This window comes from Janthinobacterium sp. P210006, assembly GCF_036231885.1.
Lineage (GTDB): Bacteria > Pseudomonadota > Gammaproteobacteria > Burkholderiales > Burkholderiaceae_D > Janthinobacterium > Janthinobacterium violaceinigrum.
Genome location: NZ_JAZARD010000001.1, coordinates 1,081,444 through 1,193,156 on the forward strand (window position 1 = coordinate 1,081,444; position 111,713 = coordinate 1,193,156).

A 111,713-nucleotide genomic window follows, 5' to 3' on the forward strand; every position below is an offset into this window, starting at 1 on the left:
CGCGCGCGTGCGCGTGGTGCGCGGCTCCTTTTTACCGTTTGGCCTGCAAGACCAGAACACGGCGATGACGCCGCGCGGCAGCCTGCACTTCATGCCGGCCCAGTACCGCGACGATTTCTCGCGCGAGGGCAACGGCGGCAAGCTGTTCTTCATCCACGAAATGGTGCACGTGTGGCAGTACCAGCTCGGCTACGGCGTGCTGCTGCATGGCGTGCTGCTGGCGCTCTGCGGCGGCTACCTCCGGCAGCGCGCCTACCGCTACGATGCGCAGGCCGGCGGCATCCTGTCCGACTTCAACATGGAACAGCAGGGCGACATCATCGCCCACTACTTCGGCGCGCGCCAGCTGGGCATCCCCGCCTACGTGGCAAAGCTGCCCCAGCTGCAGGATATCCTGCAGGGCTTCCTGCTCGATCCCGCCGACCGCCGCCTGCTGCCGCGCTGATGCCGGTGTCACGGCGCCGTGTTCGACGCCAGGCGCACGTCCGGCGCACGCAGGCTGGCCGCCGCATCCTTGCCCAGCAATAAACGCAGGTCTGCACCCGCGCCGATGCCGCTGTCGCCGGCGGCCTGCAGCTGCGGCATGCCGCCCAATGCCAGGGCCAGGGTGGCCGCCGCCTGCGCATGGCCGGGGCGGTAGACGATGCTGCTGGCCTGGACCGCGTATGGCCGCTGGTTGCCCAGCCGCAGCACGCTGATGCCCATGCCGCCCAGCATGCCGCGCATGCGCGCCGCCAGTCCCGTTGCGCCATTGCCGTTGATGACTTCCAGCCGTGGCAGCACTGCTGCCGGCGCTGTCCGCCTGACGGGGGGCGGCAAGGCCGCTTGCGCGGTCACGGGCGCATCGCGCCAGCTCAGGGCAAAGATATTGGGCTGCAATTGCGTCAGCTGCAGGCGGCTGGCCGGTGCCGTGGCTACGGGCGCGGGCGCCAGGTCGGGTTCGATGGCGTCCGCGGCGGCATCGACCGTGCCGACGCTGCGCGCCAGCGCCGCGATGGATAGCGCCAGGTTGGCGCGCGCCGGCTGCTGGCCATTGTCGAGCTGCAGCGACTGGCGCAGCACGTCCGCCGCCTGGGCGTAATCGCCCTGCAGGTACAGCACGTAGCCGAGGTTGTTGTAGGTCCGGGCCGTGGGCGCTTCCTGCGCCAGTGCCTGCAGCATGGTGCGCGCCGTTTCCAGCTGGCCCAGCTGTGCGTGCAGCACGGCGGCGCCATTGCGCGCATCGGGCGCGGCGGGCGTGAGCAGCAGGGCTTCGCGGTAGGCGGCCAGCGCCGCGCGCGCGTCGCCCAGCTCCTGCATGCGCTTGCCCAGCTTGCAGAACGCGGCAGCGCGGGTGGCGGCGCTGTCGTCGGCGCGCGCCTGGGGCGGCGCAATGTGGCTGCCCTGGCTGGCGGGGCCGGGCAGGTGGCCGCAGGCGGGCAGCAGGCCGGCGCAGGCGAACATGAGCATCAGGGTGGTGTGCTGTGACATGGCGGTTCTCCGGTCAGCTGCCGCCGCCCATGCTGGGCAGGAGCACGCGGTAGATTTGCAGGAAGGCTGGTCCCATCAGGACGACCAGCAGCGAAGGAAAGATGAAAAAGATCAGCGGGAACAGCAGCTTGAGGGCGATCTTTGCCGCCTCTTCCTCTGCGCGCTGGCGGCGTTTTGTGCGCAGCTGGTCCGACTGCACGCGCAGCGAGGCGGCGATGCTGGTGCCGAAGCGCTCGGCCTGGATCAGCATGGCCACCAGCGCATCGACATCCTCGACCCCCGTGCGCAGGGCCAGGTTGCGCAGCGCCCGTTCCTTGGTGTTGCCGGCGCGCAGTTCCAGCATCACCAGGTGCAGTTCCTCGGCCAGCACGGCGCTTTTCAGGGAAATCTCCGCGGCCACCCTGGCCAGCGCCGCATCCATGGCCAGGCCCGCTTCCACGCACACCGTCATCAGGTCCAGCGCATCGGGAAAGCTTTCAAAGATATCGCGCTGGCGCCGCCTGATCATGTGCTGCAGCACGAAGTTGGGCAGATAGTAGCCGATGGCGGCCACGATCAGCAGCCAGAACAGCAGAGCCTTGCCCGCCATCTGGCTGCCCGAGGCGCTCAGTCCCAGGAACAGCAGCAGGGGCAGGCCGATGGCCAGCATGGTCTTGGCGGAAAAGAACAGGATGGGGGCCGACGCCTGGCGCAAGCCGGCATTCATGAAGCGCCGGCGCATCACGGAGCCTTCCCAGCCCTGGTCGGGGAGCGACAGTTTGGCCAGCGGGCCGCTCAGGCGCACCATGCGCGCCAGCCAGGGACTGGGCGCCGACGGGCCGGGCGAGGCCGTGCTCTTGCCGGTGGCGCTGTCCATGCGTTGGCGCAGCGGATCGGGGGCAAAGCTGCGCATGGCGACCAGCACGGTGCCGAAGACGGCGATGAAGAGCAGGGCGAGAAAGGCGAGATGGACGGGATTCATGACGGTTCTCCTGGCGGGTTCAGACGCGGATGCGGATGATATTGCGCATGACAAAGACGCCGCACACCATCAGCAGCAGGGCGCCGACGAGCATCTTGCGTCCGCCCGGATCGACAAACAGCATTTCCAGGAATTGCGGATTGGTCAGCTGGATCATGGCTGCCGCGCCGAACGGCAGCAGCGACAGGATCCAGGCCGACAGCCTGCCTTCGGCCGACAGCACGCGCACCTGTCCCAGCAGCTTGATGCGTTCGCGGATGATGCGGCTGATGCTGTCGAGCAGTTCGGCCAGGTTGCCGCCCGTTTCGCGCTGGATCAGCACGGCGATGACGAAGTAGCGCAAGTCCGTGCTGGGCACGCGCGTGGCCAGGTTCATCAGGGCATCCTGCATGGCGATGCCGAAATTGACTTCATCGAAGGTGGCGCGAAATTCCACGGCCAGCGGCGCGTTCATTTCATCGCCGACCATTTTCAGGGCGGTGGGGAAGGCATGGCCGGCGCGCAGCGCGCGCGCCATCAGGTCCAGCGCATCGGGCAATTGCTGTTCGATGCGCTGCAGGCGCTTGGCCTTGGCGCGCAAGACCACCAGCAGGGGCAGCAGGGCCGCGCCCGCCACCAGCGGCAAGCGCAGCATCCACGGCACGCCGAAATAGCTCAGCAGCAGAAACGCGGCGCCGGCCGTGGCCACCATCACTCCGGCGAAGCTGGCCACGCTCCAGCTCAGGCCCGACTGTTCCAGCAGGCGGTCCAGCGCATGCACGCGGGGCACGCTCAGCAGCAGGCGCTGCAGGGACGGGGTGTCGCTCAGCAGGCGCTTCTTGATCATCGAGCTGCCCGTTTCGCCATGCGCGCCGGCCGACATGATGCGCAGGCGGCGCGCGACCCTTTCCGCTTCCGGGCCGCGCGAGGTGTTCCACGCCAGGTACAGGCCTTCGATCAGCAGCACCACGGCGATGAAGGTCAGGATGGCAAATACGTAATAGAGATAGTCCATGATGCTCCCCTTAATGGTACTGGCGGGCGGGATCGAACAGGGTTTCCGGCAGGCTGATGCCGTAGGCGCGCAAGCGTTCCAGGAAATGCGGCCGCACGCCGCTGGCATGGAAATGTCCCTGCACGCTGCCGTCTTCGCCGATGCCCGTCTGGCGGAAGGTGAAGATCTCCTGCATGGTGATCATCTCGCCTTCCATGCCCGTGATTTCCTGGATCGACACGATCTTGCGCTTGCCGTCCGTCAGGCGCGCCACCTGCACCACCACGCTGATGGCAGAACTGATCTGCTGGCGCATGGCTTTGACGGGCAGGCCCGCCGACGCCATGCTGATCATGTTTTCCAGCCGCGTCAGCGCGTCGCGCGGCGTGTTCGCGTGGATGGTGGCCATCGAGCCTTCGTGGCCCGTGTTCATGGCGCCCAGCATGTCGAGCGCCTCGGCGCCGCGCACCTCGCCCAGGATGATGCGGTCGGGACGCATGCGCAGCGCGTTGCGCACCAGCGCCCGCTGCGTCACTTCGCCCTTGCCCTCGATGTTCGCGGGCCGCGTTTCCAGGCGCACCACGTGCGGCTGCTGCATCTGCAGCTCGGCCGCGTCCTCGATGGTGACGATGCGCTCGGCCGTGCTGATGAAGCCGGAAATCGCATTGAGCATGGTGGTCTTGCCGCTGCCCGTGCCGCCCGAGATCAGGATGTTGACCTTGGCCTTGCCCAGCGCCTGCAGGGTGGTGCTCATTTCCTCCGTCAGGCTGTGCTTGAGCATCAGGTCGGCCAGCCGCAGCGGCTGGGCCGAGAAGCGGCGGATCGACATCACGGGCCCGTCGATGGCCAGCGGCGGGATGATGGCGTTCACGCGCGAACCGTCGGGCAGGCGCGCATCGACCATGGGGCTCGATTCGTCGATGCGCCGGCCTACGCGCGAAACGATCTTGTCGATGATCTTCATCAGGTGCGCGTCGTCGGTGAAGCAGACGTCGCTCAGCTCCAGGCGGCCGTGGCGCTCGACATACACCTGGCGGTAGGTGTTGACGAGGATGTCGGACACGCCGGGATCGGCCAGCAGCGGTTCGAGCGGGCCGAAGCCGAGCACCTCGTCCTGGATGTCGCGGATCAGCGAGCGCCGTTCCAGGTCATTGATCACCACATTGTCTTCCGTGAGCACGTCGCTGACGAGGATCTTCAGCTCTTCGCGTATCTGCTCGCGCGACAGGCGCTGCATGCCCTCCAGATCGACGCGGTCGAGCAGCGCCTGGTGCGTGCGGTGCTTGAGTTGCTGGTAGCTCTGGCTGGCGGCGCCCTGGTGCGCGGCACCGTCAGTCAGGCTGGCGTCGTCCTGGGCGTAGCCCAGGCGGTCCCGCAGGGTGAGTTTTTCGGCAGTCATGGTCGGTCTCCGGTGAATGGGGTATCAGGTGCGCGCCAGCAGCCGCGAAACCCAGCCTTGCGCGGCGGGCGGCGTTTCGCCGGCCAGGCTGGCGGCCAGTTCCTGCAGGGCGCGCGAGACGGGATTGTGCGATGCCAGCTTGAGGATGGGCACGCCCTGGCTGACGGATGCCGCCACCGCCTCGTAGTGGTTGGGGATGGACTTGTAGACATGCTTGCCATACGCCGCTTCCAGGTCGGCCACGCGGATGTTGTCGCTGCTGGCATAGCGGTTCAGGATCAGGCGGATCTTGTCTTCGCGGTAGCCGAGGCCGCGGAACACGTCGAGCAGGCGCTTGCCGTCGCGTACATAGGGCAGGGTGGCTTGCAGCACGGGGAAGATCAGGTCGGCCCGGTCCAGCGCGCGCACGCTGACGCCATCGAGGCCGCGTCCCACGTCGAGCAGGATGTAGTCGTACTGGCTGCGCGCCAGGGTCAGCAGGCGGTCGATATGGTCGGCCTCGATGTCTGCTGCATGGGCGGGATCGTCGGCGGCGGCCAGCACGCTGTAGGCGGGCGTGACCTGGATCATGCTGGCCGTCAGCAGCGAGGCATCGAGGCGCACGATCTGCTGCGACAGCTGCGACAAGGTGGCGGCCGGCTTGTGGTCCGAGACGAACAGCGCGGCATCGCCGAACTGCAGGTTCAGGTCGAGCAGCGCCACCTTGCGCTGTTCGCCGGCGGCCAGCGCGTAGCCCAGGTTGGCGGCGATGAAGGTGGCGCCGCTGCCGCCCTTGCACGAGACGAAGGCCAGCACCTGCCCCTTGCGCGTGACCTGTTTCTGCAGCTTGTCCTCGATGCGGCGCAGGGCGGCGCACAGGGCCGCATCGTCGTCCGGCTGCAGCACTTCGCGCACGCCGGCGCGCATGGAACGCAGCAGGAATTGCGGACTCTGCTGCGGGCATTGCACGATGATGGCCAGGCTCGGATGGCGGCCTCCCAGCAGCTCCAGCCGTTCCAGCTCCGCTTCGCCCGTCTGCTCCTGTTCCAGCAGCAGCAGGTCCGGCGTGACGCCGTTGTCAAACACATCCGGTATGCTCGCCAGCAGCGCGACGCGGTCGGCCGCGCTGCGTTCGCGCAGCAGGCGGGTGAGCCGCTTGAGCTGGACTTCATTCTTCGAGACGATGACGATATTCACTTGGTACTCCCCGGTAAAGGCGTTCAGTTGATCTGGAAGCCCAGGCTTTCGGCGTGCATGACCACCACGGAGGCCGGCACGGCGATATTGAGAAAACCGAACAGGCTGACCATCGGCGTATAGCTGACGTTGTCGATCGACACGCGCACGCTGTCGATGCAGCTGGCCGTGCGCGTGTTGTCGCCGCAGGCCGACAGGTTGTCGCCGGGATCGGTGGGCGGCAGGGTCACCACGGCGCCGCTTTTGTTCAGGTAGCTGATGGTGATGTTGGCGGCGGTCAGTTCCGGAGCGGCCGGCAGCGCCGTGCCGCCGAACAGGGCCAGGGTCTTCACGGCGTCGGTCTGGTCGATCCAGCGCACCACCGCTTCGCGCGCGGCGCGGCGGCTCACTTCCTGCACCGTGTTGTACAGGTACAGCATGCGGCCGAATTCGAGGATGCCGAACAGCAGGGTGAAAAACAGCAGCGCCACCAGGGCGAATTCGACGGCGGCGGCGCCGCGCTGGCATCCGGCTGGGGGCGACGATGAAAGGCGGTGGCGCATGGCGTTCTCCTTACAGCATGTAGCGCATGGTGGTGCGCGGTGCGAGCGGCGTGGCATAGGTGGTGGCCGTGCCGATCACGAAGGGCAGGTACTGACCCACCGACAGCGTGTAGTTGACGACTTCGACGCGGATGCCGCCCGGCGCCGTGCCATCGGTGCAGTTGCTGTCGCTGAAACTGGCGTCCAGGCAGGTGACCGTCACGTTGGCCGTGGTGAAGTCGCTGATGCCGGCGCTGATGGCCGCGTCGACCACCGTCTGCTTGGCCGCCGCCACGCCCTGCGAGGCGATGCTGGCCTTGGCCTTGACGGACATGTTGCGCGCCGCGTCGCGCGTGGCCTTGTTCAGCGCATCGTAGTACCAGAAGGCGCGGCCGAAGCCGAAGATGCCGGCCAGCAGGGTGACCAGCAGGGCCAGCACGATGCCGAATTCGACGGCGGCGCCGCCGCCCTGGCGGGCATGGGAATGGGGGATGGGCATGACCGCCTCACTTGTAGAGTTTGATTTCGGAATTCGGCACGGGCTCGATCAGGCCCGCGAATTCGACGTCGAGGCGCGCGCCGCCGCTGAAATCGGCCTTCATCGTCATGAAGAATTTGCCGATGCCGACCGCCGTCATGGCGCCGCACGAGGCCGGGCCCACGGGCGCCGTGCGGCAATCGACCAGCACCACGTTCAGGATGCGGCGGTTGCGCTGGCCCGGATGCGACGCCGACGGCGCCTGGAACGTGGGACCGCTGCTCTGGTTGTACGGCGAGGGCGGCGTGCCTGCAGGGAAGGAGGCGTCGGCGCTGACGGGGTAGCTGGCCGTGTCGAAGTAGTTTGCCTTGGTCGTGTTGTACATGGGGTTGGCGTTGGCGTCCGTGACGCTATAGGCCGCGCCGGCCTTGGCGGGCGTGGCGCCATTGCTTTGGTAGGCGGGGCCGTAGGACCACAGCACGCCGTAGCCGGCAAACTGCGCCTGGGCCGCCGTCACGGGCGTCGTGAAGGTTGGCGGCAGGCGGTAGTTCGGCTTGTTGCCGGACAGGCTCACCGACTGCTGGCTGGGCAGGGTGCTGGCGCCCGGCTGCATCCAGCCGGTGGGCGGCGAATTGGCGGCGCTGGAGGCGCAGGGCGAGGCGCCGCCCACGCACGGGTATTCCTTGATGTTGACGTCGGGCGGCGCCGTCGTGGGGTCGCACACGGACGGCCCGCCGTAGACGTCGAAGCGCGAGTTGAGGGCGGCCGCGATCTTGCCGGCGCTCAGGCCCGTGTTCGTGTAGACCTGGCCGGTGCCGCTGGTGATGACGGCGCTGCTGCCCGTGCACATGAAGGGCGCGGTGGAATTGGCGCTGGAATGCGAAGGGTCGCAGGCGCTGGGCGGGGCGTCGACGGGATTGATCAGGTAAGGGTCGGACGAGCCGCCCAGGGGATTGAGGCCGAACAGATTGTAGGTGACGCCGCGGCGGAAGCCGAATTCCAGCAGTTCCGTCAGGCCGCTTCCGGCCGGCGCGGCCGGATACGTGTATTGCGCCGTCCTGTTGGCCGGATCGACGGCGCATACGCCGATCGGCGTGACGTCGTTGACGAAGCGGCCCGCCACGGCCACGCCCGAGGTACTGGTGCTGGCGATGCCGGCAATGCCCATCAGGTAGGTGGCGAAGGTCTTGCTGCCCGTGTCGATCTGAATGAAGGTCATGCCCTGCGGGCTGGTGCGGGCGGTGGCGCCGGACGACCAGGGGCCGTTCGGGCTGGGGCCGAAGCTGATGTTGGAGGCCGTGATGGTCAGGGTGGTGGAAAAGTCGTAGCGGTTCTTTTGCGCGATGGCGATGGCCTTCGTCTGCGCGTTGTCGATGCCGGCCGCGCTTTGATTGAGTTCCACGGCGCCGGCCAGGGCGGCGCTGTCGGCGCCGTTCTGCAGCTCGGTCTTGGCGATGTACAGGTGGCCCAGGTCCAGCACCAGGCCCCCCATGGCAAACAGCACCACCAGGGTCAGCCCCAGCACGATGGCGATCGCGCCCTGCTGCCTGTCGTGCCTGCGGAATGCGGTTTTCATGGGGGTCTCCTGGTGGCCTGGGGGGAGTGCATCGCGGAACTGGCGCCTACTGGCGCGCGCCCACGCCGATGGCGAAGACATTCGCCTGCGGCTCCGGCGTGCTGAACGATTTCTGGTAGCGCTGGTAGGCGCTGGCGCCGGCCTTGCCGTCGATGCCGCTGACAGGATTGGTGTTGCGGTAGGCGTCCGGATACATGATCTGCTGCGCCTTGAGCAGGGCCACCGATTCGCCAAAGTGGGAATCGAGGACGGGCGTGGTGGTGGCGGCGCAGCCGGCCAGCAGCGAGAGCAGCGACAGCAGGGTGGCGCAAGGCAGGCAGTGTGCGGTTTTCATGGTGTTCTCCTATTTGAGGTCGAAGCCGGCGGCGGGCTGGGGCGCGGCCGCTTGCGGCTGCATGGGGGCTGCTGGCGCTGCAGGGGCGGGAGCGGGAGCGCTGCCTTCCATTTTTCCCTGCATGAACATGTCGCCGCGCGTGGGCTGGATATAGTCGTCGGTGGGCAGCTTGTAGTCGGCCGGCAGCGGCTTGACCAGGTGCGGCGTGATGATGAAGACCAGTTCCGAACGGTCCGTCTGGAAGTCCGTGCTGCGGAACAGGGCGCCCAGCACGGGCACCTCGCCCAGGCCAGGCAGGGCCTTGATATTGCTGGTCACATTGTTCTTGATCAAGCCGCCGATGGCGAAGCTCTGGCCGTCGAACAGCTGCACCGTGGTGGTGGCGCGCCGCGTCGTGAACGAGGGCAGGATGGCCGTTGTCGAGATGCCGGTGGCGGTGATGCCGATGCCGTCCTTGTTCAGGTCCGACACTTCCGGCGCCACCTTCAGGTTGATGCGTCCCCCATCGAGCACGGTGGGCGTGAATTTCACGGCCACGCCGAATTCCTTCTCTTCCAGCGTGATGGTGGGCACGCCGCCATTGTTGGTCTGGCTGACGGGGATGAAGATCTTGCCGCCGGCCAGGAAGCTGGCCTCCTGGCCGCTGATGGCCATGATGTTCGGTTCGGCCAGCACCTTGATCAGGCCATCGCGTTTTTGCGCGTCGAGGTTGAAGAAGTTGTTCTTGCTGGCGCCGCTCAAGCCGCTGGGATTGTTGCTGAGCAGACTGGACAGCAGCGAGTAGGACCAGCTGCCGATGGTCTTGTTGATGCCCAGGCTGGCGCCCAGCTGGTCGACCAGCACCTTCGACACTTCGGCCACTTTCACTTCCAGCATGACCTGCTGCGGCGCGGCGATCGACAGCAGGTTGATCACGCGCGGCATGGCTGCATCCGGCGTTGCGGCAGGGGCGGCGGCAGGGGCGCCTGCGGCCGGCGCGGCGCTGCTGCCCGAGCTGGCCGAGCCGCTGCGGGCGCTGCGCTGCACGTAGGCGTTGGCCAGCGACAGGGCCTGGTCGGCCTTGACGGCATCGCTGACCATGCCCGACAGGATCAGGGTGTCGCCGGCCACCGCGACGTGGATTTTTTCGTTCGGCAGCAGCTCGGCGATGCGCGCCTGCAGGCTGCTGCTGTCGATGCCGACGGCCAGGTCGATGATGGTGGCGTCGTTGCTCTTGTTCCACAGGATCAGGTTGGTGGTGCCGACGGAACGCCCCAGCAGGTACACCTCGTTCGGGTTGAGCAGGATGACGTCGGCGATGCGGGGATCGCCGACGGACATGCGGCTGGCGGCAAACGGCAAACGCATCAGCGTCGACTTGCCTTCGGCCAGGCTCATTTGCGGCGCCATCTCGGTACGGCCGGCGCGCGACTCGCTTTGCGGCGGCGTGGCCTTGGGACGGACGGCTGCCCGGCTGCTGCGGCTGGCGCCAGTTTCGGCGGCAACGGCGGTGGCGGTAGCGGCAGTGGCGGCGACGGGTTCGCCGTGCGCCCGGGGTGCCAGGGCGCCGATGGCGGCGATGGCAAGCGCCAGGCGCAGGCCCCGGATGCCGCTTGCTGTGCGATATGTACTCATGGCTAGGCTCCTCTGGTGCAGGTTAGAATTGTTGGGAGCTGCGTTCCAGCCCCTTGATGACATCGACGCGTGGTCCGGTCTGTGGTGCAGGTGCGGCGGCAGGACGGCGGCGTGGGAGCGGCTTGGCTTGCACCATGGCGGCGGGGGCTGCGACGGCGACTTTTTCATCGAGCAAACTGGATTTGGTGGCGCCTTCCGTGTTGACGGGCTTGTCCTCGACCTGATTGCGCAGCACCAGCGACAGGGTGCCCACGCTGCGTGCCAGGTCGAGTTTTTCCGCCTGGTCCGGCGTCAGTTCCAGGGTCACCGCGTTGACCACCTTGGGTTTGGTGTCGTCGCGGCTCGATTCCTGGGCAATGGCCAGCACGAGGATGCGTTCGAGCACGATCTTGGAAATGTTCGGGTCGCGGTCCGGCGTCTTGCGGGCGCCCTCGCCCTGGGTATTGACGAGGATGTCGACGAAGTTGCCGGGCAGGGCGAAGCCGGCCACGCCCACCACATCGTTGACGCGCACGGTCATGGCGCGCTTGCCTTCGGCGACGACGGCCGACAGGCCCCCTTGCGTGCCGGGAGGCGCGAGCTTGCCTTCCATGATCGGTTCGCCGTGCTGGATGCTGGTGCGCGTGACGCGCGTTTCCAGCAGTTTCGGATCGTTGATGGCGCCCGGCGGCAGCGCGTTCGACGGCCAGTCCACCATGCGGACCATGTCGGGCGTGAGGCGTGCCCCCAGGCTGATGTCGATCTGGGCGACGGCCACCTTGTTGATGTTGCCCGAGGCTTGGGCATTGATCCAGCGCGCGGCCACGATGACCGCGGCGAACGCCAGGATGACCGCAATGGCCATCATCGTCAGAGCGCGTGCGTTTCTCATTTTGCTTCCCCTTTGTGCTGGACCGCTGCCGGTCCGTTATGTGTGCTTGCAAGGTCGTCATCGCTGCCGAAATAGTTTTTCCATGCCCACAGCAGCACTTCCGGTGACAGCTGCGCCGCGTGGTCTTCATAGCGCGCCTGGTCGCAGACCTGTGCCAGGATGTCGCGCGGATAGCAGGCCAGCAGGGGCCGCCCGTACTGGCTGTGCAGGTGCAGCAGATAGGTGTACGAGGCTTCGTCGAAATTGATGCCCAGCTGGGCGCAGGTGCTGCGGAACACGGCCAGGTAGTGGTAGGCGCTCAGCGGGCCCACGTGGATCTTGTAGCCGATGCGGCGCAGGAAGGAGTCGTCGGCCAGGTGCTGCGGCGCCAGGTTCGACGAGAACACGACGATCACGTCGAAGGGCACGGGGAACTTGTAGCCCGTGTGCAGCGACAGGTAGTCGATGTGGCGCGCCATCGGCACGATCCAGCGGTTCATCAGTTCCACGGGCGAGCAGCGCTGGCGGCCCAGGTCGTCGATGATGAAGATGCCGTTGTTGGCCTTCAGGTGCGGCGGCGCCTGGTACAGGCGGTTGCCCTGGTCGAATTGCAGGTCCAGCATGTCGAGCGTCAGCTCGCCGCCCGTCAGCACGGCGGGGCGCGCGGCGCGCACCCAGCGGGGGTCGGGCGGCACGGAGCCGCCGTGCGACAGGGTGTGCAGCATGGGGTCGAGGAAGGGCAGCACTTCGCCGTCGACCATCACGGCATGGGGCAGGGCGATGGTGCCGCTGAGCAGGCCGTTCAGGCGCTCGGCCAGGTAGCTCTTGCCGCTGCCGGCCGGGCCGTGGAAGAACAGGGCGCGCCCGGAATTCATGGCCGCGCCCAGCTGGTCGAGCACGGCCGAACTGGCCACCACGTCGCGGAACTCGCGCTGCACGTCGTCGCGCGTGACCTGCATGTCCGCCACGCTTTGTGCCAGCACCTGGTTGCTGTAGTCGGCCAGGGTGACGGGGGCGGGACCGCTGTAGGCATTGCGGCGCATGTATTCGGCGGCGCGCAGGCGGCCCTGGTCGCCCAGCAGGTAATACAGGTCGGCGTCGGTGCCGCTGCCGCCGTTGCGGCGCGCTTCGCACAGTTTTTCGGCGCGCATGAACGTGAGCAGCGGTTCAAGCACGCCGGCGCCCAGCTTGACGTGCGTCGACAGTGCGGGCAGGCCGATCTGGCCGCGCAGGAACAGGATCTTGACCAGCAGTTCGACCAGGAACAGGAAGGGCAATCCCGTTTCCTCGACGGTGCGTGGCGCGCGCTTGGCGGCCGGCTCGATGCCGCCGCCGTCGCTGCGTTCTGGGTAGGTGTCAGGCATGATGCGTACTCCTCTTGCTCGGGTGGCCGGATGTCAGAAGATGAAGGGCAGCAGGCGATACTTCACTTGCCGCATGTACACGCGATAGCGCACGTCGGTGGACAGGAAGCGTTCCTCGCGCAGCAGGCGCGCCACCAGCATCAGCATGGCCAGGATGTACACGGCGCCGTTCATGGGCGAGGCATTGGTCAGCAGATAGGCGCTCGACGAGATCAGGTAGCTCGCATACACGGGATGGCGCACCACGCGGTACATGCCGCGCGTCTTGATGCCGCGCTGCGCCGCCACCAGGCCGAAGCTGCGGTTCAGCGACAGCAGGCCGGCGATCTGCAGCAGGCTGCCGACGGCCAGCAGGTAGCGGGCGCCGGGCCAGATGGTCATGTCGGCAGGCGAGAAGAAAAACGGCGCGAAGGTGGCGCCGATGGCCAGCAGCCAGTCGCCCGCATCGGTGGAGACGCTGACGGGGGCCGAGCGCACGATGAAGAACAGGGCGGCCAGGGTTTCGGCGGCGCAGAACAGCAGATAGCTCCAGTCGCCGCCGTGCAGGAAGGCCAGCACGTGGGCGCTGGCGAAGACGCTCCACAGGCAGGCCATGGCGATGCCCGTGAGCAGGCTGGCGCGGCGTGAGCTGAAGAGGGTGGCGATGGTTTCCATGGTCGTGTCCATTCGTGGGTGGCGGTATCGGGGCGGCGCGTGTCAGCGCAAGCTCCACAGGTGCGTGTAATGCAGGAACACCTGCAGCAGGGTGCCGCTGGCGATGGCGAACGCGTAGGCCAGCTTGCCGGTGGCCGGCGGCGGTTCGGCAATCGTGGCGGCGCCGCCGGCAAGGCTGTGCAGCAGGGCGCCCAGCATCATGTGATAGGTGTTTTTCAGTACCTGGCGCAGGCGCTGGCCTGCCAGCGCGGCGGCCAGGGCCAGCACGCCGCCGGCCAGGAAGGTCAGCAGGGCCGCTTCGAGCACGGCATCGGGGCCCAGGAAGGCGCCGCACATGGCCATCAGCTTGACGTCGCCGGCGCCCAGGGCGCGCAGCAGATACATGGGCAGCAGCAGGGCCAGCCCGGTGGCGGCGCCGGCCAGCGCCTGCAGCAATCCCAGGCCGCCGAAGGAGGCGTCGAACAGGCCGTCGCCCGATGGCACGAAGCTGTTGAGTATCAATCCCGCCAGCGTGCCCCACAGCACCAGCCGGTTCGGGATGCGGCGCGTGCGCAGGTCGTGCCACAGCGCGGCGGCCAGCAGGCTGGCCAGCATGGCCAGGCACAGCAGCATGGGCAGGTGGGCGTTCATGACGTCAGTCCTTCCTTGCTCATGCAGGGCACGGCGGCCAGGTTCATGGCCGGTGCCGCCACCTGGCTGCCCAGCAGCCGTCCCACCAGGTGCCAGACCAGCGCCGCGCCGGCCGCGCCCACATAGCCGTCGACGGCGTAGTGCCAGCCCAGGTGGATGGAACCGAGCATGATCATCACGGCAAAGACGGACAGGGCGATCCCGGCGGCGCGGCTGACTCTCCAGCCCATCATGGCCATCAGCATGGCCGTGGCCACGTGCATGCTGGGCATGGCTGCAATGCCCAGTTCGCCGTTGCTGCCCTTGCTTTGATAGCCTTGCCACAGCATGTCCTGCACCTGCAGGGCCCAGACGGGGACGTGCTGGTTGGCGTCATGCAGGTAGGCCATCAGCGGCGCATACGGATCGCTGCTGTGGAAGTGGCCGTAGTAGCAGGGGCCGACGGAGGCGAACAGCACGGCCAGGATGCTGCCCAGCGCAATCCAGGTCAGTGCAAAGCTGAGCAGGAACTGCATGCGCAGCAGCGGGCGGCGCGTATCGAGGATGAGCCAGTACAGGATGGCGTAGAACAGGAAGAACCAGAAATGGTAGCTGAAGTTCAGCAGGCCCGTGATCAGCGGGTGGCCCAGCAGCGGCTGCAGCCTTTCCCATGGCGCCATGCCGCCGTGCAGGGCCATGTCCCAGGCGGACAGGGTGGCATCCCAGGTGTAGGGGTGCAGGCGCGGGATGGCGGCCTTGAAGACGGTGAAGCTGGAGGCGAAGATGGGGATCAGCAGCATGGCCGGCAGCGCGTGCAGCAGGCGCTCGTTGCTCAGGTAGCGGCGCAGATCGTGGTACAGGTAGTGGCACAGGCGGTGCGGCCGCCGCATCACCATGACATGGATGGTGTAGCCGCACAGGATGAAGATGGGGCCCGTGAGAATGGCCACGAGGAAGCCGGCCAGCACGTTGAGGATGTCCGATGCGCTGGGCAGGCCGCCGGCCAGCAGCGCGGCGGCTGCGGCGTACAGCAGCACGATCAGCAGCAGGGCGCGGTGGGTGCGCAGCGAGGCGCGCAGGGCGTTCATGACAGGGCCAGGACCACTTGGTCCTTGACGTAGACAAACAGCAGCTTGACTTGGTCGCCGAGCACGGTGATCGTGATCACCAGCACTACCGCTATCAGGCCCGCCAGCAGCGCGTATTCGATCGCTGTGACGGCCGACTCGTCGGATAAACGGCGGAAGAAAGATTTCACGATGGGCCTCGCTATGCAGAGTCAAGGTGGGCATGCTGGAGTGTGTCGGGGAGAACTGTCCGGGCTGGCGCTGGACCGGCCCGGACTGCGACGCATCAGCCGTTGGCGGTGGTGAGCTTGGTGCCGATGGTGCTGAAGGTTTTTTTCAGCTGCGTGCCGACGATGGTGACGGCGGCGATGATCACGACGGCGATCAGGGCGGCGATCAGGCCATACTCGATTGCAGTGACGCCATCTTCTTCGCGGATAAAGTTTTTGATGAGGTTCATGACAACTCCTAGCGGTGGTTAAGATACAGCGGTGGGTAAAACGGTATTGCAGCTGGGCTTGCTGATGCTTCGGCTTGGCGGACTCATGGGCTTTCGCCCAGTGCCAGCAGTCCGATGATGCACACCACCGCCATGAGGGCTGCCACCAGTGCATAGCGGTAGAACGCAGCTTTTTCCTTGCCCTGCAAGTAGGTGATCAGGGCCGTCGGAAGAAACTTGTCAAAGCGCATGCTGTGCTCCGTGTCGTGGTGGGCCGCGCGGTGATCTGCACTTCGGTAAAACCACTATAGAAGTTGGCAACTTGATCTACATCAGAAGAACATCCTTTTATTGCGAGGAGGAACTGCTTGTTTTTTTCGTGACAATTGTCATGGTCGAGTTCGATGCGCAGGGGCTTGGCGGGGCAGGCCGATGGCGCCGCAGGGGTGTTGCAGGCAGGGGAGGGCGGGGAGGCGGTGCGCGGCCAGGTGGCGGCCGCGCGGCAGGGGCGGGGTCAGGCGCCGGGCGGCAATTCGCCCAGCTGGTGCTTGGTGGCGTAGGCGTACAGTTCCAGGCGGTTGTACACGCCCAGCTTGCGGTAGATCGAGGTCAGGTGATTGCGCAAGGTGTGTTCGGAGATGAACAGCTGGTCCGCCAGCAGCTTGGCCGGCGTGCCGCTGCCGTGCACCAGCGCGGCGATGATCTTTCTTTCCTTGAGGGTCAGGCTGGCGACGGCGACGGCTTGCGCCGAACCGCCGCCGGGCTGGGTCAGTTGCGTCAGCATGCGTCCCAGCATCGCGTGTTCCAGCCACAGCTCGCCGTGGTACACCTTTTCGATGGCTTTCAGTACCATCTCCGCGGGCGCATCCTTGCTGACGATGCCGCGCGCGCCCTTGAGCACCGTCTGGTCCAGGATGGCCTGGTCGTGGCTGGCCGTCAGCACCAGCACGCGCGTGCTGCCGCGCTGCGCCAGCGCGGGCAGGATGGCCAGCGAGCTGATGCCGCCCAGGTCCAGGTCCAGCACGATCACGTCCGGCTGCAGCGCCTTCGCCTGTTCCAGCGCCTCGGCACCGTCGGACGCCGTGGCAACCACCCGCATGCCCGAATGCTCGCCGCCGATCAGCCGCTCCAGGCCCCACAGCATGGTCTTGTGATCGTCCACCAGCATGACGCTGATGGTATGGCTGGCCGGCGGCATGGCGCGATTGTCGTTCATATGGGGATCTCGATCTGCACGGAGGTGTTGCCCAGCATGCTGTGCGTGACGCGGGCGTTGCCGCCCAGGGCGGCGGCGCGCTCGGCCAGCGAGTCGGGCAGGAAATCGGGCACGTGCGCGGCGGCGCACTCATTGTCGATGCTGATGTGCAGTGCGCCCTGCACGCAGGTCAGCTTGACGGCGCCGTGGCGCGCCGACGTATGCTTGCGGATATTGCTCATGCCTTCGTTGACGATCTGGAACACCTCGGCCGCCAGGCGGTCGTTGATATGCAGGTCGCCTTCGATGTGCAGGGCGATGTCGATGCCATAGAATTCGCGGATCTGCGTGGCCTGGCGGCGCAGCGCCACCAGCAGTTCCGGCTCGCTTTGCACCTGGCCGTTCTTGAACGTGCGCGCGTAGCTGCGCAGGTCCGTAATCACCTGGCCCGACATGATGATCAGCTTTTCCAGTTCCGGCAGCAGGGGGTTGCCCGGCGTGGCTTCGTTGCGCAGGGCGGCCAGGCCGTGGCGCAGGCCGATATACGGCTGCACGGCCGTGTCATGCAGGTCGCGCGCGATCTTTTCGCGCTCGCGCGAGGCCGCCTGCGAGGCCAGGCGGTCGAGCAGGTCGATGTTTTCAATGACGGGAAACGCCTGCGCGCCTATATGGCTGAGGAACAGGGCGTCCGTCTTGCTCATGCTGGTGGCGGACACGATGAAGATGCGGCCCTTGCCATTGCGCAAAGGCAGCGGCGCGCTGATGAAGGCATGCGCTTCGAGCAGCTCGGCCAGGCGGGCTCCTGCCGCCTCGTCATGCCGCAGCCAGCGCCCGCTGTCGGGCTCGAGCATGCGCGCGCCGCCGCTCCACGGCAGCCAGCGTCCCGCGGGCTGGTTGTACAGCGCGATTTTATCGGCGGGAAAAGCAAGCAGGGGGCTGGCGGCATCGTCGCTCAGGAGCGAGCTGGTGTGCACGACGCCCGTTGCCGTCTGAATCACGCTGCGCAGCGACCAGACCCGCGTGCCCTTGTCCTGCATCACTAGCAGGCAACTGCGGCCGTTGAAATAACTGCGGGTTTTTTCCAGCACCGAGGTGATGGTCTGGTCGACGCCGAAGCGGGGATTGGACAGCTGGCTGACGTCGCGCAGCAGCGCCAGGTGGCTGCGCTGCGTGATGGCCGAGCCGCCCCAGTAGGCGATCATGTAGCCGAGCGCCAGCAGGAAGGTGGTGCGCAGCAGCAGGCGCGACAGTTCCGCATCCGTTTCGCCGAACAGGGCGGTGGCGGCGAACAGGCCGGCCGAAGCGAGCGTGACGCGCGCGCCCTCCTCGAAGCCCCGCTGGAATGACGAGGTCAGGATGGCAAAGAAGAAAAACAGGAAGAATAAATTGTTGTGGCTGCTGGTGGAAAACACGATCAGCGCATACCAGGCCACGTCCAGCCAGTACAGCAGGATGTCCTGGGGCAGGCTGAAGCCCAGCAGGGTCAGCACGTAGAGCAACAGGCTGTGCATGGTGTAGGCGGAAAAGATCAGCCAGGTAATCCTGCTCAGTTTGCCGGCGCTTTCGGGATCGATGAACAGGGTCAGCAAGGTAGCGCTCGACAGCAGCAAACGCATGCCGTTCACCATGGTCGTATCCATGCCGGCACCCGGCAAGCCGGATCTGAGGGGAGGATCGAGGTTCACAAGCGCTCCTGGCCATGTCCCGCATGGAGGGCCATGCGCAGGGATAGATACCACAGATAAATTCTTGTTATTGTTGCTGCAATCTAGTCACGAGTCTACGCACACGCCGTAAAGATGTCTACTGGAATCCTTTGCCCTACGTTGCTTTTCTTATAGCGGCTGCACCATCACGCGGTTGCGTCCGGCGCGCTTGGCCAGGTACAGGGCGCGGTCGGCGGCGCCGATCAGGGCGGAGATGGCCAGTTGCTGCTGCGGGTGCTGCGTGGCGATGCCGATGCTGACTGTGATGTGCTTGACGTCGTTGCCCGTCTTGGCATGCGGAATGCGCAGGTCGGCCGCCCGCTGGCGGATGGCCTCGGCCATGCTCAGCGCCTGCGCCGCATCCGTGTCGGGCAGGATGGCGGCAAATTCCTCGCCGCCATAGCGCGCCAGCAGGTCGGTGGGGCGCTGCAGCATGGCAGCCAGCTCGGCCGCCACGCGGATCAGGCAGCCATCGCCCTGCTGGTGGCCATAGTGGTCGTTGTAATCCTTGAAATGGTCGATGTCGATCATCAGCAGCGACAGGGGGCTGCCCGTGCGCATGGCGCGCCGCATTTCCTTCTCGATCGCCACGTCGAAGTGGCGGCGGTTGGCGATGCCCGTCAGGCCGTCGGCAAAGGTTTGCGAACGCAACACCATGGTCTGTTCGCGCAGCAGCTTTTCGCGCCCCACGGCGATGGTGACGTCATTGATCTGGATCAGGCAATGGCGCGGCGAACCGGGTAAATTGATCGGTGTGACGGCGATCGCCTGCTGCATGCGTTCCTGGCCTTCTGCCGAACCACTGCCCGCGCCATGCGTGTACAGGGCGAACGGCGCCTTGTGCAGGGTTTGCGACAGCAGCGACTGGAAATTGTCGCGCAAGGCCTGGGTGATGGCCGAATCGATGCGCTTGTGCCGCAGCTCCGGATACACGGCAAAGAAATCCTGGCCCAGCACGGCGTCGGCCGGGCACGCCGAGTGGCGCGCCATCCAGTTATTCCACAGCACGATGCGGTGCTGCTCATCGAGCACGATGGCGCCCAGGTTGACGGCACCGAGTATGCTTTCGAGCAGGGCGAGTCGATGCAATGCATCCGGCATGATCGTCACGCCTGTCCCAGGACCTTGGCCAGATAGCGGCTGACTTGCTGCTTCAGGTCGTGCAAGGCGGACAGGTCGAGCACAAACGCCACATAGCCGTGGATCTGGTGCTTGGAGAGCACGAAGTCGATATGCAGCATCAGCACGACGGCCTCGTCATCCTGGCCGCCGAACGAGGACAGGATTTCCGCGCTGGTGCCCACGTGGTACAGGGGCAGCGAGCCATGCAGTTCGCTGTCGAACAGGTTGGCCAGGGTGCCGACGCAGGAATTGAGGATGATGTTGCCGATCTCGCTCATCGCTTCCTGTTCCATCTCCGTCAGTTCCTGCAGCGGCATGGCGTCGCCCACCATCAGGCGCACGATTTCCAGGCTCTTGTCTTCCGGGAACATCAGGATGGCTTCGGTGGCGAAGGCGCCGTCGTAATGCTGGCTGACGCCGCAGATGCGCTCGCCATCCTTCTTGCTGCCCAGCAGGGCGGCCGCATCGGCACGGTTCAGGAACGTGATGGAAGGCACCGACATGGTGACTTCTTCATTGACGATCTCGCTCATCGCGGCGGCCGCATGGCCCACCCCGATGTTGAATATCTCTACGAGGGCATCGTTTTCGAGTTCGGAGAGATTGACCATGCTCACAATCCCAGGGATGCGATCAGCTGGTGGATGCGGGTTTCCGTGATCGGTTTTTCCATGAAGCCCACGCCCAGTTCGCTGGCGCGCTGGCGGATGGCGTTTTGCACATTTGCCGTGACGAGCACGATGTGCGTTTGCGGGCACAGCGCGCGCAATTGTTCCGCCGCCGCCATGCCGCCCATGCCGGGCATGTTGACATCCAGTAATATCAGGACAGGGGTGGCTGCCTTGACTTTTTCCAGGGCTTCTTCGCCTGTCGCCGCCTCAATGACCTGCCAGTCGGCATGTTTGCTGAGGATGAACTGATGCGACATCAAACGTGAAACCCGGCTGTCATCGACAACAAGTACCTGTTTACTGTGATTCATTTGCTATTCCTGAAACGTCATATCGGTCAATCGTGCCATTTTCGCATATTTTAAAGGGCATAGAGAGTAATTGGCCGCGCAATTGCCCTGAGGCAAATTTTTCCCGCTTCACTGTTGTATCAAATCGAATGCTCGGTCATGATGGCCGGTTGGCCGGGCTGGCAATCCGTTAAAATAGCGCCATTCCTTACTTTAGCTTGAATGCCATGACCCAAGACGAATTGAAGCAAGCCGTAGCCCGCGCCGCCATAGCCTATGTGGTGGACGGTGAAATCATCGGTGTCGGTACCGGTTCCACCGCCAATTTTTTCATCGATGAGCTGGCCAAGATCAAGGACCGCATCAAGGGCACGGTCGCCTCGTCCGAGGCGACGGCCGCGCGCCTGGCAGGCCATGGCATTCCCGTCTTCGACCTGAATGACGTCGAATCGATCGCCGTCTACATCGACGGCGCCGATGAAATCACGGCCAGCGGCGCCATGATCAAGGGCGGCGGCGCGGCGTTGACGCGTGAAAAGATCGTGGCTTCCGTATCGAAACAGTTTGTCTGCATCGCCGACGGCTCCAAGCTGGTGAGCACCCTGGGCGCGTTCCCGCTGCCGGTGGAAGTGGTGCCGATGGCGCGCGCCGCCGTGTCGCGCCAGTTGGCCGCGCTGGGCGGCACGCCCCGCTTGCGCCTGAAGGCGGGCAGCACGGAAGCGTTCATTACCGACAACGGCGGCGAGATCATCGACGTGCTGGGCTTGCAGATCGCCGATCCGGTGGCGCTGGAACAGCAGATCAACCAGATCGTCGGCGTCATTGCCGTGGGCCTGTTCGCCGTGCGCGGCGCCAATGTTTGCCTGCTGGGCATGCCGGAAGGCGTGCGCACCCTGGCGTACTGAGGTGATCGCCGGCGTTTGCCGGCGTAGATGTTTTAGACGGCGGCCCCTTGCGGGCCGCTTGTCATTTGTGCCTGGCGGTACACGGCCACGGTGCGCAGCAGGCCGCCCAGGAAGATGCCGCTGAAGCAGCCATAGGCGAGGCAGATGGGTACCATGAAGCCGTTCGCCTGGGCATAGGCGGGGACGATGGCCAGGGTCACGGCCACGGCATATTTCATGCAGAAAATACTCATCATCAAGACCAGGGGCACCCAGCTGCCGGAGCGCTGCACGCTGCCCCGCTCGGGTATGGCGACGATCTTGCGCGGATCGGCCAAGGTCCAGGCCAGTGCCGCGCCGGCCAGGGCGCCGGCCACCCAGGCGAACGGCGCCATGCCGGCCAAGCCGAAACTGCCATGCACGCCGCTCAGGGACAGGGCCAGCATGACCAGGGGAATGATGCACAGCTTGCGCAAGGTCACTTCGCGGGCGCGGCTGGCCAGCACGCCGCGGTACACGAGAAAGCCCAGGATGGCCCAGACGTAGAGGGGAGTGTGGCTGAAGATTTGCTGCAACATGGTGTCCGCCTTGGTGTGAGGTTGTCGATGGACGTACTGTGCCAGCGGGCGGCGCGGACGGCGAGGCGGATGCGACGAAACGGGAAAGGTCTGCCGTGAAACAGCGTCAGGCGGCGTGAAACGGGAAGGGATGAGGCGGGAAGCTGCCCGCGGCGCGGCGGCCACGGGCGGGAGTAGCGAAAAACTTACTCGGTTGGGGGCACGTAGCCCATGGCCGCATCGGCGCCATCGCCGAAGAAATGCTTTTCCATCTGTGTGGCCAGGTATTTGCGGGCGCGCGCGTCGGCCAGGTTCAGACGGTTTTCATTGACCAGCATGGTCTGGTGCTTGAGCCAGGCAGCCCAGGCTTCTTTCGACACCGATTCGTAAATTTTCTTGCCCAGTTCGCCCGGGTACGGCGGGAAGTCCAGTCCTTCGGCTTCCTTGTTGAGTTTGATGCAGTGGATCGTGCGGGCCATCTGTGCTCCTGAATCAGTGTAGAGATAAAGCGTGATTATAAGGCACTTTGCGCCAGCCCTCGCGGGGCCGTCGCGGCCCGGCGACAGGCCGTTTGCCGCGCCCTTGCGCTGGATCAAATTTGATCTGTACCGTCCTAGCTAGTAAGATGCCTTATCGCGCCAGCCGCTGGCGGCGCCTCGTCCAACCCAGTAGTAGCAATTAACCAAGATGGAATCCCTATGACCTCAGTGAAAGTCCATGGCATCGATGTCAGCAATACAGGCAGCTTTGCGCTGTTTGGCGGCATCAACGTGCTCGAATCGCGCGATCTTGCCATGCGCGCCTGCGAAGAATATGTGCGCGTGACGCAAAAACTGGGCATTCCCTATGTGTTCAAGGCCAGTTTCGACAAGGCCAACCGTTCATCGATCCATTCCTACCGCGGCCCGGGCCTGGAAGAAGGCATGCGCATCTTCCAGGACGTGAAAGCGGCGTTCGGCGTGCCTGTGATTACCGACGTGCATGAGCCATGGCAGGCCCAGCAAGTGGCCGAAGTGGTGGACGTGCTGCAATTGCCCGCCTTTCTGGCGCGCCAGACGGACCTCGTCGTGGCCCTGGCGAAAACCGGTAAAGTGATCAACATCAAGAAGCCGCAGTTCCTCAGCCCTGGCCAGATGGCCAATATCGTCGAGAAATTCAAGGAAGCGGGCAACGATCAACTGATCCTGTGCGACCGAGGCACCTGCCTCGGCTACGACAACCTGGTGGTCGACATGCTGGGCTTTGGCGTCATGAAAAAAACCTGCGACGACCTGCCTATCATCTTCGACGTCACGCATGCGTTGCAGCAACGCGATCCCGGCGGCGCCGCCTCGGGCGGCCGCCGCCAGCAAGTGGCGGACCTGGCCCGCGCCGGCCTGGCCGTCGGCATTGCCGGCCTGTTCCTGGAAGCACACCCCGACCCCGACAACGCCCGCTGCGACGGCCCCAGCGCCTTGCCGCTGGACCAGCTGGAACCGTTCCTGGTGCAATTGAAGGCGCTCGACGATCTGGTCAAATCGTTTGCCCCGCTGAACATCAAGTAATGATGTTCCAGTAATGAAAAAGCCCGGCATGCCGGGCTTTTTCAGTTTTACAGTGTCTTGATCAGTACTTGGGATTTACGTTGCCAGTTATACATATGCTGGCGGTCCTTCGGCAAATCGTCGACCGTGGCCGGCACAAAGCCCCGTTTCTTGAACCAGTGCGAAGTGCGCGTGGTCAGCACGAACAGCTTGTTCAGGCCGGCGGCACGGGCGCGGTTTTCCATGTGTTTCAGGATGCGCTCGCCATCGCCCTGGGCTTGCACTTCCGGGTTCACCGTCAAACATGCCATTTCTGCCATCTTTTGCGCGGGGAACGGGTACAGGGCGGCGCAGCCGAAGATGACGCCGTCATGCTCGATGACGGAAAAATAATCGATTTCGCGCTCGATCAGCTCGCGGCCCCGCTTGACCAGCGTGCCGTCCGCTTCCAGCGGTTCGATCAGCTTGATGATGCCGCCCACGTCTTCGATGGTGGCCTGGCGCAGGCTTTCCAGGTTTTCATGGCTGATCATGGTGCCCACGCCATCATGGGTAAACAATTCCAGCAGGGCGGAACCGTCCATCGAGAACGGCACGATGTGCGAGCGCTCGACGCCGTTGTGGCATGCCTTGACGCAATGTTTCAAGTAAAACGCCGTGGCATCGGGCAAGAAGCCGGCCATCAGCACGGCTTCGGCCTGGTGCGACGACAGTTCGCGGATTTCCACGCCCGTGGCGTCTTCCATCATCGGTGTTTCCGTGATGAAAATCAGTTTGTCCGCATGCAGGGCGATGGCGGCGCTGCAGGCCACGTCTTCCATGGTCAGGTTGAATGCTTCGCCCGTGGGCGAGAAGCCCAGCGGCGACAGCAGCACCAGGCCGTCCGAACCGAGGATGGAGTGGATAGTTTCGGCGTCGACCTTGCGCGTGATGCCCGTCAGTTCCAGGTCCACGCCATCGATCACGCCCAGCGGGCGCGCCGTGATGAAGTTGCCGGAAATGATACGGATGGCCGCATGCGACATGGGCGTGTTCGGCAAGCCCTGGCTGAACGCGGCCTCGATATCGAGGCGCAGTTCGCCGGCAGCTTCCTTCGCGCATTCCAGTGCGGCGATGTCCGTGATGCGCACGCCGTTGTGGAAGCGGCCTTCGACGTTACGCAAGGCCAGTTGTTCCGCCACCTGCGGCCGCGAGCCGTAGACGACGGTGACATTGATGTCCAGCGCATGCAGCAGGGATAAATCATGGGCCAGCACCTGCAGCGCCCCGGCGCTGACGAGTTCACCGGGGAAGGCGACCACGAAGGTCTTGCCGCGAAAGGCGTGGATGTAGGGCGCGACTGAGCGCAGCCATTGGACGAATTGGGTAGGGTTTTCCATTAAGCGCATTATAATTCGCTGCGCGATGTGCGCGCTTAAAATACCTGTAAAAAACAATGTCTTCAGCCAGCAATAAGTCTTCCCCTCTTTCCACCGTTGCAAATGTGCCCGCCAGCGGGGATGTTTCCGCGCCTGCCGCCACGCCTGCGCAGGGCCGCCAGCGCCCGCCCGTGAGCCAGCAACGGCAGCAAGCACCGCGCGCGGAACAGCAGAAACAGCAACAGCAGCAGCGCGCGACAGAGGGCAGGTCCCAGGCCGCGCGTCCACCGCGCGAGGGGCAGGCGCCCCGCCATGAGCCGGCCAGCCGCGAAAGCCGCGAAGCCCGTGACGCGGCCCGCGCCGCGCGCGAAGCCGAGAAAGCCTTCCGCAATCCGCTGCCGCCGATCACGTATCCGGAAGACTTGCCCGTCTCGGGCCGGCGCGAAGAGATCGCCAAGGCCTTGATGGAAAACCAGGTGATCATCGTGTCGGGCGAGACGGGCTCGGGCAAGACGACGCAGCTGCCGAAGATCTGCCTGGAACTGGGACGGGGCCAGAAGGGCCTGATCGGCCACACGCAGCCGCGCCGCATCGCCGCCTCGTCGACGGCCAAGCGCATCGCGCAGGAACTGGGCACGCCCCTGGGCGAAACCGTGGGTTTTAAAGTCCGCTTTGCCGACACGTTGACGAAGGGCGCGTCCGTCAAGCTGATGACGGACGGTATCCTGCTGGCCGAGACGCAGACCGACCCGTTGTTGAAAAATTACGACACCATCATCATCGATGAAGCGCACGAACGCAGCCTGAACATCGACTTCCTGCTTGGCTATCTGAAGCAGCTGCTGCCGCGCCGGCCGGATTTGAAGATCATCATCACGTCGGCCACCATCGACGCGGAACGTTTCGCGCGCCATTTCGGCACGCCGGAAAGACCCGCGCCCGTGATCGAAGTGTCGGGCCGCCTGTACCAGGTGGAAGTGCGCTACCGTCCCGTGGAACGGGAGCAGGTGGCCATGCCGGGTGCCGGCAGCAATGCCGACAAGCCAGGGCAAAGGACCGCTGCCGCGCGTGAAAAGCGCGACCTGATGGATGCCGTCGTCGATGGCGTGGAAGAGCTGTGCCGCATCGGTTCGGGCGACGTGCTGGTGTTCCTGCCGGGCGAGCGCGAAATCCGCGACTGCGCCGAAGCGCTGCGCAAGCACCACCCGCCGCATGTGGAGATCCTGCCCCTGTTCGCCCGCCTGTCGGCCGAGGAGCAGGAGCGCGTCTTCAAGACCAGCAATGCGCGCCGCATCGTGCTGGCCACTAACGTGGCGGAAACGTCGCTGACCGTGCCCGGCATCCGCTACGTGGTCGATGCGGGCCTGGCCCGCGTGAAACGCTACAGCTACCGCAACAAGGTGGAGCAGCTGCAGGTCGAGCCGATCGCCCAGTCCGCCGCCAACCAGCGCGCCGGACGTTGCGGCCGCGTGGCCGACGGCGTCTGCATCCGCCTGTACGAAGAGCAGGATTATCTGCTGCGGCCGAAATTCACGGAGCCGGAAATCCTGCGCTCCTCGCTGGCGGCCGTCATCCTGCGCATGAAGTCCCTGCACCTGACGGACGTGGAAACCTTCCCGTTCATCGAGCCGCCGCTGGCGCGTGCCGTGGCCGACGGCTACCAGCTGCTGCAGGAACTGGGCGCCGTCGATGAAGTCAATAAACTCACGCCGCTGGGCAACAAGCTGGCCAAGCTGCCGCTGGACCCGCGCGTGGGCCGCATGATCCTCGCCGCGCTCGATAACGCGTGCCTGACGGAAGTGCTGATCGTCGCCTCGGCCCTGTCCGTGCAGGATCCGCGCGACCGCCCGATGGAACACCAGCAGGCGGCCGACGAGGCGCACAAGAAATTTGCCGATGAAAAGTCGGAATTCCTCAGCTATTTGAAAATCTGGCGCTGGTTCGAATCCGCCATCGAGCACAAGAAAACCAACCGCCAGCTGCAGGACAATTGCCGCACGAATTTCCTGTCGCAGATGCGCTTGCGCGAATGGCGCGACGTGCACTCGCAGTTGCTGACCATCGTCAAGGAGCAGGGCTGGCGCCTGAACGAAGCGCCCGCCACCTACGACAACCTGCACATGGCCTTGCTGACCGGCTTGCTGGGCAATATCGGTTTCAAGGGCGAGGACGAGCCGGGCGCGGGCTACCTGGGCGCGCGCGGCATCAAGTTCCATATCTGGCCCGGTTCCTCGCTGCTGAAAAAGCCGGGCAAGTGGATCATGGCGGCCGAACTGGTCGACACCACGCGCCTGTACGCGCGCTGCGTGGCGCAGATCCAGCCCGAGTGGCTGGAAAAGGTGGGCGAGCACCTGTTGAAGAAATCGTGGGGCGAGCCGCGCTGGGAAAAGCGCTCGGCACAGGTGACGGCGTCCGAACGGGCGACTCTGTATGGCCTGGTGGTGTACAGCCAGCGCCGCATCAATTACGGCAATTTCAACTTGCCGGAAGCGCGCGAGATTTTCATCCGCGATGCGCTCGTGGGCGGTGACTTCGATACGCGCGCGCCGTTCTTTGCGCACAACCATAAACTGATCAAGGACATCGAAAACCTCGAGCACAAGTCGCGCCGCCTGGACGTGCTGGTCGACGATGAATTGATCGCCGCCTTCTACGACAAGCTGCTGCCGGCGGACGTGTGCAATGGCGCCGGTTTCGAAAAATGGCACAAGGAAGCCACGCGCGACAATCCGAAGCTGCTGTACCTGAACCGCGAAGAGCTGATGCGCCACGAGGCGGCCGGCGTGACGACGGATCTGTTCCCGAAAACCATGTCCGTGACGGGCCTGGAAATGGGCCTCACCTACCACTTCGAGCCGGGCAGCGTGCGCGATGGCGTGACCTTGAGCGTGCCGCTGTATGCGCTGAACCAGTTGCCGCGCGAGCGCTGCGAATGGCTGGTGCCGGGCATGCTGAAGGAAAAAGTGCATTTGCTGCTGAAATCGCTGCCGCAAAAGCTGCGCCGCCACTGCGTGCCGCTGCCTGACTATGCGGCCAAGTTCTGCGAGCGCGTGCATGAAGCGGGCGTGTTTGGGCGCGGCGACCTGGTCGACGCCATCATCGCGGACATCCGCACGCAAATCACGATCAACGTGCTGACGACGGACTTCAAGCCGGAAACCCTGCCTGCCCATCACTTCATGAACTTCAAGGTGATCGACGAGCACGGCCGCCAGCTGGACATGGGCCGCAACCTGGCTACCCTGCAGGCGGAATTCGGCGGTCAGGCGCGCCAGAGTTTCCAGAAACTGGCCGAAGTGTCGGGCGTGTCCGGCACGGGTACGCCGGGTGCCAAGGTGGCGGGCGCGCAAGTGGCGTCGCGGCTGCAGGCGCAGGCGCAGGGCGCTACTGCCGCCGCAGGCAAGGGCGGCGCACCGGCCAAGGGCGCAGCGACCGCTGCCGCACCGGCGTCAGGCAATGCCACCGTCTCGCAGCACATGGGTTTGACGGGCTGGACCTTTGGCGAATTGCCGGAATTGCTCGAAATCGTGCAGGGCAAGCTGACACTGATCGGTTTCCCCGCCCTGGTCGACAAGGGCACGCATTGCGACCTGGAAGTGTTCGACGACCCGACCGTGGCTGCCCGCACGCACAAGATCGGTTTGCGCCGCCTGTTCGCGCTGCAAATGAAGGAGCAGATCAAGTACGTCGAGAAAAGCATCCCCGGCTTGCAGCAGATGGGCATGCAATTCATGGCCCTGGGTTCGCAGGAAGAGTTGCGCGAGCAAATCATCAACAAGGCGCTCGACATCGCTTGCCTGCAAGATCCGCTGCCGCTGGACGCCGCCTCGTTTGCCAAGCGCCAGGCGGAGGGCAAGTCGCGCCTGGTCCTGCTGGTCAATGAAATCGCCCGCCTGCTATCGCAAGTGCTGACGGAATTCCACGGCTTGCCCAAGCGCCTGCAGAATATTCCCGCAGCGGCCGCCACCGATATCCAGTCGCAGCTGCAGGGACTCGTGCACAAGCGCTTCCTGACGGAAAACGAGTACACGCAACTGGCGCATTTCCCCCGCTACCTGAAGGCGATCAATGTGCGCCTGGAAAAACTGCGGGCCGACCCCGCGCGCGACACCAAGTTGATGGCCGAATGGCAATCGGCCGCCGCGCCATACTTGCGCCAGACCAAGGACCGCCAGGCCGGCAAGAATACGGACCCGAAACTGGTCGATTTCCGCTGGATGCTGGAAGAGCTGCGCGTGTCGCTGTTTGCGCAGGAATTGCGCACGCCGATGCCGGTGTCTGCCAAACGTCTGCAGAAGGTATGGGAGTCGATGCAACGCTAGGTTCCTAAGCCCCAGGCAAATACTGGGGTCGTACCCTCAGGGTACGACCCCGGCCCTTGTCTCGGTTTCCAGAGGCACTGTGATGCTGACGTCGGGCAGCAATGTAGTCGGATTACGCTCCGCTAATCCGACCTACGTTTGTCGAACTCTTCATCACCGAGTGCCGAGCGCGAACCCTGGTCGCCCTGGCTGCCGCCCGTACCGGCGCGGCTGCCGCTCATGGATCCGCCCGACATGCTGCCTTCGCTGCCCGATTGCAGGCTGGCGCCGCCCCGCAGGTCGCTTCCCGGCGGCATGCGGCTGCCCGCCATGGCGCCGCTGCCGTAGCGCATGCCGCTGCCATAGAAGGCTTCCATCTGCTGGTTCCACGCGTCGCTGCCCATGTCGGGCCAGTTGTTCTTGTCGAAGCCCGGTGCGTCTTTCAACTGGTTTTTTTCCACGTTGAGTAAAAAACGCTTGTTGACGGGGTCCAGGGTCAGGCGTTCCCAGGGCACGGCAAACAGCTTGTCGCCCATGCCCAGGAGGCCGCCGAAGGACAGTACGGCATAGGCGATCTGGCCGGTGCGCATGTCGAGCATGATTTCCTTGATGTCGCCCAGTTCCTCGTCGCTGTGATTGTAGACATCGTCGCCGATCAGGGTGTCGGCCCCCATCAGGGCCGGCCCCGGGCCGTCGTGGTTGCGGTATATGCCCAAGATGTCGCGGTCCAGATAGCTCATGGTGTTCTCTCCTGTCGTGAAGTGCTGATCGAGCACCCAGATTACGCAGGCGCTCAAGGTCGCATTTGATCTGCCTCAATGGTGCCAGCGGCACTTTTATAAGCGTGCGAACGTACGGTGTTGCCAGCCAAGTGCGGTACTCTATGCATTCTACGGAGGAGGCCGCACATGCTGACGATGCAACGATGCACAGGGATGAACTGGCGGTACGCTCCACAACCACACGCGCGCCACTTGCCATGGTGAAGCCCGCCACCAAATGGCTGCGCGGGCTCTTGCGCGCCGGTAAGGCGCAACAGCGCACGGCAACCAAGCTGGCCAAGGTGCTGTTCGGCCCCGTGCCGGCCAAGCCCAAGGCTCAACCCCGCAGAAAGACGGCGGCCAAGACCGTGGTCAAGCCGCGCGCCAGGCCCGCCGGCGATGCGCTGTCCTCGCTGGCGCCCTTCGCCACGCCCCTGTCGCCCCCGCGCGCGCGCAAACGCCCGGCGCCCCCGCCCGGCAAGTGGCTGGCGGCCCACTATGCGCCGTTGCCGGAACTGGGGCAGTTGCCGGGCCGGCGCCTGCCGTATTTCCTGTACCTGCCCGACAAGGCGCCGAGCGCCGCCATGCGCAGCCGGGGCCGGCCGCTGCTGGTGATGCTGCACGGCTGCGAGCAGAGCGCCACGCAGTTTGCCGAAGGCACGCGCATGAACCGCCTGGCCGAACGCAAGGGCTATGCCGTGCTGTATCCGCAGCAATCGCTGCGTTCGCATGCGCGCCGCTGCTGGAAGTGGTACGACAAGCTGACGCAGGATGGGGGCGGCGACGTGCGCCTGATCGTCGGCGCCATCGAGCAGGTGGCGGCCCGGTACGCGATCGACCGGGCGCGCATCTATATCTGCGGCATTTCCGCCGGCGCCGGCATGGCCCATATCGTGGCCCTGAACCATCCCCATCTGTTCGCCGCGCTGGGCCTGCATTCCGGGCCCGTGTTTGGTGCCGGCCATAATCTGATCGGCGCGCTGCAGGTGATGCAGCACGGCGCCGCGGCCCGTGCCGATGCGGCCATCGATGAAGTGCTGGCGCGCCAGCCCGCGTTTCCCCGCCTGCCCGCCATCCTGCTGCAAGGGCAGGCCGACAAGGTGGTGCGGCCCATCAACCAGACGCAACTGGTGCGCCAGTGCGTGCGCGTGAACCGCCTGCCAGCCGATACCGTGGTGACGGCGCAGCGCCTGCCCGGCGGCGCGGCGGGCGGGCGCAATCCGGCCCATGCGTACGCTTTGCACGATTATCAGGTGGGCAAGCAGGTGCTGCTGCGCGTGGCGCAGGTCGAGCACCTCGAGCATGCGTGGAGCGGCGGCGACGCCAGCCTGCCGTTCAACGACAAGGCCAAACCCGACGCCAGCAAGATGCTGCTCGATTTCTTCGCCAGCCACCGCCGCGCCTGAGACGGCGTGTCGGTTCGTGTCGCGCTGCGACAGGCAGGCACTGGTACGCATCGCTTTTCCCTTCCCTGCATCGCCGGCCGCGCCGCCGCATGGCCGCGCCGGCGCGCTGGCGCAGCCTTTTTCGGGTCCGGCGCCAAATGCCGCATAACTGCGCGTTTCCCGTAAGTGGTATTGCTGCGGTATTTAAAAATCACAAAAACAGGCGATAAAAATAGTAATTGGTATACAATTGGTACACGTTTTCAGTGTCGACTCTGATCGGCCGTCCCATGCCCTGACGGCCGACATGCACTGACGGCAGCCACCCACGTTACGGAACGCGCCATGTCCATCAAGTCCAAGCAGTTGCTGTGGTTTTTTGCGTTTTTTCTCGTCTTTGAACTGAATATCTATCTGTCCAATGACATGATCATGCCGGCGATGCTGGGCATCGTCGGCGAGTTCCAGGCGGAAAACAAGTTCGTTCCCCTGTCCCTGAGCCTGTATCTGCTGGGCGGCAGTTCCCTGCAGATTTTCCTGGGTCCGCTGGCCGACTGCATCGGCAAGCGCAAGCTCGTCTTGACCGGCAATGCCTTGTTCCTGCTGGCCACGCTGGCCGTGCCGTTTTCCGCCTCGATCGAGCAATTTCTCGTGCTGCGTTTCATCCAGGGCATGGGCTGCTGCTTCATCTTCGTCGGCTATGCCATGATCCATGAGCTGTTCGACGACATGGCAGCCGTCAAGCTGAGCAGCATCCTGTCGAGCACCACCATCCTCGCGCCCCTGGCCGGTCCCATCCTGGGCAGCGCCATCATCAGCCGGCTGGACTGGCGCTACGTGTTTTTCCTTTCCGGCCTGCTGGCGCTGCTGTCCTTGCTGGGCCTGTTCAAGACCATGCCGCGCGCGCCGGCGGCGGTGGCGCGGCTGGACCTGGGCGCCATCGTGCGCAGCTACGCGGCCATTTTCAGCAATCGGCGCTTCATGTTCGGCATGTTCACGGCCGGGCTGGCCACCGTGCCCCTGACGGCCTGGATCGGCTTTTCGCCCATCTTCGTGCTGCAGGAGATGGGCGCGTCCTACGCCACGTATATCGCGCTGCAATGCGTGATCCTGTCCGGCTTTGTGCTCAGCAGCATCGCCATCCAGCGCCTGCGGCAGGATTTCCCCCTCGTCTACCTGCTGCGCCTGGGCGGGCTGATCGCGGCGGCCGGCATGCTGGGCGCGGGCGCGGGCCGCCATCACGTCGATGTGTTTGCGGCCTGCATGTTTGTCTATTCCATCGGCTTCGGCCTGTTCAACGGCGCCCTGATCCGTAGCGCGATTACGGCCAGCAAGGAATCGATGACACTGACGACGGCCGCCATGAGCTTGCTGTACTGCATCTATCTGTCCGCCTGGCTGCAGCTGTACAACGTGCTGTGCCAGCGCTTCGGCTATGCGCTGGAAACGTATGCGCTGCTGAATGTCCCCGTCATCGTGGTCATCGCCGCCTGCCTGCTGCTGTTTACGCGGGGCATGGCGGGGGGCCGGGAAAGCGAGGTGCGGCTGGCCCGGCACTGATGGCGCAACGCTGCGCATGTTGTTGACGTGGATTTACCCCCTGTGAAGCTTATTGACACTCTCCTGCGGAAAATGGTGCGCTCATGAAAATAGATGACCTGGCCTCGAAACACGATCAAGCAAAGATTTTCAACCTGGAATACGAGTTCCGCATCAACCGGCTGAAACTCGATTACATCACCCTGGCCGACGTCCGCCCGGCCGGCAGCGACCTGGAACAGCTGGCCGCGGAGCACCAGGCGGGCATCGCCGCCCTGCGCAGCTTCGTCGCCCTGAACTTCAACCATTTCAATGCGGCAAGCTGTTCCTCGCTCAGCTGCATCCCCACGCGCGCGCTCGGCGACGACGAGCGCTACCTGCACCGCATCTGGATGGGCGGACCGCTGCCCGCCATCGCCGGCGACGCCATCGAACAGTGGGGCGCGGCGCTCGACGACGTGCGGCACAACGGCGGCGCGCCGTATGTCTCCATCCTGTGGGCCTGGGATGCACAGCAGCTGCGCAATGACGAGCGCTTCAGCCCCACGGGCGGCGCCGGGCGCTACACGATAGGCCGCTACGCGATCGGCGGCACGACCCTGCATATCAACTCGCTGCGCGCGCTGGCGCTGGACTTCGCGCCGGCCCGCTTCGACTTGCTCGACACCCTGCATACGCAGCGCTACTTCGCCACCCTGTCCGATTATTTCCGCATCCTCATCATGTGCGAATACGGCGGCATGTATATGGATGTCGATACGATCCCCCATAACCCGGCGACGATTTTCCTGATGAAGCCGGAAGTGCCCGACTATTTCCAGCACGGGGACGGCGACGGCGAAGCGCGCCGGCATGTGAGCTGGATGAATCTGTTTCTCGATGAAACGGGCATGCTGATCGCCAAGAAGAACGATGCGGCGCTGCGCGTGATCCAGCGCAATGTGAACCTCGCCTATGCGGGCATCGAGGGCGAGATTCCCCGTTCCTGCCCGCAATTCGAGGCGCGGCTGTTCGGCCAGTTCTATGCCGAATGGAAGAAAAACCTGGGCGTGACCCTGCTCAGCCATGCCGAGTTCTACCAGCGCTATTGCGTGCTGTATGACGGCGTGCGCGAAGCGGTGGCGGGCGGCATCCGCGGCATGCGTTTGCTGGACGATATCATTACCGATATGCACATCCCCTTGAGCGACGAAGAGCGGCGCGCCTATGCGCGCTGCGTGGCCAGGCTCGATGAAATCGACTGGCAGCTGGACGATCCTTTGAACCTGGTCAATATCGTCGATGTATTCGATATCGAGGAAGTGCCGCGCATGGCGTATGCGGCTCAGCTGCGGGCGGAAATCGACCATTTCCACTATTACTCGGTGCTGTCGGACGACCCGCAGCTGGACCGCGTGAATGACGTCTTTTGCCGCTACCTGCTGGCCCACCGTTCGCAGCATATTGCCGCCGGTAATTTCTGGCGCCCCACCGTGGGCCGCCATGCCAGCCGCCTGCCCATGGCCAGCGACGTGGCCGCGCCCGATGAGGACGGCCAGGCGGGTCTGCTGTCGCATGCGCCGCTCAGGCTGGTGCCGGGCGAACTGCTGGGCGACGAGGCGAAGAACCGCATGGCAAAGCTGCTGTTTGCCACCAGTTACCTCGAATACTGTTCCTTTGGAAATAAGCTCAACCTGCAGTTCGTCGAATTGCAGCGGCGGCAGAACATCGACCCGTACCTGGCGCACATCCACGGCCTGCATGACGAGGACGAACGCTTCATCGGCTTTTTCACGGCCGCGACGATGGCCGAGTTCCAGGCTTGCGGCGCCGTCTCGTATTACCGCGACGACATGAAGGCGCTCGACGATGCGTATGACGCCTTCGTGCTCGCGCATGCGCGCGCCGACGACTGTTTCGTCAGCAGCCTGGCCATCGACGAGAAATACCGGGGGCAGGGCCTGTTCCGGCAAATGTTCCATGAAATCCGCGACCTGGCCAGCCGCAAGGGCTGTGCGCGCATCACCTTGACGGTGTGGGAAAAGAGCGAAGCGCTGCAAGTGTATCTGCACAAGGGTTTTCGCAGCGTGGGCACGTTCGATTATGCCTACAGCCTGTTTTACGACCGGCTGCACTTCCTCGTGTATGAGGGCAACTAAGGAAACCGGGGAGGGACGAGGGGAGCAGGGGCGGCCGGCAGCCGCCCCGTGCGCAAGCTTACAGGGCCAGGAAGGCCAGGGCCGCCACGGCCGTCGGCAGCAGGGCGCCCGCCAGCAGGCCGACGGCGCCGATCGACTCATCCTTGAAGCCGCGGCGCAGCAGGGCCACGCCGGCCGGATTCGGCGCGTTGGCGATGACGGTCAGGCCGCCGCCGGCCACGGCACCGGCCACCAGCATGTATTTCGCTTCGTCCGTCATGCCGACAATCAGCGAGCCCAGGTAAGTGAGGGCCGCATTGTCCGTAATCGCCGTCAAGCCCAGCGCGCCGAAGAACAGGGCCAGCGGTTTCAGGCTGGAAACGATGGGCTGCAGCCACCATTGCTGCATGCCGCCCAGCACCACCAGGCCGCCCAGGAAGAAGCCGACCAGCAAGCCCTCTTTAAGGATCAGGGGGCTTTGATAGCGCTCGTATGCCTGCACGAAACCGAGGAAGAACAGGAACAGGCCGACGAACAGCACGGGATGGTGCGCCAGGGCCACCACGCCGGCCAGCACGATCATGTGCACGAGGCTGACGGCCAGCGGCACTTTCGGCGCTTCCACGTCGCCCGCTTTCGGCTTGATGTCGGACGTATTGCTGTGCAGATATTTGCGCAGCAGGATGCTCACGCCCGTGGCGTTGACCAGCACGGCGATGGCGGCTTTCCAGCCGAAATGGCTGGCCATGTAGGCGCTGTCCCAGTTCCACGTGGTGGCCACCATCAGCACGGGCGGCGCCGCGTACGAAGTCAGGGTGCCGCCGATGGAAACGTTGACGAACAGTACGCCCAAGGCGCCATATTTCAGCCATTCAGGGATGCCCTGGCGAAAGATTTGCGGCGCCAGCATCAGCGCGGCCAGGGTCATGGCGGCCGGTTCCGTAATCATCGAGCCCGTCAGGGGCACCAGTGCCAGGCCCAGCCAGACGAGGGCCAGTTCCGTGCGCAGCGGCATCACGCGCGCCACCCCTTTGAGCAGGCGCTGCACGGCGTCGAGCACGGGGCGCGAGGCGGCCACCACCATGACGACAAAGACGAACAGCGGTTCCGTGTACTGGCGCGATTCGGCGTACTCGATGGCTGCATCGCCGCCCGAGACAAAGGCCATGACGATGATCAGAATAAAGGCCCAGAAGCCGAACACGACTTCTACTTCGCCCAGCAAATGCAGCAGGCCCGCATGGCGCGGGTGGCGGCTCGCCAATGTTTCAAACGACTTCGCGGCGAAGGTGTGGATGAGCGCAAGGCCGAAGACGATGGCGCTGATGATTTGGATGGTGGTCAAATGAGTTTCCTTATGGACGGAGGAAGCCGCCCGGTGCATTGCCGAGCGGTAAGGAGAGTGCTTATGGTACAGCAATCGATGTGAAAAACGGTGTTTTTCGGACGTGGCGGGACGACCTGCGGGTGGCGCTACGCAGATATGCCTTGCCAAAAGCAGGGTCAGATAGTACTGTATATGCATACAGTATTTATCTTTATGAATCATGATGCAACATTCCCAATTGATGGCCTCGCCGGAAGCCTTGCACCCGTCCCTGTGGCGTGCATCGCAGCTGGGGCAGGGTGCCACGCGCTGCCTTGACACGGGCTTTGCCGCCCTGTCCGCGCAGCTGCCCGGCGGTGGCTGGCCCTGCGGCAGCCTCATCGATCTGCTGGTGCAGCAGCCGGGCAGCGGCGAATTGCGGCTGCTGGCGCCCGCGCTGGCGCAGTTGCCGGGCTTGCCCATCGTGCTGCTGCAGCCGCCCCATCCGCCGCAGGCGCTGGCCCTGGCCGCACAGGGGCTGGCGCCATCGCAGCTGCTGTGGCTCAAGAGCGCCGGCAGCAAGGATGCCTTGTGGGCGGCGGAAAACATCTTGCGCAGCGGCAGTTGCGGCGCCTTGCTGTTCTGGCAATCGCACGTGCGCGCCGACAGCCTGCGCCGCCTGCACCTGGCCGCGCAAGGGGGCAACACCGTGTTCTGCATGCTGCGCCCCTTGCACGGCGCGCAGGATGCGTCGCCGGCGCCGCTGCGCCTGTCCTTGCGCCCGGCCGCCGGCGGCATCGAGATCGGCTTCATCAAGCGCCGGGGACCGCAGCGCGATGCGCCGCTGTTCCTGCCCCTGCAACCTCCTTCATTATTGCTGCGTCATGCGACTCTGGATCGGCCTGTGCCTGCCCCGGCTCCCGCTCGAAGTATTTTGCCCGCGCTGGTCGGCTGACCACCTGGGCGTGGTGCTGGAGCAGGAGCAAGTGATGGCCGTGTCGCCGCTGGCGCGGGATGCCGGCATCCGGCCCGGCATGCGCCGCGCGGGCGCGCTGATGCTGGCGCCGCAGGCGCGCCTGCACGAGCGCTCGCCCGAGCTGGAAGCGCAGGCCCTGCAAGCGGTGGCGCTGGCGCTGCTGCAATACTCGCCGCTGGTGGCGCAGGGCGAGGAAGCGACCCTGCTGGTCGATGCGGGGGCCAGCCTGCGCCTGTTCGGCGGCGTGCGCGCCCTGTGCCGGCAGATTGCGGCCAGCTTGCGCGCGCTGGGCTACACGGCCCAGCTGTCGTGCGCCCCCACGGCGCGCGGCGCCTGGCTGCTGGCGCGCGCCGGGACGCGCCGGGGCCGCGTGCTGGGCATGGCGAGTCTCGTGCGCCGCCTCGACGGCTTGCCGTGCGCCTTGCTGCCGCCCGCGCGCCCCTACCTGGACTGGCTGGAGGGCATCGGCTGCCGCACTATGGGACAGCTGCGCCATCTGCCCCGGCCCGGCTTGCAGCGCCGCTGCGGCGGTGCCTTGCTGGACATGCTCGACGATGCGCATGGCCACAGCACGGAACTGTTCCTGTGGCTCGAAGCGCCGCCCACGTTCCGCGCCAGCCTGGAACTGTTCGACCGCGTGGAGCATGCGGAAGCGCTGCTGTTCGGCGCGCGCCGCTTGCTGCAGCAGATGACGGGCTGGCTGTGTGCGCGGCAATTTGCCGTCGAGCGCATTCAGTTGCTGCTGGCCCATGAGCGGGGCAGGGTGGCGCGCCCGCCCACCGTCATCGACCTGGCCTTGGGCGAAGCCGTCTGGCGCGACGAGCATTTATTGCGCTTGCTCAAGGAGCGCCTGGCGCAGCTGGTACTGGACGCGCCCGTGATCGGCCTCACCCTGGAAGCGCTGCAGGTGCAGCCCATGGCGCCGCCCAGCGACACCCTGTTCCCCGAGCCGGGCGGTACGCCGCAGGAGCGCCAGCGCCTGATGGAATTGCTGGTGGCGCGCCTGGGTGCCGAGAATGTCTTGCAGGCGGCGCCACGCGCCGATTACCGGCCCGAAGCGGCCAACCAGTGGCTGCCGCTGCCGGCCAGGTCCGCTGCAAGAAACGCGGCGCCGGACTTGCCGCCCGGCTTGCCCGGCATGCCCCGTCCCGGCTGGCTGCTGGCCCAGCCCGTCGCCCTGCTGATGCGCGAACACCGGCCTTTCTATGGCTCACCCCTGAAAATGGTATCCGTGGCCGAGCGCATCGAGGCGGGCTGGTGGGGCCAGTCGCAGGCGCGCGATTATTTCATTGCCGAAGGCCTCGACCACGCCCACTACTGGGTCTACCGCGAACGCATCGCCGGCAGCGGCGAGGATGCCGCGCCGCGCTGGTTTTTGCATGGCTTGTTTGGCTGAACGGGGGGCGGGGGCAGGCACGGGCAAGCCGGTTCCGGCGCCGTCCAGCAGAAGCGGGGATGCTTGGCTATACTTGCTTCCCGGTGCCGCGTATTTAATTCAAGTAAAGGATTTCCATGTCACAGCTTTCCGATTTTCCCATCACCCAGAAGTGGCCTGCCCAGCATCCCGAGCGCCTGCAGCTGTACTCGCTGCCGACGCCGAACGGCATCAAGGTATCGATCCTGCTCGAAGAGCTGGGCCTGGCGTACGAGCCCCACCTGGTCAGCTTCGAACGCAACGAGCAGCTGTCGCCCGCCTTCCTGTCCCTCAATCCGAACAACAAGATTCCCGCCATCCTCGATCCGGACGGTCCCGATGGCAAGCCGCTGGCCCTGTTCGAGTCGGGCGCCATCCTGCTGTACCTGGCGGAAAAGACGGGCAAGTTCATCCCCCGGGACGCGGGCTTGCGCTACGAAACCATCCAGTGGCTGATGTTCCAGATGGGCGGTATCGGCCCCATGTTTGGCCAGGTGGGCTTCTTCCATAAATTTGCCGGCAAGGAGTACGAAGACAAGCGTCCGCTGGAACGCTATCTGGGCGAAGCGAAGCGGCTGTTGGGCGTGCTCGAGCAGCGCCTGCAGGGCCGCGACTGGATCATGGGCGGGCAATACACGATTGCCGACATCGCCATCTTCCCGTGGGTGCGCTGCCTGGTGGGATTCTACGGTGCGGGCGATCTGGTCGGCTTTGCCGATTTCCCGAACGTGCAGCGCGCGCTCGATGCCTTCCTTGCCCGTCCAGCCGTCATCAAGGGCCTCGATATCCCCAAGCGCGACTGATCTTGCCAGCCGCCTGCGGCGGCGGCCGGGCGGCGCTACAATGCGCCATCGGCCGCGCTGCGCGGCAGCTTTGATCTGAGACAATGAAATCCACCCGGCAAGATTTTCCCGGCGCGCACGGCCATGTGCTGGCGGCGCGCCTCGATGCGCCCGACGGCGCCATCCGCGCGTACGCGCTGTTCGCCCACTGTTTTACCTGCGGCAAGGACGTGCTGGCCGCGCGGCGCATCGCGCAAGGCTTGACGGAGCACGGCATCGCCGCGCTGCGCTTCGACTTCACGGGACTGGGCGCCAGCGAGGGCGAGTTTGCCGCTACCAATTTCTCGTCGAACGTGGACGACCTGGTCGCCGCCGCCGACTTTTTGCGGGCCAGGCACGCCGCGCCGCAATTGCTGATAGGCCACAGCCTGGGCGGCGCCGCCGTGCTGGCCGCCGCCGCGCAAGTGCCGGAAGCGACGGCCATCGCCACCCTGGCCGCCCCCAGCACGCCCGCTTACGTCACGCGCATGTTCAGCGGCCACCTGGCGCAGATCGCCGCCGAGGGCGAGGCGCTGGTGCAGCTGGAAGGGCGGCCGTTCCGCATCCGCCAGCAATTCGTCGACGATGCGGGCAGCCACAGCTTGAAAGACCACATCGCGGGCCTGCGCCGCGCCCTGCTGGTGATGCATGCGCCGAACGACACGACGGTGAGCCTGTCGAACGCGATGGATATCTTTACGGCCGCCAAGCACCCGAAAAGCTTCGTTTCGCTCGACGATTCCGACCACTTGCTGACGGGGCGCGATGACGCGGCCTATGTGGCCAATGTCATCGCCGCCTGGAGCGCGCGTTACCTGCAGGTAACGCCTCCTGCGCCATAGTTTCAGCTGCCCGCGGGTGCGGCCAGTTTTTTCCTGACAAGCAGAAACACGATGGCGCCCAGCGGCAAGGAAACGACGAATGTCCAGGGCTGGTAGGCGCTGGTGCCGGCGGCAGCGCCAAACAGCTGGATGGCGATGGGCAGGAACAGGTACTGTCCCGTCGCCCAGTTGAGCGACAGCCGGCCGAAGCCGATGCTGATGAACAACAGCCAGGGCCATTTCCTGACAGTCAGCTTGCTGCGCAGGCATAACACCAGGGTCGACAGGATCAGCAAAGGGGAGGCGATGGCAGCGCCGAGCACCAGATAGTGGGCCAGCGATTTGCCGCGCAGCGTGAAGGTCGCCTGCTCTTCCAGCGATGCCGTCTGCGGCGCCACGCTCAAGCCCATGATGGTGGCGTCAGTGCCATATTTTCTCAGCGTGATGGTGCTGACGATCCATTTTTCGGGATAGGCATACTCGAAGCTGACACGCAGCAATTGAGGCATATCGCGCTGCTCGATGCGCTGGTAGCCCACCACCTTGACGGACTGGGGTTCGCCTGCGGGGAAGACGGCGCTCAAGGCGGGCAGCGCCTGGCGGATCTGATCGCCGTTGTTGCCCGGCTCGGTTGCCATGCGTACATAGTCCAGCTGTTTTTCGCGCAGCAGGTCGCTGTAATGCCGTGCCAGCTGCTGGTCTTGCAGCGGCACTATCTGTTCAAACTCCTTGATCAGGTCGGGTTGCTGGCACCCGGCCAGCATGCAGAGCAGGAACGGCAGGACGCAGGTGCGCAGAAAGAGCAGGAACATGGGCAGGGGACGCAAGGGGACGATGAAAAACGCCGCCCCTGCAGGGGCAGGCGCGGCGCATGAACGGGGCAGGTGGCGAAGGCTCAGTCTTCGTCAAACTCTGCGGAAAGATCCTTCCAGCCCTTGCTGGCAGCAAAGGCGGAAAACTCTTCCGGCGCTTCCAGGACGATCAGTTTCTTGTCTTGCAGGCCCAGGTCGCCATGGCCGAAGTCGGGGCCTACATAGCCGAGGCTGCGCAAGCGGGCCAGGATGTGGCCGACCAGGGTCTTGTCCTTGCAGGCACCCGCTTCGAGCGGGGCGGCGAAATCGACGTAGACGTCGATGATGCCGTAGCCTTCGTCGAAGATGCGGATGGCCTTGATGTCGTGGGCACGGCCGGAGCCGTCGGTGGCCTTGAAGGGGCCGCTGAGCTGGATGTCGGTGTCATTGTTCATCTTGTCAGCATACACCAAAAGCGGCCCCCGCATAGGGGGCGCCGCGCAAAACCTTTGCCGATATCGCCGTCTCAGCGCGCTTGCAGGATGGCCGACAGGCGGTCGCGCGTGCCGGCAATGCGCTCCAGTTGCGGGTACTGCAAGCCGCCGTGGTAGTCGAGCGCCACCGTCTGGAATTGCTTGCCCTTGCGAACCAGCAAGTTGATCGGTTGCGGGCTGGCCTTGGCCGCCTGGATGGCCGCCTTCAGCAGCTTGGGCGTGTAGGCCGTGCCATTGACGGCGAGCAAAGTCGTGTTGCCGGACAAGCCCGCCTTGAAGGCGGGGCCGTCCCACAGCACTTTATCCAGCTTGCCATCCTTGGCGATGCTCAAGCCCAGCGAATACGTGAGGTCCGTGCGCTTGCTGCGCTCTTCCTCGGCTTTCAGGAACGGCGTGGGCGTGTCGCGGTAGACCAGTTTCCAGCCGGCCCGGGCCAGGCCGTCCAGCGGCGCGCCGGGGCCGTGGCCGTCCAGGCGCGTGCGCAGGAACGTGGCCCAGTCGTGCGGCTGCACGGCGTTCAGGGCCGCCACCACGTCCTCGAAGGTGTAGGGCAGGGGCGTGGTGCTGCCTTCCTGCACGCCGAAGAAGGCGCGCGCAAAGTCGTCGAGCGAGCGGCGCTCGCCGGACAGTTCGCGGATGGCGGTATCGACGTCGAGCCAGACCAGCGCGCCTTCCATGTAGTAGTCTTCATCGCGCTGCCAGCTGCTCCAGCCGATGGGGCGGCGGCCATTGATGATGGGATCGTTGGTCGTGTCCTGCATGGCGCGCCAGCTGCGCCCCGGCATCACGTCGTAATGGGCGGCCGTCGCGGCGAACAGGTCGCGCATGTGGGCCGGGGCCACCAGGCCGGAGCGGGCCGCCAGCACATTGCCCCAGTACTGCGTCTGGCCTTCGTAGACCCACAGCAAGCTGTTTTGCAGCGGCGTGTTGAAGTCGGGCGTGTCCTGGCCGGCCGGACGGCGGAACTTGCCATTCCACGAATGCGTGAGTTCGTGCGGCAGCAGCACGCGCTCCGCCTCGTTCTTGTCCCAGTCGCTGAAATAGCCAGGCTTGACACCGTTTTCGCTCGACTGCATGTGTTCGCGGCCAATGCCGCCGAACTCGTCGCTCAAGGCCAGCAGGAAATCATAGTGGCGGTAGTGGCGCGCGCCGAACAGTTTATAAGCTTGCTGCATCATCGCGCGGTGTTTCTCGACCTGCTGCGGCGTCGCTTCCAGGCTGTCGGCGCTGTCGGCCATCACATTCAGGTGCACGGGCACTGCGGCGCCCGGGTCGAGGTCGATGCGCGCGAAATGGCGCCCCGCGAAGACGGGCGAGTCGACCAGGGTGTCGAGGTCCAGCGCTTCGAAATCGATCTGCTGGCTGGCCGGCGTCGCCGCACGCGCGCGCACTTCCAGCGCGCTGGCAAATTCCCAGCCGGCCGGCAGGGTCAGGCTGGGCTGCACGACGATGTCGCGCGCGGCGCGCCCGGCCGGATACAGGGTCATCGCATGCCATTGCACGCCCAGCATGGCGCTGGTCATGGTGATGCGGCCCTGGCTCGTGTCGACGGGCGAGAGGAACTGGTATTGCGCTTCCACCGTGCTGGCGCCGGCCGGCACGTCCACGTGGAACGCGAACATGTTGACGGGGTCGCGCCGCCATTCCAGGGGCGCGCCATTGGCCGACAGGCGCAGGCCGGCCAGCTGGTTCAGGGGACCGCTGGGGCCGTGATTGCCCGGCACCCATTGCGGATACAGCAAGGTCAGCTTGCCTGGCACGGCGGGAATGCTTTCGCGGATGCTGAACAGCTGCTGCGCCACATTGCTGGCGTCGACGTGCAGCACGATGGGCGCGGGCGGGGCGGCGTGGGCGGAAGCGGCGACGAGAATGGCGAGGGACAGGCACAGGAGGGAACGGGCGTGGGGCATGGGGCGGGGCGGCGGCTGGATGGCAAAGGACGAGTCTAGCATTCTGTAAAAATTTCTTACAAATTTAGCGGCGACTGGGGCGTTTTTCGCCGATTTCAAGGCCTTGAAAGGGGCTGGGCAGGCCGTATATCGGTAACAGGCGGATGCTCATGGTGAGGTCCGCCCCTCTTATCGCTTTAATGAAAAGGATAGTTATCATGCGTACTTTTGACCTTGCTCCCCTGTACCGTTCCGCCATTGGCTTCGACCGCCTGGCACAGCTGCTCAACGAACAGCGCGCCGATGCACAGCCCAGCTACCCACCCTACAACATCGAACTGGTATCGGAAGATAAATACCGGATCGTGATGGCATTGGCCGGTTTTTCGCGCGAAGAGATCGACATCATCACGGAGCGCGATTCCCTGCACGTCACGGGCCGCAAGCAGAAGGATGGCGTCGAGCGCACGTTCTTGCACCGCGGCATCGCTGCCCGCGATTTCGAACAGCGTTTCCAGCTGGCCAACCATGTGAAGGTCACGGGCGCCACGTTTGAAAACGGCATGCTGACCATCGACCTGGTGCGCGAAGTGCCGGAAGCGCTGAAACCGCGCAAGATCGAGATCGGCACCGGCAGCGGCGCCACCGTCAGCACCCTGGAACAGCGCCAGGCAGCCTGATGCGATCTGAGTGAGCTGATGCCGGCGCCATGCGCCGGCATTGACAGGAGGGAACATCCCCTCTCCATGCAGTAAAATACTGGCCGGTCGATCCGGCCAGTGTCACGTCCGGCGTCCGTTCGGACCCCGCCGCGGGCGTGCATCGATCGCCATGCGGCGTGCGTGCGGCAGGCAAGATTAAACCCCGCTTAAAGGCGCAAACGCCTGTTTCCAAATGGAAAAATGTTAAGCACCGCCTAAGACTCGTGGCCCACTATTGCATACATCAAAATCTCATTGAATGAGGAGCAATTCATGGAACAGCAAACGAATACCGCATCGCTGAAAATCAAACGCACCGTAGCCGCGCTGGCCGCGATCGGTGTGCTGGGCGCCGGCGGCGCCATGGTGATCCATCAAAACAATGCCGGCGCGAATGCTGCCGCTGGCGCGCCTGCCGTCCCCGTGGCTGCTGCTGTCGCGCCTGCCACCGCCGCCGCGCCGCTGGTGGCCTTGCCCGACTTTAGCCAGATCGCCGCGCGCAACAGCCCGGCCGTCGTCAATATCAGCGTGACGGGCAGCACCAAGGTGGCCTACGACCCATCGGCCCAGGCCGGCAACGACGACTTCGGCAACGATCCGTTCTTCGAATTCTTCCGCCGCTTCCAGGGGCCGCAAGGGGGCCAGCGGGGCGGCCGCGACGTGCCCACGCACGGCCTCGGTTCCGGCTTCATCGTCAGCCCGGACGGCGTCATCATGACGAATGCCCACGTGGTGCGCGATGCGCGCGAAGTGACGGTCAAGCTGAACGACCGCCGCGAATTCCGCGCCAAGGTGCTGGGTTCGGATCCGAAGACGGATATCGCCGTGCTGAAGATCGACGCCAACAACCTGCCCGTCGTGCCGCTCGGCCATTCGAGCGACCTGAAAGTGGGCGAGTGGGTGCTGGCCATCGGTTCCCCCTATGGCTTCGACAGCACGGTGACGGCGGGCGTGGTCAGCGCCAAGGGCCGCTCCCTGCCGGACGACAGCAACGTGCCCTTCATCCAGACGGACGTGGCGGTCAATCCCGGCAACTCGGGCGGCCCCCTGTTCAACACGCGCGGCGAAGTGGTGGGCATCAATTCGCAGATCTACAGCCAGACGGGCGGCTTCCAGGGCCTGTCGTTCGCCATTCCCATCGACCTGGCCAGCCGCATCAAGGACCAGATCGTCGCCACGGGCAAGGCCAGCCATGCCAAGCTGGGCGTGACGGTGCAGGAAGTGAACCAGGGCTTTGCCGACTCGTTCAAGCTGGCCACGCCGGAAGGCGCGCTGGTGGCCAACGTGGAGCGGGGCAGCCCGGCCGACAAGGCGGGCCTGAAATCGGGCGACGTGGTGCGCAAGGTGAATGGCCAGCGCATCATCGGCTCGGCCGACTTGCCGGCGCTGGTGGGCACGTCCTTGCCAGGCGATAAGATCAGCATGGATGTCTGGCGCGACGGCAAGATCGTCAGCCTGACGGCAACGCTCGGCAATGCGGCCGACAAGGTGGCCGAAGTGGCCAAGAGCGACAGCGCCGCGGGCAAGGTAAAACTGGGCCTGGCCCTGCGTCCGTTACAATCGGATGAAAAACGCGAGGCGGGCATCAGCGCCGGCTTGCTGGTGGAAGACGCGGGCGGCGCGGCGGCGAATGCCGGGGTGCAGCCGGGCGACGTGTTATTGTCGGTCAATGGCCGTCCCGTCAACACCGTCGAGCAGGTGCGCGACGTGGTCGAGAAATCCGCCAAGTCCGTGGCCTTGCTGATACAGCGGGGACCGGACAAGATTTTCATTCCCGTGCGGCTGGGGTAAATACCGGGGTCAGTCACTTCGTGATCGGAATGTGTCCCATCGGGACACATTCCCCCGTCGGGGCCGACCCAGCTTTTCATCTTTTTGGGTGAAAGCAAGCATAACAAGATAGAAAGGCAAGCCATGCGCTTATTGCTGGTAGAAGACGATACGATGATCGGCGAGGTGGTACTCGACTTGCTGCGCGCCGAGCATTACGCGGTGGACTGGGTCAAGGATGGCGACATGGCCGATACGGCCCTGCAGACGCAGACCTACGACCTGGTGCTGCTGGACCTGGGCTTGCCCCGCAAGGATGGCCTCGACGTGCTGCGCTCGATGCGGCTGCGCAAGCTCGACACGCCCGTGCTGGTGGCCACGGCGCGCGACGCCGTCGAGCAGCGCATCGCGGGCCTGGATGCGGGCGCCGACGATTACGTGTTGAAGCCGTACGACCTCGACGAACTGCTGGCGCGCATCCGCGCCCTGCTGCGGCGCGCCTCGGGGCGGCCGGAACCGATCTTCGAACACCAGGGCGTGTCCATCAATCCGCTGACGCGCGAAGTGATTGCCGAAGGCCATCCCGTCAACCTGTCGGCGCGCGAATGGGCCGTGCTCGAAGCGCTGATCGCGCGCCCCGGCATCGTGCTGTCGCGCGCACAGCTGGAAGAAAAACTGTACAGCTGGAAGGATGAAGTCAACAGCAATGCCGTGGAAGTGTATATCCACGGCTTGCGCAAGAAGCTGGGCAGCGACTTGATCCAGAACGTGCGCGGCCTCGGCTACATGGTGCCCAAGGCATGAGGATGAAGGTCACGGTGACGCACTCGCTGCGCGGCCGTCTGCTGTGGTTCCTGCTGGCGGCCATCATCATGGCGGCCCTGGCGCAGGCCTCGATCGCCTACCGCAGCGCCCTGTACGACGCCGACCAGATTTTCGACTACCACATGCAGCAGATGGCCCTGTCGCTGCGCTCCGGCGCGCCGCTGGCCAACCACGCGCAGGCGTTGCCGGCCGACCCCGTCAACAACGACATGGTGGTGCAGGTGTGGACGCCGGACGGCGTGCAGGTGTTCCGTTCGATCACGCGCGCGGAACTGCCGCAGCGCGCCGTGCTGGGCTTTTCCAACGTGAAGGCCAACGGTACCACCTACCGCATCTTTTCCGTGCAAACCAGTTCCCAGACCGTGCAGATCGCCCAGGACATGGCCGTGCGCAAGCGCATGGCCGGCAGCCTGGCGCTGCGCACGGTGGGCCCCATCGCCTTGATGGCGCCCATCCTGATGCTGGTCGTCTGGTGGGTGGTCAGCGGTTCGCTGGCGCCCGTGTCGCGCGTGCGCAAGCAGGTGGCGGCGCGCCAGGCGGACGATCTGTCGCCCGTCTCGGAAGCGGGCTTGCCCGACGAAGTGCGGCCCCTCGTGCATGAATTGAACCTCTTGTTCGGGCGCGTCAAGACGGCGTTCGACGCGCAGCAGCATTTCGTCGCCGACGCCGCGCATGAATTGCGCACGCCGCTGGCGGCCCTGAAACTGCAGGTATTGAGCCTGGAGCGGGCCGAATCGGCGGAAAAACGCAGCCTGGCCATTTCCCGCGTGAGCGCCGGCATCGAACGGGCCACGCGCCTGGTCGAGCAGCTGCTGGTGCTGGCGCGCCAGGAGGCGAGCGCCGCCAGCGGCGACCAGCTGCAGGCGGTGGACTTGAACGATGTCGTCAAGCGCGCGCTGGGCGACATGGCCGGCATCGCGCAGGCGCGCAAGATCGACCTGGGCCTGCACCACATGGACCCGGCCAAGGTGGCGGGCCAGGCCGATGCGCTCAACATCATGCTGCGCAACCTGGTCGACAACGCCATCAAGTACACGCCGCAGGGCGGCACGGTGGACATCGACCTGCGCGCCAGCCCCGTCGGCGTGACCTTGTCCGTGGAAGACAGCGGTCCCGGCATCCCGCCCGAGGAGCGCGAGCGCGTCTTCAGCCGCTTCTACCGCGTGCCCGGCACGGACGCCAACGGCAGCGGCCTGGGGCTGGCCATCATCAAGGCCATCGCCGAGCGCCATGGCGCGCGCCTGGTGCTGGACAAGTCCGAGCGCCTGGGCGGCTTGTGCGTGCGCGTGGAATTCCCCCTGCCGGCGAAAAAATGAGGCAGATTTCCCTCCGCCTGGCCCTGGCGTGAGGCCAATCTTTAATCTGCTGCATTGACGTGCGCGCCGTGGCCCTATATTGTCTGCGAAACAAGCAGAACCAGACCACGGAGCGCACATGCAGAAGATCGGATTTTCAGGAACCCTCGACCCCATCACCAACGGCCATATGTGGGTGCTCGGCGAAGCGCGCTCGCTTGCCGACGAGGTGATCGTGTTCCTGTCGCAAAACCCCGCCAAGAAACCCCAGTTCCCCGCCGAAGACCGCAAGCGCATCATCGAGCAGAGCGCGCGCGAGTGCGGCTGGGACAATGTGCAGGTCGTCATCGTCAAGGGCGACTACACGGCGCGCGCGGCGAAGAAGCATGGCTGCGACTATCTGATACGCGGCATCCGCACGACGGCCGATTTCGACTATGAAAACCTGATCCAGCAAACCAATGTGGACGTGCTGCAGGGCGCCAAGACGATTTTCGTCATGCCGCCGCGCGACCTCGGCTCCGTCAGCTCCAGCTTCGTCAAGGCGCTGGAAGGCCCCGTCGGCTGGAACTGGACCATGAAGAAGTTCGTCCCCGGTCCCGCCTACCAGGCGTGGATACTCGACTGCCTGCGCAAGGAGTGGGAAGCGCTGTGGAATTACGCCACCGCTTCCCAGGCCGACATCGCGCTGGCGGACCACTGGTTCGCGCACCTGACGGGGCCGCAGGCGTATGGCGGCCCTGACCGCCACTATCACAACCTCGACCACCTGGTGCACGGCCTGTCCGAGATCCGCGTGTGGGCCGACAATACCTATGCGCCCAAGCGCGACAGCGCGCTGGTCAAGAAGGCGTTCTGGTTCCACGACGCCGTCTACAGCCACGATGAAGACGCCCTGTATTCGAGCGAAGAAGCGAGCGCCCAGCTGTGGCTGGCCAGCGGCCTCGATGCGGGCGATAACCTGGATGTGGCGCAATTGATACGCGCCACCGATCATTTCCAGGGCCCCGGCATCAGCCACGCGCTGAAGGACGCCATGCTCAGCGCCGACCTGGCCATCCTGGGCCAGGACGATGAAGTCTATCAAGCCTACACGCAAGCCATCGTCCGCGAATATGCGCACGTGGACCCCGTGCGCTTCAACGAGCAGCGGGGCCTGGCGCTGCAGCACCTGTGCGCCAAGGCGCAGGCGGGCCAGCTGTTTGGCGATGCGTATTTTGCCGGCCAGTACAACGAGCGGGCAATCGAGAACATGCAGAAAGAGATCGCGGCGCTGGCCGGCTGATTGCCGTCAGGGGAGGGCCGCGGCATGCGCGAGCGCATCGTCGAGCCGGTCGTTGCCCCAGAATAGTTCGCCGCCGCTGAGGAAGCTGGGGGCGCCGAACAGGTGCAGCGCTTGCGCCTGCTGCGTCTGGCGGCGCAGGCGCAGCTTGTTGTCCGGTGTCAAAGCCAGCGCCACGATGGCGCCCGCATCGAGACCCAGCCCGGCCAACGCTTCGCTGACGGCCTCGAGGCTGTCGATGTCGCGGTCTTCGGCGAAATTCATCGTCATCATGCGGCGCGCAAACGGCGCGATCCAGCCCTGGTCCGCGCCGACGAGGGCCACGCGCATGGGCAGCAGGGCCGTGCGGGGAAAGGCGGCGGGCTGGCGCCATGGCAAGCCGTATTTGTCGCACTGGCGCGCCATGTCGCGCCACGTGTAGTCGCCCTTGATTTTTTGCAAGACGAACGGCGACGTTTCCCAGCCCAGCGCCTTGAAGACGACGCCCAGCAGGAAGGGTTTCCAGATCACCTGCACCTTTTTTTCACGCGCCAGCGCCTCGATGCGCATGGCGCTCAGGTAGCTGTAGTTGCTGCCGAAGTCGAACCAGAATTCCAGTGTGGCCATGGTCTCTTTTCCATGCGGTAGCGCAGGGTTGATCCTGCGCCGGGGGCGGAGGCCGGACTGCAGCGCCGGCCCCCGCTTGTCGACCTAGCGCGGCGTGGCAGCTGCCTTGCCCCGCGCCACGTGCAGTTTTTTGAAGCTGTCGATCAGGCGCTGGTGCCGGTCGAGGCCTTCCAGTTGCATGCTGGTGGGCGTCAGGCCGAAGAAGCGCACGCTGCCGTCCACGGAACCCAGCACGGCGTCCATGCGGGCGTCGCCAAACATGCGGCGGAAATTGACCACATAATCGTCCAGCTCCAGCTCGTCATCGAGTTCCACTTCCAGCACCACGTTCAAGGCTTGATAGAACAGTTTGCGCTCGAGCGTGTTGTCGTTGTACTGCAAGAAGGTTTCCACCAGCTCTTTCGCCTCCTCGAATTGCTGCAGGACGAGCTGTATCAGCAGTTTCAATTCCAGGGTCGTCAGCTGGCCCCAGACCGTATTTTCATCAAACTCGATGCCGATCAGGGTGGCGATGTCGCCATACTCGTCGAGCTCGCTGTTTTCCAGGCGGTCGAGCAAGTCTTCCAGGCTGGCATCGTCCAGGCGGTGCAGGTTCAGGATATCGGCGCGGAACAGCAGCGCCTTGTTGGTGTTGTCCCAGATCAAATCCTCGACCGGATAGACTTCCGAATAACCGGGCACGAGGATGCGGCAGGCGGTGGCGCCCAGCTGGTCATACTCGGCCGTGTAGACTTCCTTGCCCATGCCGGCGAGGATGCCGAACAGGGTTGCCGCTTCCTCGGCATTCGAGTTGTCGCCGTGACCGGAGAAATCCCACTCGACAAAATCGTAATCGGCCTTGGCGCTGAAGAAGCGCCACGACACGATGCCGCTGGAATCGATGAAGTGTTCGACGAAGTTGTTCGGCTCGGTGACGGCTTCGCTGGCAAACGTGGGCTGCGGCAAGTCGTTCAAGCCTTCGAAGCTGCGGCCCTGCAGCAATTCCGTCAGGCTGCGTTCGAGCGCCACTTCCAGGCTCGGGTGCGCGCCGAACGAGGCAAACACGCCGCCCGTGCGCGGGTTCATCAGGGTGACGCACATCACCGGGTACACGCCGCCCAGCGACGCATCTTTCACCAGCACGGGGAAACCCTGTTCTTCCAGCCCCTGTATGCCGGCCACGATGCTCGGATACTTCGCCAGCACGTCCTGCGGCACGTCGGGCAGGGCGATCTCGCCTTCGAGGATTTCGCGCTTGACGGCCCGTTCGAAAATTTCCGACAAGCATTGCACCTGCGCTTCGACCAGGGTATTGCCGGCGCTCATGCCATTGCTGACATACAGGTTTTCAATCAGGTTGGACGGGAAATACACGGTCTCGCCATCGGACTGGCGCACATACGGCAGCGAGCAGATGCCGCGCTCCGCATTGCCGGAGTTGGTGTCGATCAAGTGCGAACCGCGCAGCTCGCCATCGGCATCGTAGATGTCCAGGCAATAGGCATCGAGAATCTCTTTCGGCAGTGCATCCTTGCGGCCCGGCTTGAACCAGCGCTCGTTCGGGTAATGAACAAAATCCGCGTTGGCAATGTCGTTACCCCAGAACGATCCCGCGTAGAAATGATTGTTGCTGAGCCGTTCGATGTACTCGCCCAGGGCCGACGCCAGCGCACTTTCCTTGGTCGAACCCTTGCCGTTGGTGAAACACATGGGCGAGTGCGCATCGCGGATGTGCAGCGACCAAACGTTGGGAATGATGTTGCGCCACGAGGCGATTTCAATCTTGATGCCCAGGCCCGCCAGCAGGCTGGACATATTGGCGATGGTCTGTTCCAGCGGCAAGTCCTTGCCCACGATATAGGTGCTCGCGCCAGGGGCCGGATTCAAGGTCAGCAGGGCCTGGGCGTCGGCGTCCAGGCTCTCCACCTCTTCAATGACGAACTCGGGGCCCGCCTGTACCACTTTCTTGACCGTGCAACGGTCGATCGAGCGCAGGATGCCCTGGCGGTCCTTGGCCGAGATATCGGCCGGCAACTCGACCTGGATCTTGAAAATCTGCTGGTAACGGTTTTCCGGGTCAACAATATTGTTTTGCGACAGACGGATATTTTCGGTTGAAATATTGCGTGTATCGCAATACAACTTCACGAAGTACGCGGCACACAGTGCCGATGATGCCAAAAAGTAATCGAACGGGCCCGGCGCCGAACCATCGCCCTTATAGCGGATGGGCTGGTCGGCGATGACCGTAAAATCGTCGAACTTGGCTTCGAGACGCAGCTTGTCGAGAAAGTTGACTTTAATTTCCATGGGAGAATCCAATACTGTGCATATGAGTTAGCCGCTATTATCCGTGCTTTCCGCCGCAGGGCAAAGATTGTTCACTGCGGCCACGCTGGCGGGGCGCCGCCGGAGCAGGCGGGCAGGGCGGGACAGGGGCGCGTGCCCCGGGGAAGCGGACACGCGGCTGCCCAGAGGGGACGGTGCCAAATTGCACTGCCCAGATGCGCCTGTTATCATCGTTTGCATTCAAGGCAACGACTATCTGAATGGAGTTCACAGTGACGGCATACATCCCCGCATTGATCTGGCTGCTCTCGGCAGTGGCTTGCCACCTGATCGCCAAACGGCGCCTTTTGAAAAGAACGGCCGTCAGGGACATGATCGTCGCTCTGACCGGCCCGTTTGCCATCCCCTGGTTTCTTATCGCCAAGTCCGAAAAAGCCTGACGACGCGGCCACCTGCAGGTCCGGGCTGCGCATCTGCAGCGGCTGGAATCCGTGCATGGCAGGGGCGGGTGTTGAATTTTTCAATCTTTGGCACGGAGGAAGAATATGCAAGTCAAGCGAATCGTTGCAAATTTCTCGACGCCGGATGTGGCACTGGCCCGCACTTTTTACCAGGACGTGCTGGGTCTCAACCTTGTCATGGACCACGGCTGGATCGTCACCTATGGTTTGCCAACCGAAATGAGCGTTCAGGTGAGTTTCGCGACGGAAGGCGGCTCGAACACGGCAGTGCCGGACCTTTCCATCGAAGTCGATGACGTGGATGCCGCATTGGCGCGCATGTCGGTCGCCGGGTTTCCCATCGAATATGGACTTGCCGATGAACCCTGGGGCGTCAGGCGGTTTTTCGTGCGCGACCCTTTCGGCAAACTCATCAATATTCTGTCGCACGCCTAGGAGGGGCGCCAGCGGCAGCGCTGGGCGCAAGCCATCTTTCATCCAGCGCCTGCCATCCGGCCGCATGTTGATGCCGACAATGATGCAGACAAAAAAACAGCGGCTGCCCATGCTGGCGCAGCCGCTGTTTTTTCAGGCGGACAGGGCGTTCAGAACTTCACCCACAGCCGGCCGAAGTAGGAAGCGCCGTTCAGGCCGAACTGCACGCTGTCGTATTTGAAGCCGTTGTCCGTTTCGTCCGGATTCTGCGTGGTGGGCTTGACGTTGAAGATGTTGTTGCCGCCAAACGTCAGCTTGGTGTTCTTGTTGATGCTGTAGGTAAAACTCAGGTCGGCCGACGTCTTGGCCGCGTAGCGGGCGTTGGGCACGCCGGCGGCCGTGCCGCTGAAGGTGCCCAGGGTTTGCGGGCCAAAATAAATGATGCGCAAGTCCGATTCCAGCTTGCCCGTGATGTAGTCGAAGCCCAGGGTGGCTTTCGCGCGGGGGCCGCCCTGTTCGATGAACAGGCGTTCGCGCTCGGACAGCAGCACGTCTTCATAGCCTTTCAGCGAATCCGGCGTCTTGACCTTCGTCACTTCCGTCTTGCTCAAATTTAAAGCCAGGAAGGTGTTCAGGCGGTTGCCCGCCAGTTCGCCCTTGTGCGAGGCCGTCAGGTCCAGACCCCGCGTGCGCGTGTCGATGGAGTTGACGAAGAACTGCGCCTCGCCCACGCCCAGGAGGGCCAGGCGCGCGGCCAGGTCCGGATAGTTGTCGGCATTGAAGCGGCCCGACAGCACGATGCGGTCCTTGATCTTGATGTTGTACAAGTCGGCCGTCACGGAAATGGCTTGCGTGGGCGTCCAGGTGGTGCCAAACGTAAAGCTGGTGGACTTTTCTTCTTTCAGCTTGGGGATGCCGGCCGCGTTGGCGACGGTGCCGCCGTTGGGCGCCAGCACCACGTCCGTGGGCACACCGCCGATGAAGTCGGTGAAGGTGGATGAGAAATAAACTTGCTGTAACGATGGCGCGCGGAAACCCGTGCTGGCCGAGCCGCGCAGCAGCACGTTGGGCGCCACTTTATAGCTGGCGGCCAGCTTGCCCGTCACGGTGGAGCCGAAATCGCTGAATTTTTCATAGCGCAGGGCGGCCTGGGTTTTCAGGCGTTCCGTCCAGTCCAGTTCCACGTCGCCATACGCGGCGATGCTGTGGCGTCTGGCCTTGGTGGCGTCGCCGGGCTGGAAGCCGGGGAAGCCCTGGCTGCCCGCGTTGCCGCCCACGCCCACGCCGTCGGCGTCGATGTAGGAACCGGGTTCGCCGGCCATGATCTTGTACTCCTCGCTGCGGTATTCGGCGCCGAAGGCCACGTTCATGCCGCTCATCACCGTGTCGTAGTAGCGGCTGAAGTCGGCGTTGCTGGTCAGCTGCTGGAACGAGAAGCCGCCCGCGTCGTAGCTGCTGGGGCTGACGCCCTTGCCGCCGTTCATCAGGTCAAGGTTGGCGATCGAGGCGTTCAAGGTATGGCTGATGTCGTAGCGCATCTTGTTGTAGCCATAGGTTTGCGAAAAGTCCGCATGCCATTCGCCGATCTGGCTGCGGTGGCCGATGGTGGCGTACTGGTCGTCGATCTTGCCGTTGATGAAAGGCACGAAACCGTCCGGGTACATGGCGGCGGAATTGCGCGATGGAATGTCGTCGCTGCCGATGCCGCCCCGGCCGAACGCGGCGCTGGACGCGTCGCGCGTCTGCGCGCCGGCCGTGAAGTACAGCTTGCCCGTGCTGCTGGTGGCGTAGTCGCCATTGATGTACAGGGTTTTGTTCTTGGACTTGGTGTCGCCGATGATACGCATGCTGTCCGCGTCGGCCCGGTTCGAGCGGCCACGGTCCAGGTATTCGCCCGTGATGGCCAGGGTGCCCTTGTCACCCAGCGCGATGCCGCAATAGGCGGACGTCATGTAATTCTTGCCGTCGCCTGCGGAATACTGGCTGTAGCCGGCCACCGCTTCGCAGCCCAGGCTTTTCTTCAGTTCGATGTCGATCACGCCGGCAATGGCGTCCGAGCCGTACTGGGCGGCGGCGCCGTCGCGCAGCACTTGCACGTTCTTGATCGCCAGCAAAGGAATCGCATTCATGTCCGTGCCCGTGTTGCCGCGGTTGCGCGCGCCGAACAGGTTGACGAGGGCCGTCGTGTGGCGCCGCTTGCCATTGACCAGCACCAGGGTCTGGTCGGAGCCGAGGCCGCGCAGGGCGGCGGAATCGATCAGGTCGGCCCCGTCGGCGCCCGTCTGGCGCGTGGAATTGAACGAGGGCGAGATGTATTGCAGCGATTGCGCCAGGTCGAACTGGCCGCCCTGTTCTGCCACCTTGGAAATGGGAATGATATCGACCGGCACCATGGTATCGGTGGCGGAGCTGGCGACCCGGCGCGAGCCGACCACGCTGACCGTTTGCACGGGGCCGTCCGTGGCCGCCGCTTCCGTGTTCTGGGCCATGGCGGCGGGACTGAAGGCGGCCAGGGCGGCGCTGCCGTACAGGCTGATGAGGACTGCTTTACGCAAGGTGGTGAGGGTCGGCACGCAGTATCTCCAATTGGCTGATGAGCAAGATTCGTGACTTGATTCTAGTGCCATCTTTTCAGCATTCACCAGCGATACTTTGTTTTGTTATTACAAATTTGCTGTAACTGTTGTTTCCTGGTTGATTATCTTTTGGCCGCTGCTCCGCTTGCCTTGTACTGGTGCAGCATGCCCCGTTCAGGTGCTGCGTTGCACCATGCCGCCCACCCAGATGGCTTGCGCGCCGTACTGTACTTCGATCAGGCAGGGCTGCTGCGTCACATGGCCCTGGTGCAGGCGCAGCGACTGTTGCAAGTGCGTTGCCAGCGCGCCCGCCGCCACGCCCGTGGCGCTGTCTTCCAGCGCCGGGTCCAGGTGATTGAAGTTGCGCCCTTCGTACTCGTGTTCGCCCGTGCGGCAATACGCATAGCAGCCGTTGACCTGATGCAAGGCGCTCCAGTCGGCAATCAATTCCAGATTCGGCCGCAGCGCGCGCAGGGTGGTGCGGTCGGCCACTTCCAGCAGCAGCTTCGGACTGCCGACGGACGCGACGACGGGCGGCGACAGCAAGTGCATGTGCTGGCCCATGAGCTCGGACGGCACATATTTTTCCACCTGGACGGCAGGCGCCGGCTGCGGCGCCAGGCCGATGAACAATCCCTCCGCGCGGCGCACCAGCTGCAAGGCCTGTCCGCGCATGGCGGTGGTGATCGTCAGCGCCGCCGGCGCGCTGGGCGCCGTCAGCAGCACATGCGCGGCGGCCAGGGTGGCGTGCAGGCACAGGGGGCTGCGCGTGTGCGGATAAAAATAGTCGAGCACGATGCTGCCGTCCGCCTGGCGGCCGAGGAAGACGCAGGCGCTGACCTGGCGTTCGCGGGCAAAGGTCTGGCGCTGCGCTTGCGTGCCGTGGTCGTTTTCTACGACCAGCGCCGCATTGCCGCCACCGGGGGCGGCACCGAAACATTTTAATGAGTGGACGATCATGGCGGGCACTGTGCAAGGTAAAACCTCAGCATAACTGAGATGGCCGTTTTCAGATGAGTATAATATACTGTGTTTATATACAGTATTGAGGTGGATCATGGGGAGCGCAGTCCTGCCCGAGTATGCTGAGTTGTACTGCCTGAGCAATTTCAGCTTCCTGCATGGGGCCTCGCATGCGGAAGAGCTGGTGGCGCGCGCTGTCCAGCTTGCTTACCGGGCGCTGGCCATCACGGACGAGTGCTCGCTGGCCGGTGTCGTGCGCGCCCATGCGACGGCCAAGCGGGCTGGTTTTCCCTTGATTATCGGCGCGCATTTTCACTTGACGCAGGCCGACGGCAGTCCGGGGCCGTCCCTGCTGGCGCTGGTGCGGGACCGCGATGGCTACGGCAACTTGTCGGAACTGATCACCATGGCGCGCACGCGGGCGGCCAAGGGCCGCTATCTGCTGACGCCCGGTGATTTCGCCGCGCCGTCGGAGGAGGGTGCCCATTTGCGGGGATTGCCGGGCTGTCTGATGATCTTGCTGCCCAGCTATCCGGCCCAGCCGGGGACGCTGCACGCGCAGGGAGAGTGGATGCTATCGACCTTTGGGGACGAGCGCAGCTGGATAGGCCTGAACCTGCTGCAGCGGGCGCAGGATGACGCGCACCGCCTTGCCGTGCAGGACGCGGCACAGGCGCTGGGCTTGCCCGTGGTGGCTGTCGGCCATGTGTGCATGCATGTGCGTTCGCGCAAGCCCTTGCTCGACACCTTGTGTGCGATACGCGTGGGCAAACCCGTGGGCGAGTGCGGCTATGCGCTGGCGCAAAACGCGGAGCAGCATCTGCGCGCGCGCTTGCGCCTGGCCAATGTGTATCCGCCGCAGGCGCTGGCGGAAACCCTGCGCATCGCGGACCTGTGCACATTTTCCCTCGACAGCTTGCACTATGACTATCCCGACGAACTGGTGCCGCACGGCCATACGCCGGCGACGTATTTGCGCGAGGAAACGTACGCGGGCGCGCGGCTCCGCTTTCCGCTGGGCATCCCGGCCAACGTGCAGCAGCAGGTCGAACAGGAGCTGGAACTGATCGCGGAGCTGTCGTATGAAGCCTACTTTTTGACCGTGTACGACATCGTGCGCTTTGCCCGTTCGCAAAACATCCTGTGCCAGGGCAGGGGGTCGGCCGCCAATTCGGCCGTCTGTTATTGCCTGCACATCACGGAAGTGGACCCGGCGCGCGGCAATTCCCTGGTCGGGCGCTTCATGTCGCGCGAGCGCAACGAGCCGCCCGACATCGACGTCGACTTCGAGCACCAGCGGCGCGAAGAAGTGATTCAATATATCTATGGCAAGTATGGGCGCGAGCGGGCCGCGCTGGCGGCCGTAGTGATCAGCTACCGGCCCAAAAGCGCCTTGCGCGACAGCGGCCGGGCGCTGGGGATCGACCTGGCCATCGTGGAAAAAGTGGCCAAGGCGCACCGCTGGTTCGACGGCAAGCGCGATCTGCTGGAGCGCCTGGCCGAATGCGGGCTGGACCCGGAAGCGGCATTGTCGCAGCAGTGGGCCGGCCTGGCGCAGCAGCTGCTGGGCTTTCCCCGCCATTTGTCGCAGCATCCGGGCGGCTTTGTCATCGCGCAAGGAAAATTGTCGCGCCTGGTACCGATTGAAAACGCGGCCATGGCCGAGCGCAGCGTCATCGAGTGGGACAAGAACGACCTCGAGGAACTGGGCTTGATGAAGGTCGACGTGCTGGCGCTGGGCATGCTGTCGGCTCTGCGCCGCGCCCTGGAACTGGTCGGTGCGCGGCGCGGCGAGCCACTCCGCCTGCAGGATATTCCTGCCGAAGACCCCGCCACCTACGACATGATGTGCGAGGCCGATACCATCGGCGTATTCCAGATCGAGTCGCGCGCGCAGATGAGCATGCTGCCCCGGCTGCGTCCCCGCGAATTCTACGACCTTGTCATCGAGGTGGCGCTCGTGCGTCCCGGCCCCATCCAGGGCGGCATGGTGCATCCGTATCTGCAGCGGCGCCAGCAGAAGGAAGCGGTCGACTATCCGAAGGGCCTGGAAAAGGCGCTGGGGCGCACCCTGGGCATTCCCATCTTCCAGGAGCAGGTGATGCAGGTGGCCATCATCGCGGCCGGTTTCACGCCCGGCGAAGCGGACCAGTTGCGGCGCGCCATGGCGGCCTGGAAACGCAAGGGCGGCATGAACAATTACCATGACCGCATCGTCAATGCCATGGTGAAGAATGGTTACGACAAGGAGTTTGCCGAGGCTATCTTCAGCCAGATCGAAGGCTTTGGCGAATACGGCTTTCCCGAGTCGCACGCGGCCAGTTTCGCGCTGCTCACGTACGCCAGTTCCTGGCTGAAATGCCACGAGCCGTCCGCCTTCCTGTGCGCCTTGCTCAACAGCCAGCCCATGGGTTTTTACAGCCCCTCGCAACTGGTGCAGGATGCGCGCCGGCATGGCGTGCAAGTGCTGCCTGTCGACGTGGCCGTCAGCGGCTGGGAAGCGGAATTGGAAGACGGGCAGGGCGCCGCGCCCGCCGTGCGCCTGGGCTTGAACAGCCTGTTCGGCATGCGCGTGGAGGCCGCCCGGCGCATCGAGGATGCGCGCGCCATCGCCGCCTTCGTCGACGTGGCCGACCTGGCGCGGCGCGGCGGCCTGGACCGCCATGACTTGCAGGTGCTGGCGGCCGGCAACGCCCTGCACGCGCTGGCCGGCCACCGGCGCGAGGCGCTGTGGCAGGCGGCCGGCGCCGTGCCCGACAGGGACTTGCTGCGCGTCACCACGCACGAGGAAGACTTGCCCGTGCTGGCCGCGCCCACGGAAGGGGAAAGTATCGTCAGCGATTACCGCGCGCAAGGCCTGACCCTGGGCCGCCATCCGCTGGCGCTGCTGCGCAGGCAATTGCTGGAACAGCGTTTCATGCCCGCGTCCGCGCTGGCCAGCTACACGGATGGCCAGCTGGCGCGCGCCTGCGGCATCGTCACCGTGCGCCAGCGTCCGGGCACGGCCAAGGGCGTCATCTTCATGACCCTGGAAGACGAGACGGGCACCGTCAACGTCATCGTCTGGCCCGACCTGGTGGAAAGCCAGCGGCGCGAAGTGCTGAGCGCGCCGCTGCTGGGCGTGTACGGCGTGTGGCAGCGCGAGGGCATCGTGCGCAACCTGGTGGCCAAGCGCCTGGTCGACATGTCGCACCTGCTGGGACGCTTGAGAACCAGCAGCCGCGATTTCTGCTGAGAGTTGCCGGTGGATAGGAGGGCATGGCATTATTTGAAGATGACCACATTACCCGAACCGATCATGCGTCCCGCCCTGGTCGCCGACGCGCCCGCCATCGTCGCCCTGATCGACGACCTGATGCCCTTTTTGACCCTGCACCCGGACGGCGCGGGGGCGGACAAGTTCATCGAACATTGCCGCCAGCCAGCCATCGAAGGCTACCTGTCCGATCTGCGCTATGCCTACCAGCTCGCGCATATCGACGGCGAGCTGGCCGGCGTGGTGGCCATGCGCGACCACACGCATCTGTTCCACATGTTCGTGCCGCGCGCGCTGCACCGGCGCGGCATGGCGCGCCGCCTGTGGCAGGCCGCCCGCGATGCGTCCTTGGCCAGGGGGAATGTCACGGCGTTTACCGTCAATTCCTCGGCCTACGCCTTGCCCCTGTACCAAAGCCTGGGCTTTGTTGCCACGGGACCCAAGGTGGAGACGGGCGGCATCGCTTTCGTGCCGATGCGCATGGAGTTGTAAAAATAACCCGACGGCAAGGGCCGGGGTCAGACCCGGCGGGTCTGACCCCAGTTTTTGCTTGCAGGCTTATGGCGCTTATTTACCAGCGCACGATCTTCCCCGGATTCATGATGTTCTTCGGGTCCAGCGCATGCTTGAGGGCACGCATGGTGTCGATGGCGCCTTCGCCATGTTCTTCCACGAGGAAGGCCATCTTGTGCATGCCCACGCCGTGTTCTCCCGTGCACGTGCCGTCCATGCCGATGGCGCGCGTGACCATGTCGCTGTTGACCTTTTCCGCGCGCGCGATGTCGCTCGGGTCGTCCGGGTCGACCAGCATCTGCACGTGGAAATTGCCGTCGCCCACGTGGCCGATGATGGCGTAGACGAGGCCTTGCGCTTCGCAATCGGCCTGGGTGGCGAGGATGCATTCGGCCAGGCGCGAAATGGGCACGCAGCAATCGGTGGAAATGGCGCGGCTGCCGGGGCGCATCTGCAGCAGGGCAAAGTATGCGTTGTGGCGCGCGGCCCACAGGCGCGAGCGGTCTTCGGGACGGCTGGCCCACTCGAAATCGCTGGCGCCGTGTTCCGCCGTAATGGCTTGCACCAGCTGCGCCTGCTCAGCCACGCTGGCCGGCGTGCCGTGGAATTCAAACAGCAACAGCGGCTTTTGCGGCAAGGCCATCTTGTCGTAGGCATTGATGGCCTTGACGCCATTTTCATCGAGAAACTCGACCCTGGCCACGGGAATACCCATCTGGATGGTCTGGATCACGGCGCTGACGGCCTCGCCCGTGCCGGGGAACGAACACACGGCCGCCGAGATCGCTCCCGGCAGCGGATACAGTTTCACCGTCACTTCCGTGATGATGCCCAAGGTGCCTTCGCTGCCGACGAACAAGCGCGTCAGGTCGTAGCCGGCCGACGATTTTTTCGCCCTGGTCCCCGTCTTGATGATGCGGCCATCGGCCGTCACCACCGTCAGGGCCAGCACGTTTTCGCGCATGGTGCCGTAGCGCACGGCATTCGTGCCCGAGGCGCGCGTGGCCGCCATGCCGCCCAAGGATGCATTGGCGCCCGGGTCGATGGGGAAGAACAGGCCCGTGTCGCGCAGCTCCTCGTTCAGTTGCTTGCGCGTCACGCCCGCCTGCACGGTGGCCGTCAAGTCTTCACCATGCACGGCTACCATCTGGTTCATTTGCGACAGATCAATCGTCACGCCGCCATGCAGGGCCAGCACGTGGCCTTCCAGCGAGGTGCCGCTGCCATAGGCGATGACGGGCACGTCGTGCGCGCTGCACAGTTTGACGGCGGCCGCCACTTCCTCGGTGGAATGGGCGAAGATGACGGCGTCCGGCAGCATGGGGGGATAGCTCGACTCGTCGCGGCCATGGTGGGCGCGCATGGCTTGCGTCATGGAAAAGCGGTCGGCAAAGATCAGGGAAAGTACGGCAGCAAGGGATACGGGCAGCGGTTTTTTCAGTACCGCCAACTGGTCAGTTTGATTCACGCAAGTCCTCCGTTTTTTTTATTCTACTCCGCGTCCGGATATTTCACCGAAGCACCATATTGATTTTTGCCAGTTGTAAAAAAATCTGCATGGTTCGTCGTGTCTTGGTTGTAAATGAGAATCATTTCTATTAAAATGCCCGCCAGTAGTTATTTTGCAATGCGTGCTTCAACCCGAAAGGCCATGCCATGAAATTCCCCCTGTCCTTCTCCGCCGTCCTGCCCGCCTGCGTGCTGGCCCTGAGCGCCTGCAGCAGCGTGGCTCCAGCGACTGACGCCGCCGCCGGTACCGCTTCCGCCGCCACGCAAGACGTGCGCCAGCTGGGCGAAATCGTCGACCTGCGCAGCGGCCAGCGCCTGAGCGCCGAGCAATTGCTGGCCCAGCTGGCCGCCGCGCCCCGGGTCATCGTCGGCGAGCAGCATGACCAGCTCAGCCATCACAAGATCGAGCAATGGCTGCTGCAGCAATTGCATGGCCAGCGCCCGCAAGGCAGCGTGCTGCTGGAAATGCTGAACCCGGACCAGCAAGCCAAGGTGGACAAGGTCAAGCCGTGGCTGCAGACGGACCCCGTCGTGCGCCCCGAGCACGTGGCCGAACTGCTGGCCTGGCAGCCCAGCTGGAAGTGGGAGCAATATGGCGACCTGGTGATGACCGTGATGCGCGCGCCGTATCCCGTCTGGTCGGCCAACCTGGACCGCAGCGAAATCAAGCAACTGTTTATCGACAAGCCGGCCGTGCAGGGCAAGCATTCGAACCTGGCCAACGATGGCAAGGTGCATGACAAATTGAAGGACATCATCCGCGTCATGCATGACAACCAGATCGACGAGCCGCGCCTGGCCGCCATGCTGTCGGTGCAGCAGCAGCGCGACCGCCGCATGGCCGAGCGCCTGCTGGCTGCGCCCGCGCCGGCCGTGCTGATCGCCGGCGCCTACCATGCGCACAAGGACTTGGGCGTGCCGCTGCACGTGCAGGACTTGACGGGCGGCCCCGCGCCGCTGGTGCTGGTGCTGGCGCAGCAGGGCGCCGCCGTGCAGGCGCCGCAGGCGGACTTCGTGTGGTTCACGCCGCCAGTTGCAGCAACTGCAGCCGTCGCCAGCGCCAAGTAAGCCGTTTCACCTCCGCCGGGCGTTCAGCCCGGCACTCTTCCCCAGCAAGCTCCCCCGCAGCAGCCAGGTAGTCCGTCCGATTTTTTTGCATGCGCGTGCGCGCCGTTGGCGCAGCCATGCCTGTTAACTACTGAAGCTTTCATGCGTATCCCTTTGTTCCATATCAACGCCGCCGGCGGCGTGTTTCTTTCCTTGTTCCATGCCACGGCGCAAGCGTCCGCCTTGCCGCACGACATGTCGCCGCTGGGCATGTTCTTCGCTGCCGACCAGGTCGTCAAAAGCGTGCTCATCGGTTTATTGCTTGCCGCGCTGGCCACCTGGGTGGTCTTGCTGGTGAAGGGCGCCAGCTTGCTGACAGCGGGGCGCGAAGCGGCGCAAGCCGTCGCCGTGCTCAAGACGGCCGCCTCCCTGCCGGACGCTGTTGCGAAAGTGGAGGGCGCCGGCAAACGCTCGCTGGCGCAGCAGCTGCTCGATGACGTGCAGCAGGAGCTGAGCCTGTCGCACGCGCATGCGCCGGCGGCGGCCCTGAAGGAGCGGGCCGGCTTTCGCCAGGAACAGTGGATCGCGCAGCAGGTGCGCGCCATGACGCAGGGCATAGGCTTGCTGGCCAGCATAGGCGCCGTGGCGCCGTTTGTCGGCCTGTTCGGCACCGTGTGGGGCATCATGAACAGTTTCATCGGCATCGCCGTCAGCCAGAGCACGAACCTGGCGACAGTGGCGCCCGGTATCGCGGAAGCCTTGCTGGCCACCGCCCTGGGCCTGGTGGCGGCGATTCCCGCCGTCGTCATCTATAACGTCTTGAGCCGCGGCATCAACCAGTACAAGGCGCAGCTGCGCGCCGCTTCCGCGCAAGTGCTGCTGATGCTGAGCCGCGACCTCGACACGCGCAAGCAGGCCTGAGCCATGGCATCCCTTTTTCCTGCGCCGGACGACGACGCGGCCGACATGCCGGAGCTCTGCGAGATCAATGTCACGCCCTTTATCGACGTGATGCTGGTGCTGCTGATCATTTTCATGGTGGTCTCGCCGCTGGCCACCGTCGACCTGAAAATCGACTTGCCGGCCGCCACGGCCAAGCCCGAGCCCCGTCCCGAAAAACCGCTGTTCGTGTCGCTGAAGGCGGACCGCAGCCTGTACCTGGGCGAGTCGCCCGTGGCGCGCGAGCAGCTGGGCCGTTTGCTCGATGCCGAGACGGGCGGCGACCGCCAGCGCACCTTGTTTTTCCAGGCCGACAAGCAGGCCGCGTATGAAGACGTGCTGGGCGTGATGGATGCGCTGCGCCAGGCCGGTTATCTGAAAGTGGGCCTGGTCGGCCGGGAGGGCGGGTGAGTGCGCCGTCCACGCTGGCGCCGCGGCCCCTATTGAGCTGGGGCATCGCCACGGCGCTGGTGGTCGCCACGGCGCTGGCATTGCTGCTGTGGGCTGGCTGGCAGCCCGTTGCCGTGGCGCCCGCCCATCCGGCCGCCAGCGTGATGGTGGTGTTTGCCGCGCAGGCGATGTCGCCGGAAACGCAGGTCGCGCAGGCCGTGGGCGCGCGCCAGTCGGCCGCGTCCAGCGATGCCCGGCCGGCAAAGAGCACGGCCCGGCAAGAGGCGCTGCCCGTGCTGGCGCGCACCGCCGCACCGGACATCGTCGCGGCGGAAAAGGCCGCGCAGGCGGCAGCCAGTCCGTCGCCGGAGCCAACCAAGGAGACCACCAGGGAAACATCGTCCGTGCCGGCGCAAGCCAGCAGCAGTGCCACGCCGGCGCCCGCCGCCGTGCGCGGGCCGCAGGCGGCGCCGTTCGACAGCGACACGCCGTCAAGCAGCGCGGCGCCCGCCAGCTGGCAAAGCCGCGTGCTCAGCCATCTGGCCCGTTTCAAGCGCTATCCGGGCGACGCGCGCCAGCGCAAGCGGGCCGGCGCCGCCTGGGTGCGCTTCCAGGTGGACCGCGACGGCAAGCTGCTGGCCAGCGAACTGGTCACGTCGTCGGGTACGGTGCTGCTCGACCGCGAAGCGCTGCAAGTGCTGCAGCGCGCGCAACCGTTGCCGGCGCCGCCCGACAACGTCCTGCACCAGGGCACGGTGACCGTCACCTTGCCCGTCTCGTTCAAGCTGGAACCCGGACAAGACCAGGCATGAGGATGCCGATTGCTTTTCATTAAAAAATCTATCCATAACAAATCGAGGGTGTATGCATATCAAGAAGATGGCGCAAGCCGTGGGCGTCTGCGTGGCGTTGCTGGCGCAGCAGGCTGGGGCGCAGTCGCAGTCGCAGTCACAGGAGCGCGGCAAGGTGGAATTTTCTCCGCTGAATGTGTCGGGCGAGGCCGTGCCGGCGGAACGGCAGGCGCTGGAAAAACCGGGCGCCGTCAGCGCGCGCGGGGCCGATACGCGCCTGCAGAGCGTCGACCAGATCGTGCGCAGCATGCCGGGCACGTTCACGCAGATCGATCCGGCGCAGGGCGCCGTCAGCGTCAACATCCGCGGCCTGTCGGGCCTGGGGCGCGTCAACATGATGGTCGATGGCGTGAGCCAGAATTACTATGGCAGCGCGCCGTCGTCCGTGTCGCATGGCGGCGTGCCCAGCAGTCAGTTCGGCGCCCTGATCGACCCGAACTTCATCATCGGCGTGGACGTGTCGCGCGGTAATGTGGTCGGCGGCGACGGCGTCAATGCGCTGGCCGGCAGCGCCAATTTCCGCACCATCGGCGTCGATGACGTCGTGTTTGCCGGCGAAAAAACGGGGGCGCGCACGAAGATGTCCACCGGCAATAACGGCGTGGGACGCAGCGCCATGCTGGCCGTGGCCATGAAAAATCCCGCCTTCGACGGCGGCAGCGTGGGCTTCATGGCCGCCACCAGTGCCAGCGTGATCGGCAACAACTACAAGAATGCCAAGGGCGTCAACAGCGAGGAATTCGGTTTCGGCTACAACCGCTACTACAAGCAGAAGCCCAAGTCGCAGCTGCTCAAGCTGGACCTGAAATTGAGCGACTTCCACTCCCTGGAACTGTCGGCGCGCGATTACCGCAACACGTTTACGCGCCGCGATATCCAGAGCGATGACTACTACGTCAAATACCACTACACGCCGTTTTCGGAATTGATCGATTTCAATGTGGTGGCCAGCAGCAGCCGCGGCAACCAGAAATACATGCCCGAGGCGCTGACCAACTTTATCAACACCAACGCGGCCAACCGCGCGGATGCTCTCGACATCAACAACACCAGCAGCTTCAAGCTGGCGGGCGGCGATGCGCTGGTGACCATCGGCGGCAAACTGATGCGCAACAAGTACAGCAAGCACGTGGAAAGCCTGGTCGACGATCCCGACAATCCGGATGCCAACCAGCAATCGATCGAAAACAATACGTTTGGTCCCGAGGGCGTGCAAAAGATCAACAGCCTGTATGCGGGCCTGCAATACAATCGCGGCATCTACCAGGTCAATGCGGGCCTCAATTACACGCACTTCAACTTGACGGGCTACAAACCTGCCTGCGACTTGCGCGTGCAGTGCTTCCCGCAAGGGGCAAGCAATATTGCGCTCAAGGAGCATGGCATCAATCCCTCGCTGCTCGTTTCCGCCCAGGTGACGCCGTGGTTCCAGCCGTTTGCCAGCGCCGAGCGCACCATGCGCGGGCCGAATCCGCAGGAAGTATTTTTCTCGAATGACGGCGGGGCGTCGATGAACCCGTTCCTGAAGGGCGAGCGGGCCAGCACTTACCAGCTGGGCTTTAATTCCAGCTTGCATGGCTTGCTGAGCGCCAATGACGCGCTGAACTTCAAGGCCCTGTATTTCAAGAGCAAGATCGACGGCTATATCACCAGCCAGTCCTTCCTCGTGTGCGACAGCGGACGCAAGTGCAATATCGCGGAAGTGATCGCCAAGGACTGGCAGAATGTGGATGACTATGTGACCAATATGTATATCTACATCAACTCGGCCACGCCCGTGCACTCGCGCGGGTGGGAGCTGGAAGCGCAGTACCAGCTGGGCCCGGCTTTTGCGCGCCTGTCGTACACGCGCGAAAAGACCAGCCAGCCCACCTCGATCGCCAGCGCGTGGTTTGGCGCGGCCGACATCAGCGAGCTGCCCAGCACGTACTACAACCTCGACGTGGGCACGCGTCTGCTGGACAACAAACTGGAAGTGGGCGCCATCCTCAAGCACACGGGTTCGAACCGCCGCTTGTCGCCGGACAATGAAGCGGACGAGGCGACGGGCGAAGTGACGAAGGTGGACAATCCGAAGATTCCGGCCGTGATCGACCTGTACGCCAGCTACCAGGTCAGCAAGAACCTTTTCCTGCGCCTGTCCGTGCAGAACGCCATGAACAAGGATTTCTCGGAAGCGCTGAACCGCTTGAACTCGATGCCGTCCCAGTCGCAGGACAACACGCCGCTGAGCACGGCGCGGGGCAGGACGTATGTGGCGGGGCTGGAATACCGCTTCTAGTTTTTTAGCAAAGCTGCGACGCCTGACAAAACTGTAGCGAGCGGATGTGATTTGTGGCCGAGAAGCGCAGCTGTGCTATGGCACAGTGAGCATCGCCGGCCGCAAAGCGCACCGCGCAGTAAGTTTTGTCAGGTGTTATCAACGCGGCGTGGTGCCGTAGTAGCTGTGGATGGAATTGACCCACGTGGTATCGGCCATGTTCGGCCAGTTATCCGTGTCGAAGCCGGGCGCGTTTTCAATGCGTTCCTTGTCGACGTTCAAGGTGAAGCGCTTGTTGACGGTGTCGAGCAGCAGCGCTTCCCACGGCACGGCGAACAGCTTTTCGCCGATGGTGAAGACGCCGCCGTGCGACATGACGGCATAGGCAATCTTGCCGCTGCGCATGTCGATCATGATTTCCTTGATTTCGCCCAGGTGTTCATCCTTGGCGTTGTGCACATGGTCGCCGATCAGGGTGTCGGCACCCATCAGTTCAGGGCCGGGGCCTTTGTGGCCGCGGTTGACATACATGCCGTAGGCGTCGCGTTCTTCGTAGCTCATGATGGACCTCCTGTTGAAAAATCCCAGTCTGCGGCCGGGGCGCGGCAGGGTCTGTTCGGTCTCCCACACAAAGTATGGAATTGGAAATATTTCAATTATTGCCAGTGCGCAATTTTGTTGTGCGTAGACAGCAGGAGGGGGAGCGATAGTCGGCATTTGGCGCAAATTTCCACGCGCGGGGGGCGACGCAGGCGGGCTTTAGTGTATAATTTCAATTTCCCGCACGTGCCGTTCGGCACCATCTGCAATGACCAAATTTGTCTTCGTCACTGGTGGCGTTGTGTCTTCCCTTGGTAAAGGGATTGCCGCCGCCTCCCTCGCCGCGATCCTCGAATCGCGCGGCCTTAAAGTCACCATGCTCAAGCTCGACCCGTATATCAACGTCGATCCTGGCACGATGAGCCCTATGCAACACGGTGAAGTATTCGTTACCGACGACGGGGCCGAAACCGACCTCGACCTCGGTCACTACGAGCGCTTCATTTCCACCCGCATGAAAAAGGTGAATAACTTCACCACTGGCCAGATCTATGAATCGGTGATCCGCAAGGAACGCCGGGGCGAATATCTGGGCAAGACCGTGCAGGTGATTCCGCATATCACCAATGAAATCCAGGATTACATCCGCCGTGGCGCCGAAGGCTACGACGTGGCCCTGTGCGAAATCGGCGGCACCGTCGGCGATATCGAATCCTTGCCATTCCTGGAAGCGGCGCGCCAGCTGAGCCTGCGCGCCGGCCGCAAGAACACGGCGTTCGTCCACCTGACCCTGGTGCCTTACATCGCCTCGGCCGGTGAACTGAAAACCAAGCCGACCCAGCACTCGGTACAGAAGCTGCGCGAAATCGGCATCTTGCCAAACGCATTGCTGTGCCGCGCCGACCGCGCCATCCCGGAAGACGAGCGCGCGAAAATCTCGCTGTTCTCGAACATCGAGGAAGACGCCGTCATTTCCGTGTGGGATGTCGACACCATCTACAAAGTGCCGCAGATGCTGCACGACCAGGGCCTCGACAAGATCATCTGCGACGCGCTGGACCTCGATCCTGCACCGGCCGACCTGTCGATCTGGAGCAAGCTGATCTACACGATGGAACACCCGAAGGCGGAAGTGACCGTCGGCATGGTCGGCAAGTATGTCGAACTGACCGAGTCGTACAAGTCGCTGATCGAAGCGCTGCGCCACGCAGGCATCCACACGGAAAGCCGCGTCAACATCGAGTACATCGATTCGGAAGAAATCGAAACGACGGGTTGCGACAACCTGGCCAAGTACGATGCCATCCTGGTACCGGGCGGCTTCGGCAAGCGCGGCGTGGAAGGCAAGATCAAGGCCGCCCAGTTCGCCCGTGAAAACAAGATCCCTTACCTGGGCATCTGCCTGGGCATGCAAGTGGCCCTGATCGAATACGCGCGCAACAAGGCAGGCATGCCGAACGCGAATTCGACCGAGTTCGACCTTGATACGGATCAACCTGTCGTTGCGCTGATCAATGAGTGGCAAAACCACGATGGTAAAGTCGAGTTGCGCGATGAAAACTCGGACCTGGGCGGTACCATGCGCCTGGGCGCGCAGACCTGCGCCGTTAATCCGGGCACCCTCGCTGCCGAGATCTACGGCAGCGTGGTGACCGAGCGTCACCGCCATCGCTACGAAGCCAATAATCATTACCTGGCCCGTGTCGAAGCGGCTGGCCTGATCGTGTCGGCCCGCACGCCGAGCGAAGATTTGTGCGAAATCATGGAATTGCCACGCACGGGTGAAAATGCCCACCCATGGTATATGGGCGTGCAATACCATCCTGAGTTCAAATCGACGCCACGCACCGGCCATCCGCTGTTTACCTCGTTCATCAAGGCAGCGCTGGCGCACAAGGAAGCCAACGCCGCCGCGGAATAACGCGGGTCGATTGCGACAGTATTACCCGTAAGACAGCTCCCGGCCTGCCAGTCTGCGCCGGGAGTTTCTTTGCCCACTTTGTGCAATTGCGCATCAGAACGCAGTGTGCAGCCCCTGTTACGCTTAACTTTGGAGAATGACATGAGTGCTATTGTTGATATTATCGGTCGCGAGATCCTGGACTCGCGCGGCAATCCGACCGTCGAATGCGATGTGTTGCTGGAATCGGGCGTGATGGGCCGTGCGGCCGTGCCGTCGGGTGCCTCGACCGGTTCGCGCGAAGCCGTGGAATTGCGCGATGGCGATGCCAAGCGCTACTTCGGCAAGGGCGTGCTGCAAGCATGCGAAAACATCAACACCGAAATCTCCGAAGCCATCATGGGCCTGGACGCCAATGAACAGGCTTTCCTGGACCGTACCCTGATCGACCTGGACGGCACGGAAAACAAATCGCGCCTGGGCGCCAACGCCATCCTGGCCGTCTCCATGGCCGTGGCCAAGGCTGCCGCCGAAGAAGCGGGCTTGCCGCTGTACCGCTATTTCGGCGGTTCGGGCGCCATGCAGATGCCAGTGCCGATGATGAATGTCATCAACGGCGGCGCGCACGCCGACAACAACCTGGATATCCAGGAATTCATGATCATTCCCGTGGGCGCCCCGTCGTTCAAGGAAGCCGTCCGCTACGGCGCGGAAGTATTCCACACGCTGAAAAAGATCCTGCACAAGAAGGGCCTGAACACCAACGTGGGCGACGAAGGCGGTTTCGCGCCATCGCTGGCCAACCATGAAGAAGCCATCAAGCTGATCATCCAGGCCATCGAAGAAGCAGGCTACGAGCCAGGCACGCAGATCGCCATCGGCCTCGATTGCGCCGCGTCCGAGTTCTACAAGAACGGCAAGTACGAAATGGAAGGCGAAGGCCTGAGCCTGACGGCCACCGAGTTCACCAACCTGCTGGCGACCTGGTGCGACAAGTACCCGATCATCTCGATCGAAGACGCGATGCACGAAGGCGACTGGGACGGCTGGGCGATCCTCACCAAGGAACTGGGCAAGAAAGTGCAGTTGGTCGGCGACGACCTGTATGTCACCAACACCAAGATCCTGAAAGAAGGCATCTCGAAAGGCATCGCCAACTCGATCCTGATCAAGATCAACCAGATCGGCACCCTGACGGAAACGTTCGCCGCCATCGAAATGGCCAAGCGCGCCGGCTACACGGCCGTCATTTCGCACCGCTCGGGCGAAACGGAAGACTCGACCATCGCCGATATCGCCGTTGCCACGAACGCCCTGCAGATCAAGACGGGCTCGATGTCGCGCTCGGACCGCATGGCCAAGTACAACCAGCTGCTGCGCATCGAAGAAGACCTGGGCGACATCGCCAGCTATCCAGGACGCGATGCGTTCTATAATCTGAAGTAAGCTGCTGTAAAACCCACTGGCCGGCCGGAGATGTTCCGGCCGGTTTTTTAACTGAATGTCCCATGCGCCTCATTACGCTCGCCCTCGCAGCCCTGCTGCTGTTGATCCAATTTCCCCTCTGGCTGGGTAAAGGCGGCTGGCTGCGTGTTGCCGACATGGAAGCCCAAGTGGCGGTGGCCAATAAAAAGAACATGGAATTGAAGGCGCGCAACGCCAAGCTCGAATCCGAAGTGCGCGACCTGAAAGATGGTACGGGCGCCGTCGAAGAGCGTGCCCGCTATGAGCTGGGCATGGTCAAACAGAATGAGATTTTCGTGCAGATCGTGCGCAAGGGGCAAACCCCGCCACTGCTGGAAACGCCGGTGGACGCTGCCGCGTCGCGCTAGGACAGGATTACTTCCCTCTTGCCAGCCTGGACCGATTGCCAGGCTGACGCATCACAATTGCTGCACCTTGTACTGCTACACACGACTGCCGCATGGTGCGGCGGGTGGCTGCTGCCTGCTGCCGGATCAGAAACGGGCTTTGCCGGTCGAGATCAGGTAAAAATGGATGCCGGTGACCACGACGGCGACGGCGACCAGTACGGTTTCGAGAAACATCATAAAAATTCCAGTAAGTTAAGTAAATTGTTTATATAGTGTTAGCCTAAAAAAACGCCCAGGGCCAGGCGCCCAGCCGAAGACAGTACGCAAGTACGGCAAGGCGCCGGCAACGCCGCCCTGGACGTTTTTTTAACCGCGGGAAGCCAGGAAGCGGAGCTCGGCTGCCAGATTCGGCATCAGTTTTTCGTAGCGGTTCGCTTCCGAGTTCAGCAGGGCGAAATCGCGCTGGCTGGGACGCACATGGCGTTCCGTATCGGCGCTGGCGGTGCCTGCTGCAATGACTTCCTTCTGTGCCAGTTCGCTGTACGGCTTGGAAGCGAGCAGGGCGCCCAGGAAGGCGCGCGTGGCGCGGCCCAGGTTGCTGAAATAGTTGTCGTTGTTGCTGTAAGTGTTGGTAAAAGTGGACATATGCCCTCCATGAATGGTCTGTTGTTGCATTGCACAATAATGGAGTTCGCGATATATGTCTAATTCCAAATTCCAATTTCAGTAATTCAAGAAACGAATAATAAGGGCGTAGCCGCCGGCCACGCCCTGGAAATGAATTTGTTACGAAATGTTTATCCTGCGGCGATGCGTCCCAAACCCGGATCGTCGCTGAAAAAACCGTCGAGTCCCGTCTCGATGTAGCGGCGCATTTCCGCCACGGAGCCCGCTTCGTTGCGCGCATTTTCGCCATTGCCGTCGCGGAAATCGGCCGCCAGGAAACGGTTTTCCGGGCGGAAGGTCCACGTGTGCAGCAGCAAGCCTGCCTGGTGCGCATCGTCGACGATGGACGTGGGCTTGGCCAGGCGCTGATCGGCGCCCAGCGGGATCACGCCCCGCGTGGGCGGCGCCACCACGTCCGCGTAGGCGGCGATGTCGCGCAGGCCGGCCGGCGTCGTCATTTGCCCGAACGTCAGCTTGCCGCCCGCCTTGGCCACGTCCATGGGGCGCACATCGCCGCCCACCACCAGCTGCATCAGGCGCACGTTGGCGCGCCGTCCCAGCTTCTCGCGCAAGTATTTCAAATTCGCCACTTCGAAGGACTGGATTTCGATGGGCGCGCGGCGCGTGTACTCGTGCGCCAGCATGGTCGACAGGAAGCGGTCTTCCAGCGCCAGGCCCGCATCGCGGAAATATGTGGAGCTTTTCAGCTCCGGCACGAGGCCGATGACGCGTCCGCTGGCCGCTGATTGCGCTGCAACAAAATCGATGATTTCTTCCCACGTCGGGATCTGGAATTGTCCATCGTACAAGGTGTTGCCGGTGCGTACTTTCGGCAGCCGCTCGATGGCGCGCAGGGTTTTCAGTTCCGCCAGGGTGAAGTCGTCGACGAACCAGCCTTCGTGCCATTCGCCGTCGACCATCTTCTTGCCGCGCCGGCTCGCAAACTCGGGACGGCGCGCCACGTCGGTGGTGTCGATCAGATTGCTTTCATGGCGCGCGACCAGAATGCCGTCGCGCGTGGCCACCAGGTCCGGCTCCACGTAGTCGGCGCCGTCGAGGATGGCCTTGGCGTACGAGGCCAGGGTGTGTTCGGGGCGCAGGGCGCTGGCGCCCCGGTGCGCGAACACCAGCGGCCGCGATGGTGGCGTGGCCAACAGGCCCGCGGCAAAGCCGGGCGCGGCGGCCAGGGCCAGGCCGCCGGCGGCCGCCTGGACGAAGCTGCGGCGCGAGAAGTGCCGTTGCGGAAGGATAGGTGTACGCATCAGAAATCTGCCGTCAAGGTCAGGAAGCCCTGGCGCGGGGCGATGGGGAAGGTGTTGTATGTCTTGTCGGCCGCGCCCACCACCACGTTCAAGGAGCCTTCGCGGTTGGCCAGGTTGCTGACGTTGACACGCCAGCGCGGGTTTTTCAGCCAGCCGGCCATGGCCGGCAGCTTACCCGACACGCCCAGACCCATCAGGAAATAGCTGGGCACGGACAAATCGTTGGTGTACGTCGCGTAGCGCTTGCCCACATAGTCTCCCGTCAGCTGCACTTCGATATCGCCCACGGTGGCCGATGCCACGAACTTGTTCAGCCACTCGGGCGAGCCCGGCACGTTCTTGCCGGCGGTCAGCACCAGTGCGGCGCCATTGTTGTAATTGTCCGCGTACTGCGAGCGGTTGTACGACAGGGCATTGTAGAACGAAAAATTGTTGCCAAAGTGTACGGTACCGGCGATGTCGATGCCGTCCGTGCGCACGCTGCCCACGTTGGCCAGCACAGGGTTGCCGCCAATGATGGAGGAAATCACGGGCGTCGGGCTGATCTGCAGCAAACGGTTGCTGAAATCGACGTGATAGACGTTGACCTGGCCATCGATGGCCGTGATGGCGCCCAGGTTCAGCGGGTGGCTGCCGCGCACGCCCACTTCATAGGTGAGGGCCGTTTCCGGCTTGGCGTCGCGCTTGAACAGGTCGAAGGCGGCCTGGCTCGACAAGCTCCACGGCGAGGCGCCGCCGCCGCCGTAGGTGACGAACTGGCGCATGTTTTTCTGGATATTGAAGTACAGCTGGTCTTGCGGCGTGAAGTCCCAGCGCGCGCCGACCTGCGGCAGGAACCATTTCTTCGTGTTGATGGTGCCGACCGGCAAGGCCGTCGAGCCGCCGGCAATGGCGCCCTTGGCCGGCTGCACGGGGAACTGGCCATCGGCAAACTGCAGGCTGGACTTGAAGCCGGCCTGCAGGGCGATATCGGGACGGATGCGCCACTCATCCTGCAGGTGCAGCTGCACCACCTTGTTGTCGATCTCGCTGCCGTACTGCGTGATCAAGGGATTGCTGGGGCGGTCGTACGGCGAGGTGGGGTTGTTCACGTCCAGCGCATACCAGCGGCGGTAGGCGGAAGAGCGGTTCTGTTCCAGCCACAGGCCCGCTTCCAGCTGGTGCTCGCCGATTTCCTTGCGCAAGGTGGAAATGAAGCCGCCCCGCTTGATGTCGTATTCCGTCGTGCGCACGGCATAGCCCGAGTTGCCGAACACCTGTTTCAGGTTCTGGTTCGGGTAATACACGCTGAACAGGCCCGGCAAGCCGGCCACGCCGATGGGGCCGGCCACCACGCCCGCGCCGTCATCCTTGTGGTAATACACCTGGTTGGCCCACGTCGTGCCTTCGCCCAGATTGGCGTCGAACTTGGCGTAGGCCAGGTAGTCGGTGCGCTGCGCATCGCTGTAGTAGTTGCGGTAGTTGTTGCCGTCGGCGGCCGGCGTGGCACCCGTGGGCGACAGGTAATTGAGGGCCGCCTTGAAGTCCGGATACAGGAAGGGGCGCGTGTACGGCGCGCTCGTTTCGCCCGCCACGTGCACGGTGCTGTCTTCGTTCGGCTCGATCTTGTCCGAGTAATTGAAGAACAGGGTCAGCTTGCCCGCCTCGCTGCGGTTGACATATTTTGCGTTGAACTGGTCGCCGCCCTGGCGCGCATCGAAGTCCCAGGCGCGCGCTTCGTGGTGCAGGATGGAGAAATAGGCGCTGCTGCCGTCTCCGAAGGCGCCCGTGTCGTAGCGGGCAAACGTGCGCGAGGTGCGGTGGCTGCCCACCGTTTGCTGCACGCTGGCACCCTGCGTGGCCAGCGGGTCGCTGGAATAGGTTTCGATGGTGCCGCCCAGGTTGCTGGTCGAGGCCGTGGCCAGGTCGCCCGCGCCCGACGACAGCACGACGCTGCGCACGTTTTCGCTGATCACGGCGCGCTGCGGCGACAGGCCGTTGTAGTTGCCGTATTGCTGGTCGCCCAGCGGCACGCCATCCATGGTGTAGCCGAGTTGCTGACCGGAAAAGCCGTGCACGAACAGCGACAGGTTTTGCTCGTTGTTGCCCCATGGATCGGCCGTCTGGAAGCTGACGCCGGGCAAGGTTTGCAGGGCTTTCAGGGGATTCGTGCCGGGCAGGATTTTCTGGATTTCATTCTTGCTCAGTGCCACGGAGGAGCGCGTCTTGCGCGAGGAAATCTCCACGGTGGCCATCGGGGCATTGTCGTCGGCAGCGGGGGCCGCAGCGGCCATGTCGGTGGCGGCGGACGCCACGGCGGCGGCCACGGCCGTTTGCGCCAGGGCAGGCAGGGAGAGGCCCGCGGCGCAAGCGCCCAGCAAAACATGGAAGGAATGGCGGCGCAGGGCCAGCGTCAAGTGGGAGTTCATCATCAGCCTGTGGAAAGTATTGGAAGTAATACAAGCTGCGCAGCGTAACGGCGGCGCGTGACGGGCTGATGACGAACTGATGACGGGAAGATGACAGCGGAAACAATTGCGCCGCCTCAGGGGCGGCGCGGCAGATTCATTGCGAAAGTGTAATGATCAGTTGATGCTGGCGGCTGGCGGGATGAGAACCTCGGCCGGTGCATCCGTGACGAACAGCTGCGCGCAATCGACCTTGTCGAATTCATAGTGCTGACCGCAGAAATCGCAGTTCACGCCCACTTGGCCCACTTCTTCCAGGGTGCTGTTGACTTCTTCCTCGCCCAGCATCTTGAGCATATTGCCCACTTTTTCGCGCGTGCAGCTGCAATGGAAGCTCGGGTGCAGGGGATCGAAGACGCGGATGGTTTCTTCCCAGAACAAGCGCTGCATCAGGGTGTCGATGTCCGTCGACAGGATTTCCGCCTCTTTCAGGGTCGAGGCCAGCATCACGGCGCGGTTCCATGTGTCCAGCGCGTCTTCTTCCGACACGGGCGTCGCTTCGGCCTTGCCGCCATGGTGGGGCAGCTTTTGCAGCAGCAGGCCGCGCGAGACGGTGTCGTCCGTGGCCAGCCACAAGCGCGTGTCGAGTTGTTCCGAACGCAACATGTAGTTTTCGATCACGGTCGCCATGTCGTCGCCGTCCAGCGGCACGATGCCCTGGTACGGCTGCTGGCCCGGCACCTTGTCGGCCGGGTCCAGGGTGATGATGAAGCGGCCCTTGCCCGTGGCGTTGAGCAATTGCGGCACGGTGGCCACGTCGGCAATGGCGGCGTCCGGGTCCAGCTTGGCCGTGGCGCGCAGGCGCAGGTCGGAATCGCACTCGACCACCATCAGGCGCACGGGACCGTCACCATGGATTTGCATGATGATGGAGCCGTTGAATTTCAGGTTGGCCGACAGCAGGGCGGCGGCAGCCACCATTTCGCCCAGCACTTTTTTCACGGCCGTGGGGTAGGCGTGGCGCGACACCACTTCCTGCCAGGTACCGGAGACGTCGATGAACTGGCCGCGCACGGCGGCATTGTCGAAAATAAACTTTTGCAGGGTATCCTGGCCCGGAAGGGCTGCGCTGACAGCGCCTGTGGTTTCAGTCGTCATTCTTTTATCCAATCTTCTTGAGTTGCGTATTAAATAGCTGGCCGCGCTGCACATAGTTCACGGCGTTGCCTTGTAGCCTGGTGATATCGTCTGCCGTCAGGGCCCGCACGGCTTTCGCCGGTGAGCCGATGATCAGCATATTGTCGGGAAATTCCTTGCCTTCCGTGACCAGGGCGCCTGCGCCGACCAGGCAGCCTTTGCCGATCTTCGCGCCGTTCAGGATCACGGCCTGGATGCCGACCAGGGCGCCATCGCCGATAGTGCATCCATGCAACATCGCCTGGTGGCCGATGGTCACGTTCCGGCCGATGTCCAGCGGGTAGCCCGGGTCCGTGTGCAGCACGGCGCCTTCCTGCACATTGCTGTTGGCGCCCACCGTGATGCGTTCGTTGTCGCCGCGGATCGTGGCGCCGAACCATACGGACGTATTCGCTTCCAGCGTGACCTTGCCGATCACATTGGCCGTGTCGGCAACAAAAGCGGAAGCGTCAATCTGCGGCGCATGGTCGCCCAATTGGTAGAGTGTCATCGTTAGCCTGTGGCGGTGGTGGAAGCGCCGGGCACGGCCGGACGCTGGAATGTACGCTATTTTACGCTGTTGCGTGACAAGTCTTGATGGCCGTGCCCAAGGCCGGCGCCGATCCGCTATAATTATCGAACGGTCGTACTTTTATATCCGTATTATCTACAGACACAGCATGTGGCGCCATCCGCGCCACTTTCAAGGCAGGCAATGAGATGAAACCCATGAAACTTTCCCGTTCCGAATTCATCAACATCCGCGGCGCCCGCACGCATGTGCGCCATTGGGGCCGCGACGGCGCGCCCATCCTGTTCATGGTGCACGGCTGGATGGACGTGGCTGCCTCGTTCCAGTTCGTCGTCGACGAGCTGGCGGGCGACTGGCACGTGATCGCACCCGACTGGCGCGGCTTTGGCCTGAGCGACTACACGCAGTCCGATACCTACTGGTTCCCCGACTACCTGGCCGACCTGGATGCCATGCTGCTGCATTACTCGCCCGATGCGCCCGTCAACCTGCTGGGCCACAGCATGGGCGCCAACGTGGCGGGCCTGTACGCGGGCGTGCGGCCCGAACGCATCAGCCGTTTCATCAACCTGGAAGGCTTCGGCATGATGGCGACGAAGCCCGAGCAGGCGCCGGGCCGCTACGCCAAGTGGCTGGATGAATTGCGCGAGCCGCCCGCCATGCGCAGCTATCCCACGCAAAAGGCCGTGGCCGAGCGCCTGCAAAAGACCAATCCGCGCCTGCCGGACGCGCGCGCGGCCTTCCTGGCCGAGCATTGGTCGGCGCAGAACGAGGCGGGCGAGTGGGACATCATGGGCGACCCGCAGCACAAGCGCGTCAATCCCATCCTGTACCAGGTGGAAGAAGTGATGGCGTGCTGGCGCCGCATCACGGCGCCCGTGCTGTGGGTGGAGGCCGACGATACAAATATGTGGCAATGGATGGGGCCAAAGGACGAGGCGCGCATCGAGATCGACCGGCGTTTGGCCTGCATCAAGGATGTGCGCTGCGAGATGATGGCGGATGCGGGCCATATGCTGCATCATGATCAGCCGCAAGCGCTGGCGCGCCTGGTGGAAACCTTCCTGGCGCAGTAAGCCACGGGGCAACTGTGTCGCTAACGCGACTTCCTTATCGGGCAAGCAGCGTACAATGAAAACTTCTTCCATGCTGAGCCCGTGCAGGGTATTGTTTTCACATGCTTAAAGTCGACCTGCATTGTCATTCGAATATTTCCGACGGCGTGCTGTCACCGGCCGCCGTGGCTGCCCACGCCCGCAAGGCGGGCGTCGACGTATGGGCACTGACGGACCACGATGAAGTGTCCGGTGTCGCCGCCGCGCGCACGGCCGCGCTGGACTTGGGCATGCGCTTCGTGGCCGGCGTGGAAATTTCCATCACGTGGGCCGGCGAAACGGTGCACATCGTGGGCCTGCAAGTCGATGAAAACAATCCGGGTCTCGTGCAGGGCTTGCACCGCACGCGTTCGGGGCGCGACGCGCGCGGCCGCGAGATCGCCCGCCAGCTGGACCTGGCCGGCATCCCGGATGCGTATGAAGGGGCGCTGAAATTCGTCGGCAACCCGGATCTGATGTCGCGCACGCACTTTGCCCGCTACATCGTGGAAACGGGGAAGTGCGCGAATATCCCCGACGTGTTCAAGAAATACCTGTCGGAAGGCAAGCCTGGCTATGTCGAGCACCGCTGGGCCACCCTGACCGAAGCCGTGGGCTGGATACGCGGCGCGGGCGGCGTGGCCGTCATTGCCCATCCGGGCCGCTACCGCTTCAGCGACATGGCGCAAGGCGTGCTGTTCGATGAATTCAAGCAGCTGGGCGGCGTGGCCATCGAAGTCGTCACGGGCAGCCACAGTCCGGACCAGTATCCGGAATACGCGCAACTGGCCAATGCCTACGGCTTCCTTGCCTCGCGCGGCACGGACTTCCATGCGCCAGGCGAGTCGCGCGTGGATTTTGCCATGCTGCCGCCATTGCCAGCCAACGTCACCCCGATCTGGCACGACTGGTTCTAATACCGTTGAAAATCTGCTGCGCGGCGCGCTGTACTCAAGTACAGCTGCGCTTCTCGGCCACAAATCACTGCCGCTCGCGACGATTTTCTTGGGCATTCAGTGCAGGATGTGCTCGGGCTTGAAAAGTCGCGACAGCACACTTATCTTTTAGTTATTCTTGTTTTCCGGAGCCATCGCCCATGAAACGTATCGTCCTTTTTATTGCAACCAACCTGGCCGTGATGCTGGTGCTGTCGCTCGTCCTCAGCTTGCTGGGCGTGGGCAATCCGGCGCGCGGCAGTACCCTGAACCTGGGCAGCCTGCTCGTGTTTTCGCTGGTGGTGGGCTTCACGGGGTCGATCTTTTCGCTGTTGATCAGTAAACCCATGGCCAAGTGGAGCACGGGGGCGCGCGTGATCGACAACCCGACCTCGTCGACGGAATTGTGGCTGGTCAACACCGTGCGCGCGCTGTCCGAGCGGGCCGGCATCGGCATGCCGGAAGTGGCCGTGTACGAAGGCGACGCGAATGCGTTTGCCACGGGCGCCTTCAAGAATTCGGCGCTGGTGGCCGTGTCCACCGGCTTGCTGCAAAGCATGAACCGCGATGAAGTCGAAGCCGTGCTGGGCCACGAGATCGCCCACGTGGCCAATGGCGACATGGTCACCCTGACCCTGATCCAGGGCGTGGTGAATACCTTTGTCGTCTTCATGGCCCGCGTGGTGGGTTTCTTTGTCGACAATGTGCTGCTGAAAAATAACAACCGCGAGGGCGGCGGACGCGGCATCGGCTATTTCGTCACCGTGATGGTGTGCGAAGTGATCTTCGGCTTGCTCGCGTCCATCATCGTGGCCTGGTTCTCGCGCCAGCGCGAATTCCGCGCCGACGCCGGTTCCGCCAAGCTGCTAGGCAGCCCCACGCCGATGATGCATGCGCTGGCCCGCCTGGGCGGCGTGCAGCCGGGCGAGCTGCCCCAATCGATGCAGGCGCTGGGCATCAGCGGCGGCAATGGCGGCTGGGGCGCGCTGTTTGCCACCCATCCGCCGATCGAGCAACGTATTGCCGCGCTGCGCGGCGTACAATAATGCTAACTTAACAAGCTGGTTCGCCAGAACGCTTACACATGAGTCAATTTTTCCATATTCACCCTGATAATCCGCAATTGCGCCTGATCAAGCAGGCGGCGCAGATCATCCAGTCCGGCGGCGTCGTGGCCTTGCCCACGGATTCCTGCTACGCGCTGGTGTGCCAGCTCGACGACAAGGGCGCCGTCGAGCGCCTGCGCCGCATCCGCGGCGTGGATGAAAAGCACCATTTAACCTTGCTGTGCCGCGACTTGAGCGAGCTGGGCGTGTATGCCCGGGTCGACAACCGCCAGTTCCGCCTGCTCAAGGCGGCCACGCCGGGCGCCTACACCTTCATCCTGGAAGCGACCAAGGAAGTGCCGCGCCGCCTCAGCCATCCTTCGCGCAAGACCATCGGCCTGCGCGTGCCGCAGCACCGCATCGTGCAATGCCTGCTGGAAGAGCTGGGCCAGCCGCTGCTGGGCGCCACATTGACCTTGCCTGGCGACGAAGACAGCCTGACGGACGCCGACACCATCCGCGAGCGCCTGGAAAAACTGGTCGACCTGATCGTCGACGGCGGCGTCTGCGCGCATGGCCCCAGCACCGTGATCGACCTGACGGGGCCGGAGCCGGAAGTGGTGCGCGTGGGGCGTGGCGACCCGGCCGTGCTGGGTCTGTAGGAGATTGCATTTACCTATCTTTACAACGCCTGACAAAACTGTAGCGAGCGGCAGCGAGTTGTGGCTAAGAAGCGCAACTGTGCTTTGGCACAGTGAGCATCGCAGGCCGCAAATCGCGACGCGCAGTAGGTTTTGGCAGGTGTTCTTAATGACAACATAAGAAAGGGGCTAGGACGCCTCTGGTAGAATCGCGGTCATGAGCGATTTCAATACGATAGTCCAGACCGTTGCGGTGTACCTGGTGCCGGTGCTGTTTGCCATTTCCCTGCATGAGGCGGCGCACGGCTACGCCGCCCGCTATTTCGGCGATCCCACGGCGTCGAACGAGGGCAGGCTGAGCCTCAATCCCATCCGGCATATCGATCCTTTCGGCACGATCCTGCTGCCCTTGATACTGTATTTCACGATCCAGGTGCCGTTCGGCTATGCCAAGCCCGTGCCCGTCGATTTCAGCCGCCTGCGCAATCCGAAGAAGCAGATGGCCTGGGTGGCGTTTGCCGGCCCTGGCGCCAATTTCGTCATGGGCCTGGGCTGGATGATCGCCTTCGTCGTGCTCAGCGTGCTGCCGCCGACGGAAATGGGCATGTTTTTCCGCAAGATGGCCGGTGCCGGCGTCAGCGTGAATGCGGCCATGTTCGTGTTTAACCTGATACCCGTGCCGCCGCTCGATGGCGGGCGCATCATGACGGGCTTGCTGCCGATGCAGCTGGCGCGTCCCTACGCCAGCATCGAGCGCTATGGCCTGTACGTGTTCGGCGCCCTGGTGCTGCTGATGTACACGGGCATTCTGAACCGCGCCCTGCTGGCGGCAATCGAATTTGTCATCGGCATTTTTGTCACCCTGGTCACGCCCCTGACGGCCCTGTTGACTTGATGCCCGCAACTGGATGTATGCAAATAATTGATGGAAGTAGCGATGCAAGTAACTGAACCAACAATAGAAACCGAAGCGATTTCCGGCTGGCTGCGCCGCTGGGCGCCATTGATCCCGGGCGGCGAAGTGCTGGACCTGGCCTGCGGCGCAGGCCGCCATGCGCGCCACCTGGTGACCCTGGGCCACCCCGTGATCGCGCTCGACCACGATCCGGAAATGCTGGAAAAAGCGGCCGGCACGGGCATCACCACCTCGCTGGTGGACCTGGAAGCGCCGGGCGCCGCGTGGCCGTTCGCTGCGGGCCGCTTTGCCGGCATCGTCGTCACCAATTATCTGCACCGGCCCTTGCTGGAAGCCATGGTGGCCAGCCTGGCGCCCGATGGCGTGCTGCTGTATGAAACCTTTGCTGAAGGCAATGAGCAGTTCGGCAAGCCGTCGAATCCGAAATTCCTGCTGAAGGAAGGCGAAATGCTGGCCTGGGCGGTGCAGCAGGGCTTGCGTGTGGTAGCGTATGAGGATGGGCGCGTGGAACAGCCAAAAGCTGCTCTGGTGCAACGAATTTGTGCCGTCCGGCCGGATTTTCCACGGTTGGCAGCCCTGCTGCCAACGTTTTGAGCGGCCATACTATGTCAGAATGCACCACAGGCGCGGGCTATCCGCTACAATCGTTGTTTTATTTATCGGCGCTATAAACTTACTATGATCAAGGGCAGCATTGTAGCAATCGTCACCCCGATGCACGCAGACGGCAGTCTGGACTTTCCAGGTCTGCGCAAGCTGATTGACTGGCATATCACCGAGGGTACGGACGGCATCGTCATCGTTGGCACGACGGGCGAATCGGCAACGGTCAGCGTGGAAGAACACTGCGAACTGATCCAGTTGACCGTCGAACATGCCAAGGGACGCATTCCTATCATCGCCGGCGCCGGTGGCAACTCCACGGCCGAGGCCATCAAACTGACGCGCTACGCGAAAGAAGCGGGCGCAGATGCTGTCTTGCAAGTTGTGCCGTACTACAACCGTCCTACCCAGGAAGGCATGTACCAGCACTTCAAGGCCATCGCCGAAGCCGTCGACATTCCCGTCATCCTGTACAACGTGCCGGGCCGTACCGTTGCCGACATGAGCAACGAGACCATCGTGCGCCTGTCCGCCATCCCGAATATCGTCGGCGTGAAAGATGCGACCGGCAATATCGGCCGCGGCATCGACCTGCTGCGCCTGGTTCCAGCGGACTTCGCCGTGTACTCGGGCGACGATCCGACGGCCATGGCGCTGATGTTCTGCGGCGGCCACGGCAACATTTCCGTGACGGCCAACGTTGCGCCGCGCGCCATGCACGAACTGTGCGTGGCAGCCATGGCGGGCGAACGTGCCACGGCCATTGCCATCAATAACAAAGTTTTCCCTTTGCACCAGAAATTGTTTGTCGAGCCCAACCCGGTGCCCGTCAAATGGGCGCTGGCCGAAATGGGCCTGATGCCGGCTGGCATACGCTTGCCACTGGTGCCACTGGCTGAGAATTGCCATGCCACCGTGCGCGATGCCTTGCGCGACGCCGGTATCCTGTCTTAAGCCGAACCTTTAAGCCCGGGCTTGACCAGTCCGGACCTTCCCTGATTCCAGCTGCTACTTAGCTTCTTATCCAGTTACGACATGACTAATTGCAAGAAAACCAAACCGGCGCCTGCCACCATCGCCGTCCGCGGCATCGTCATCGGCGCCGTCGCAGCCAGCCTCGCGGGCTGCGGCATGATCAGTTCGGTAGTCGGCGGCGACAAGGTCGACTACAAGTCGGTCAAGAAAGCCGGCACCCTGGACGTGCCGCCTGACCTGACGCAATTGCAGCAGGACAACCGCTACTCGCTGCCGGATGCGAAAAACGGCGTGGCCACGGCTTCCGGCTACAACGCGCAGCGCAACGCCACGGCGGGCACGCCCGTCGTCGTGGGCGCGGACGGCACGGTGGGCGTCGTGCCCGTCACGGCAGGCGGCGTCAAGGTCGAGCGCGCGGGCAACCAGCGCTGGCTGGTCGTCAAGCAGTCGCCTGAAGTGCTGTGGCCGCAACTCAAGCAGTTCTGGGAAGATTCGGGCTTTACCATCGCCATCGACCAGCCGACGGCTGGCATCATGGAAACCGAGTGGAACGAGAACCGCGCGAAGGTGCCGCAGGACTTTATCCGCAGCACCATCGGCAAGGCCTTCGATTCGCTGTACTCGACGGGTGAAAAAGACAAGTTCCGCACGCGCGTGGAACGCCTGGCGGACGGTTCGACCGAAATCTACATCAGCCACCGCGGTGTGGAAGAGGTCGTTACGGGCCGCGACAAGGAAACCACCACCTGGACGGCGCGCCCGAACGATCCGGGCCTGGAAGCGCAATTCCTGGCCAAGCTGATGACGCGCCTGGGCGCGGCCAGCGACGATGCTCAAGCGAAGACGGCCGTGGACGCCGCCATCGTGCAGCCGCAGCACGCCAAGCTGGTGGGCGATGCCGCCACGCCGGCGCGCGCCATCGAAGTCGATGAAGGTTTCGACCGCGCCTGGCGCCGTGTGGGCCTGGCGCTGGACCGTGTCGGCTTCACCGTGGAAGACCGCGACCGCACGCAAGGCACGTATTTCGTGCGTTACGTCGATCCGGACGCAGTCAAGAAAGATGGTTTCTTCTCGAAACTGTTCAGCTGGGGCTCGTCGTCCGACAAGGATAAGGAAGCGCAGCGCTACCGCGTCCTGGTCAAGGCCGGCAATGGCTCGACCAGCCTGGTCAGCATCCTCAGCAATGAAGGCCAGCCCGATATCTCGCCAGTGGCCGAGAAGATCCTGGGTCTGCTGAATGACCAGCTGAAGTAAGCGCGATATACGCGGCAGGCGTCAGAACCTGCTGCGCATTAAAAAGGCTGGCCCGGGAAACCGGGTCAGCCTTTTTTATTGCCGAGTCCTGGCTTTTATCTCGGGGATAAAACAGGGGACGCAAAAAAGCCGGCCCAAAGGCCGGCTTTCTTTAGTGCAGGGTGCTAAATTACTTAGCAGCCGATGCAGCAGCCGAAGCAGCCGAAGCAGCGTCGGTAGCGGCCGAAGCGGCAGCCGAAGCAGCAGCAGCAGCGTCGGTAGCGGCCGAAGCAGCAGCGTCAGCAGCAGCAGCTGGAGCAGCTTCAACTACTGGTGCTGGTGCTGGGGTTTCAACTACTGGTGCTGGTGCAGGAGCTTCTTCTTTTTTGCTGCAAGCAGCCAGAGCAACAACCATCAGGGAGGCGATCAGCAGGGATTTTTTCATTTGTTTTCCTTAATTATTTCAAAAAATAAATCAATATTGTTGCGATGAATAATTACCGGTAATTATCGCTCGTTAGGTCGTCTTCGAAGGCTTTTCGTACCAGGTGGTGCCTGCCAGACAACGGAAACTTCCTAACCGAATATTATAGCGATTTTTGGTGCGTCGCAATAGGAGCAAGAGGCAAATTCGCAACTATTTTGTGATATCGCAATATTTGCCGAAGCAAATTGCAAGCAAGTGTAAGCGATTTGCGAAAGCGCGACAAAACGATATAAAAATAATATGTTTCATTGCGCTAGCGCAGATGCTGTTATTTCATCTACTGTAATACCACTTTGCTATGCAACGGACATTCAGGCCAGTTCGATCCAGCCATCCTGATACCAGGTATATAACGCATCCATCACGTCATCGGAAGCCTGGGCCACGGCGGCGCCATCGAGGGCGCGTTCGTTGGCCAGGGTTTCCAGTGCCGTTTTGTCGGCCTTGCCAATGGCAAACGATTCGCCATTGATGAAGACGTTCTTGCCACGATACAGCATCAAGGTCTTGCGCGACAACACGACACCCTTTTTCTGTGCGGCGTCCGCGAAGCGGCCCACCGTCAGCGGCTTGGACAGCGGCGTGAAAAACACATTGTGTTTCGGTTCAGACAGGTGTTCGCCCAGGAAGATGGTCACGTCTTCTTCCGTGAAGCGCACCTTGTTCATTTCTTCCGTGATGGTGCTGAGCATCTCGCGGGGGATTTCCGCCGGCTTGCCCGACGCTTTCAGGTCGGGATCGCTGTAAATGCCCGGCAAGTCGATCGAGTCGGCCATGAATTGCAGGAAGGCTTCGCCCAGTTCCTGGAACGATGGCGAGCGGAAGCCGATCGAATACGTCTGGCAGTCGCCGATGGCCACGCCGTCGTGCGCGTAGTGGGGCGGCAGGTACAGCATGTCGCCCGGTTCCAGGGTGAATTCTTCGTCGGGCGTGAAGTTGCTGAGGATTTTCAGCGGCAAGCCGTCGATCAGGCTCAGGTCTTTCTGCGCGCCGATGCGCCAGTGGCGCTTGCCCTGGCCTTGCAGCAGGAACACGTCGTAGGAATCGAAATGCGGGCCCACGCCGCCGCCGTCGGTGGCGAAGCTGACCATCAGGTCGTCCAGGCGCGCATCGGGCAGGAAACGGAACTGGCGCAGCAGGGCATCGGCCTTGGCGCTGTGCAAGTTGGCGCCCTGTACCAGCAGGGTCCATTCCTTCTGTTTCAGCGATGGCAGGCTGGTCAGCGGACCTTGCTGCATGTTCCAGTGGCCATCCGCATGGCTGACCAGGCGCGATTCGACGTGGTCCAGGGTGGCCAGTTCGGCCAGGGCCTTGAAATCGAACAGCGCCTTGAAGCTAGGTACGGCTTGACGGATCAACAAGGGTTTTTTATGCCAGTAGTCGCGCAGGAATTGCGCCGGCGTGATATCGCCGAGGAGAGTTAATTTTTTCATGCGCCCATTATAACAACCGGAAATGCAGGAATGCGCCTGCCGTTGGCGGCGTGAAGGTATAATTTGCCAGCTTATACAATGAAAGGAAGCATAATGAAGATTGCCAAAAATACGGTCGTGACTGTCAACTACAAACTGTCAGACGCGCAAGACAATCTGATCGAAGACGGCCGTCAGCCGATGGTCTACCTGCACGGTGATTATGAAAACACCCTGCCGAAGATCGAAGAAGAGCTCGACGGCAAGGAAGTTGGCTATTCCAACACGATCCAGATCGAACCGGATGATGCTTTCGGTGAATACGATCCAGCCCTGGTCAAGGTCGAGCCACGCAATCGCCTGCCTGAGCCGCTGGAAGTGGGCATGCAGTTCGAAGGCATGCCGGAAAGCGATTCGCCGGACGAAGAGGCGATGATCTTCACGGTCACCGATATCGCCGACGACAAGGTCGTGCTGGACGGTAACCATCCACTGGCCGGCATCGCGCTGCGCTTCTCGCTGACCGTCGCTGACGTGCGCGAAGCCACCGAAGAAGAAATCGCCCATGGCCACGTGCATGGCGCACACGGCCATGACCATGGCGATGACGAAGATGACGGCGAAGAGGGCGATCACTTCCGCACCCACCCTATTCACTAACACCTGAGCAAACCTGCTGCGCGCAGCGGGGCGCGGCCGGCGATGCTCACCGTACTAGAGTACGGTTGCGCTTCTCGGCCACAAATCACTGCCGCTCGCTACGGTTCTGTCAGGCGTCGTGACGTCTGTTGGGCGTGACGCTGCTTGAATGAAAACAGGCCGGCTACATGCCGGCCTGTTTGCTTATGCGCTAACGGCGCACAGTCGACGCCCTGGCGCGCGCCTGCGCCGAAGGGCGGGTAGCGCGTTGACGCACCTCAAAGAATGGGGTCTTGCCGGGCCGTACGGCGATGGCGGACCAGTCGTTGTCGATGCTGACGTGGCCCAGGTTGCCTTTCCAGCTGATTTTCGGCCCGCCTGTCCTGGCTGCGGCCTTTTTGCTCTTTCCTTCCTTGCCATCCGCATCGCCAGCGCGCTGCGTATCGACCAGCAAGACCTTGCCGCTGAATTTCTTTGCCAGGGTGCGTATCTGCTTGCGCGGTCCGGCAAAGCCATCCTGTTTCGAGCTGAAGCTGGGCAGCAGCGAACTGTCGTCTTCGTCCAGCACGCCCACCTCGCCATCGGAAAACAGCACGATGCCGTCGAGCTGCTTGCGCTGGGCCATGGCGAACAAGCGCTGCAGCCAGGAGCGGTTGGCGACCAGGCGGTCTTCGAACTCGCTGTTGCGTCCCGCTTCCGGCAGGAAATGGTTGTTATTCGCGGGCAGGTTGATGGTGGCAAACAGCACGCCGCCGTATTCCCAATGGGCATTTTCCGCATAGCTGCGGAACTTTGCCGTCGAGGACAGCCGCGACAGGGTCAGCTTGCGCTGGCCCAGGCTCTGGTCATCGGCAAAATACACGTCGCGCAAGCGGTTCAGGCGTTCGATGGCGTTGACCCTGCCGCGCGAATTGCGGCAGTTGGCCCAGTCGCTGGCCGACAGCGAGACGATCAGCGGCGGGCCGCTGGCGTCCAGCACTTCCTTGCGCTGGCTGTACAGCTTGTCGCTGCACGATTCGCTGGCGGCCTTGATGCCGGTGGCTACGACAAACGAGGCATTGAAGGCGCTGGTGTCGGCGATGGCTTTTTTCAGGGGGCCGTCGTCCGGCCCCGCATTGAAGGAATGGCCCAGCACGGCAAACTCGAAGCCGGCCTGGTCGCCCGGACCGGCCAACGCCGCCTGCCATGGCAGGCTGGCAGCCAGCAAGCCGGCGGCCAGCAAGCGCCAGGTGCCGTGCCGCGTGGTCATGCGGCGGCCAGCCGTTTCAACTGGTACAGCTGTTCCAGCGCATCGCGCGGCGTGAGCGCATCGGGATCGAGGTCGGCGATGGCGTCGAGCAGGGCTTGCTGCGCCGCGTTCAGTGCGGCCAGCGGCGCTGCCGCTTCCTCTTCTTCCTCTTGCGCATACGGATCGGCGGAGGGCAGCGCGAACAGGTCGCGCTGCGGCGTGGCGTCGAGCGCCTGCGCTTCCAGGCGCGCCAGGTGCTTGCGCGCCGCCTTGATCACGGGCTGCGGCACGCCAGCCAGCTGCGCCACCTGCAAGCCATAGCTTTGCGAGGCGGGACCGGCTTGCACGGCGTGCAGGAAGACGATGCTGTCCTTGTGCTCGACGGCGGACAGGTGCACGTTGGCGGCGCTCGGGTGACTGTCCGGCAGTTGCGTCAGCTCAAAGTAGTGCGTGGCAAACAGGGTGAAACTACGGCTGGTATCGATCAGATGGCGCGCGATGGCCCACGCCAGCGCCAGGCCGTCGAAGGTCGAGGTGCCGCGGCCCACTTCATCCATCAGCACCAGCGAATGCTCGGTGGCACCGTTCAGAATGGCCGCCGACTCCGTCATTTCCACCATGAAGGTCGAGCGTCCGCCCGCCAGGTCGTCGGTGGCGCCGATGCGCGTGAAGATGCGGTCGATGGGGCCGATGGTGGCGGAAGCGGCCGGCACGTAGCTGCCCACGTAGGCCAGCAGGGTGATCAAGGCCACCTGGCGCATGAACGTCGATTTACCGCCCATGTTCGGACCGGTGATCAGCAGCAGCCGGCGCTCGTTGACGAAGCGGCAATCGTTGGCGATGAAACGCTCGATCTGCTTTTCCACCACGGGGTGGCGGCCTTCGACGATGTTGATGCACGGCTCGTCGACCAGCTGCGGCGCGGCCCAGTTGTGCTGCTGCGCGTGTTCCGTCAGCGCGTTCAGGGTGTCGAGCTGGGCCAGGCCCTGCGAGATGGTCTGCAAGGTGCCGATGTGCGGCGCCAGCTCGGCCAGCAGCAGGTCGTACAGCAGTTTTTCGCGCACCAGGGCCTTGTCTTGCGCCGACAGGGCCTTGTCTTCGAACACCTTGAGTTCGGGCGTGATGTAGCGTTCCGCGTTTTTCAGGGTCTGGCGGCGGCGGTAGTCGTCCGGCACCTTGTCCGTCTGGCCGTGCGTGACTTCGATGTAGAAGCCGTGCACCTTGTTGTATTCCACGCGCAGGTTGGCGATGCCCGTGCGTGCGCGTTCGCGCGTTTCCAGGTCGAGCAGGAACTGGCCCGCATTTTCCGACAGGGCGCGCAGTTCGTCGAGTTCCGCGTCGAAGCCGGTGGCAAAGACGCCGCCGTCGCGCACCATGGCAGCCGGCTCCTGCGCCACGGCGCGCACCAGCAAGTCCAGGCAGGCGGTCGGCGTGGCCAGCGCTCCGTGGATGGCGGCCAGCAAGCCGGATTCGCCGCCCTGGCCGCATTGTTCACCACTGTAGCAGCGCACGACGTCGCCGCGCAGGGCCGGCAGCTGCAGCAGGCCGTCGCGCAGGGCGGCGAGGTCGCGCGGACGGGCCGACAGCAGCGCGATGCGCGTGGTGATGCGTTCGATGTCGGGCACTTGCGCCAGGGTGGCGGCCAGGGGCCCCGCCGCTTCGCTTTGCGCCAGCGCGGCGATCGCTTCATGGCGCGCGCGGGCCACGTTCTGGTCGCGCCGCGCATGGTGCAGCCAGTGGCGCAGCATGCGCGAACCCATGGCCGTGCGGCAATGATCGAGCAGCGAGAACAAGGTGGGCGATTCCTGGCCGCGGATGGTTTCCGTCAGCTCCAGGTTGCGCCGCGTGGCTGCGTCCAGGCCGATGAATTCGCTTTCCGTTTCCGTCGTCAAGGAGCGCACGTGCTGCAAGCCGCGGCCCTGCGTCGATTGCGCATAGCGCAGCAGGGCGCCGGCCGCGCCGAATGCGGCGCCGAGGCCATCGGCGCCAAAGCCCGTCAAGGTTGCCACGCCCAGCTGGTCGAGCAGGGCCTTGTGGCCGCCCACCACGTCGAAATGCCAGTCCGGCACGCGGTTGATGTGCGTGCCCGCGTAGTCGTCGAACAGGCTGCCATTGTCGCCGCTCAGGATTTCGGCGGGCACGATGCGTTCGAGTTCCTGCTGCAATCGCACGGCCACGGTGGCGCTGTCGCCGGAAAACTCCATCAGCTTCAAGGCGCCGCTGGCCAGCGACAGCCAGGCCAGGCCTGTGGTCACCGTTTTGCGCTGCGTGATGCTGCACATGGCCAGCAGCGGGCGCTCGGCCTTTTCTGGCAGCAAGTCCGCATCCGTCAGGGTGCCGGGCGTGACGACACGCATGACCTTGCGCTCGACGGGGCCCTTGCTGGTGGCCGGGTCGCCGATCTGTTCGCAAATGGCCACCGACTCGCCCAGCTTGACCAGCTTGGCCAGGTAACCGTCCAGCGAATGAAACGGCACGCCGCACATCTTGATGGGGTTGCCGCTGGCCACGCCACGCGCCGTCAGGGTAATGCCCAGCAGGCGCGAGGCTTTTTCCGCATCCTCGAAAAACAGCTCGTAGAAATCGCCCATGCGGTAGAACACCAGCATCGTCGGGTGGTTTTCCTTGATGCCTAAATATTGCTGCATCATGGGCGTGAGTTTGCTTTTCTGGATTTTCGCAAGCTCTTGATTTGACTGCATATTCATCTGTAAGTCTTTGATTTATTTCGTTGTTCTGGCGGGATGGTATTCGCTCTATTGCATCTATACATATCACCGCATATCATCTCACTTCATGTTTTGGCGTAGCTAAATTGCTCAATTTTAAAGAGTTACGCCAAAAAGCCGTTTATTGTTCCTAGAGCTGGTAAAAAGCTACGCTGGACCTACGCTGAGTGAGATGACAATGCAATTTGATGCAAGAGCGGCAAAGCTGCTCGCGGCTGGCCAACACTTTACCATTTCCGACTGCCCAGGGCTGCGACTTGAGGCTACGAAATCCAAGAGATCATGGATTTATCGGTATAAAAGCCCGCTCGATGGGCGCATGCGGCAAACCAAGATTGGCGAATGGCCTGCGATTTCCTTGGCTGCCGCGACTGTTGAGTGGGAGCGCTTGCGGGGGGCGCGCAGTGCTGGCGTCGATCTGGCCGTCGACAAGCGCGAGGTACGCGAGCAGTCGCGCAAGGCTACGGAGGCAGAGCGTGAGCGCAAAGCAAAGACGTTGCTGACGGTCCGGCGTGTGGCGGACATGTACGTGGCTGGCCACCTGTCGCGTAATCGCGGCGAAAAAGGTGTCAAGGAAGTGGTGCGGATGTTCGAGACGATGCTGGGCGATTTTGGCGACATGCCCGCAGCAGAGGTTTCTCGCTCCGATGCCTTCGACCTGATAGAGAGCTTTGCGCATATTCCCGTCCAGGCCGCCAAGCTACGAGCTGAGCTTGGCTCCGCTTGGGACTACGTCCACGATGCAGGGCGCCTGCCTGATACCGTGCCAAACTGGTGGCGCCTGATAATGCGTGGCAAGTTGCGAAGCAAGGGGCGAGTGGTGCAAGGCGTCCAGGCCGGGCCAGTTAAGCGTGTGTTGAGCGCTGAGGAGTTGGCCACCTTGATCAAGTGGCTTCCAAATTTTTCAAAGACGGTGTGTGATGCATTGACACTCTACTTGTGGACTTGCACTCGCGGGTCGGAAATTATGGCCATGGAAGTCACCGAAATCAGCGAAGAGGCTGACGGACTTTGGTGGACGATTCCAAAAGCGAAGACCAAGAATTCATGGCGTGAGCATGCTACAGATCTGCGTGTTCCACTGGTCGGCCGGGCGGAGGTTGTGGTACGCCGCCGTATGGGGCTAGTAAAAGGAAAATACCTTTTTGAGTCGTATGGAAAGGTGGGTTACATGGAGCAAAAATCGGTGGGTTGTGCGGTTTGGGTTTCTATGCCGTACAGCGCAACGAAACCGGACGACCTTCGTCCACGACTGCCGGTAACAAACTGGGCGCCGCATGATTTGCGACGCAGCTGCCGCACGCAGCTAGCAATACTGGGATGTCCGGAGGAGGTTGCCGAGGCGGTGCTTGGTCATATGAAGAAGGGCGTCGTAGGCGTCTACAACAGGCACGCCTACGACCAGGAGCGCAGAGAGTGGCTGGGCCGACTCGATACGCACCTGGAAATATTGGCTCGATAACTCTATTTTTGCCTGCTGGTATTAGCTGGTGGTGGAATGTCTGAAATTGGACGTTCTTCCGCCCATTCCTCTATTTCACGCATCAACCATGCGACACGATTTGGTGAGAGCTGGCGTGGCTTCGGAAATGCGTTTTCCCTCACCAGGCGCTGGATCGTTGCTGTAGCCAGCGTAACCAGTCCCGATACCGCTGGGAGGTCAACATAGATTGGTCTGGTCATTCTGTCTCCATTACTGATTCGATAAAGATGCGCGCTTGCTCTGCGTTGATCGCGTTGCCGTAGGCGCGCAGGCGTCCCACTCTGGCGGGAGCCCCATGAGCCAGCGGGAATGTGCCGGGTTCAACTGGCCGCCACTTTCCATCCCGGCATGTGAGCCAGTCAGCAGATCGCCAAAGGCCGTTAACCGGGCCGGGGACTCCATGGCCAGCATCGCAAAGTCGTTCAAATTGGAGCCGTGCCGTGTTGAACCCATCGCCCGGCAGGCCTGTCCTCCGCCCGTCGAGTCGCTCGCTTGTGGCGTTGGCCAGCCCGCCAGATACGCCTGACGCGGCAACTGATCGACCCGGTCCTTGCCGTCTCGCTGGGCGACCATGCCGGGCGTATCCTTGTGGTCCCGTGTCGTTGGCGTAACCCACCCAGTAGGTTCGGTCGCGGATGTGCGGCGCGCCGATGCTCGCAGACGGGAACGCGACCGCCCCGAAGGTGTAACCCAAGGCTTCCAGGTCATCCTGTACAAGGTCGATCCAAGCATCGACGTCCTTGCCTGCAACCTGCTCTCCAAAGACTGCTGCAGGGCGCGACTCGCTGATAAGGTGCTGGAACGCTGGCCACAGGTGCCGCTGGTCATCAAACCCAGTTCCTTTGCCTGCCGTGCTGAAAGGCTGGCACGGGCAACTTCCTGTCCAGACTGGTCGCGCGTCGTCCCATCCTGCGCGACGAAGAGCATAGGACCAAACTCCAACGCCAGCGAAAAAGTGGCATTGCGTGTAGCCGACGAGCTCGTCGGGACAAATATCTTCGATCGATCGTTCATCGACAATTCCCGGCGCTATGTGGCCGGCCTTTATCAGGTTGCGCAGCCAGGTGGCTGCGTAGTGGTCAATTTCGTTGTAAAAAGCGCTCACCGGGATAGCCTCAACTTGCGAGTACCGCATTCGGCGCAGCAGCTCTTGCAGACTGCAGCGCCGTAATAGGGACCGCTCGGAAGACGCCAGACCACTGGTGGTCCACCTCCACCCAGGCGTGCAGCTCCCCATTGCCCACGTCGCGGCGCAGGTCGTTGACGGTGCCGGCCTGGTAGCCTTCGTCGGTGTCGAATGTCACGCGGTCGCCAATGGAGACCGACCGAGATAATTCTGGTGTTTGCATGGGTATCACTCCTTTTTATATTTGCGTTGCAGATGCGCCAAATGCGCGCTTGGCCCGCCTGGCTGCCGTTTTTTGTGGTGCAGGTAGATGGCTTCGTTATCAATCCGGGCGCATGGCGCGCCCTCCCTATCAAAACTCCGTCCAGCGTTGAAGGACGGAGTGAATTTTTTGTTTTCTGGCACTACGACCGCCGGCGCTTTCGGGGCCTGCGTATACTTATTTACACCAGTCCGAGGAACGGCAAGGGCCACCCCGGCTCGGTCTATCGTCCAGCGGTAGCGGGTGGACTCGTAGACCGCATGCGGCTGCGCCGCCAAATACACGCCTACCGGCCTGTGCGCCTCGACCTGTTCATATCGCCCCTCAACGTCCTCGTCCCTTGTCGCCAGCCTGATCGTCGCGCTGCGGCCACACGTGGGGCCGCCCATGGCCCATATGAATCGGGCGAAGTCGGCGCGCTGGGCGATGGCGGGATTTTCGGACTCGACTTTCTGCGCAGCCTGGTACGCCTCGCGGATAGGCTCAGGTGCATTGCGCACCGACTCCTCCGACAGTCGGCGGAACTCGCGCCACACGCCCACTGGCACGCCGCCTATCTGCTGAAACTGGCGAATGCCGTGCACCTGCGCCCAATAGGTGACGCGCTGGGATGCCGTGAATTCCTTTTTGTCGAACATATCCGGCACGATGACGTAAGTACGGCCATCCTCGAATGCCTTGTGATCGCCCACACCTGCGCCATCAATGCTTTTGCAGACGTACTTGATGATATAGCCCGCCGCCGTGCCCTTCCCCGCCTCAATCCGCACCAGCTTGACGCGGTTTTTGATGGCGCCTGGCTCGTCGCCATCCTCGCGCATGGCGTAGGCATGAATGACCGCTTCCATGGTTGCCTGATGCTCAGGCGCGACGAACAGCAGCATGTGCCAGTGCGGGCACCCGTCCGTGTGCGGCTCAGCGATGCGGAAGCCGTAGGGCTGGATACCGCGACGGTGCAGCGCGGAACGGATGGCGGACCACACCTTGACCAGATACGCCTGCGCCGCGCGCGGCGTCGGACTGCCGAATTCCGCGTACTTCGCGTTCGTGCCCCCCACCGAGTGGTATTTGCTGGGGCATGTGATCGTCCAAAACATGCCAACGTGGCGCATCTTGTCGGCCACCTCCTCAAAGCCGCGAATGCGCAGCATCAATTCGCCGCGGCGCAGGGTTTTATTGCCCATGCCCAGCTCGGCCAGTTCGGCCAGGCTGTAGACGTCGCCGTTTTCATTGGTGGCCGTGACGGCCGCCAGCGCTTTTTTGTTTGCTTCGTTTTGCGCCGCTTGTGCCAGGCACGTTTCACGGCTGACATAAGGATCGGCGCGCACGTAGGTCAAGCCCAGCTGAATCGACGTATGCTCGAAGCGCCGCATTAGTTCCTTGCGCAGTGCGCGGCGCCACCACGCATGATCTGCTGCGCGTGCGATGTAGCCGCCTATCGTTGCCGCCACTGGCGACTTGACGCCGCGACGGCTGCATATCGTGTCAATCCTCGCCTTGATGGCGTGCTCATCGTGCAGGCTCGAGCAAACCTCGTAGCACTCGCGTGCAGCCTGCAATGCGGCCACTGAGATTGCGCCCGGGCCAGTCATGGCGCCGTTGCTGTCGGCCAGCGGCAGGCGCTGATTGTCGGCAAGCACGGCATCGACCACACGCTGACGCGGCACGTTCAGGCCGCCGAACATGCGCTGCACGGCGGCGGCCATGCGTGACGGAATTCCCATGGAAAGCATCAATGCGCCTTGCCGGTGGCGCCAGGCATGCGCCCGCCGTTCATGCACTTTTGCACCACCTCAAGATTGGCGCGCAACTTGGCTACCTCGCACCAGATGCGGCCGCGTTCCAGCGCATCGAACTTACACAGGGCATCGCTGGCGCGCTCTTTTGGTAAGCGCGCCGACATGACAGCTACCATGCGAGCGGCCATCGGTACGCGCGTCCAGTAGGCGGCGCGGATAGCCTCGACGTCTGCCGGTGTGGTGATCATCGCCAGCACAGCCGCAGAGCGTTCCATGCGCTGTTCGCGTGGCGTTGCATTGATCTGCGCGGACACAACGTCCATTTCGGCGAGAAACGCTCTGGTTTCTAGCTCTTGCTTGGTTAGTGTCGGGCCGGCGACGGCTGCGACGGCCGCCAATTCATAGGCTATGCTGCGCATCCTCAACTCCCGATCCAACCAAATGCTGCCATCAACACAGGCGCGAACATGACAAGCCCAGCCAGCAGGCCGCTGCAGAACGTTTTCAGATTCTCTTTCATTAACTTTATCTTTTTTGGTTTGAACGAGTTCAACACACTCAAAACCTTGTCGCGCACGGCCAGAATCTCGGCGGCAGACTGGAAGGACAGGTGATTGTCGATAAGGGACGCCGGCATGGTTCAGTCCTTGATGGCGCCGATGGCCCGCAGCACGCCGGGGGCAATGACGATCAGGAGCGACAGCAGCCAGATGCCGCAGGTTTTGGCCAGGCGCAGCATCAGCGTGCCCCTGGCTTGAGAAAATGTTCTGCCCAGTACGGGAGCGTGTGCGATGTGCCGCAGCAGTGCCGGGAACCCGCTTCATTGGCGAAAATGTAGTTCACTTCGATAGGCAGCTTGCCGACCAGGGCGCGTTGCTTGGCTGGCGCGAAAAAGCCGGCACACTCCAGTGCCTGCGCATCGCTGACGATGAAGGTCAGATTGGCAGCGCCGTAGGCGTGATAGGTCTTGGCAACTTCATGGATGTGGGCGGTCAGCGCCGCGATGCCGATGCTCGCGCTGGTTTGCAGCAGAAAACACGTTGGTGCCACGGGGACAATACAATTTTGCAAGGTCGGGCGGATCGTGTTTGATTCCATGGATTGGTCGGCATGACTGGCGGCGTGCAGCGTGTTTTCCATCGGTTTTCCTTATTTCAGGTTGAACGAATCCCGCACGCTCAAAAGGGAGCGCTGCAGGGCACAGCAAAAGAGGAGGAGTTATGGCGGCCGGGCTACGGCGGCGCGAGGATCGGGATAGTCATCAGCAGCCCGCAGTCAGGTCCAGGGCCAGCTGGCTGGTGGCCGCCGCGCGCGCATGCTGGGACATCGGGATGCGGATATCCGCCTTGGGCATGGCGGACAGCGAGAGGGTGCGCAGCACTTCCAGGCCTGCCACGAAGGAGTGCCCGCATTCGGGGTTCTGGCACATGTAGGTGATTTCCTTGAACATCGCGGACATCGTGCGGCTTTTGACGGCGCGTACGGTGTTTTCGCAATGCGGGCAAGGCAGGCCGATGACTCTCATTTCAGCTTTCTTTCCACTTGGTACAGGGCGCGACCGCGACCTGTCATGTTTTTTGCCTGCTTGCGTAAGCGCGACTTGATGAGCCATTCCGCCGCCTGATCGATACTTTCCAGCCCCTGGCGTTGGCGCACGATTTCCAACAGCGCGCGCTCGTCGTCATCGAGATTAATTTGGTGATCTGGCATGTGGGTAGCTTTGCAGTTGCTTAAAAGTTACTATTCAGTGTCTCGGATTAAGCACTGCGAAGCTGTACGCTGTCGATGTTGGCTTCGTCACCTGCAATAACTGCCAAGGCTTCGCGCATGACGATCTGACGCACCAGCACCGCAAGCGCTTCGCCCTGGTAATCGGCGAGCGAGGAAACAAGCTGGTGTTCGTAATCGTCCAGGCGCAACATGACGCGGTGGCTGCGGATACGTTTTGCATCGGGGTACATGGGCCGGCTCCTGTGCAGTTAAGCGTGATGGACAATGGACAATTGCACGAGTTCGGCCTCATAAGATTGCAGGCCTCGCAGCAACATCAGGCGCATAAACGACGCCCGCGAACGGGAATCCTGCTGCGCAAACTTTTCGACGCGCTCAATCTCAGGAGGGAGCAAACGAATAGGGATTGGCTGCGAAAGTGAATTCTTCGGCTGCCGCGTCACTGGGGCGATAGTTGTCATAAGGTATGATTTGTATACGTCACATGGTAATGACGTAAATATAGTGCGAAAAACCGCACTTGTAAAGTAAAAGGTGAGAAATTGCGTGAAATAATTGGAGTGCGTCTTAAGGCTGAGAGGGAACGACTTGGCTATAACCAGGCTGATTTTGCGGCAATAGGTGGGGCATCAAAGCGCACGCAGATCGATTGGGAGCAAGGGAAGCAAGTGCCAAACGCGGAGTTTCTAGCTGCTGTTTCGGCAATCGGGGTTGATGTGCTCTATGTCGTGACGGGTCAATTCACGCCTGGGAACTTAAGCGCGGACGAGAGTGAAGTTGTTGCTGGATACCGCAAGATGGATATTCGCGGAAAGGCTGGTGTGCTTGGCTTAATCGGTGGAATGAATCATCCACAGAACCTTGTCCAGCCAGTGCATCATGGTGACATTGGACAAAATATCTACGGCAATATCACAGGGCCAAATACAGTAAAAATGCCCGATAAGCGTAAGAAGAAACCCATTTGAATGGGATGTTTTTCCTCACCAATAGTCGGTGAGAGAAGGCTTTATTTTGCGTAAAATGTTGTTAAATTGAAATTATAAGTTGCAAAGATGTGGATTTCGTAATGGATAGACCAGAATTTAGCGGCGATGTTGGGCAGAATGTCTTTGGTAATATTGTTGAAGCCCCTCGGCTGAACAATGTAGTTACATTGCACTTGGGTGCAGAAAAAATTGACGTTGAATTAATTACCGATTTCCAACGACGTCGCATCAATGCTCTGGTGAAAGACCTATCTGCACTTACAGGTGATCATCCCTTGGACGTGTACAGAATCATCATAACTGACTTCGGTTTAAAGAAAATCAAAGAGCTACCACTTGCGCGGTACTCGGAAGTAAAAAATCTATTGGAGACTTGGATAAAGGATGCCAAGTCTGCCGATATCCCTACAGATCAAGGCGAAGCAATATTAGAAATTCCTGCCTCACCGCGACTTGTTGCGGCAGGCAACGTTGAGAATTCCTGCCAAATATGTGAGGAGCGAGCCGCTAACCTCAACAAACTTCAACGAACTGCAAGGGTACGATTGATCTTGCTTAGCATGTGTTTAGCTGCGTGCGGCTGGCTACTATACAAGTCTCCTGTAAGCGGGGAGTCAAGCACTTCTTCCGTAGATAGTAAGTGCTACATTGCAGGAAAATCCTACTCGACGGGGCATATTGAAAAATCTAGGGGAAGCGTCCCTGTTGAATGCGTTGGCGCCACTGGCGATTTGCCGGCTATGTGGCTTCCCGCTAATCGAGCACATTAACGACAGCAGTTGCATTGTTTTCGGCTTGGTAAAGTCTGTGAGCCTCCCGTAATTCGGCACACCTACGCCATGGAAGCCGCCTCTGCCGGCTTCCATGGCTCCTCGCTGTTCTCCCGAATGATTTCGCGCACCTCCTTGATGTGCTCCCAAGCCAGTTTTGCCGCTCGCTTGGCGCCGTGTTTGCTCTTGTAAACATGCTCCAGCGTCTTGAGCGTACCCTTGGCGCCGGCCTGCTCCTGCCCGGCCTTTTTCTTCTTCGCCGCTACGTCTTTCCACTTCGCCACCACGCCCGTGACGCCATCGTCCGGGTCTTTCTCTTCCTCGCGCTCGGCCTCCAGCGCCTCCGTCTTCGTTTCAAATTCCACGCGCGTGGTAAAGCCGTTACCGCCCAGGTTGTGCGTGACCTTGACCGATAGCCATTCGGTGGCGTCGATCTCGGGCTTGAAGCCCTTCACTGTCACGGGCGATTGCGGGAACACGGCCGGGTTGCCCAGGGCCAGGCTCATTTCGAAGGTGGCCAAGCCGCGCAGGATGCGCTGCCATTCGGCGACGGCTGCCGCGCGCGCATCCGTTTCGCTGGCGAAGGTGGTGCGCAGGCGCTTGCTGTTGCCGGGCACGCCGGCCACAACGCTGCGGCGGCGCGCGTAGCGTTCGTCATGCCAGAAGGCGCGCACGCCCGTGTAGGCGTCGCTTTCGGCGCTGTGGTAGCGGTGGCCATCGCCCAGGGCGCGGGTGATGGGAATGACGGGCAGCGCCTTGCCGCTGGCGGTGCGGCTCTGGTTGATGGGGATGAAGAGCAGCGTGTCATTCTTGACGGTGGCCACCGCGTCGTATTTCCTGCCCAGCCGGCGCAGGAAGGCCGCATCGCTTTCGTGGGTCTGGTCGATGTGCTCGACGACCGTATCGCGCAGGCGCGCCGAGACGCCCGACGCCAGCTCGTTACGAAAGGCAATCGCCTCGATGATGGCGCCCAAGGTGGTCTTGTGGAAGCTGTGTTCCTGTTGCTGTTTGAAGGTGTCAATCAGGTTGGCCGACCTGGCGCGCAGGGTAATGGTGTCGGGCGCGCCACTGTGCTCTACCTCGTCCACGGTGAACTTGCCCATGTCCACCATGCCGGATGCTTGCCAGCCCAGCGCCAGGGCGATCTGCGCGCCGCGCGGCGGCAGGGCCAGCTTGCCGTCGCTGTCATCCAGGGAAATGTCGAGCTGGTCGCTCTCGTCGCCACGGCACAGCGTCAAGGTCAGATTAATCAGCCGCGGTGAAACGATGGCCGTCAAATCCTTGTCCTCGATGCTGACTTTGAAGGCGGGGATATGCTCGCTCATTTGAACTTGTCCGCCGCGCTGCCGATGGCGCCGCTGATGCTGCCGCCGATCTTGTCTTTCATCTCGCTGACGACGCCGCCGTATTTCGACGTGATGCCGCCGACCACATTGCCCACCACGCTGCCCACGGCATTCCTGGCCGCGCCCGCGATGCTGCTGGTCATGCCGTCGATACTGAGCATGTTTTTCAGGTCGCCGATGTCGCCCAGGCCCACCATGGCCAGCACGCCGTCATCGTCGCGCTTGAGTGCAATCGAGAACTCGACGCGGCGCGCGCCGCCGCTGCCGTCGAGGATCGTGCGCCCCTCCGTCATGCTGGTGATGCGGTAGGAGCCGAGTATGCGGCCCGTGCCCTGGATCAGAATCCACGATTTGCCCGTGTCAGCCATCATGCGCAGCGCATCGAGCGAATACAGGGAGCCGGTCAGTTCCGGCGCCACCCAGCCCGACAGGGTGATGGTGTCGTCGCCGGGCCCCACGTATTGGTGCGCGTCGCGCAGGCCCACGCGCGCCGTGCTGGCATGCTTCCATTCCGTTTGCCGCTGCAGCTCGTGATAGGCCAGCGTCGGCAGGCTGAACACGAACATTCCTAAAATCATCATCATGGTGGTGCTTCTTTCTTAATCGTGGTCGCGCAGGGACGAGCGGATGCGCGCCGCCTTTTCGCGGTCGCGCTGATCGAGCGCCACGCTCACGGCCCGCGCGATGGCCTGGGGATCGGTGCCGGCCTGCACGTGGAAGGTGATTTCGATCTTGTCGCCCTGAATGGTCATGCCGGCGCCGAAGCCACCCTGGGCCAGCGGCGCGCGCGTGTCGAAGGCGCTGGCCGGCAGGGCAGTGGCCGTGCCGATGGCGATGCCGGCGCCCAGTTGCGTCAGGCGCTGCGCCAGTCCGGAAACCTTAGCAATTGGCGCGCCCTCGCTGCGGTCCAGGCCCACGGCCAGGCCCTGCATGGTGTAGTCGCCCAGCTGGGCAAACACGCGGCTCGGGCTGTGGATGCCCAGCTTTTCCTTAAACCAGGCAATGGTGCTGGAACCGGCATTGCTGATGGCGTCCTTGACGGCGCCCATGGAACCCGTGATGCCGTTGACCAGGCCGCGCAGGATGTTGGCGCCAAACTCCGTGAACTGCGCCGGCAGCTTGATACCGAACCAGCTCATGACGCCGGCGAATGCCTGATAGAACACGCCAGCGGGGGACCAGTTGATAATCAGGGCGGTGATGCCGGCCATGCCGCCGCTGAAGGTGGTTTTCAGCTGCGACCACAGACTGGCAATGAAGCCTGTCAGCGGCGCCAGTCCCTCGACAATGCTGTGCCGGATATTGGCGGCAAAGTCGGTGAACCTGGCAGGCAGCGCGATGCCGAACCAGCCCAGCACGCCCGCGAAGGCACGATAGAACAGGCCCAGCGGCGACCAGTTGGCGATCAGGCTATTGATGCCGGTAAAGCCGCCGGCAAATGCCGTCTTGACGTCTGACCACAGGCCGCCAAAGAAAGCCTTGATCGGCTCCCAGTATTTATAGATCAGGAAGGCGGCGCCGGCAATGACCGTGATGGCGATGCCAATCGGGTTCATCAGAAGAGCGCGGCCCAGCCACAGCATGGCGCGGCCCGCCCACATGAAGGCGCCGCCCAGGTTGCGCAAGATGGGCGTGAGCACGCCGCCCGTCACGCCCATCTTGGCGAACATGACGTGCAGCATGGCGTACGGGCCGATCAGGGCGGCGATGCCCAGCATCAGCGGGCCGAGTACCAGCAGGATGCCGGCAAGGATTGCAAAGGCGGTAATCATGACCTTGGCCACGGTCGGGTTGCGTTCCATGAAGGCATTCAGGCGCGTGATGGCGTTGATCGCCATTTCCAGCCCCTGCGTGTACAAAGGCAAGATTTTTTCGCCCATGACCAGTTTCAGATCGGAAACCTTGGCCAGCGTCTCCCGCTCTGCGCCAGCGCCCAGGCCGCGTGCGCGCACGTGCAGGCTGTCCATGCCTTCCGAATTCTGGTTGAGGCGTTCACTCTTGCGTATCTGCGCGCGCTGATCGACCATGCGCATCAGGAAGGCGGCGCCGTTGCTGTTCGAAACCAGGGCGCCGATCTTGCTGTTGATCTCGTCCTTGTCGGTGATGCCCTTGGCCGCCAGCTTGGGCAAGAACACTTTCTCGATCCAGTCGAGCGGGCTTTTCTGGAACAGTTCGCCTTCCAGCAGCGCACCGGCCTGGATGTATTTGATCTGCCCCACCTTGTCATACTTGATGTGCTTGCCGCTCAACAGGCCCAGGCTTTGCATTTCCCTGGCCGCGCGCTGCGTGCCCTTGCCTTGGTAAATGTTGTTGTACAGGGAACGCCAGCCGACGCCCGCCGTCGAGCCGCCCAGCTCCTGCAGCATGGGTTCCATCTGGTTGAAGAAGGCATTGTCGTTTAGGCCTTTGCCGGCCACGCCGCTGCGGATCGTAAATTGCCGCCAGTCTTCGCCACCGACCCGGCCACCCGTCGCCGCGATCACTTTTTGCACGCGGTCAGCGTCGCTCTTGAAGGCTTCGACAGAACCGGCATTGCCGCGCAGCTCGATGACCTTTTGCATGGCGAACAATTGCGCGTTGCGCTCGCCGGCCGATTCCGGGTAGAGCGTATCGTTGATGAACTTCATCTTCGACATGGTGGGCAAGGCCATTTCGGCGTGGTGGCCATCGGCGAAGATCGAAATGGAATCGCGGATCATTTCCGTTTTTTCTAGCTGGCTGACGCCGTATGTCTTGAGCTGTTTGGCAAACTCGATGGCGTGTTCTTTTTCTTGGCTCGTGCGCGTGCCCAGCGCGCGGATGCGTGCCGTTTCGATTTCGTAGTGTTTCGCTTCTTGCAAGCCCTTGACCACGGGCGCGCCGATTGCCGCGCCCGCCACGGTGGCACCTACACCCGCACTGGCCATGCCACCGGCGACGGCTTTGGCTTTTGCAGCGCCTTGCTGGGCGGTGGCCACGCGATCCTGGCGCGCCTTGAGGGTGGCCAGCTTCTTCTGCTGGATTTCCAACTGCGTGTTGGCTGCAGCAATATCGGTGGCCAGCGTCCGTTCATGCTGGCGCATTTTTGATGTACTGGTGCCGGCGGCATCCATCTTTTGCCGCACGAGGGTCAAGTTTTGAGCCAGCTTGAGCTTGCTCGCGCTGATCCTGGTCACTGCTGCATCGGCCTGGCCGAGGGTCGTTTTCAGGCTGCGCAGCTTTTCCTGCGACTGACTGTATTTCAGTTCCAGTCTGGTGAGGTTGTCGCGTGCCAGCGCAAAGCTGGCCGACAGTTTGCCGCTGGGTTCCCGCGTGCGCATCAGTTCAAGCTGAAGGCCTTTGAATTCAGTGCGCGCTGCCCGAGTCTCGCTTGCCAGCTTGTGCTGCGCCAGGCGCTGATTGTCGAACGCGACACGCGTGTCATTCAGGGCGAGCTTGCTCTTTTTCAGTTCGCTCGATGTGGTGCGAAATTCTTCCTGCAGCTTGCGCAGGTACTTGGTTTCCTTGAGCTTGTCATTCAAACCCTTGAGGCGCTGGCTGACCTCCTGCAGCGTCTTGCTGGTCGGGGCAGCTGCTGCGCGTATTTTTTTGAGGGGTGCTGTGATCTTGTCCAGCGCCGAAAACACTACCTGTAACCTCAAGTCCCGACCAGCCATCTATTCCGCTCCGCTTCGCTGCCTGGCGCGTTCGCGCCAGGCCATCAGTTCATCAATCGTAAAGCCGTCCATCGCTGCCGGCGTCCAGTGAAACACGCCGGCAATGTCGGCCATGGCATCTTCTACTTCGCCGGGGATACCGAAAGGCGATCTACTTTGCTCGCCAAAAAACCGGCAACCTCGACGCCCACGGCCAGCAGGTCGGCCGGGTCCATGTTGGCGATGTCGTGCGCGGTCAGGGTCGGCTCGGTGATGCGTGGCAGCACGATCTGCAGGGCCGACACGTTCAGGTTGGCCAGCTCGATCAGGGAAATGCCGCGCAGGGCGCCCGCCTTGGGCTTGCGTACGGTCAGCGAGGTGATGAGGGTATCGCCGCGCTTGATCGGGTCGTCCAGCTCGATGACGGCTTGGTTTTGGGTATCGTTGTTCATGGTGTTGTCCTGGTAGGGTGGTGGTGAATAAAAAGGGTTACAGGCCGATGGCCTTGCGGATGGCGGCATTCGTGTCGCCGCCGCCGAAGTTCTCGGTGCCGCTCATGAAGTCCAGTTCGATGACGGTGGCGCCGTCGATCATCAGCTTGTAATAGCTGCAAGCCATGGTGTATTTGTGCGTGGTGTCGTCGCCCATCTTGGCCGCGCCCATGTCGATTTCCTTGTAACGGCCGCGCACGACGACCTCGACGGCGGCGACGGTGCCTTCGTCGTCTTCCTGATAGGCGCCGGCAAAGCGCAGTTGCACGGCGCCGTGCGTGTGCGCGCCGTACTGTCTCAGGGCTTCGACGATCAGGCCGCCAGCGCTCCATTCCAGTGACAGCGCCTCGTTGCCAAAGTCGACGGATACGGGGCCGCTCATGCCGCCCGCACGGTACTCTTCCATCTTACGGCTCAGTTTCGGCAAGGTGACTTCGGGCACCATCCCCATGAAGGACACGCCGTCCTGGAACAGGTTGAAGTTTTTCAGTTTGCGGGGCAGGCCCATAGTTTCTCCAGTAGTTCAATGCGCCCGCGCTGGCGCGGGCAGGGTGGTGACAGTGTTTATGCGGCGATGCGCGAGGCGAAGTCGGCCAGGTAGCGGTCGGTGATGCGCTGCTGGAATTTCAGGTTTTCCAGCGGCGGCACGGGCGTGTAGTCGTAATCGATGGCCAGCTTGCCGTCTTTCAGCGCCGTCTTGTCGTTGTATTGCTCGTCATACCAGGCATGGCCGTCGATGATGTAGCCTTGCAATTTCAAGTCGCGGAACTTGGCGTTGATGCTTTCCAGCAGATCGCGCACCAGCGACGGATGCAAGGGCAGATCGACATAGGCGAAATGCGCTTCGGCGATGGTGTCGGCCAGCACCTGGGCCGTGCGTGTGTAGCTTTCAAAATAGAAGAAGCCGCCGGGCTCCTCGCAGGTGCGCGAACCCCAGAAGCGGTAGCCGCCCATGTTAATCAGGGTGGTCACTTCCTTGGCGTTGAGCACGCCGGCGTCGGTGGCGGGGTCTTGCAGGTCGAAAAACACATCCTTGGTGATGCCGGTCGGGCCGTTGACGACGACGTTGGACAGCGTCTTGTGCCAGCCCGTTTCCTCGTCGATCTTGGCGCGCAGGCCCATGGCGTAGGCGACAGCGGAAATGCTGGCCTCCTCGTCGGTGGCGGTATTCCAGTTCACGAAGTCGGGCCAGATCATCATGATTTCACGCTGGCCGAACTGGCCGCGATAGGTGGTCGCCGCCGTGACGGTGGCACAGCCATAGGCCGAGGCATACACGAAGCTGCGCAGGCGCTGCGCCACGCTGGCCAGCGCATTGGTGACGGCCTGGGTATCCAGCCCTGGCGCCCCCAGGATGCGCGGTTTCACGCCCAGCTTGCTTTGCGCGGCCAGCAGCGCCTGGGCGCCCAGGTACTTGCCATCGGGCGAGGTGCCGCCCACGGCGTTGCTGGTGGTTTCTGCCTCCGTCTCGCCCTGGGCCACGCGCACCACGACCGTCAGGGGTTTGGTCTGCGCGGCGATGGCCTGCAGGCTGCGGTACAGGGTGCCCGTCTTGCCGGCCTTGCCCATGGCGGCCAGCACGTTGGTGACGAGCACGGGCGTGTCGAGCGGAAAGGCTGCCGGGTCGGCGTCATCGGCCGTGGCAATCAGGCCTAGCACGGCTGTGGACACGGTGCGGATGGGGCGCGAACCCTCGTTGATTTCAATGACGCGCACGCCATGGTGGTAGTCGGTGGCCATGTTGTTCTCCTGGTAGGGGGTGAATGTCGGGGTGTTACTGGGTGCTGGCGGCCGGCGCCAGCGCCATGCCTGCGTCATCGAAGGCGCGCCGGGCCTCATCCGGCAAGGCGTCGGCGATGCGTTGGAATTCGGCGTTGACGGCCGCCTGCAGGGCTTCGATGTCCTGCGCGGCGGCGACTGTCGGGCAGGTGGTAATGTCGAGCAGGCAGGTGCGCGCCGTGGCGACAGCGTGCGCGGTGGCCGCATCGCCGCTGGCCATGGCGGCAAAGCCGATACCGGCCAGGCGGTTGAGGATGGCGTCGCGCGTCTGGCGCACGCTGGCCAGTATTGGGGCGGCCAGCACGGCAAACGGTGGTGGCGGGGGCGCGGTGATAGCCCACTTGCCGCCGGATTTCTTGCGGATGGTCGCGCCGGCGGTGATCGCCTCGCGCAGCATGGCTTCGTCCTCGGGCGTCACTTCGACGGCATCGGCTGCCCAGGTGCCGGCCTGCTCGTAGTCGGCACGCATGGCAGCCGGATAAAAACCACGGGTGGCATTGGAATAGAAGATCGTCATATTATTTTCCGAAGGCGATGTAGCGGGTGGCTGGCGTGGAATCGGACGAGTACGCAGTAAAGCCCGTCCTGCTTGGCTTGCTGGTTCCCAGGCGATTGACTGCGTCGCTGTTGGCGCCCGTGAGGCAGACGCCGAAGCACTCCACAGGGAAGACGATATCGAAAGCAATGAAATTTCCCCCGGGCGTCGCAGTGGCATCGCCAAATTGCATGATGAAATTACCTGGCAATTTTTGGTGGCCGCTGCTTGCCGCCAACTTTGACGAAAAGTCGGCATTGCGCCCCATTTCGGCGGTCGCATCGATGACTTGCCAGACTTGACTGCTTGTCGCCATCACGGTGATGAACTGGCCTTGTTTGACGATGATTCTTTTCACGTCGCCAACGTCATAGCCAATGACCACACCGGCTCCGGACGCAATCGTGCCTGGCGACTGGTTCAGGCCGAAGAGCTTGAAGTACTTGCCCGAATTGGCGGGAATGCCCAGTGAATCAGGGCTGGGAATGGTGAGGGTCAGACCAGGGGCGGTAAAGTACAGCGCGGCGCCCATGTCGTCCGCTGTCAAGGTGCGGTCGGCATTCACGCCAACGTATTTCACCATGCTTCCTTGCGCCTGCTGTACAAACTCGGCGCTGGCAAGCTTGCTCGACGCGTTGAACTTAGGCAGTGTCGCCACTTCTTTTTTACTGTATTGCGAATGCGGATCGGCAGCAGCCACGTGCTTGGCCAGTTGCTGGTCGCCATAGGCAGCGACGTTGCTGTCCTGCTGATCGACATACGCAGACTTCGCCAGGAGCGGGTGCGGGTCGGCGGCAGCCTGGTGCTTGGCCAGTTGCTGATCGCCATAGGCGCGGGCGCTGGCGTCCTGCTGATCGACATAGACGGCCTTCGCCAGTAGCGGGTGCGGGTCAGCAGCGGCCTGGTGCTTGGCCAGTTGCTGGTCGCCATAGGCGCGCGCGCTGGCATCCTGCTGATCGACATAGGCGGCCTTCGCCAGTAGCGGGTGCGGGTCAGCAGCGGCCTGGTGCTTGGCCAGTTGCTGGTCGCCATAGGCGCGTGCGCTGGTGTCCTGCTGATCGACGTAGGCGACCTTGGCCAGGAGCGGGTGCGGATCGGCTGCAGCCTGGTGCTTGGCCAGTTGCTGGTCGCCATAGGCGCGCGCGCTGGTGTCCTGCTGATCGACATAGGCGACCTTGGCCAAGAGCGGGTGCGGGTCGGTAGCCACCAGGTGCTTGGCCAGTTGTTCGTCGCTGTAGGCGCGCACGGTAATGTCCTGGTCATCGACATATTTACGGGTGGCCAGAATGATGGACGGGTCAATCTTCAGCTCGATGGCGGCCGTGCTGGCGACGATCAGCACGATGCGCACCACTTGCGTGCGCCCGCTGCCTTCCAGCATCAGGGGCTTGTAGCTGGGCGGACAGTTGGCCACCGCGCACAGGTCGCCGGCCACGTCGTAGATGCCGATTTCGCGTATCCACCAGCCGCCCACGTCTTCGGGCAGCACCTGTTCGACGATGATCTGGCTAGTGTTGGTCGGGTCGATGGTGAGCTGATTCAGGCCGGCGCGGCGCACCTCGCGCACCAGCGCCTTTTGCTTGCGCTCGGGCATGGGCAGATTGCCGTTGCCGTCGCCCACGGCCAGGCTTTTCAATTTCAGGGTTTGACCCAAGGCGATGGCGTTGGCCAGCTTGGCCTCGCCCACTTCGGTCAGGATGGCAAAGTATGTGCTCATGGATAGATGGTCAGGGTGTCGATGGTATGGGATGCGCCGGCCTGCAACAGCGTGCCGCGCACTTCGATGATTTCCGCGATCCAGGGATACACGGTCATGGCGTCGCCGTGGTACGCACAAGCGCCCGCGTAGATGTTGCCGCGACTTTCCAGATATATGGCCAGGCCCGTCATGTGGCGGCTGACAGGCTTGGCGTCGGCAATCAGGCGTTCCATTTCCTGAAACATGGCATCCGTGATGCCCGAGTCCAGGACGCCTACGTCGAGGCGGAAAGTGCCCGGCACGCCGGGCGGGGTGGTTTGCCACCATTCGGTGATGCGGATCAAATAGCCCAGCGACTCCACCACGCGCCGCACGGCGGCAATCGTGCCTTTGTGCTTGTGAATGAAGTAGGACGCCTTGATGGTGCCGCGCTTGATCGATTCGGGCCAGGCGTCGTCCCAGCGGTCCACGGAACAGGCCCAGGCCAGGAGCGGCAGCAGGGCGACCGGGCAGCGGTCAGCACTCCACAGGTCGCGCAGCGGCACGGGCACGTTGACCAGCTCGGCGCAGGCCACCGCAATGGCACGCTCCAGCGCCGTGGTGTTGGGCGGCAGGGTGGGCACGGTCCTATTCATCGAGCACTACCACGTTCAGTTTAATGGCCGTGCAGCGCGCGGCCTGGGTGGCATTCAGTTCGATATCCGCCGTCGGGCTGGTCAAGACGACCTTGCGCACGCCTTCGACATGCACGGCAGCGCTGCAGGCGGAACGGTAGATGCTGTGCCCCAGCGGGCGGCGCGGTTGCGACACGCGCACGGCGTTGGCGCGCGCGGCATCCAGCAGAATCGGCACTTCCGGGCCTACGCCGATAAACAAGCTGGCCTCGATCTGGTAGTCGATGACCTGGGCCGCCTGCACGATGAGACGGTCGCCCAGGGGGCGCACTTCCTCGGCGTTGAGCGCGTGCGCCACGGTGGCCAGCAGCGCCGCGTCGGCGATGCCGGTGTCGTTGTTGGCCAGCACCGTGACGATGACGTGCGCCGGCGCCGGGCTGGTAGCGCTCGCATCCTTGACGCGGCCGTCGCTGCTGCGGGCATGGAATTCATACGACGCTTTCGGGCCGGCCACGGACAGACCGTCCGGCGCTTCCTGGATGCGCAGACGGTAGGCGTCGTTGTCTTCCATGACGGCGGCCACGGGCGGCAGCGTGTTGGGATTGGCCGGCGTGATGACCAGGCGCGCCACGTTGACGTTGGCGCCCAACTGGTCCAGGTCGCCATCAAGGGCGAACGCTAGCATGACGGCCTTGCCCGCCTCGTTGACGCGGTTGCGCAGGATGGTTTCCTGATACGCGTTTTCTTCCAGCAGCTTGGTAGCCGGCTCCGATTCCAGTTCCAACAGGGCCGTGACGGCCGCGCGCTCAGCTTCCGGCAGCAGGCTCACCAAGTGGGCTTTGCGTGTGGCCAGGATGGCTTCGAAGTCGAGCACCTCGACCACGCTGGGCGCCGGCAACTGGGTCAGGTCGATGGGCGTGCTCATACGATGCCCCCTTGCTTGACGGGCACGGACAGGGTGATGCCCTGGCCGTTCGCCGTGCCATCAAGCAGCAGGGCGATGGCGCCGTCCGTGTCGCGCGTGAGCTGTACGCTGGCGAGCTGCAAACGCGGCTCCCAGCGGCGCAGGGCAAAGGCGGTGGCCGCATAGATACGCAACTGCGTCGCGGTGTTCAGGGGCTGGTCGATCAGCTCGGGCACTTCGGAGCCATAGCGGCGGCGCCGGATGCGCGAGCCGATGGGCGTCGTCAGAATGTCGGTGACCGACTGGCGCAGGTGGCCCAGGCCCGTCAGGCTGCGCCCGGTGGCGGCGTGCATGCCCATCATGGTAGCGGCCCCTCTGACTGGTCGCCACCTTGCTTGACGCCGCCGTGTGGATGCTTGGCCAGGCTGATGGCGCCGGCCAGCACGTCCTCGCTGGCCTTGATCGTCCCTTGAACGGCCATGGCCACGCCGCCAGTGGCGCCGGCCTTGGCGTTCACGCCGCCGTTCAGGGTGGTGACGCCTTCCACGGTGGTGGATTGCTTGACGATCAGGTTTTTCATGACAGTCAAGTCGCCCGTGCAGATGGTGCTGGGCGCGTTCGACGTCACCTTGTCGGCCGTGATGGTGGCGGTGCCGCTGGGCAGCGTCGCCGTCAGGGCGTGGGTAGCGTGGTCGTACTGCACCACGGCGCCGTCAGGGTAATGCGTGGTGTGGATGGTGTTGCTGGTTTCGGGCGCGTCAGAAGCCTGCGAGTACAGCGCAGGCAGGATGATTCCACGCGTCAGGTCGCCGCCCGGGGAAAAGACGATCACCTGTTCGCCGACGGTGGGCGCCGACCAGGTGCGGGTGCTACCGGCGCGCCGTGTGGCCCAGTTCAGCCATTCGGTGGTGAGTGTTGGCCCCAGCCGTACGCGCGCCTTGGCACCTTTGATCTCGGCGATGGTGCCCAGGCGGATCAGGTTTTGCAGCAAGCGGAGGAGGTCGGACAGGTCGGCGTTCATGCAGTGCATGTTGCCGAAGTCCGCGTGCGGATGCACGCGGGGGCGGGTTGATAAGCATCATAG

The 111,713-nt window shown here is 63.3% G+C and carries 109 protein-coding genes (1 of these 109 running past the window's edge); 40 read left to right on the forward strand and 69 right to left on the reverse strand.

Annotated features, from left to right (window positions below; genetic code table 11):
• Positions 1 to 445, forward strand: partial view of a hypothetical protein gene (locus VPH41_RS04800; RefSeq protein ID WP_152284714.1) — the 3' portion only. The gene continues 68 nt to the left of window position 1, outside the view; only the last 445 of its 513 coding nucleotides appear in the window; its start codon lies beyond the left edge, outside the window; its stop codon occupies positions 443 to 445.
• An 8-nt stretch (positions 446 to 453) separates the two neighbouring features.
• Here VPH41_RS04800 and VPH41_RS04805 read toward each other — a convergent pair whose 3' ends face one another.
• The 23 genes from VPH41_RS04805 to VPH41_RS04915 form a co-directional block, all read right to left on the reverse strand.
• Entirely contained in the window at positions 454 to 1,470 is a 1,017-nt protein-coding gene (locus tag VPH41_RS04805) for a LytR C-terminal domain-containing protein (protein ID WP_328569125.1), read from the reverse strand.
• A 13-nt stretch (positions 1,471 to 1,483) separates the two neighbouring features.
• The gene (locus tag VPH41_RS04810) at positions 1,484 to 2,431 is read right to left on the reverse strand and encodes a type II secretion system F family protein (protein WP_152284989.1); all 948 of its coding nucleotides are present in this window, start codon (positions 2,429 to 2,431) and stop codon (positions 1,484 to 1,486) included.
• 19 nt (positions 2,432 to 2,450) lie between these two features.
• Positions 2,451 to 3,425 carry a type II secretion system F family protein gene (locus VPH41_RS04815; protein ID WP_152284988.1) on the reverse strand — a complete coding sequence of 325 codons (975 nt, stop codon included), beginning with the start codon at positions 3,423 to 3,425 and terminating at the stop codon, positions 2,451 to 2,453.
• Between the two features lie 10 nt (positions 3,426 to 3,435).
• Positions 3,436 to 4,803 (reverse strand): CpaF family protein, encoded by a 1,368-nt coding sequence (locus VPH41_RS04820; protein WP_152259242.1) that lies wholly within the window; start codon positions 4,801 to 4,803, stop codon positions 3,436 to 3,438.
• A 24-nt stretch (positions 4,804 to 4,827) separates the two neighbouring features.
• Positions 4,828 to 5,979, reverse strand: coding sequence for an AAA family ATPase (locus tag VPH41_RS04825; protein ID WP_328569126.1), 1,152 nt, complete (start codon positions 5,977 to 5,979; stop codon positions 4,828 to 4,830).
• Between the two features lie 23 nt (positions 5,980 to 6,002).
• Positions 6,003 to 6,521, reverse strand: a complete 519-nt coding sequence (locus VPH41_RS04830) for a TadE/TadG family type IV pilus assembly protein (RefSeq protein ID WP_152259244.1) — start codon at positions 6,519 to 6,521, stop codon at positions 6,003 to 6,005.
• 10 nt (positions 6,522 to 6,531) lie between these two features.
• On the reverse strand, positions 6,532 to 6,999 hold the full coding sequence (locus VPH41_RS04835) for a TadE/TadG family type IV pilus assembly protein (RefSeq protein WP_328569127.1): 468 nt from the start codon (positions 6,997 to 6,999) through the stop codon (positions 6,532 to 6,534).
• 7 nt (positions 7,000 to 7,006) lie between these two features.
• The gene (locus VPH41_RS04840; RefSeq protein ID WP_328569128.1) at positions 7,007 to 8,554 is read right to left on the reverse strand and encodes a TadE/TadG family type IV pilus assembly protein; all 1,548 of its coding nucleotides are present in this window, start codon (positions 8,552 to 8,554) and stop codon (positions 7,007 to 7,009) included.
• Positions 8,555 to 8,600: 46 nt separating this feature from the next.
• Entirely contained in the window at positions 8,601 to 8,888 is a 288-nt protein-coding gene (locus tag VPH41_RS04845) for a pilus assembly protein (protein ID WP_328569129.1), read from the reverse strand.
• A 9-nt stretch (positions 8,889 to 8,897) separates the two neighbouring features.
• Positions 8,898 to 10,502 (reverse strand): type II and III secretion system protein family protein, encoded by a 1,605-nt coding sequence (locus VPH41_RS04850; protein ID WP_328569130.1) that lies wholly within the window; start codon positions 10,500 to 10,502, stop codon positions 8,898 to 8,900.
• A gap of 22 nt (positions 10,503 to 10,524) precedes the next feature.
• A complete protein-coding gene (gene cpaB / locus VPH41_RS04855; protein WP_152284982.1) occupies positions 10,525 to 11,373 on the reverse strand; it encodes a Flp pilus assembly protein CpaB in 849 nt (282 codons plus the stop codon).
• Entirely contained in the window at positions 11,370 to 12,716 is a 1,347-nt protein-coding gene (locus VPH41_RS04860; RefSeq protein WP_226941579.1) for an ATP-binding protein, read from the reverse strand. Before VPH41_RS04860 ends, cpaB begins: the two co-directional genes overlap by 4 nt.
• A 33-nt stretch (positions 12,717 to 12,749) precedes the next feature.
• Positions 12,750 to 13,370 (reverse strand): methyltransferase family protein, encoded by a 621-nt coding sequence (locus tag VPH41_RS04865; protein WP_193317665.1) that lies wholly within the window; start codon positions 13,368 to 13,370, stop codon positions 12,750 to 12,752.
• Positions 13,371 to 13,412: 42 nt separating this feature from the next.
• Complete coding sequence (locus VPH41_RS04870; protein WP_328569131.1) at positions 13,413 to 14,000, reverse strand: A24 family peptidase; 588 nt, start codon at positions 13,998 to 14,000, stop codon at positions 13,413 to 13,415.
• Entirely contained in the window at positions 13,997 to 15,067 is a 1,071-nt protein-coding gene (locus VPH41_RS04875) for a phosphatase PAP2 family protein (protein ID WP_328569132.1), read from the reverse strand. Before VPH41_RS04875 ends, VPH41_RS04870 begins: the two co-directional genes overlap by 4 nt.
• Positions 15,064 to 15,237 carry a Flp family type IVb pilin gene (locus VPH41_RS04880; RefSeq protein WP_152284979.1) on the reverse strand — a complete coding sequence of 58 codons (174 nt, stop codon included), beginning with the start codon at positions 15,235 to 15,237 and terminating at the stop codon, positions 15,064 to 15,066. The genes VPH41_RS04875 and VPH41_RS04880 overlap by 4 nt, the downstream gene beginning before the upstream one ends.
• 95 nt (positions 15,238 to 15,332) lie before the next feature.
• Positions 15,333 to 15,506, reverse strand: a complete 174-nt coding sequence (locus VPH41_RS04885) for a Flp family type IVb pilin (RefSeq protein WP_102296553.1) — start codon at positions 15,504 to 15,506, stop codon at positions 15,333 to 15,335.
• Positions 15,507 to 15,589: 83 nt separating this feature from the next.
• Entirely contained in the window at positions 15,590 to 15,736 is a 147-nt protein-coding gene (locus VPH41_RS04890) for a hypothetical protein (RefSeq protein ID WP_158300249.1), read from the reverse strand.
• A 263-nt stretch (positions 15,737 to 15,999) separates the two neighbouring features.
• The gene (locus VPH41_RS04895) at positions 16,000 to 16,701 is read right to left on the reverse strand and encodes a response regulator (RefSeq protein ID WP_226939218.1); all 702 of its coding nucleotides are present in this window, start codon (positions 16,699 to 16,701) and stop codon (positions 16,000 to 16,002) included.
• A complete protein-coding gene (locus VPH41_RS04900) occupies positions 16,698 to 18,365 on the reverse strand; it encodes a sensor histidine kinase (RefSeq protein ID WP_152284978.1) in 1,668 nt (555 codons plus the stop codon). Before VPH41_RS04900 ends, VPH41_RS04895 begins: the two co-directional genes overlap by 4 nt.
• A gap of 150 nt (positions 18,366 to 18,515) precedes the next feature.
• Positions 18,516 to 19,487 (reverse strand): diguanylate cyclase domain-containing protein, encoded by a 972-nt coding sequence (locus VPH41_RS04905; RefSeq protein ID WP_328569133.1) that lies wholly within the window; start codon positions 19,485 to 19,487, stop codon positions 18,516 to 18,518.
• Positions 19,488 to 19,492: 5 nt separating this feature from the next.
• Entirely contained in the window at positions 19,493 to 20,119 is a 627-nt protein-coding gene (locus VPH41_RS04910) for a chemotaxis protein CheC (protein WP_034786994.1), read from the reverse strand.
• Positions 20,120 to 20,121: 2 nt separating this feature from the next.
• Entirely contained in the window at positions 20,122 to 20,490 is a 369-nt protein-coding gene (locus tag VPH41_RS04915) for a response regulator (protein WP_152284976.1), read from the reverse strand.
• A 206-nt stretch (positions 20,491 to 20,696) separates the two neighbouring features.
• On the opposite strand from VPH41_RS04915, the gene rpiA reads away from it, so the two are divergent.
• Positions 20,697 to 21,374: a ribose-5-phosphate isomerase RpiA gene (gene rpiA / locus VPH41_RS04920; protein WP_152284975.1), complete on the forward strand. Its 678-nt coding sequence runs from the start codon at positions 20,697 to 20,699 to the stop codon at positions 21,372 to 21,374.
• Positions 21,375 to 21,406: 32 nt separating this feature from the next.
• Here rpiA and VPH41_RS04925 read toward each other — a convergent pair whose 3' ends face one another.
• Both VPH41_RS04925 and VPH41_RS04930 read right to left on the reverse strand, forming a co-directional pair.
• A complete protein-coding gene (locus VPH41_RS04925; protein WP_328569134.1) occupies positions 21,407 to 22,096 on the reverse strand; it encodes a DUF6622 family protein in 690 nt (229 codons plus the stop codon).
• A 20-nt stretch (positions 22,097 to 22,116) separates the two neighbouring features.
• On the reverse strand, positions 22,117 to 22,389 hold the full coding sequence (locus VPH41_RS04930) for an oxidative damage protection protein (protein ID WP_034750797.1): 273 nt from the start codon (positions 22,387 to 22,389) through the stop codon (positions 22,117 to 22,119).
• 219 nt (positions 22,390 to 22,608) lie between these two features.
• On the opposite strand from VPH41_RS04930, the gene kdsA reads away from it, so the two are divergent.
• The gene (gene kdsA / locus VPH41_RS04935) at positions 22,609 to 23,454 is read left to right on the forward strand and encodes a 3-deoxy-8-phosphooctulonate synthase (RefSeq protein ID WP_328569135.1); all 846 of its coding nucleotides are present in this window, start codon (positions 22,609 to 22,611) and stop codon (positions 23,452 to 23,454) included.
• A gap of 47 nt (positions 23,455 to 23,501) precedes the next feature.
• On the opposite strand, the gene argA is transcribed toward kdsA, so the two are convergent.
• Positions 23,502 to 24,812 (reverse strand): amino-acid N-acetyltransferase, encoded by a 1,311-nt coding sequence (gene argA / locus VPH41_RS04940; RefSeq protein WP_046685875.1) that lies wholly within the window; start codon positions 24,810 to 24,812, stop codon positions 23,502 to 23,504.
• Positions 24,813 to 24,868: 56 nt separating this feature from the next.
• Between argA and hrpA the strand changes: the two genes are divergently transcribed.
• On the forward strand, positions 24,869 to 29,113 hold the full coding sequence (gene hrpA / locus VPH41_RS04945) for an ATP-dependent RNA helicase HrpA (protein ID WP_328569136.1): 4,245 nt from the start codon (positions 24,869 to 24,871) through the stop codon (positions 29,111 to 29,113).
• A gap of 122 nt (positions 29,114 to 29,235) precedes the next feature.
• On the opposite strand, the gene VPH41_RS04950 is transcribed toward hrpA, so the two are convergent.
• Complete coding sequence (locus VPH41_RS04950) at positions 29,236 to 29,832, reverse strand: PRC-barrel domain-containing protein (protein ID WP_328569137.1); 597 nt, start codon at positions 29,830 to 29,832, stop codon at positions 29,236 to 29,238.
• Positions 29,833 to 30,071: 239 nt separating this feature from the next.
• Here VPH41_RS04950 and VPH41_RS04955 point away from each other — a divergent pair, with 239 nt between their 5' ends.
• The 3 genes from VPH41_RS04955 to VPH41_RS04965 all read left to right on the forward strand — a co-directional run bounded on the left by VPH41_RS04955 (position 30,072) and on the right by VPH41_RS04965 (position 34,915).
• Positions 30,072 to 31,259: an extracellular catalytic domain type 1 short-chain-length polyhydroxyalkanoate depolymerase gene (locus tag VPH41_RS04955; RefSeq protein ID WP_328569138.1), complete on the forward strand. Its 1,188-nt coding sequence runs from the start codon at positions 30,072 to 30,074 to the stop codon at positions 31,257 to 31,259.
• A 324-nt stretch (positions 31,260 to 31,583) separates the two neighbouring features.
• Positions 31,584 to 32,798 (forward strand): MFS transporter, encoded by a 1,215-nt coding sequence (locus VPH41_RS04960; RefSeq protein ID WP_328569139.1) that lies wholly within the window; start codon positions 31,584 to 31,586, stop codon positions 32,796 to 32,798.
• An 83-nt stretch (positions 32,799 to 32,881) separates the two neighbouring features.
• Positions 32,882 to 34,915, forward strand: a complete 2,034-nt coding sequence (locus VPH41_RS04965; RefSeq protein ID WP_328569140.1) for a GNAT family N-acetyltransferase — start codon at positions 32,882 to 32,884, stop codon at positions 34,913 to 34,915.
• 58 nt (positions 34,916 to 34,973) lie between these two features.
• Here the strand turns inward: VPH41_RS04965 and VPH41_RS04970 are convergent, their stop codons facing one another.
• Positions 34,974 to 36,239 carry a putative Na+/H+ antiporter gene (locus tag VPH41_RS04970; RefSeq protein WP_328569141.1) on the reverse strand — a complete coding sequence of 422 codons (1,266 nt, stop codon included), beginning with the start codon at positions 36,237 to 36,239 and terminating at the stop codon, positions 34,974 to 34,976.
• 205 nt (positions 36,240 to 36,444) lie between these two features.
• Here VPH41_RS04970 and imuA point away from each other — a divergent pair, with 205 nt between their 5' ends.
• The 4 genes from imuA to VPH41_RS04990 all read left to right on the forward strand — a co-directional run bounded on the left by imuA (position 36,445) and on the right by VPH41_RS04990 (position 40,253).
• Positions 36,445 to 37,155: a translesion DNA synthesis-associated protein ImuA gene (imuA, locus tag VPH41_RS04975; RefSeq protein ID WP_328569616.1), complete on the forward strand. Its 711-nt coding sequence runs from the start codon at positions 36,445 to 36,447 to the stop codon at positions 37,153 to 37,155.
• Positions 37,085 to 38,572: a Y-family DNA polymerase gene (locus tag VPH41_RS04980; protein ID WP_328569142.1), complete on the forward strand. Its 1,488-nt coding sequence runs from the start codon at positions 37,085 to 37,087 to the stop codon at positions 38,570 to 38,572. Before imuA ends, VPH41_RS04980 begins: the two co-directional genes overlap by 71 nt.
• A 116-nt stretch (positions 38,573 to 38,688) precedes the next feature.
• A complete protein-coding gene (locus tag VPH41_RS04985; protein ID WP_328569143.1) occupies positions 38,689 to 39,393 on the forward strand; it encodes a glutathione S-transferase N-terminal domain-containing protein in 705 nt (234 codons plus the stop codon).
• A gap of 83 nt (positions 39,394 to 39,476) precedes the next feature.
• Complete coding sequence (locus VPH41_RS04990; protein ID WP_328569144.1) at positions 39,477 to 40,253, forward strand: alpha/beta hydrolase family protein; 777 nt, start codon at positions 39,477 to 39,479, stop codon at positions 40,251 to 40,253.
• 2 nt (positions 40,254 to 40,255) lie between these two features.
• Here the strand turns inward: VPH41_RS04990 and VPH41_RS04995 are convergent, their stop codons facing one another.
• The 3 genes from VPH41_RS04995 to VPH41_RS05005 all read right to left on the reverse strand — a co-directional run bounded on the left by VPH41_RS04995 (position 40,256) and on the right by VPH41_RS05005 (position 43,469).
• Positions 40,256 to 41,044, reverse strand: coding sequence for a hypothetical protein (locus tag VPH41_RS04995; RefSeq protein WP_328569145.1), 789 nt, complete (start codon positions 41,042 to 41,044; stop codon positions 40,256 to 40,258).
• 83 nt (positions 41,045 to 41,127) lie between these two features.
• On the reverse strand, positions 41,128 to 41,478 hold the full coding sequence (locus tag VPH41_RS05000; protein ID WP_328569146.1) for a hypothetical protein: 351 nt from the start codon (positions 41,476 to 41,478) through the stop codon (positions 41,128 to 41,130).
• A 71-nt stretch (positions 41,479 to 41,549) separates the two neighbouring features.
• Positions 41,550 to 43,469, reverse strand: a complete 1,920-nt coding sequence (locus VPH41_RS05005) for a M61 family metallopeptidase (protein ID WP_328569147.1) — start codon at positions 43,467 to 43,469, stop codon at positions 41,550 to 41,552.
• Between the two features lie 155 nt (positions 43,470 to 43,624).
• Between VPH41_RS05005 and VPH41_RS05010 the strand changes: the two genes are divergently transcribed.
• From VPH41_RS05010 to coaD, 5 genes are all read left to right on the forward strand, one after another.
• Positions 43,625 to 44,086 carry an Hsp20 family protein gene (locus tag VPH41_RS05010; protein WP_152284172.1) on the forward strand — a complete coding sequence of 154 codons (462 nt, stop codon included), beginning with the start codon at positions 43,625 to 43,627 and terminating at the stop codon, positions 44,084 to 44,086.
• A gap of 294 nt (positions 44,087 to 44,380) precedes the next feature.
• Positions 44,381 to 45,898 (forward strand): Do family serine endopeptidase, encoded by a 1,518-nt coding sequence (locus VPH41_RS05015; protein ID WP_328569148.1) that lies wholly within the window; start codon positions 44,381 to 44,383, stop codon positions 45,896 to 45,898.
• A gap of 123 nt (positions 45,899 to 46,021) precedes the next feature.
• A complete protein-coding gene (locus VPH41_RS05020) occupies positions 46,022 to 46,681 on the forward strand; it encodes a response regulator (protein ID WP_010400558.1) in 660 nt (219 codons plus the stop codon).
• A gap of 2 nt (positions 46,682 to 46,683) precedes the next feature.
• Positions 46,684 to 48,018, forward strand: a complete 1,335-nt coding sequence (locus tag VPH41_RS05025; RefSeq protein ID WP_328569617.1) for an ATP-binding protein — start codon at positions 46,684 to 46,686, stop codon at positions 48,016 to 48,018.
• A gap of 118 nt (positions 48,019 to 48,136) precedes the next feature.
• Positions 48,137 to 49,282 carry a pantetheine-phosphate adenylyltransferase gene (gene coaD, locus VPH41_RS05030; RefSeq protein WP_328569149.1) on the forward strand — a complete coding sequence of 382 codons (1,146 nt, stop codon included), beginning with the start codon at positions 48,137 to 48,139 and terminating at the stop codon, positions 49,280 to 49,282.
• A 6-nt stretch (positions 49,283 to 49,288) separates the two neighbouring features.
• On the opposite strand, the gene VPH41_RS05035 is transcribed toward coaD, so the two are convergent.
• Both VPH41_RS05035 and VPH41_RS05040 read right to left on the reverse strand, forming a co-directional pair.
• Entirely contained in the window at positions 49,289 to 49,885 is a 597-nt protein-coding gene (locus VPH41_RS05035; protein ID WP_328569150.1) for a 2-hydroxychromene-2-carboxylate isomerase, read from the reverse strand.
• Between the two features lie 84 nt (positions 49,886 to 49,969).
• Positions 49,970 to 52,174, reverse strand: a complete 2,205-nt coding sequence (locus tag VPH41_RS05040; RefSeq protein ID WP_328569151.1) for an OsmC domain/YcaO domain-containing protein — start codon at positions 52,172 to 52,174, stop codon at positions 49,970 to 49,972.
• 251 nt (positions 52,175 to 52,425) lie between these two features.
• Here VPH41_RS05040 and VPH41_RS05045 point away from each other — a divergent pair, with 251 nt between their 5' ends.
• Together VPH41_RS05045 and VPH41_RS05050 are read left to right on the forward strand one after the other, a co-directional pair.
• Entirely contained in the window at positions 52,426 to 52,593 is a 168-nt protein-coding gene (locus VPH41_RS05045) for a hypothetical protein (protein ID WP_193317590.1), read from the forward strand.
• Positions 52,594 to 52,698: 105 nt separating this feature from the next.
• Positions 52,699 to 53,049 (forward strand): VOC family protein, encoded by a 351-nt coding sequence (locus tag VPH41_RS05050; protein ID WP_328569152.1) that lies wholly within the window; start codon positions 52,699 to 52,701, stop codon positions 53,047 to 53,049.
• A gap of 149 nt (positions 53,050 to 53,198) precedes the next feature.
• Here the strand turns inward: VPH41_RS05050 and VPH41_RS05055 are convergent, their stop codons facing one another.
• On the reverse strand, positions 53,199 to 55,601 hold the full coding sequence (locus VPH41_RS05055) for a TonB-dependent receptor plug domain-containing protein (protein ID WP_328569153.1): 2,403 nt from the start codon (positions 55,599 to 55,601) through the stop codon (positions 53,199 to 53,201).
• A gap of 177 nt (positions 55,602 to 55,778) precedes the next feature.
• Positions 55,779 to 56,564: a PhzF family phenazine biosynthesis protein gene (locus VPH41_RS05060; protein ID WP_328569154.1), complete on the reverse strand. Its 786-nt coding sequence runs from the start codon at positions 56,562 to 56,564 to the stop codon at positions 55,779 to 55,781.
• Between the two features lie 97 nt (positions 56,565 to 56,661).
• Here VPH41_RS05060 and VPH41_RS05065 point away from each other — a divergent pair, with 97 nt between their 5' ends.
• Positions 56,662 to 59,802: an error-prone DNA polymerase gene (locus VPH41_RS05065; RefSeq protein WP_328569155.1), complete on the forward strand. Its 3,141-nt coding sequence runs from the start codon at positions 56,662 to 56,664 to the stop codon at positions 59,800 to 59,802.
• A gap of 39 nt (positions 59,803 to 59,841) precedes the next feature.
• Entirely contained in the window at positions 59,842 to 60,315 is a 474-nt protein-coding gene (locus VPH41_RS05070; protein WP_328569156.1) for a GNAT family N-acetyltransferase, read from the forward strand.
• A gap of 79 nt (positions 60,316 to 60,394) precedes the next feature.
• On the opposite strand, the gene VPH41_RS05075 is transcribed toward VPH41_RS05070, so the two are convergent.
• Positions 60,395 to 61,804, reverse strand: a complete 1,410-nt coding sequence (locus VPH41_RS05075; RefSeq protein WP_442906217.1) for an FAD-binding oxidoreductase — start codon at positions 61,802 to 61,804, stop codon at positions 60,395 to 60,397.
• A gap of 188 nt (positions 61,805 to 61,992) precedes the next feature.
• Here VPH41_RS05075 and VPH41_RS05080 point away from each other — a divergent pair, with 188 nt between their 5' ends.
• The 5 genes from VPH41_RS05080 to VPH41_RS05100 all read left to right on the forward strand — a co-directional run bounded on the left by VPH41_RS05080 (position 61,993) and on the right by VPH41_RS05100 (position 67,353).
• Positions 61,993 to 62,913, forward strand: a complete 921-nt coding sequence (locus VPH41_RS05080) for a ChaN family lipoprotein (RefSeq protein WP_328569157.1) — start codon at positions 61,993 to 61,995, stop codon at positions 62,911 to 62,913.
• Positions 62,914 to 63,054: 141 nt separating this feature from the next.
• On the forward strand, positions 63,055 to 63,813 hold the full coding sequence (gene exbB, locus VPH41_RS05085) for a tonB-system energizer ExbB (protein WP_328569158.1): 759 nt from the start codon (positions 63,055 to 63,057) through the stop codon (positions 63,811 to 63,813).
• Between the two features lie 3 nt (positions 63,814 to 63,816).
• Positions 63,817 to 64,242 carry a TonB system transport protein ExbD gene (exbD, locus tag VPH41_RS05090; RefSeq protein WP_152284160.1) on the forward strand — a complete coding sequence of 142 codons (426 nt, stop codon included), beginning with the start codon at positions 63,817 to 63,819 and terminating at the stop codon, positions 64,240 to 64,242.
• A complete protein-coding gene (locus VPH41_RS05095) occupies positions 64,239 to 65,033 on the forward strand; it encodes an energy transducer TonB family protein (protein ID WP_328569159.1) in 795 nt (264 codons plus the stop codon). The genes exbD and VPH41_RS05095 overlap by 4 nt, the downstream gene beginning before the upstream one ends.
• 52 nt (positions 65,034 to 65,085) lie before the next feature.
• A complete protein-coding gene (locus tag VPH41_RS05100) occupies positions 65,086 to 67,353 on the forward strand; it encodes a TonB-dependent receptor domain-containing protein (protein ID WP_328569160.1) in 2,268 nt (755 codons plus the stop codon).
• A 138-nt stretch (positions 67,354 to 67,491) separates the two neighbouring features.
• Here the strand turns inward: VPH41_RS05100 and VPH41_RS05105 are convergent, their stop codons facing one another.
• Entirely contained in the window at positions 67,492 to 67,893 is a 402-nt protein-coding gene (locus VPH41_RS05105; protein ID WP_070260375.1) for a PRC-barrel domain-containing protein, read from the reverse strand.
• Positions 67,894 to 68,140: 247 nt separating this feature from the next.
• Here VPH41_RS05105 and VPH41_RS05110 point away from each other — a divergent pair, with 247 nt between their 5' ends.
• The 3 genes from VPH41_RS05110 (at position 68,141) to ftsB (ending at position 71,604) form a co-directional block, all read left to right on the forward strand.
• On the forward strand, positions 68,141 to 69,793 hold the full coding sequence (locus tag VPH41_RS05110) for a CTP synthase (protein WP_152258329.1): 1,653 nt from the start codon (positions 68,141 to 68,143) through the stop codon (positions 69,791 to 69,793).
• Between the two features lie 141 nt (positions 69,794 to 69,934).
• Positions 69,935 to 71,218, forward strand: a complete 1,284-nt coding sequence (gene eno / locus VPH41_RS05115; protein ID WP_070260371.1) for a phosphopyruvate hydratase — start codon at positions 69,935 to 69,937, stop codon at positions 71,216 to 71,218.
• A 62-nt stretch (positions 71,219 to 71,280) separates the two neighbouring features.
• The gene (ftsB, locus tag VPH41_RS05120) at positions 71,281 to 71,604 is read left to right on the forward strand and encodes a cell division protein FtsB (RefSeq protein ID WP_328569161.1); all 324 of its coding nucleotides are present in this window, start codon (positions 71,281 to 71,283) and stop codon (positions 71,602 to 71,604) included.
• Between the two features lie 348 nt (positions 71,605 to 71,952).
• Here the strand turns inward: ftsB and VPH41_RS05125 are convergent, their stop codons facing one another.
• The 5 genes from VPH41_RS05125 to VPH41_RS05145 all read right to left on the reverse strand — a co-directional run bounded on the left by VPH41_RS05125 (position 71,953) and on the right by VPH41_RS05145 (position 77,588).
• Entirely contained in the window at positions 71,953 to 72,231 is a 279-nt protein-coding gene (locus VPH41_RS05125) for a hypothetical protein (protein WP_287779048.1), read from the reverse strand.
• Between the two features lie 152 nt (positions 72,232 to 72,383).
• Positions 72,384 to 73,514 (reverse strand): glycerophosphodiester phosphodiesterase, encoded by a 1,131-nt coding sequence (locus VPH41_RS05130; RefSeq protein ID WP_152258332.1) that lies wholly within the window; start codon positions 73,512 to 73,514, stop codon positions 72,384 to 72,386.
• Entirely contained in the window at positions 73,514 to 75,925 is a 2,412-nt protein-coding gene (locus VPH41_RS05135; protein ID WP_328569162.1) for a TonB-dependent receptor, read from the reverse strand. The genes VPH41_RS05130 and VPH41_RS05135 overlap by 1 nt, the downstream gene beginning before the upstream one ends.
• Positions 75,926 to 76,078: 153 nt before the next feature.
• Positions 76,079 to 77,059, reverse strand: coding sequence for an Hsp33 family molecular chaperone HslO (gene hslO, locus VPH41_RS05140; RefSeq protein ID WP_328569163.1), 981 nt, complete (start codon positions 77,057 to 77,059; stop codon positions 76,079 to 76,081).
• A 4-nt stretch (positions 77,060 to 77,063) separates the two neighbouring features.
• Positions 77,064 to 77,588: a gamma carbonic anhydrase family protein gene (locus tag VPH41_RS05145; RefSeq protein WP_287779041.1), complete on the reverse strand. Its 525-nt coding sequence runs from the start codon at positions 77,586 to 77,588 to the stop codon at positions 77,064 to 77,066.
• A 218-nt stretch (positions 77,589 to 77,806) separates the two neighbouring features.
• On the opposite strand from VPH41_RS05145, the gene VPH41_RS05150 reads away from it, so the two are divergent.
• The 8 genes from VPH41_RS05150 to bamC all read left to right on the forward strand — a co-directional run bounded on the left by VPH41_RS05150 (position 77,807) and on the right by bamC (position 85,073).
• The gene (locus VPH41_RS05150) at positions 77,807 to 78,685 is read left to right on the forward strand and encodes an alpha/beta fold hydrolase (RefSeq protein WP_287779039.1); all 879 of its coding nucleotides are present in this window, start codon (positions 77,807 to 77,809) and stop codon (positions 78,683 to 78,685) included.
• 101 nt (positions 78,686 to 78,786) lie between these two features.
• Positions 78,787 to 79,620: a 3',5'-nucleoside bisphosphate phosphatase gene (locus VPH41_RS05155; RefSeq protein ID WP_328569164.1), complete on the forward strand. Its 834-nt coding sequence runs from the start codon at positions 78,787 to 78,789 to the stop codon at positions 79,618 to 79,620.
• A gap of 179 nt (positions 79,621 to 79,799) precedes the next feature.
• The gene (gene htpX, locus VPH41_RS05160; protein WP_152284151.1) at positions 79,800 to 80,684 is read left to right on the forward strand and encodes a protease HtpX; all 885 of its coding nucleotides are present in this window, start codon (positions 79,800 to 79,802) and stop codon (positions 80,682 to 80,684) included.
• A 38-nt stretch (positions 80,685 to 80,722) separates the two neighbouring features.
• Positions 80,723 to 81,346, forward strand: coding sequence for an L-threonylcarbamoyladenylate synthase (locus VPH41_RS05165; protein WP_077407642.1), 624 nt, complete (start codon positions 80,723 to 80,725; stop codon positions 81,344 to 81,346).
• Between the two features lie 196 nt (positions 81,347 to 81,542).
• Positions 81,543 to 82,220 carry a site-2 protease family protein gene (locus tag VPH41_RS05170; protein ID WP_152258339.1) on the forward strand — a complete coding sequence of 226 codons (678 nt, stop codon included), beginning with the start codon at positions 81,543 to 81,545 and terminating at the stop codon, positions 82,218 to 82,220.
• 42 nt (positions 82,221 to 82,262) lie between these two features.
• Positions 82,263 to 82,835: a class I SAM-dependent methyltransferase gene (locus tag VPH41_RS05175; RefSeq protein ID WP_328569165.1), complete on the forward strand. Its 573-nt coding sequence runs from the start codon at positions 82,263 to 82,265 to the stop codon at positions 82,833 to 82,835.
• Positions 82,836 to 82,919: 84 nt separating this feature from the next.
• On the forward strand, positions 82,920 to 83,798 hold the full coding sequence (gene dapA / locus VPH41_RS05180; protein ID WP_328569166.1) for a 4-hydroxy-tetrahydrodipicolinate synthase: 879 nt from the start codon (positions 82,920 to 82,922) through the stop codon (positions 83,796 to 83,798).
• An 81-nt stretch (positions 83,799 to 83,879) separates the two neighbouring features.
• On the forward strand, positions 83,880 to 85,073 hold the full coding sequence (gene bamC, locus VPH41_RS05185) for an outer membrane protein assembly factor BamC (protein ID WP_152284149.1): 1,194 nt from the start codon (positions 83,880 to 83,882) through the stop codon (positions 85,071 to 85,073).
• A gap of 169 nt (positions 85,074 to 85,242) precedes the next feature.
• Here the strand turns inward: bamC and VPH41_RS05190 are convergent, their stop codons facing one another.
• Positions 85,243 to 85,497, reverse strand: coding sequence for a hypothetical protein (locus tag VPH41_RS05190; protein ID WP_043462404.1), 255 nt, complete (start codon positions 85,495 to 85,497; stop codon positions 85,243 to 85,245).
• Positions 85,498 to 85,850: 353 nt separating this feature from the next.
• Positions 85,851 to 86,972, reverse strand: a complete 1,122-nt coding sequence (locus VPH41_RS05195; protein ID WP_328569167.1) for a cupin domain-containing protein — start codon at positions 86,970 to 86,972, stop codon at positions 85,851 to 85,853.
• A gap of 93 nt (positions 86,973 to 87,065) precedes the next feature.
• Between VPH41_RS05195 and VPH41_RS05200 the strand changes: the two genes are divergently transcribed.
• Positions 87,066 to 87,611: an FKBP-type peptidyl-prolyl cis-trans isomerase gene (locus VPH41_RS05200; RefSeq protein ID WP_152284147.1), complete on the forward strand. Its 546-nt coding sequence runs from the start codon at positions 87,066 to 87,068 to the stop codon at positions 87,609 to 87,611.
• A gap of 190 nt (positions 87,612 to 87,801) precedes the next feature.
• Here the strand turns inward: VPH41_RS05200 and VPH41_RS05205 are convergent, their stop codons facing one another.
• Together VPH41_RS05205 and mutS are read right to left on the reverse strand one after the other, a co-directional pair.
• Positions 87,802 to 88,839, reverse strand: a complete 1,038-nt coding sequence (locus VPH41_RS05205) for a hypothetical protein (protein WP_328569168.1) — start codon at positions 88,837 to 88,839, stop codon at positions 87,802 to 87,804.
• Positions 88,836 to 91,469 carry a DNA mismatch repair protein MutS gene (gene mutS / locus VPH41_RS05210; RefSeq protein WP_328569169.1) on the reverse strand — a complete coding sequence of 878 codons (2,634 nt, stop codon included), beginning with the start codon at positions 91,467 to 91,469 and terminating at the stop codon, positions 88,836 to 88,838. Before mutS ends, VPH41_RS05205 begins: the two co-directional genes overlap by 4 nt.
• A 256-nt stretch (positions 91,470 to 91,725) precedes the next feature.
• On the opposite strand from mutS, the gene VPH41_RS05215 reads away from it, so the two are divergent.
• The gene (locus VPH41_RS05215; RefSeq protein ID WP_328569619.1) at positions 91,726 to 93,009 is read left to right on the forward strand and encodes a tyrosine-type recombinase/integrase; all 1,284 of its coding nucleotides are present in this window, start codon (positions 91,726 to 91,728) and stop codon (positions 93,007 to 93,009) included.
• A 2-nt stretch (positions 93,010 to 93,011) separates the two neighbouring features.
• On the opposite strand, the gene VPH41_RS05220 is transcribed toward VPH41_RS05215, so the two are convergent.
• The 10 genes from VPH41_RS05220 to VPH41_RS05265 all read right to left on the reverse strand — a co-directional run bounded on the left by VPH41_RS05220 (position 93,012) and on the right by VPH41_RS05265 (position 98,118).
• Complete coding sequence (locus VPH41_RS05220) at positions 93,012 to 93,230, reverse strand: helix-turn-helix transcriptional regulator (RefSeq protein WP_305056079.1); 219 nt, start codon at positions 93,228 to 93,230, stop codon at positions 93,012 to 93,014.
• The gene (locus VPH41_RS05225) at positions 93,227 to 94,135 is read right to left on the reverse strand and encodes a DNA cytosine methyltransferase (protein ID WP_328569170.1); all 909 of its coding nucleotides are present in this window, start codon (positions 94,133 to 94,135) and stop codon (positions 93,227 to 93,229) included. The genes VPH41_RS05220 and VPH41_RS05225 overlap by 4 nt, the downstream gene beginning before the upstream one ends.
• A 10-nt stretch (positions 94,136 to 94,145) precedes the next feature.
• Positions 94,146 to 94,379 (reverse strand): hypothetical protein, encoded by a 234-nt coding sequence (locus VPH41_RS05230; protein ID WP_328569171.1) that lies wholly within the window; start codon positions 94,377 to 94,379, stop codon positions 94,146 to 94,148.
• A gap of 5 nt (positions 94,380 to 94,384) precedes the next feature.
• Positions 94,385 to 96,151 carry a replication endonuclease gene (locus tag VPH41_RS05235; protein WP_328569172.1) on the reverse strand — a complete coding sequence of 589 codons (1,767 nt, stop codon included), beginning with the start codon at positions 96,149 to 96,151 and terminating at the stop codon, positions 94,385 to 94,387.
• Complete coding sequence (locus VPH41_RS05240; RefSeq protein ID WP_328569173.1) at positions 96,151 to 96,576, reverse strand: hypothetical protein; 426 nt, start codon at positions 96,574 to 96,576, stop codon at positions 96,151 to 96,153. Before VPH41_RS05240 ends, VPH41_RS05235 begins: the two co-directional genes overlap by 1 nt.
• A 2-nt stretch (positions 96,577 to 96,578) precedes the next feature.
• A complete protein-coding gene (locus tag VPH41_RS05245; RefSeq protein ID WP_328569174.1) occupies positions 96,579 to 96,794 on the reverse strand; it encodes a hypothetical protein in 216 nt (71 codons plus the stop codon).
• Between the two features lie 101 nt (positions 96,795 to 96,895).
• Positions 96,896 to 97,297: a hypothetical protein gene (locus VPH41_RS05250; protein ID WP_328569175.1), complete on the reverse strand. Its 402-nt coding sequence runs from the start codon at positions 97,295 to 97,297 to the stop codon at positions 96,896 to 96,898.
• A 121-nt stretch (positions 97,298 to 97,418) separates the two neighbouring features.
• Positions 97,419 to 97,682 carry an ogr/Delta-like zinc finger family protein gene (locus tag VPH41_RS05255; RefSeq protein ID WP_086138169.1) on the reverse strand — a complete coding sequence of 88 codons (264 nt, stop codon included), beginning with the start codon at positions 97,680 to 97,682 and terminating at the stop codon, positions 97,419 to 97,421.
• Entirely contained in the window at positions 97,679 to 97,867 is a 189-nt protein-coding gene (locus tag VPH41_RS05260; protein ID WP_328569176.1) for a hypothetical protein, read from the reverse strand. Before VPH41_RS05260 ends, VPH41_RS05255 begins: the two co-directional genes overlap by 4 nt.
• A 47-nt stretch (positions 97,868 to 97,914) precedes the next feature.
• A complete protein-coding gene (locus tag VPH41_RS05265) occupies positions 97,915 to 98,118 on the reverse strand; it encodes a hypothetical protein (RefSeq protein WP_328569177.1) in 204 nt (67 codons plus the stop codon).
• A 312-nt stretch (positions 98,119 to 98,430) separates the two neighbouring features.
• On the opposite strand from VPH41_RS05265, the gene VPH41_RS05270 reads away from it, so the two are divergent.
• Complete coding sequence (locus VPH41_RS05270; RefSeq protein WP_328569178.1) at positions 98,431 to 98,856, forward strand: helix-turn-helix domain-containing protein; 426 nt, start codon at positions 98,431 to 98,433, stop codon at positions 98,854 to 98,856.
• 101 nt (positions 98,857 to 98,957) lie between these two features.
• Positions 98,958 to 99,647: a hypothetical protein gene (locus VPH41_RS05275; protein WP_328569179.1), complete on the forward strand. Its 690-nt coding sequence runs from the start codon at positions 98,958 to 98,960 to the stop codon at positions 99,645 to 99,647.
• A 62-nt stretch (positions 99,648 to 99,709) separates the two neighbouring features.
• Here the strand turns inward: VPH41_RS05275 and VPH41_RS05280 are convergent, their stop codons facing one another.
• From VPH41_RS05280 to VPH41_RS05340, 13 genes are read right to left on the reverse strand one after another with little or no spacing between them, the layout of a single operon-like run.
• The gene (locus VPH41_RS05280) at positions 99,710 to 100,972 is read right to left on the reverse strand and encodes a phage late control D family protein (RefSeq protein WP_328569180.1); all 1,263 of its coding nucleotides are present in this window, start codon (positions 100,970 to 100,972) and stop codon (positions 99,710 to 99,712) included.
• Complete coding sequence (locus VPH41_RS05285; protein ID WP_289952040.1) at positions 100,969 to 101,577, reverse strand: phage tail protein; 609 nt, start codon at positions 101,575 to 101,577, stop codon at positions 100,969 to 100,971. Before VPH41_RS05285 ends, VPH41_RS05280 begins: the two co-directional genes overlap by 4 nt.
• A 15-nt stretch (positions 101,578 to 101,592) precedes the next feature.
• Positions 101,593 to 104,613: a phage tail tape measure protein gene (locus tag VPH41_RS05290; RefSeq protein ID WP_328569181.1), complete on the reverse strand. Its 3,021-nt coding sequence runs from the start codon at positions 104,611 to 104,613 to the stop codon at positions 101,593 to 101,595.
• Between the two features lie 15 nt (positions 104,614 to 104,628).
• On the reverse strand, positions 104,629 to 104,742 hold the full coding sequence (locus tag VPH41_RS05295; protein ID WP_071650284.1) for a GpE family phage tail protein: 114 nt from the start codon (positions 104,740 to 104,742) through the stop codon (positions 104,629 to 104,631).
• An 8-nt stretch (positions 104,743 to 104,750) separates the two neighbouring features.
• Positions 104,751 to 105,059 carry a phage tail assembly protein gene (locus VPH41_RS05300; RefSeq protein WP_328569182.1) on the reverse strand — a complete coding sequence of 103 codons (309 nt, stop codon included), beginning with the start codon at positions 105,057 to 105,059 and terminating at the stop codon, positions 104,751 to 104,753.
• A gap of 37 nt (positions 105,060 to 105,096) precedes the next feature.
• The gene (locus VPH41_RS05305) at positions 105,097 to 105,606 is read right to left on the reverse strand and encodes a phage major tail tube protein (RefSeq protein ID WP_328569183.1); all 510 of its coding nucleotides are present in this window, start codon (positions 105,604 to 105,606) and stop codon (positions 105,097 to 105,099) included.
• Positions 105,607 to 105,662: 56 nt separating this feature from the next.
• Complete coding sequence (locus tag VPH41_RS05310; protein WP_328569184.1) at positions 105,663 to 106,838, reverse strand: phage tail sheath protein; 1,176 nt, start codon at positions 106,836 to 106,838, stop codon at positions 105,663 to 105,665.
• 34 nt (positions 106,839 to 106,872) lie between these two features.
• Positions 106,873 to 107,394 (reverse strand): hypothetical protein, encoded by a 522-nt coding sequence (locus VPH41_RS05315; protein ID WP_328569185.1) that lies wholly within the window; start codon positions 107,392 to 107,394, stop codon positions 106,873 to 106,875.
• Position 107,395: 1 nt separating this feature from the next.
• Positions 107,396 to 109,129 (reverse strand): phage tail protein, encoded by a 1,734-nt coding sequence (locus tag VPH41_RS05320; RefSeq protein WP_328569186.1) that lies wholly within the window; start codon positions 109,127 to 109,129, stop codon positions 107,396 to 107,398.
• Positions 109,126 to 109,746 carry a phage tail protein I gene (locus VPH41_RS05325; protein ID WP_328569187.1) on the reverse strand — a complete coding sequence of 207 codons (621 nt, stop codon included), beginning with the start codon at positions 109,744 to 109,746 and terminating at the stop codon, positions 109,126 to 109,128. The genes VPH41_RS05320 and VPH41_RS05325 overlap by 4 nt, the downstream gene beginning before the upstream one ends.
• Positions 109,739 to 110,650 carry a baseplate assembly protein gene (locus tag VPH41_RS05330; protein ID WP_328569188.1) on the reverse strand — a complete coding sequence of 304 codons (912 nt, stop codon included), beginning with the start codon at positions 110,648 to 110,650 and terminating at the stop codon, positions 109,739 to 109,741. The genes VPH41_RS05325 and VPH41_RS05330 overlap by 8 nt, the downstream gene beginning before the upstream one ends.
• Positions 110,647 to 110,982 carry a GPW/gp25 family protein gene (locus VPH41_RS05335; RefSeq protein ID WP_442906218.1) on the reverse strand — a complete coding sequence of 112 codons (336 nt, stop codon included), beginning with the start codon at positions 110,980 to 110,982 and terminating at the stop codon, positions 110,647 to 110,649. Before VPH41_RS05335 ends, VPH41_RS05330 begins: the two co-directional genes overlap by 4 nt.
• Before the next feature lie 5 nt (positions 110,983 to 110,987).
• Complete coding sequence (locus VPH41_RS05340; RefSeq protein WP_328569190.1) at positions 110,988 to 111,650, reverse strand: phage baseplate assembly protein V; 663 nt, start codon at positions 111,648 to 111,650, stop codon at positions 110,988 to 110,990.
• Between the last annotated feature and the right edge of the window lie 63 nt (positions 111,651 to 111,713).

Bases quoted from the DNA above. Each gene is read 5' to 3' on its own strand.
- VPH41_RS04805 (WP_328569125.1), bottom strand. From the start codon at position 1,470: ATGTCACAGCACACCACCCTGATGCTCATGTTCGCCTGCGCCGGCCTG.
- VPH41_RS04810 (WP_152284989.1), bottom strand. From the start codon at position 2,431: ATGAATCCCGTCCATCTCGCCTTTCTCGCCCTGCTCTTCATCGCCGTC.
- VPH41_RS04815 (WP_152284988.1), bottom strand. From the start codon at position 3,425: ATGGACTATCTCTATTACGTATTTGCCATCCTGACCTTCATCGCCGTG.
- VPH41_RS04820 (WP_152259242.1), bottom strand. From the start codon at position 4,803: ATGACTGCCGAAAAACTCACCCTGCGGGACCGCCTGGGCTACGCCCAG.
- VPH41_RS04830 (WP_152259244.1), bottom strand. From the start codon at position 6,521: ATGCGCCACCGCCTTTCATCGTCGCCCCCAGCCGGATGCCAGCGCGGC.
- VPH41_RS04835 (WP_328569127.1), bottom strand. From the start codon at position 6,999: ATGCCCATCCCCCATTCCCATGCCCGCCAGGGCGGCGGCGCCGCCGTC.
- VPH41_RS04840 (WP_328569128.1), bottom strand. From the start codon at position 8,554: ATGAAAACCGCATTCCGCAGGCACGACAGGCAGCAGGGCGCGATCGCC.
- VPH41_RS04845 (WP_328569129.1), bottom strand. From the start codon at position 8,888: ATGAAAACCGCACACTGCCTGCCTTGCGCCACCCTGCTGTCGCTGCTC.
- VPH41_RS04850 (WP_328569130.1), bottom strand. From the start codon at position 10,502: ATGAGTACATATCGCACAGCAAGCGGCATCCGGGGCCTGCGCCTGGCG.
- cpaB (WP_152284982.1), bottom strand. From the start codon at position 11,373: ATGAGAAACGCACGCGCTCTGACGATGATGGCCATTGCGGTCATCCTG.
- VPH41_RS04860 (WP_226941579.1), bottom strand. From the start codon at position 12,716: ATGCCTGACACCTACCCAGAACGCAGCGACGGCGGCGGCATCGAGCCG.
- VPH41_RS04865 (WP_193317665.1), bottom strand. From the start codon at position 13,370: ATGGAAACCATCGCCACCCTCTTCAGCTCACGCCGCGCCAGCCTGCTC.
- VPH41_RS04870 (WP_328569131.1), bottom strand. From the start codon at position 14,000: ATGAACGCCCACCTGCCCATGCTGCTGTGCCTGGCCATGCTGGCCAGC.
- VPH41_RS04875 (WP_328569132.1), bottom strand. From the start codon at position 15,067: ATGAACGCCCTGCGCGCCTCGCTGCGCACCCACCGCGCCCTGCTGCTG.
- VPH41_RS04885 (WP_102296553.1), bottom strand. From the start codon at position 15,506: ATGAACCTCATCAAAAACTTTATCCGCGAAGAAGATGGCGTCACTGCA.
- VPH41_RS04890 (WP_158300249.1), bottom strand. From the start codon at position 15,736: ATGCGCTTTGACAAGTTTCTTCCGACGGCCCTGATCACCTACTTGCAG.
- VPH41_RS04895 (WP_226939218.1), bottom strand. From the start codon at position 16,701: ATGAACGACAATCGCGCCATGCCGCCGGCCAGCCATACCATCAGCGTC.
- VPH41_RS04905 (WP_328569133.1), bottom strand. From the start codon at position 19,487: ATGCCGGATGCATTGCATCGACTCGCCCTGCTCGAAAGCATACTCGGT.
- VPH41_RS04910 (WP_034786994.1), bottom strand. From the start codon at position 20,119: ATGGTCAATCTCTCCGAACTCGAAAACGATGCCCTCGTAGAGATATTC.
- VPH41_RS04915 (WP_152284976.1), bottom strand. From the start codon at position 20,490: ATGAATCACAGTAAACAGGTACTTGTTGTCGATGACAGCCGGGTTTCA.
- rpiA (WP_152284975.1), top strand. From the start codon at position 20,697: ATGACCCAAGACGAATTGAAGCAAGCCGTAGCCCGCGCCGCCATAGCC.
- VPH41_RS04930 (WP_034750797.1), bottom strand. From the start codon at position 22,389: ATGGCCCGCACGATCCACTGCATCAAACTCAACAAGGAAGCCGAAGGA.
- kdsA (WP_328569135.1), top strand. From the start codon at position 22,609: ATGACCTCAGTGAAAGTCCATGGCATCGATGTCAGCAATACAGGCAGC.
- argA (WP_046685875.1), bottom strand. From the start codon at position 24,812: ATGGAAAACCCTACCCAATTCGTCCAATGGCTGCGCTCAGTCGCGCCC.
- hrpA (WP_328569136.1), top strand. From the start codon at position 24,869: ATGTCTTCAGCCAGCAATAAGTCTTCCCCTCTTTCCACCGTTGCAAAT.
- VPH41_RS04950 (WP_328569137.1), bottom strand. From the start codon at position 29,832: ATGAGCTATCTGGACCGCGACATCTTGGGCATATACCGCAACCACGAC.
- VPH41_RS04955 (WP_328569138.1), top strand. From the start codon at position 30,072: ATGGTGAAGCCCGCCACCAAATGGCTGCGCGGGCTCTTGCGCGCCGGT.
- VPH41_RS04960 (WP_328569139.1), top strand. From the start codon at position 31,584: ATGTCCATCAAGTCCAAGCAGTTGCTGTGGTTTTTTGCGTTTTTTCTC.
- VPH41_RS04965 (WP_328569140.1), top strand. From the start codon at position 32,882: ATGAAAATAGATGACCTGGCCTCGAAACACGATCAAGCAAAGATTTTC.
- imuA (WP_328569616.1), top strand. From the start codon at position 36,445: ATGCAACATTCCCAATTGATGGCCTCGCCGGAAGCCTTGCACCCGTCC.
- VPH41_RS04980 (WP_328569142.1), top strand. From the start codon at position 37,085: ATGCGACTCTGGATCGGCCTGTGCCTGCCCCGGCTCCCGCTCGAAGTA.
- VPH41_RS04985 (WP_328569143.1), top strand. From the start codon at position 38,689: ATGTCACAGCTTTCCGATTTTCCCATCACCCAGAAGTGGCCTGCCCAG.
- VPH41_RS04990 (WP_328569144.1), top strand. From the start codon at position 39,477: ATGAAATCCACCCGGCAAGATTTTCCCGGCGCGCACGGCCATGTGCTG.
- VPH41_RS04995 (WP_328569145.1), bottom strand. From the start codon at position 41,044: ATGTTCCTGCTCTTTCTGCGCACCTGCGTCCTGCCGTTCCTGCTCTGC.
- VPH41_RS05000 (WP_328569146.1), bottom strand. From the start codon at position 41,478: ATGAACAATGACACCGACATCCAGCTCAGCGGCCCCTTCAAGGCCACC.
- VPH41_RS05005 (WP_328569147.1), bottom strand. From the start codon at position 43,469: ATGCTAGACTCGTCCTTTGCCATCCAGCCGCCGCCCCGCCCCATGCCC.
- VPH41_RS05010 (WP_152284172.1), top strand. From the start codon at position 43,625: ATGCGTACTTTTGACCTTGCTCCCCTGTACCGTTCCGCCATTGGCTTC.
- VPH41_RS05015 (WP_328569148.1), top strand. From the start codon at position 44,381: ATGGAACAGCAAACGAATACCGCATCGCTGAAAATCAAACGCACCGTA.
- VPH41_RS05020 (WP_010400558.1), top strand. From the start codon at position 46,022: ATGCGCTTATTGCTGGTAGAAGACGATACGATGATCGGCGAGGTGGTA.
- VPH41_RS05025 (WP_328569617.1), top strand. From the start codon at position 46,684: ATGAAGGTCACGGTGACGCACTCGCTGCGCGGCCGTCTGCTGTGGTTC.
- coaD (WP_328569149.1), top strand. From the start codon at position 48,137: ATGCAGAAGATCGGATTTTCAGGAACCCTCGACCCCATCACCAACGGC.
- VPH41_RS05035 (WP_328569150.1), bottom strand. From the start codon at position 49,885: ATGGCCACACTGGAATTCTGGTTCGACTTCGGCAGCAACTACAGCTAC.
- VPH41_RS05040 (WP_328569151.1), bottom strand. From the start codon at position 52,174: ATGGAAATTAAAGTCAACTTTCTCGACAAGCTGCGTCTCGAAGCCAAG.
- VPH41_RS05050 (WP_328569152.1), top strand. From the start codon at position 52,699: ATGCAAGTCAAGCGAATCGTTGCAAATTTCTCGACGCCGGATGTGGCA.
- VPH41_RS05060 (WP_328569154.1), bottom strand. From the start codon at position 56,564: ATGATCGTCCACTCATTAAAATGTTTCGGTGCCGCCCCCGGTGGCGGC.
- VPH41_RS05065 (WP_328569155.1), top strand. From the start codon at position 56,662: ATGGGGAGCGCAGTCCTGCCCGAGTATGCTGAGTTGTACTGCCTGAGC.
- VPH41_RS05070 (WP_328569156.1), top strand. From the start codon at position 59,842: ATGACCACATTACCCGAACCGATCATGCGTCCCGCCCTGGTCGCCGAC.
- VPH41_RS05080 (WP_328569157.1), top strand. From the start codon at position 61,993: ATGAAATTCCCCCTGTCCTTCTCCGCCGTCCTGCCCGCCTGCGTGCTG.
- exbB (WP_328569158.1), top strand. From the start codon at position 63,055: ATGCGTATCCCTTTGTTCCATATCAACGCCGCCGGCGGCGTGTTTCTT.
- exbD (WP_152284160.1), top strand. From the start codon at position 63,817: ATGGCATCCCTTTTTCCTGCGCCGGACGACGACGCGGCCGACATGCCG.
- VPH41_RS05100 (WP_328569160.1), top strand. From the start codon at position 65,086: ATGCATATCAAGAAGATGGCGCAAGCCGTGGGCGTCTGCGTGGCGTTG.
- VPH41_RS05105 (WP_070260375.1), bottom strand. From the start codon at position 67,893: ATGAGCTACGAAGAACGCGACGCCTACGGCATGTATGTCAACCGCGGC.
- VPH41_RS05110 (WP_152258329.1), top strand. From the start codon at position 68,141: ATGACCAAATTTGTCTTCGTCACTGGTGGCGTTGTGTCTTCCCTTGGT.
- eno (WP_070260371.1), top strand. From the start codon at position 69,935: ATGAGTGCTATTGTTGATATTATCGGTCGCGAGATCCTGGACTCGCGC.
- ftsB (WP_328569161.1), top strand. From the start codon at position 71,281: ATGCGCCTCATTACGCTCGCCCTCGCAGCCCTGCTGCTGTTGATCCAA.
- VPH41_RS05125 (WP_287779048.1), bottom strand. From the start codon at position 72,231: ATGTCCACTTTTACCAACACTTACAGCAACAACGACAACTATTTCAGC.
- VPH41_RS05130 (WP_152258332.1), bottom strand. From the start codon at position 73,514: ATGCGTACACCTATCCTTCCGCAACGGCACTTCTCGCGCCGCAGCTTC.
- VPH41_RS05135 (WP_328569162.1), bottom strand. From the start codon at position 75,925: ATGATGAACTCCCACTTGACGCTGGCCCTGCGCCGCCATTCCTTCCAT.
- hslO (WP_328569163.1), bottom strand. From the start codon at position 77,059: ATGACGACTGAAACCACAGGCGCTGTCAGCGCAGCCCTTCCGGGCCAG.
- VPH41_RS05145 (WP_287779041.1), bottom strand. From the start codon at position 77,588: ATGACACTCTACCAATTGGGCGACCATGCGCCGCAGATTGACGCTTCC.
- VPH41_RS05150 (WP_287779039.1), top strand. From the start codon at position 77,807: ATGAAACTTTCCCGTTCCGAATTCATCAACATCCGCGGCGCCCGCACG.
- VPH41_RS05155 (WP_328569164.1), top strand. From the start codon at position 78,787: ATGCTTAAAGTCGACCTGCATTGTCATTCGAATATTTCCGACGGCGTG.
- htpX (WP_152284151.1), top strand. From the start codon at position 79,800: ATGAAACGTATCGTCCTTTTTATTGCAACCAACCTGGCCGTGATGCTG.
- VPH41_RS05165 (WP_077407642.1), top strand. From the start codon at position 80,723: ATGAGTCAATTTTTCCATATTCACCCTGATAATCCGCAATTGCGCCTG.
- VPH41_RS05170 (WP_152258339.1), top strand. From the start codon at position 81,543: ATGAGCGATTTCAATACGATAGTCCAGACCGTTGCGGTGTACCTGGTG.
- VPH41_RS05175 (WP_328569165.1), top strand. From the start codon at position 82,263: ATGCAAGTAACTGAACCAACAATAGAAACCGAAGCGATTTCCGGCTGG.
- dapA (WP_328569166.1), top strand. From the start codon at position 82,920: ATGATCAAGGGCAGCATTGTAGCAATCGTCACCCCGATGCACGCAGAC.
- bamC (WP_152284149.1), top strand. From the start codon at position 83,880: ATGACTAATTGCAAGAAAACCAAACCGGCGCCTGCCACCATCGCCGTC.
- VPH41_RS05190 (WP_043462404.1), bottom strand. From the start codon at position 85,497: ATGAAAAAATCCCTGCTGATCGCCTCCCTGATGGTTGTTGCTCTGGCT.
- VPH41_RS05195 (WP_328569167.1), bottom strand. From the start codon at position 86,972: ATGAAAAAATTAACTCTCCTCGGCGATATCACGCCGGCGCAATTCCTG.
- VPH41_RS05200 (WP_152284147.1), top strand. From the start codon at position 87,066: ATGAAGATTGCCAAAAATACGGTCGTGACTGTCAACTACAAACTGTCA.
- VPH41_RS05205 (WP_328569168.1), bottom strand. From the start codon at position 88,839: ATGACCACGCGGCACGGCACCTGGCGCTTGCTGGCCGCCGGCTTGCTG.
- mutS (WP_328569169.1), bottom strand. From the start codon at position 91,469: ATGATGCAGCAATATTTAGGCATCAAGGAAAACCACCCGACGATGCTG.
- VPH41_RS05215 (WP_328569619.1), top strand. From the start codon at position 91,726: ATGCAATTTGATGCAAGAGCGGCAAAGCTGCTCGCGGCTGGCCAACAC.
- VPH41_RS05220 (WP_305056079.1), bottom strand. From the start codon at position 93,230: ATGACCAGACCAATCTATGTTGACCTCCCAGCGGTATCGGGACTGGTT.
- VPH41_RS05230 (WP_328569171.1), bottom strand. From the start codon at position 94,379: ATGCAAACACCAGAATTATCTCGGTCGGTCTCCATTGGCGACCGCGTG.
- VPH41_RS05235 (WP_328569172.1), bottom strand. From the start codon at position 96,151: ATGCTTTCCATGGGAATTCCGTCACGCATGGCCGCCGCCGTGCAGCGC.
- VPH41_RS05240 (WP_328569173.1), bottom strand. From the start codon at position 96,576: ATGCGCAGCATAGCCTATGAATTGGCGGCCGTCGCAGCCGTCGCCGGC.
- VPH41_RS05245 (WP_328569174.1), bottom strand. From the start codon at position 96,794: ATGCCGGCGTCCCTTATCGACAATCACCTGTCCTTCCAGTCTGCCGCC.
- VPH41_RS05250 (WP_328569175.1), bottom strand. From the start codon at position 97,297: ATGGAAAACACGCTGCACGCCGCCAGTCATGCCGACCAATCCATGGAA.
- VPH41_RS05255 (WP_086138169.1), bottom strand. From the start codon at position 97,682: ATGAGAGTCATCGGCCTGCCTTGCCCGCATTGCGAAAACACCGTACGC.
- VPH41_RS05260 (WP_328569176.1), bottom strand. From the start codon at position 97,867: ATGCCAGATCACCAAATTAATCTCGATGACGACGAGCGCGCGCTGTTG.
- VPH41_RS05265 (WP_328569177.1), bottom strand. From the start codon at position 98,118: ATGTACCCCGATGCAAAACGTATCCGCAGCCACCGCGTCATGTTGCGC.
- VPH41_RS05275 (WP_328569179.1), top strand. From the start codon at position 98,958: ATGGATAGACCAGAATTTAGCGGCGATGTTGGGCAGAATGTCTTTGGT.
- VPH41_RS05280 (WP_328569180.1), bottom strand. From the start codon at position 100,972: ATGAGCGAGCATATCCCCGCCTTCAAAGTCAGCATCGAGGACAAGGAT.
- VPH41_RS05285 (WP_289952040.1), bottom strand. From the start codon at position 101,577: ATGATGATGATTTTAGGAATGTTCGTGTTCAGCCTGCCGACGCTGGCC.
- VPH41_RS05295 (WP_071650284.1), bottom strand. From the start codon at position 104,742: ATGGCCGACATTGCCGGCGTGTTTCACTGGACGCCGGCAGCGATGGAC.
- VPH41_RS05300 (WP_328569182.1), bottom strand. From the start codon at position 105,059: ATGAACAACGATACCCAAAACCAAGCCGTCATCGAGCTGGACGACCCG.
- VPH41_RS05305 (WP_328569183.1), bottom strand. From the start codon at position 105,606: ATGGGCCTGCCCCGCAAACTGAAAAACTTCAACCTGTTCCAGGACGGC.
- VPH41_RS05310 (WP_328569184.1), bottom strand. From the start codon at position 106,838: ATGGCCACCGACTACCACCATGGCGTGCGCGTCATTGAAATCAACGAG.
- VPH41_RS05315 (WP_328569185.1), bottom strand. From the start codon at position 107,394: ATGACGATCTTCTATTCCAATGCCACCCGTGGTTTTTATCCGGCTGCC.
- VPH41_RS05320 (WP_328569186.1), bottom strand. From the start codon at position 109,129: ATGAGCACATACTTTGCCATCCTGACCGAAGTGGGCGAGGCCAAGCTG.
- VPH41_RS05325 (WP_328569187.1), bottom strand. From the start codon at position 109,746: ATGAATAGGACCGTGCCCACCCTGCCGCCCAACACCACGGCGCTGGAG.
- VPH41_RS05330 (WP_328569188.1), bottom strand. From the start codon at position 110,650: ATGAGCACGCCCATCGACCTGACCCAGTTGCCGGCGCCCAGCGTGGTC.
- VPH41_RS05335 (WP_442906218.1), bottom strand. From the start codon at position 110,982: ATGCACGCCGCCACCGGGCGCAGCCTGACGGGCCTGGGCCACCTGCGC.
- VPH41_RS05340 (WP_328569190.1), bottom strand. From the start codon at position 111,650: ATGAACGCCGACCTGTCCGACCTCCTCCGCTTGCTGCAAAACCTGATC.